Source organism: Pseudomonas sp. 2 (assembly GCF_056627435.1).
In genome coordinates this window covers 225963-341305 of record NZ_JBWXNG010000003.1, presented here as the reverse complement: position 1 = coordinate 341305, position 115343 = coordinate 225963, and the positions used below count along the sequence as shown (strand labels likewise).

99 protein-coding genes and 3 pseudogenes (2 of these 102 cut by a window edge) are annotated in these 115343 nt (G+C 62.7%); 39 read left to right on the top strand and 63 right to left on the bottom strand.

From position 1 onward, the window contains the following. From dapD to AC1MEK_RS07135, 3 genes are all read left to right on the top strand, one after another. Nucleotides 1-300, top strand: the 3' end of a protein-coding gene (gene dapD, locus AC1MEK_RS07145) for a 2,3,4,5-tetrahydropyridine-2,6-dicarboxylate N-succinyltransferase (RefSeq protein ID WP_480395561.1). The gene continues 735 nt to the left of window position 1, outside the view; 300 of the gene's 1035 nt are visible here — the last part of the coding sequence; the start codon falls outside the window, past its left edge; it ends in the stop codon at nucleotides 298-300. A 65-nt stretch (nucleotides 301-365) separates the two neighbouring features. After that, complete coding sequence (locus AC1MEK_RS07140; protein WP_480395560.1) at nucleotides 366-1571, top strand: aminotransferase class V-fold PLP-dependent enzyme; 1206 nt, start codon at nucleotides 366-368, stop codon at nucleotides 1569-1571. Beyond that, a complete protein-coding gene (locus AC1MEK_RS07135) occupies nucleotides 1568-1972 on the top strand; it encodes a SufE family protein (protein WP_480395559.1) in 405 nt (134 codons plus the stop codon). The genes AC1MEK_RS07140 and AC1MEK_RS07135 overlap by 4 nt, the downstream gene beginning before the upstream one ends. An 87-nt stretch (nucleotides 1973-2059) precedes the next feature. Here the strand turns inward: AC1MEK_RS07135 and tcdA are convergent, their stop codons facing one another. Beyond that, complete coding sequence (gene tcdA / locus AC1MEK_RS07130; protein ID WP_480395558.1) at nucleotides 2060-2872, bottom strand: tRNA cyclic N6-threonylcarbamoyladenosine(37) synthase TcdA; 813 nt, start codon at nucleotides 2870-2872, stop codon at nucleotides 2060-2062. A 254-nt stretch (nucleotides 2873-3126) separates the two neighbouring features. On the opposite strand from tcdA, the gene dapE reads away from it, so the two are divergent. From dapE to AC1MEK_RS07100, 6 genes are all read left to right on the top strand, one after another. Next, nucleotides 3127-4269, top strand: coding sequence for a succinyl-diaminopimelate desuccinylase (gene dapE, locus AC1MEK_RS07125; protein ID WP_480395557.1), 1143 nt, complete (start codon nucleotides 3127-3129; stop codon nucleotides 4267-4269). Then, the gene (locus AC1MEK_RS07120; RefSeq protein WP_480395556.1) at nucleotides 4269-5078 is read left to right on the top strand and encodes a putative RNA methyltransferase; all 810 of its coding nucleotides are present in this window, start codon (nucleotides 4269-4271) and stop codon (nucleotides 5076-5078) included. The genes dapE and AC1MEK_RS07120 overlap by 1 nt, the downstream gene beginning before the upstream one ends. A 41-nt stretch (nucleotides 5079-5119) precedes the next feature. Further along, on the top strand, nucleotides 5120-5497 hold the full coding sequence (locus AC1MEK_RS07115) for a hypothetical protein (protein WP_480395555.1): 378 nt from the start codon (nucleotides 5120-5122) through the stop codon (nucleotides 5495-5497). Nucleotides 5498-5722: 225 nt separating this feature from the next. Continuing rightward, nucleotides 5723-8215 (top strand): glycerol-3-phosphate 1-O-acyltransferase PlsB, encoded by a 2493-nt coding sequence (gene plsB, locus AC1MEK_RS07110; RefSeq protein ID WP_480395554.1) that lies wholly within the window; start codon nucleotides 5723-5725, stop codon nucleotides 8213-8215. Nucleotides 8216-8389: 174 nt separating this feature from the next. Next, nucleotides 8390-8791 carry a YbaY family lipoprotein gene (locus tag AC1MEK_RS07105; protein WP_480395553.1) on the top strand — a complete coding sequence of 134 codons (402 nt, stop codon included), beginning with the start codon at nucleotides 8390-8392 and terminating at the stop codon, nucleotides 8789-8791. Between the two features lie 39 nt (nucleotides 8792-8830). Continuing rightward, complete coding sequence (locus AC1MEK_RS07100; RefSeq protein ID WP_480395552.1) at nucleotides 8831-9520, top strand: DUF4197 domain-containing protein; 690 nt, start codon at nucleotides 8831-8833, stop codon at nucleotides 9518-9520. A gap of 167 nt (nucleotides 9521-9687) precedes the next feature. Here the strand turns inward: AC1MEK_RS07100 and AC1MEK_RS07095 are convergent, their stop codons facing one another. Continuing rightward, entirely contained in the window at nucleotides 9688-12762 is a 3075-nt protein-coding gene (locus AC1MEK_RS07095) for an efflux RND transporter permease subunit (RefSeq protein ID WP_480395551.1), read from the bottom strand. Nucleotides 12763-12768: 6 nt separating this feature from the next. Continuing rightward, nucleotides 12769-13881: an efflux RND transporter periplasmic adaptor subunit gene (locus AC1MEK_RS07090; RefSeq protein ID WP_480395550.1), complete on the bottom strand. Its 1113-nt coding sequence runs from the start codon at nucleotides 13879-13881 to the stop codon at nucleotides 12769-12771. A 107-nt stretch (nucleotides 13882-13988) separates the two neighbouring features. On the opposite strand from AC1MEK_RS07090, the gene AC1MEK_RS07085 reads away from it, so the two are divergent. Continuing rightward, entirely contained in the window at nucleotides 13989-14618 is a 630-nt protein-coding gene (locus tag AC1MEK_RS07085; RefSeq protein ID WP_480395549.1) for a TetR/AcrR family transcriptional regulator, read from the top strand. A 133-nt stretch (nucleotides 14619-14751) separates the two neighbouring features. Here the strand turns inward: AC1MEK_RS07085 and AC1MEK_RS07080 are convergent, their stop codons facing one another. Further along, complete coding sequence (locus AC1MEK_RS07080) at nucleotides 14752-15537, bottom strand: class I SAM-dependent methyltransferase (protein WP_480395548.1); 786 nt, start codon at nucleotides 15535-15537, stop codon at nucleotides 14752-14754. A gap of 98 nt (nucleotides 15538-15635) precedes the next feature. On the opposite strand from AC1MEK_RS07080, the gene AC1MEK_RS07075 reads away from it, so the two are divergent. Then, entirely contained in the window at nucleotides 15636-16268 is a 633-nt protein-coding gene (locus AC1MEK_RS07075) for an energy transducer TonB (RefSeq protein WP_480395547.1), read from the top strand. A gap of 90 nt (nucleotides 16269-16358) precedes the next feature. Here the strand turns inward: AC1MEK_RS07075 and AC1MEK_RS07070 are convergent, their stop codons facing one another. The 5 genes from AC1MEK_RS07070 to ppc form a co-directional block, all read right to left on the bottom strand. Continuing rightward, entirely contained in the window at nucleotides 16359-17231 is an 873-nt protein-coding gene (locus tag AC1MEK_RS07070) for a DUF72 domain-containing protein (RefSeq protein WP_480395546.1), read from the bottom strand. Then, the gene (locus AC1MEK_RS07065; protein WP_480395545.1) at nucleotides 17228-17518 is read right to left on the bottom strand and encodes a hypothetical protein; all 291 of its coding nucleotides are present in this window, start codon (nucleotides 17516-17518) and stop codon (nucleotides 17228-17230) included. Before AC1MEK_RS07065 ends, AC1MEK_RS07070 begins: the two co-directional genes overlap by 4 nt. Before the next feature lie 903 nt (nucleotides 17519-18421). After that, nucleotides 18422-19099 carry a tRNA (adenosine(37)-N6)-threonylcarbamoyltransferase complex dimerization subunit type 1 TsaB gene (gene tsaB / locus AC1MEK_RS07060; protein WP_480395544.1) on the bottom strand — a complete coding sequence of 226 codons (678 nt, stop codon included), beginning with the start codon at nucleotides 19097-19099 and terminating at the stop codon, nucleotides 18422-18424. Nucleotides 19100-19197: 98 nt separating this feature from the next. After that, on the bottom strand, nucleotides 19198-19845 hold the full coding sequence (adk, locus tag AC1MEK_RS07055; RefSeq protein ID WP_480395543.1) for an adenylate kinase: 648 nt from the start codon (nucleotides 19843-19845) through the stop codon (nucleotides 19198-19200). A 285-nt stretch (nucleotides 19846-20130) separates the two neighbouring features. Next, the gene (gene ppc / locus AC1MEK_RS07050) at nucleotides 20131-22767 is read right to left on the bottom strand and encodes a phosphoenolpyruvate carboxylase (protein WP_480395542.1); all 2637 of its coding nucleotides are present in this window, start codon (nucleotides 22765-22767) and stop codon (nucleotides 20131-20133) included. A gap of 272 nt (nucleotides 22768-23039) precedes the next feature. Here ppc and AC1MEK_RS07045 point away from each other — a divergent pair, with 272 nt between their 5' ends. The 4 genes from AC1MEK_RS07045 to AC1MEK_RS07030 all read left to right on the top strand — a co-directional run bounded on the left by AC1MEK_RS07045 (nucleotide 23040) and on the right by AC1MEK_RS07030 (nucleotide 25544). Further along, nucleotides 23040-23384, top strand: a complete 345-nt coding sequence (locus tag AC1MEK_RS07045; RefSeq protein ID WP_480395541.1) for a pilin assembly protein — start codon at nucleotides 23040-23042, stop codon at nucleotides 23382-23384. A 294-nt stretch (nucleotides 23385-23678) separates the two neighbouring features. Beyond that, the gene (locus AC1MEK_RS07040) at nucleotides 23679-24119 is read left to right on the top strand and encodes a DUF4398 domain-containing protein (protein WP_480395540.1); all 441 of its coding nucleotides are present in this window, start codon (nucleotides 23679-23681) and stop codon (nucleotides 24117-24119) included. A 46-nt stretch (nucleotides 24120-24165) separates the two neighbouring features. Then, nucleotides 24166-24948 carry a lipotoxin F family OmpA-related lipoprotein LptF gene (gene lptF / locus AC1MEK_RS07035; protein WP_480395539.1) on the top strand — a complete coding sequence of 261 codons (783 nt, stop codon included), beginning with the start codon at nucleotides 24166-24168 and terminating at the stop codon, nucleotides 24946-24948. A gap of 224 nt (nucleotides 24949-25172) precedes the next feature. Beyond that, complete coding sequence (locus AC1MEK_RS07030) at nucleotides 25173-25544, top strand: hypothetical protein (protein WP_480395538.1); 372 nt, start codon at nucleotides 25173-25175, stop codon at nucleotides 25542-25544. A gap of 246 nt (nucleotides 25545-25790) precedes the next feature. Here the strand turns inward: AC1MEK_RS07030 and AC1MEK_RS07025 are convergent, their stop codons facing one another. From AC1MEK_RS07025 to AC1MEK_RS06950, 16 genes and pseudogenes are all read right to left on the bottom strand, one after another. Next, nucleotides 25791-26120, bottom strand: a complete 330-nt coding sequence (locus AC1MEK_RS07025) for a PA3694 family proteiin (RefSeq protein WP_480395537.1) — start codon at nucleotides 26118-26120, stop codon at nucleotides 25791-25793. Beyond that, nucleotides 26117-27034: an alpha/beta hydrolase gene (locus tag AC1MEK_RS07020; protein ID WP_480395536.1), complete on the bottom strand. Its 918-nt coding sequence runs from the start codon at nucleotides 27032-27034 to the stop codon at nucleotides 26117-26119. The genes AC1MEK_RS07025 and AC1MEK_RS07020 overlap by 4 nt, the downstream gene beginning before the upstream one ends. A 149-nt stretch (nucleotides 27035-27183) precedes the next feature. Then, nucleotides 27184-28461: a flavohemoglobin expression-modulating QEGLA motif protein gene (locus AC1MEK_RS07015; RefSeq protein WP_480395535.1), complete on the bottom strand. Its 1278-nt coding sequence runs from the start codon at nucleotides 28459-28461 to the stop codon at nucleotides 27184-27186. A 27-nt stretch (nucleotides 28462-28488) separates the two neighbouring features. Continuing rightward, a complete protein-coding gene (locus AC1MEK_RS07010; protein ID WP_480395534.1) occupies nucleotides 28489-29046 on the bottom strand; it encodes a hypothetical protein in 558 nt (185 codons plus the stop codon). A gap of 35 nt (nucleotides 29047-29081) precedes the next feature. Next, complete coding sequence (locus tag AC1MEK_RS07005) at nucleotides 29082-29813, bottom strand: TetR/AcrR family transcriptional regulator (RefSeq protein ID WP_480395533.1); 732 nt, start codon at nucleotides 29811-29813, stop codon at nucleotides 29082-29084. A gap of 237 nt (nucleotides 29814-30050) precedes the next feature. Then, the gene (lysS, locus tag AC1MEK_RS07000; RefSeq protein WP_480395532.1) at nucleotides 30051-31553 is read right to left on the bottom strand and encodes a lysine--tRNA ligase; all 1503 of its coding nucleotides are present in this window, start codon (nucleotides 31551-31553) and stop codon (nucleotides 30051-30053) included. 102 nt (nucleotides 31554-31655) lie between these two features. Then, nucleotides 31656-32751 (bottom strand): peptide chain release factor 2 gene (prfB, locus tag AC1MEK_RS06995; RefSeq protein WP_480395670.1). Its coding sequence is split into 2 segments (ribosomal slippage): nucleotides 31656-32678 and nucleotides 32680-32751, totalling 1095 coding nucleotides; the frame shifts between segments, so codons are not numbered across the junction. A gap of 215 nt (nucleotides 32752-32966) precedes the next feature. Further along, on the bottom strand, nucleotides 32967-33974 hold the full coding sequence (locus AC1MEK_RS06990; RefSeq protein WP_480395531.1) for a diguanylate cyclase domain-containing protein: 1008 nt from the start codon (nucleotides 33972-33974) through the stop codon (nucleotides 32967-32969). A gap of 45 nt (nucleotides 33975-34019) precedes the next feature. Next, the gene (gene cheB / locus AC1MEK_RS06985; protein WP_480395530.1) at nucleotides 34020-35030 is read right to left on the bottom strand and encodes a chemotaxis-specific protein-glutamate methyltransferase CheB; all 1011 of its coding nucleotides are present in this window, start codon (nucleotides 35028-35030) and stop codon (nucleotides 34020-34022) included. After that, nucleotides 35027-36877: pseudogene (locus tag AC1MEK_RS06980) on the bottom strand (response regulator); the annotation flags it as partial. The pseudogene AC1MEK_RS06980 and the gene cheB, both read right to left, overlap by 4 nt. A 164-nt stretch (nucleotides 36878-37041) precedes the next feature. Then, a pseudogene (locus tag AC1MEK_RS06975) lies at nucleotides 37042-37417 on the bottom strand (Hpt domain-containing protein); the annotation flags it as partial. Beyond that, the gene (locus AC1MEK_RS06970) at nucleotides 37414-38097 is read right to left on the bottom strand and encodes a chemotaxis protein CheW (protein ID WP_480395529.1); all 684 of its coding nucleotides are present in this window, start codon (nucleotides 38095-38097) and stop codon (nucleotides 37414-37416) included. The pseudogene AC1MEK_RS06975 and the gene AC1MEK_RS06970, both read right to left, overlap by 4 nt. Continuing rightward, a complete protein-coding gene (locus AC1MEK_RS06965) occupies nucleotides 38094-39377 on the bottom strand; it encodes a CheR family methyltransferase (RefSeq protein WP_480395528.1) in 1284 nt (427 codons plus the stop codon). The genes AC1MEK_RS06970 and AC1MEK_RS06965 overlap by 4 nt, the downstream gene beginning before the upstream one ends. Then, nucleotides 39374-39925, bottom strand: coding sequence for a chemotaxis protein CheW (locus tag AC1MEK_RS06960; RefSeq protein WP_480395527.1), 552 nt, complete (start codon nucleotides 39923-39925; stop codon nucleotides 39374-39376). Before AC1MEK_RS06960 ends, AC1MEK_RS06965 begins: the two co-directional genes overlap by 4 nt. A 10-nt stretch (nucleotides 39926-39935) precedes the next feature. Further along, nucleotides 39936-41498 (bottom strand): methyl-accepting chemotaxis protein, encoded by a 1563-nt coding sequence (locus tag AC1MEK_RS06955; protein WP_480395669.1) that lies wholly within the window; start codon nucleotides 41496-41498, stop codon nucleotides 39936-39938. A gap of 387 nt (nucleotides 41499-41885) precedes the next feature. Beyond that, on the bottom strand, nucleotides 41886-42608 hold the full coding sequence (locus AC1MEK_RS06950) for a tellurite resistance TerB family protein (protein ID WP_480395526.1): 723 nt from the start codon (nucleotides 42606-42608) through the stop codon (nucleotides 41886-41888). Nucleotides 42609-42784: 176 nt separating this feature from the next. On the opposite strand from AC1MEK_RS06950, the gene AC1MEK_RS06945 reads away from it, so the two are divergent. From AC1MEK_RS06945 to AC1MEK_RS06910, 8 genes are all read left to right on the top strand, one after another. After that, nucleotides 42785-43699 carry a LysR substrate-binding domain-containing protein gene (locus AC1MEK_RS06945; protein WP_480395525.1) on the top strand — a complete coding sequence of 305 codons (915 nt, stop codon included), beginning with the start codon at nucleotides 42785-42787 and terminating at the stop codon, nucleotides 43697-43699. 241 nt (nucleotides 43700-43940) lie between these two features. After that, nucleotides 43941-45404 (top strand): gamma-aminobutyraldehyde dehydrogenase, encoded by a 1464-nt coding sequence (locus tag AC1MEK_RS06940; RefSeq protein WP_480395524.1) that lies wholly within the window; start codon nucleotides 43941-43943, stop codon nucleotides 45402-45404. Between the two features lie 123 nt (nucleotides 45405-45527). Beyond that, on the top strand, nucleotides 45528-46682 hold the full coding sequence (gene ydcS / locus AC1MEK_RS06935; protein WP_480395523.1) for a putative ABC transporter substrate-binding protein YdcS: 1155 nt from the start codon (nucleotides 45528-45530) through the stop codon (nucleotides 46680-46682). Nucleotides 46683-46881: 199 nt separating this feature from the next. Then, entirely contained in the window at nucleotides 46882-47919 is a 1038-nt protein-coding gene (locus tag AC1MEK_RS06930) for an ABC transporter ATP-binding protein (protein WP_480395522.1), read from the top strand. 1 nt (nucleotide 47920) lies between these two features. Beyond that, entirely contained in the window at nucleotides 47921-48871 is a 951-nt protein-coding gene (locus AC1MEK_RS06925) for an ABC transporter permease (RefSeq protein ID WP_480395521.1), read from the top strand. Further along, nucleotides 48861-49691: an ABC transporter permease gene (locus AC1MEK_RS06920; protein WP_480395520.1), complete on the top strand. Its 831-nt coding sequence runs from the start codon at nucleotides 48861-48863 to the stop codon at nucleotides 49689-49691. Before AC1MEK_RS06925 ends, AC1MEK_RS06920 begins: the two co-directional genes overlap by 11 nt. A gap of 191 nt (nucleotides 49692-49882) precedes the next feature. After that, complete coding sequence (locus tag AC1MEK_RS06915; RefSeq protein WP_480395519.1) at nucleotides 49883-51307, top strand: gamma-aminobutyraldehyde dehydrogenase; 1425 nt, start codon at nucleotides 49883-49885, stop codon at nucleotides 51305-51307. A gap of 127 nt (nucleotides 51308-51434) precedes the next feature. Further along, nucleotides 51435-52913 (top strand): APC family permease, encoded by a 1479-nt coding sequence (locus tag AC1MEK_RS06910; protein ID WP_480395518.1) that lies wholly within the window; start codon nucleotides 51435-51437, stop codon nucleotides 52911-52913. 162 nt (nucleotides 52914-53075) lie between these two features. On the opposite strand, the gene AC1MEK_RS06905 is transcribed toward AC1MEK_RS06910, so the two are convergent. The 3 genes from AC1MEK_RS06905 to AC1MEK_RS06895 form a co-directional block, all read right to left on the bottom strand. Then, on the bottom strand, nucleotides 53076-54182 hold the full coding sequence (locus tag AC1MEK_RS06905) for an NADH:flavin oxidoreductase/NADH oxidase (protein WP_480395517.1): 1107 nt from the start codon (nucleotides 54180-54182) through the stop codon (nucleotides 53076-53078). 85 nt (nucleotides 54183-54267) lie between these two features. Then, entirely contained in the window at nucleotides 54268-55983 is a 1716-nt protein-coding gene (gene recJ / locus AC1MEK_RS06900) for a single-stranded-DNA-specific exonuclease RecJ (protein WP_480395516.1), read from the bottom strand. Nucleotides 55984-56047: 64 nt separating this feature from the next. After that, the gene (locus AC1MEK_RS06895) at nucleotides 56048-56590 is read right to left on the bottom strand and encodes a YaeQ family protein (RefSeq protein ID WP_480395515.1); all 543 of its coding nucleotides are present in this window, start codon (nucleotides 56588-56590) and stop codon (nucleotides 56048-56050) included. 296 nt (nucleotides 56591-56886) lie between these two features. Between AC1MEK_RS06895 and AC1MEK_RS06890 the strand changes: the two genes are divergently transcribed. Then, entirely contained in the window at nucleotides 56887-57777 is an 891-nt protein-coding gene (locus AC1MEK_RS06890; protein ID WP_480395668.1) for a TIGR02285 family protein, read from the top strand. Between the two features lie 176 nt (nucleotides 57778-57953). Here AC1MEK_RS06890 and AC1MEK_RS06885 read toward each other — a convergent pair whose 3' ends face one another. From AC1MEK_RS06885 to ffh, 11 genes and pseudogenes are all read right to left on the bottom strand, one after another. Then, nucleotides 57954-58250 carry a DUF3509 domain-containing protein gene (locus AC1MEK_RS06885; protein ID WP_480395514.1) on the bottom strand — a complete coding sequence of 99 codons (297 nt, stop codon included), beginning with the start codon at nucleotides 58248-58250 and terminating at the stop codon, nucleotides 57954-57956. 222 nt (nucleotides 58251-58472) lie between these two features. Beyond that, nucleotides 58473-60548: pseudogene (locus tag AC1MEK_RS06880) on the bottom strand (transporter substrate-binding domain-containing protein); the annotation flags it as partial. 163 nt (nucleotides 60549-60711) lie between these two features. Beyond that, nucleotides 60712-62121, bottom strand: coding sequence for a threonine synthase (gene thrC / locus AC1MEK_RS06875; protein WP_480395513.1), 1410 nt, complete (start codon nucleotides 62119-62121; stop codon nucleotides 60712-60714). Nucleotides 62122-62170: 49 nt separating this feature from the next. Continuing rightward, the gene (locus AC1MEK_RS06870) at nucleotides 62171-63475 is read right to left on the bottom strand and encodes a homoserine dehydrogenase (protein ID WP_480395512.1); all 1305 of its coding nucleotides are present in this window, start codon (nucleotides 63473-63475) and stop codon (nucleotides 62171-62173) included. A 75-nt stretch (nucleotides 63476-63550) separates the two neighbouring features. Further along, on the bottom strand, nucleotides 63551-64291 hold the full coding sequence (gene dsbC, locus AC1MEK_RS06865; protein WP_480395511.1) for a bifunctional protein-disulfide isomerase/oxidoreductase DsbC: 741 nt from the start codon (nucleotides 64289-64291) through the stop codon (nucleotides 63551-63553). 169 nt (nucleotides 64292-64460) lie between these two features. After that, on the bottom strand, nucleotides 64461-65357 hold the full coding sequence (gene xerD / locus AC1MEK_RS06860; RefSeq protein WP_480395510.1) for a site-specific tyrosine recombinase XerD: 897 nt from the start codon (nucleotides 65355-65357) through the stop codon (nucleotides 64461-64463). Between the two features lie 230 nt (nucleotides 65358-65587). Then, nucleotides 65588-65938 carry a 50S ribosomal protein L19 gene (gene rplS / locus AC1MEK_RS06855; protein WP_480395509.1) on the bottom strand — a complete coding sequence of 117 codons (351 nt, stop codon included), beginning with the start codon at nucleotides 65936-65938 and terminating at the stop codon, nucleotides 65588-65590. Between the two features lie 43 nt (nucleotides 65939-65981). After that, the gene (trmD, locus tag AC1MEK_RS06850; protein WP_480395508.1) at nucleotides 65982-66734 is read right to left on the bottom strand and encodes a tRNA (guanosine(37)-N1)-methyltransferase TrmD; all 753 of its coding nucleotides are present in this window, start codon (nucleotides 66732-66734) and stop codon (nucleotides 65982-65984) included. Nucleotides 66735-66737: 3 nt separating this feature from the next. Then, nucleotides 66738-67274, bottom strand: coding sequence for a ribosome maturation factor RimM (gene rimM / locus AC1MEK_RS06845; protein ID WP_480395507.1), 537 nt, complete (start codon nucleotides 67272-67274; stop codon nucleotides 66738-66740). Between the two features lie 5 nt (nucleotides 67275-67279). Continuing rightward, nucleotides 67280-67531, bottom strand: a complete 252-nt coding sequence (gene rpsP, locus AC1MEK_RS06840) for a 30S ribosomal protein S16 (RefSeq protein ID WP_480395506.1) — start codon at nucleotides 67529-67531, stop codon at nucleotides 67280-67282. 249 nt (nucleotides 67532-67780) lie between these two features. Further along, nucleotides 67781-69157, bottom strand: coding sequence for a signal recognition particle protein (gene ffh / locus AC1MEK_RS06835; RefSeq protein ID WP_480395505.1), 1377 nt, complete (start codon nucleotides 69155-69157; stop codon nucleotides 67781-67783). A 268-nt stretch (nucleotides 69158-69425) separates the two neighbouring features. Here ffh and AC1MEK_RS06830 point away from each other — a divergent pair, with 268 nt between their 5' ends. The 4 genes from AC1MEK_RS06830 to AC1MEK_RS06815 all read left to right on the top strand — a co-directional run bounded on the left by AC1MEK_RS06830 (nucleotide 69426) and on the right by AC1MEK_RS06815 (nucleotide 74047). Further along, nucleotides 69426-70238 (top strand): cytochrome C assembly family protein, encoded by an 813-nt coding sequence (locus AC1MEK_RS06830; protein WP_480395504.1) that lies wholly within the window; start codon nucleotides 69426-69428, stop codon nucleotides 70236-70238. 12 nt (nucleotides 70239-70250) lie between these two features. Then, nucleotides 70251-71489 carry a CNNM domain-containing protein gene (locus AC1MEK_RS06825; protein ID WP_480395503.1) on the top strand — a complete coding sequence of 413 codons (1239 nt, stop codon included), beginning with the start codon at nucleotides 70251-70253 and terminating at the stop codon, nucleotides 71487-71489. Between the two features lie 303 nt (nucleotides 71490-71792). Then, the gene (locus tag AC1MEK_RS06820) at nucleotides 71793-73115 is read left to right on the top strand and encodes an MFS transporter (protein ID WP_480395502.1); all 1323 of its coding nucleotides are present in this window, start codon (nucleotides 71793-71795) and stop codon (nucleotides 73113-73115) included. A gap of 185 nt (nucleotides 73116-73300) precedes the next feature. Further along, nucleotides 73301-74047 (top strand): WbqC family protein, encoded by a 747-nt coding sequence (locus AC1MEK_RS06815; RefSeq protein WP_480395501.1) that lies wholly within the window; start codon nucleotides 73301-73303, stop codon nucleotides 74045-74047. Nucleotides 74048-74087: 40 nt separating this feature from the next. On the opposite strand, the gene purT is transcribed toward AC1MEK_RS06815, so the two are convergent. The 4 genes from purT to AC1MEK_RS06795 form a co-directional block, all read right to left on the bottom strand. Beyond that, nucleotides 74088-75269 carry a formate-dependent phosphoribosylglycinamide formyltransferase gene (gene purT / locus AC1MEK_RS06810; RefSeq protein WP_480395500.1) on the bottom strand — a complete coding sequence of 394 codons (1182 nt, stop codon included), beginning with the start codon at nucleotides 75267-75269 and terminating at the stop codon, nucleotides 74088-74090. A gap of 238 nt (nucleotides 75270-75507) precedes the next feature. Further along, complete coding sequence (locus AC1MEK_RS06805) at nucleotides 75508-75738, bottom strand: DUF1289 domain-containing protein (protein ID WP_480395499.1); 231 nt, start codon at nucleotides 75736-75738, stop codon at nucleotides 75508-75510. Next, entirely contained in the window at nucleotides 75738-76262 is a 525-nt protein-coding gene (locus tag AC1MEK_RS06800; RefSeq protein WP_480395498.1) for a gamma carbonic anhydrase family protein, read from the bottom strand. Before AC1MEK_RS06800 ends, AC1MEK_RS06805 begins: the two co-directional genes overlap by 1 nt. Nucleotides 76263-76340: 78 nt before the next feature. Beyond that, nucleotides 76341-76952 (bottom strand): CoA pyrophosphatase, encoded by a 612-nt coding sequence (locus AC1MEK_RS06795; protein ID WP_480395497.1) that lies wholly within the window; start codon nucleotides 76950-76952, stop codon nucleotides 76341-76343. A 148-nt stretch (nucleotides 76953-77100) separates the two neighbouring features. On the opposite strand from AC1MEK_RS06795, the gene AC1MEK_RS06790 reads away from it, so the two are divergent. The 7 genes from AC1MEK_RS06790 (at nucleotide 77101) to nagE (ending at nucleotide 85681) form a co-directional block, all read left to right on the top strand. Beyond that, the gene (locus tag AC1MEK_RS06790; protein ID WP_480395496.1) at nucleotides 77101-77652 is read left to right on the top strand and encodes an NUDIX hydrolase; all 552 of its coding nucleotides are present in this window, start codon (nucleotides 77101-77103) and stop codon (nucleotides 77650-77652) included. Nucleotides 77653-77699: 47 nt separating this feature from the next. Next, on the top strand, nucleotides 77700-78275 hold the full coding sequence (locus AC1MEK_RS06785) for a L,D-transpeptidase family protein (RefSeq protein WP_480395495.1): 576 nt from the start codon (nucleotides 77700-77702) through the stop codon (nucleotides 78273-78275). Nucleotides 78276-78529: 254 nt separating this feature from the next. After that, nucleotides 78530-79261, top strand: coding sequence for a GntR family transcriptional regulator (locus AC1MEK_RS06780; protein ID WP_480395494.1), 732 nt, complete (start codon nucleotides 78530-78532; stop codon nucleotides 79259-79261). A gap of 23 nt (nucleotides 79262-79284) precedes the next feature. Beyond that, nucleotides 79285-80391 (top strand): N-acetylglucosamine-6-phosphate deacetylase, encoded by a 1107-nt coding sequence (gene nagA, locus AC1MEK_RS06775; protein ID WP_480395493.1) that lies wholly within the window; start codon nucleotides 79285-79287, stop codon nucleotides 80389-80391. Beyond that, complete coding sequence (locus AC1MEK_RS06770; protein WP_480395667.1) at nucleotides 80384-81394, top strand: SIS domain-containing protein; 1011 nt, start codon at nucleotides 80384-80386, stop codon at nucleotides 81392-81394. The genes nagA and AC1MEK_RS06770 overlap by 8 nt, the downstream gene beginning before the upstream one ends. A gap of 39 nt (nucleotides 81395-81433) precedes the next feature. Next, the gene (ptsP, locus tag AC1MEK_RS06765; RefSeq protein WP_480395492.1) at nucleotides 81434-83956 is read left to right on the top strand and encodes a phosphoenolpyruvate--protein phosphotransferase; all 2523 of its coding nucleotides are present in this window, start codon (nucleotides 81434-81436) and stop codon (nucleotides 83954-83956) included. A gap of 45 nt (nucleotides 83957-84001) precedes the next feature. Further along, nucleotides 84002-85681 carry an N-acetylglucosamine-specific PTS transporter subunit IIBC gene (nagE, locus tag AC1MEK_RS06760; protein ID WP_480395491.1) on the top strand — a complete coding sequence of 560 codons (1680 nt, stop codon included), beginning with the start codon at nucleotides 84002-84004 and terminating at the stop codon, nucleotides 85679-85681. 109 nt (nucleotides 85682-85790) lie between these two features. Here nagE and AC1MEK_RS06755 read toward each other — a convergent pair whose 3' ends face one another. Further along, nucleotides 85791-86102: an NGG1p interacting factor NIF3 gene (locus AC1MEK_RS06755; protein WP_480395490.1), complete on the bottom strand. Its 312-nt coding sequence runs from the start codon at nucleotides 86100-86102 to the stop codon at nucleotides 85791-85793. 3 nt (nucleotides 86103-86105) lie between these two features. Continuing rightward, nucleotides 86106-90005 (bottom strand): phosphoribosylformylglycinamidine synthase, encoded by a 3900-nt coding sequence (purL, locus tag AC1MEK_RS06750; protein ID WP_480395489.1) that lies wholly within the window; start codon nucleotides 90003-90005, stop codon nucleotides 86106-86108. A 214-nt stretch (nucleotides 90006-90219) separates the two neighbouring features. Here purL and mltF point away from each other — a divergent pair, with 214 nt between their 5' ends. Further along, nucleotides 90220-91680, top strand: a complete 1461-nt coding sequence (gene mltF / locus AC1MEK_RS06745) for a membrane-bound lytic murein transglycosylase MltF (RefSeq protein ID WP_480395488.1) — start codon at nucleotides 90220-90222, stop codon at nucleotides 91678-91680. An 821-nt stretch (nucleotides 91681-92501) separates the two neighbouring features. Here the strand turns inward: mltF and tadA are convergent. The 6 genes from tadA to AC1MEK_RS06715 all read right to left on the bottom strand — a co-directional run bounded on the left by tadA (nucleotide 92502) and on the right by AC1MEK_RS06715 (nucleotide 99565). Continuing rightward, nucleotides 92502-92984, bottom strand: a complete 483-nt coding sequence (gene tadA, locus AC1MEK_RS06740; RefSeq protein ID WP_480395487.1) for a tRNA adenosine(34) deaminase TadA — start codon at nucleotides 92982-92984, stop codon at nucleotides 92502-92504. Further along, entirely contained in the window at nucleotides 92984-94357 is a 1374-nt protein-coding gene (locus tag AC1MEK_RS06735; protein ID WP_480395486.1) for a multicopper oxidase family protein, read from the bottom strand. The genes tadA and AC1MEK_RS06735 overlap by 1 nt, the downstream gene beginning before the upstream one ends. Before the next feature lie 528 nt (nucleotides 94358-94885). Next, the gene (guaA, locus tag AC1MEK_RS06730; protein ID WP_480395485.1) at nucleotides 94886-96463 is read right to left on the bottom strand and encodes a glutamine-hydrolyzing GMP synthase; all 1578 of its coding nucleotides are present in this window, start codon (nucleotides 96461-96463) and stop codon (nucleotides 94886-94888) included. Nucleotides 96464-96563: 100 nt separating this feature from the next. Next, nucleotides 96564-98033 (bottom strand): IMP dehydrogenase, encoded by a 1470-nt coding sequence (gene guaB / locus AC1MEK_RS06725; RefSeq protein ID WP_480395484.1) that lies wholly within the window; start codon nucleotides 98031-98033, stop codon nucleotides 96564-96566. Nucleotides 98034-98159: 126 nt separating this feature from the next. Beyond that, complete coding sequence (locus AC1MEK_RS06720; protein ID WP_480395483.1) at nucleotides 98160-98708, bottom strand: sugar ABC transporter ATPase; 549 nt, start codon at nucleotides 98706-98708, stop codon at nucleotides 98160-98162. Between the two features lie 71 nt (nucleotides 98709-98779). Next, entirely contained in the window at nucleotides 98780-99565 is a 786-nt protein-coding gene (locus AC1MEK_RS06715) for a sulfite exporter TauE/SafE family protein (RefSeq protein WP_480395482.1), read from the bottom strand. Nucleotides 99566-99771: 206 nt separating this feature from the next. On the opposite strand from AC1MEK_RS06715, the gene xseA reads away from it, so the two are divergent. From xseA to leuA, 3 genes are all read left to right on the top strand, one after another. After that, complete coding sequence (xseA, locus tag AC1MEK_RS06710) at nucleotides 99772-101151, top strand: exodeoxyribonuclease VII large subunit (protein WP_480395666.1); 1380 nt, start codon at nucleotides 99772-99774, stop codon at nucleotides 101149-101151. Nucleotides 101152-101154: 3 nt separating this feature from the next. After that, the gene (locus AC1MEK_RS06705) at nucleotides 101155-101997 is read left to right on the top strand and encodes a peptidoglycan DD-metalloendopeptidase family protein (protein ID WP_480395481.1); all 843 of its coding nucleotides are present in this window, start codon (nucleotides 101155-101157) and stop codon (nucleotides 101995-101997) included. A 467-nt stretch (nucleotides 101998-102464) separates the two neighbouring features. Next, complete coding sequence (leuA, locus tag AC1MEK_RS06700; protein WP_480395480.1) at nucleotides 102465-104147, top strand: 2-isopropylmalate synthase; 1683 nt, start codon at nucleotides 102465-102467, stop codon at nucleotides 104145-104147. Nucleotides 104148-104323: 176 nt separating this feature from the next. Here the strand turns inward: leuA and AC1MEK_RS06695 are convergent, their stop codons facing one another. The 12 genes from AC1MEK_RS06695 to rlmN all read right to left on the bottom strand — a co-directional run. Beyond that, nucleotides 104324-104713: a hypothetical protein gene (locus tag AC1MEK_RS06695; protein ID WP_480395479.1), complete on the bottom strand. Its 390-nt coding sequence runs from the start codon at nucleotides 104711-104713 to the stop codon at nucleotides 104324-104326. Nucleotides 104714-104834: 121 nt separating this feature from the next. Continuing rightward, nucleotides 104835-105275, bottom strand: a complete 441-nt coding sequence (locus tag AC1MEK_RS06690) for a hypothetical protein (RefSeq protein ID WP_480395478.1) — start codon at nucleotides 105273-105275, stop codon at nucleotides 104835-104837. Nucleotides 105276-105334: 59 nt separating this feature from the next. After that, the gene (locus tag AC1MEK_RS06685; protein ID WP_480395477.1) at nucleotides 105335-106126 is read right to left on the bottom strand and encodes an amidohydrolase; all 792 of its coding nucleotides are present in this window, start codon (nucleotides 106124-106126) and stop codon (nucleotides 105335-105337) included. Then, nucleotides 106114-107262, bottom strand: coding sequence for a pyridoxal phosphate-dependent aminotransferase (locus AC1MEK_RS06680; protein WP_480395476.1), 1149 nt, complete (start codon nucleotides 107260-107262; stop codon nucleotides 106114-106116). Before AC1MEK_RS06680 ends, AC1MEK_RS06685 begins: the two co-directional genes overlap by 13 nt. A 118-nt stretch (nucleotides 107263-107380) precedes the next feature. Continuing rightward, entirely contained in the window at nucleotides 107381-108853 is a 1473-nt protein-coding gene (der, locus tag AC1MEK_RS06675) for a ribosome biogenesis GTPase Der (RefSeq protein WP_480395475.1), read from the bottom strand. Nucleotides 108854-109003: 150 nt separating this feature from the next. Beyond that, complete coding sequence (gene bamB, locus AC1MEK_RS06670) at nucleotides 109004-110155, bottom strand: outer membrane protein assembly factor BamB (protein ID WP_480395474.1); 1152 nt, start codon at nucleotides 110153-110155, stop codon at nucleotides 109004-109006. Next, nucleotides 110148-110789, bottom strand: a complete 642-nt coding sequence (locus AC1MEK_RS06665; RefSeq protein WP_480395473.1) for a YfgM family protein — start codon at nucleotides 110787-110789, stop codon at nucleotides 110148-110150. Before AC1MEK_RS06665 ends, bamB begins: the two co-directional genes overlap by 8 nt. A 50-nt stretch (nucleotides 110790-110839) precedes the next feature. Continuing rightward, nucleotides 110840-112129 (bottom strand): histidine--tRNA ligase, encoded by a 1290-nt coding sequence (hisS, locus tag AC1MEK_RS06660; RefSeq protein WP_480395472.1) that lies wholly within the window; start codon nucleotides 112127-112129, stop codon nucleotides 110840-110842. A 20-nt stretch (nucleotides 112130-112149) separates the two neighbouring features. Next, entirely contained in the window at nucleotides 112150-113259 is a 1110-nt protein-coding gene (gene ispG, locus AC1MEK_RS06655; protein WP_480395471.1) for a flavodoxin-dependent (E)-4-hydroxy-3-methylbut-2-enyl-diphosphate synthase, read from the bottom strand. Between the two features lie 3 nt (nucleotides 113260-113262). Beyond that, nucleotides 113263-114306, bottom strand: coding sequence for a RodZ domain-containing protein (locus tag AC1MEK_RS06650; protein WP_480395470.1), 1044 nt, complete (start codon nucleotides 114304-114306; stop codon nucleotides 113263-113265). Continuing rightward, a complete protein-coding gene (pilW, locus tag AC1MEK_RS06645; protein ID WP_480395469.1) occupies nucleotides 114306-115061 on the bottom strand; it encodes a type IV pilus biogenesis/stability protein PilW in 756 nt (251 codons plus the stop codon). The genes AC1MEK_RS06650 and pilW overlap by 1 nt, the downstream gene beginning before the upstream one ends. 26 nt (nucleotides 115062-115087) lie before the next feature. Then, on the bottom strand, nucleotides 115088-115343 hold the end of the coding sequence (gene rlmN / locus AC1MEK_RS06640; protein ID WP_480395468.1) for a dual-specificity RNA methyltransferase RlmN. 893 nt of this gene lie beyond the right edge of the window; 256 of the gene's 1149 nt are visible here — the last part of the coding sequence; its start codon lies beyond the right edge, outside the window — the gene reads right to left on this strand; it ends in the stop codon at nucleotides 115088-115090.

Genomic DNA, 115343 nt, shown 5'->3' with positions numbered 1-115343 from the left:
CTGTCGGGCGGCGGCAACATCGTGATCAAGGTCGGCGAAGGCTGCCTGATCGGCGCCAACGCCGGTATCGGCATTCCGCTGGGCGACCGCAACACCGTCGAAGCCGGCCTGTACATCACCGCGGGCACCAAGGTCGCGCTGCTGGACGAGAAGAACGAGCTGGTCAAAGTGGTCAAGGCCCGTGATCTGGCTGGCCAGACCGACCTGCTGTTCCGTCGCAACTCGCAGACCGGCGCCGTGGAATGCAAGACCCACAAGTCGGCGATCGAGCTGAACGAAGCGCTGCACGCTCACAACTGATCGCTGCGCGCTGCAAGGACTGGAGCCCAAGGCGGGCTCCCGTCGCATTACAGAGCCTGAATCTCATGCCCCTCATTTCGCCCTGGCGCGCTGATTTCCCCGCACTCGATGCCCTGCAACGGCAAGGCCAGACCTACCTGGACAGCGCCGCCACCGCACAGAAACCCCAAGCCCTGATCGATGCCCTGACGCACTACTACGCCAATGGCGCAGCGAACGTGCACCGCGCCCAGCATCTGCCCGGCGCGATGGCGACCCAGACCTTCGAAGACACTCGCCACAAGGTCGCTCACTGGCTCAATGTCGGCACCTCGGGCCAGGTCGTCTTTACCCATGGCGCGACGTCGGCGTTCAACCTCTTGGCGTACGGATTGGAGCCGCTGTTCCAGCCCGGCGACGAGATTGTCGTCAGCGCCCTCGAGCACCACGCCAACCTTCTGCCCTGGCAGCAACTGGCCAAACGCCGGGGCCTTGCGCTGGTCGTGCTGCCGCTGACCGCCGACGGTGTGATCGACACCGATGCGGCCGCCAGCCTGATCAGCTCGCGTACTCGCCTGCTGGCGGTGAGCCAGTTGTCCAACGTGCTCGGCACCTGGCAGCCGGTGGCGCGGCTGGTCGAGCTGGCCAAGGCCCAGGGCGCCCTGACCGTGATCGACGGCGCCCAGGGTGTGGTCCATGGCCGGCACGATGTGCAGGCACTGGGCTGCGATTTTTACGTGTTTTCCAGCCACAAGCTGTATGGCCCGGATGGCGTCGGCGTGCTGTACGGCCGCCATCACGCGCTGGCCCAGCTTCAGCCCTGGCAGTTCGGCGGCGAAATGGTGCTGCAGGCCAGCTACCACGACGCCACGTTCCGCCCTGCCCCGCTGGGGTTCGAGGCGGGCACGCCGCCGGTGTCCGGGGTCATTGGCCTGGGCGCGACCCTGGATTACCTGAACGACGTCAACCAGGTCGCGGCCGCCGAGCACGAAGCGCGCCTGCACGAATTGCTGTGTGCAGGTTTGCGCCTGCACAAGGGCGTGCGCCTGGTAGGTAACCCGCAGACGGCGCTGGCCAGTTTCGTGGTCGAAGGCGTGCACAACGCCGATCTGGCGCATCTGCTGACCGAACAAGGCATCGCCGTGCGCGCAGGTCATCATTGCGCCATTCCGCTGATCGGCAGCCTGGGCCTGAGCGGCGCCATTCGCGTGTCACTGGGCTTGTACAACGACTCCGAAGATCTCGAGCGCTTCTTCAACGCGCTGGATCAGGCACTGGAGCTGCTGCGATGAGCCTGCCCGACGACGCCCGGCAAGCGCTGCAGGCGTTCAACGAGTCCCTCAGCTGGGAGCAGCGCGCGCGCCTGCTGATGCAATGGGGCGAGCGCCTGCCGGTGCTGCCTGACGAAGAGAAGTCCGACGAGCATCTGGTCGATGGCTGCGAAAGCAAAGTCTGGCTGCTGGGCGAGGTGATCGACGGCCACTGGCAATTCCGCGCCGCCAGCGATGCGCGGCTGATTCGCGGGCTGGTGGCACTGCTGCTGGCACGGGTCAACGGGCTTTCTGCGCAGGAATTGCAAGAAGTGGATCTGCCAGCCTGGTTCAATCAGCTGGGACTAAGCCGGCAATTATCGCCTTCGCGCAGCAACGGGTTGAATGCGGTGTTGCAGCGGATGCGGGAAATGTCCAATTGAACATAGTCCCGTAGCAGTCCGGCTTGCCGGCGACAGCGCCCTTGTGATCGCTGTCGCCGGCAAGCCGGACTGCTACGAGTGCGTAACTCACTGCTGAGGTTTGACCCGCTCCGACGGCCGGCGCGCCCCCGCGACGATCTTCTCCACCGCCTTGCTCGCGGCCACCATGCCGAAGGTCGCCGTGACCATCATCACCGCGCCGAAACCGCCGGCACAGTCGAGCTTTACACCATCGCCGACAAAACTCTTCTGCAGGCAGATGCCGCCGTCCGGTTTCGGGTAGCGCAGCTGCTCGGTGGAAAACACGCAGGGCACGCTGTAGGTGCGGTTGGGCGTGCGGGAAAAGTTGTAGTCGCGGCGCAGGGTTGAGCGCACCTTCGAGGCCAGCGGGTCGTTGTAGGTGCGGTTCAGGTCGGTGATCTGAATCTGCGTCGGGTCGATCTGCCCGCCCGCCCCGCCGGTGGTGATGATCTGGATCTTGCGCCGCTTGCACCAGGCGATCAGCGCCGCCTTGGCGTTGACGCTGTCAATGCAGTCGATCACGCAGTCGATCTCGGCCGTGATGTATTCGGCCATGGTCTCGCGGGTGACGAAATCCGCCACCGCATGCACCACGCACTCCGGGTTGATCTCTCGAATGCGCTCGGCCATCACGTCGACCTTGGCCTTGCCCACGGTGCTGGTCAGGGTGTGCAACTGGCGGTTGCTGTTGCTGACGCAGACGTCGTCCAGATCGAACAGCGAGATTTCGCCGACGCCACTGCGGGCCATGGCCTCCGCCGCCCAGGAGCCCACGCCGCCGATGCCGATCACCGCCACATGGGCCGCGCGCAACCGCTCCAGGCCCTCGATGCCATAGAGGCGGGCGATGCCTGCGAAACGTGGATCTGCTGTGCTCATGACCAATCCCCAAAAAAACCGGCGCGCATTATAGGCCCTGTTCAACAAATGCACACCGTAGCAACACGGCCTGCCGGCGGGGCGGCGCATCTGTGACGGATAAGCCGCCTGACCCACCGCTCCCGCCGGCAAGCCGCACTGCTACGGGATAGTGCATTCGCGGCCTTCGCGCCGTCGTTTTGCTTTAAGATAACCGCCGTTTCACAGGAGCGTGCTCCTATGGCGTTTTCACACTGACTTCTCGCGGACTCTTCATGACAGACCTCTCGCCCACTCTGCAACTCGCCTGCGACCTGATCCGTCGCCCATCGGTCACGCCGCTCGACGCCGATTGCCAGGCGGTGATGATGAAACGCCTGGGCGACGCCGGTTTCACCCTTGAGCCGATGCGCATCGAAGACGTGGACAACTTCTGGGCCACCCACGGCAGCGACGAAGGCCCGGTGCTGTGCTTCGCCGGCCACACCGATGTGGTCCCGACAGGTCCCGTGCAGGCCTGGCAGAACGATCCGTTCGACGCGCTGATCGATGACAACGGCATGCTCTGCGGCCGTGGTGCGGCCGACATGAAAGGCAGCCTGGCGTCGATGATCGTCGCCACCGAGCGCTTTGTCGCCGACTACCCGAACCACAAGGGCAAGGTCGCCTACCTGATCACCAGCGACGAAGAAGGCCCGGCGCACCACGGCACCAAGGCGGTGGTCGAACGCCTGGCCGCGCGCAAGGAGCGTCTGGACTGGTGCATCGTCGGCGAGCCGTCGAGCACCACGCTGGTCGGTGACGTGGTCAAGAACGGCCGTCGCGGCTCGCTGGGCGCTACCCTGACCGTCAAGGGCGTGCAGGGCCACGTGGCCTATCCGCACCTGGCGAAGAACCCGATCCACCTGGCCGCGCCTGCGCTGGCGGAACTGGCCGCCGAGCACTGGGACGAAGGCAACGCGTTCTTCCCGCCGACCAGCTTCCAGATTTCCAACATTCATTCCGGCACCGGCGCGACCAACGTGATCCCGGGCGACCTGACCGCGGTGTTCAACTTCCGTTTCTCCACCGAATCCACGGTCGAAGGCCTGCAGAAGCGCGTCGCCGACATCCTCGACAAACACAGTCTGGACTGGCACGTGGAGTGGGCGCTGTCGGGCCTGCCGTTCCTCACCGAGCCGGGCGCGCTGCTCGATGCGGTGTCGGCCAGCATCAGGAACGTCACCGGCCGTGAAACCAAGGCATCCACCAGCGGTGGCACCTCCGACGGTCGCTTCATCGCCACCCTGGGTACGCAAGTGGTGGAACTGGGCCCGGTCAACGCGACGATTCACCAGGTCAACGAACGCATCCTGGCCAGCGATCTCGACGTGCTGACCGAGATCTACTACCAGACCCTGGTCAAGTTGCTCGCCTGATGCTGACGTGCCCGATCTGCTCATCTGCGCTCGATAACGCAGACAATGGCGTGGTCTGCTCGGCAGGCCACCGCTTCGACCGCGCCCGTCAGGGTTACCTGAACCTGCTGCCGGTGCAGCACAAGAACAGCCGCGACCCTGGCGACAATCAGGCGATGGTCGAGGCGCGCCGCGACTTTCTCAACGCCGGGCATTACGCCCCGGTGGCCAGGCGCCTGGCCGAGCTTGCCGCCGAACGCGCCCCGGCGCACTGGCTGGACATCGGCTGCGGCGAGGGTTACTACACCGCGCAGATCGCCGACGCCCTGCCCCAGGCCGACGGCTATGCGCTGGACATCTCCCGCGAGGCGGTCAAGCGCGCCTGCAAACGCAATCCAAGGCTGAACTGGATGGTCGCCAGCATGGCGCGGGTGCCGCTGCCGGCGGCGAGCATCCAGTTCATCGCCAGCGTGTTCAGCCCGCTGGACTGGAATGAGGCCAAGCGCCTGCTGTCGCCGGGCGGTGGCCTGATGCGCGTAGGACCGACCAACGACCACCTGATGGAATTGCGTCAACGCCTGTACGACGAAGTCCGCGACTACAGCGATGACAAGCATCTGGCCCTGGTGCCCGAAGGCATGAGCCTGGCCCACAGCGAAACCCTGAGCTTCAAGCTGACGCTGATCGACGGCCAGGATCGCGCCAATCTGCTGGCCATGACGCCCCACGGCTGGCGCGCCAGTGCCGAGCGCAGGGCTCGCGTGATCGAGCAGGCCGAGCCGTTCGAGACCACGGTGTCGATGCGCTACGATTATTTCGTCCTGCAGTAAGCGGCCTTTATCCACTTTTCCTGAATTATCACGAGGCCTCCATGCGCCAACCCGACATCGAGATTTACCTGAAAGACGCTGACGTCGATCACAAGGCCATCACCACCTGGCTGACCGCCGACATCGGCCCGTGCACCGAGTGGGTCCAGAAGGGCCAGACCTGGAAATGCAAGGCCGGCGACATCCCGGTGACCTGGATTCCCAAGGCCGTGGGCAAGTGGAACAGCCTGTGCCTGGACAGCGACAAGACCCCGTGGGACGACGACATCGCCTGCGCCCGCGCGGCCTTCGTGGCCATGAACGTCGAAGTGCGTTGCGCGCCGGGCACGTGGGTCGAAGAAGAAAGCGAGGAAGACGCCGACCGCTGGATTCGCATCAGCGCCGATGGTGAAGAAGAGATCACCTGGCGTACTTCCTAGAACGTACGCCCCGTAGCAGCACGGCTTGCCGGCGGGGCATTCTGTAGGAGCGAATTCATTCGCGAAAAACCGTATGACCGATACAAATGCGTCGCACATACGGTCATTCGCGAATAAATTCGCTCCTACAGGGGATTTCCTCCGTTCTCGCGCAACTTTGCCCATCCCCGCCATATCCGGCACACTGACCGCTTCGTGGGCATCGCCCCCTAGCGCAGAATTCGTATGACCCGTTCCCCGTTTCGCCGTCTCGTGTTCGGCACCCTGCGTCGTCTGTTGTACCTGTGGGTACGTTCGGAGACGATCAATCAATCGTCCTTCACCCTCAATCTGGACCGCAGTCGCCCGGTGTTCTATGCGTTGCAGAACCCGTCGCTGGCTGACCTGGCGGTGCTGGACCGCGAATGCCGCAAGGCCGGGCTGCCGCGTCCGGTGTTGCCGGTGGCCGTGGGCGATCTGTCGGAGCCTGCCGCGTTCTTCTACCTGACGCCTGAGCCCGACTGGCTGGGCCGCCAGGACAAGCGCGGCGCGCCGCCGGTGCTGGAGCGTCTGGTCGGCGCTGTCAGCCAGAATGCCAGCGAGGATGCGCAGATCATCCCGGTCAGCGTGTTCTGGGGTCAGTCGCCGGACAAGGAAGACAGCCCCTGGAAACTGCTGTTCGCCGACAGCTGGGCCGTCACCGGGCGCCTGCGCAAACTGGTCACCATCCTGATTCTGGGCCGCAAGACTCGCGTGCAGTTCTCCGCGCCTATTCACCTGCGCGAACTGGTCGACGAAAACAAGGGCTACGAGCGCACCGTGCGCATGGCCCAGCGCCTGCTGCGGGTGCACTTCCGCAATTTGAAAGCCGCCGTGATCGGCCCGGACATCTCCCACCGACGCAATCTGGTGAAAGGCCTGGTGGCCGATCCGCTGGTCAAGCAAGCCATTCTCGAGGAAGCCGCGCGGGAGAAGATCCCGGAAGCCAAGGCACGGGAAAAAGCCCTGCATTACGGCAACGAAATCGCCTCGGACTACACCTACACCGCCATCCGCTTTCTGGAAGTGGTGCTCAGCTGGTTCTGGAACAAGATCTACGACGGCATCAAGGTCAGCCATCTGGAAGGCGTACAGAACGTCGCCCAGGGCAACGAAATCATCTACGTGCCGTGCCATCGCAGCCATATCGACTACCTGCTGCTGTCCTACCTGCTGTTCCGCAACGGCCTGACCCCGCCGCACATCGCCGCCGGGATCAACCTCAACATGCCGGTGATCGGCGGCCTGCTGCGTCGTGGCGGGGCGTTTTTCATGCGCCGCACCTTCAAGGGCAACCCGCTGTACACCGCGGTGTTTAACGAATACCTGCACACCCTGTTTACCAAGGGTTTCCCGGTGGAGTATTTCGTCGAAGGCGGCCGCTCGCGCACCGGGCGCATGTTGCAGCCCAAGACCGGCATGCTGGCCATCACTCTGCGCAGCTACCTGCGCAACTCGCGCACGCCGATCGTGTTCGTGCCCGTATATATCGGCTACGAGCGCGTGCTCGAAGGCCGCACCTATCTGGGTGAACTGCGTGGCGCGGCGAAGAAAAAGGAATCGATCTTCGACATCTTCAAGGTCATCGGCGCGCTCAAGCAGCGCTTCGGCCAGGTCGCAGTCAACTTCGGCGAACCGATCAAGCTCGCCGATTTCCTCGACCACGAGCAGCCCGACTGGCGCAGCCAGGAACTGGGCCCGGTGTTCAAACCGGCCTGGCTCAATGAAACCACTCACCGCTTGGGTGAGCGTGTGGCCCGTCACCTGAACGAAGCAGCGGCGGTCAACCCGGTCAATCTGGTGGCGCTGGCGCTGCTGTCGACCAACAAGCACGCGCTGGACGATCAGGCCCTGGCCCGCGTTCTGGACCTGTACCTGACCCTGCTGCGCAGCGTGCCCTACTCGCCTCACACCACGCTGCCGGAAGGCGACGGCCTGGCGCTGATCGAGCACGTCAAGGGCATGGATCTGCTGTCCGAACAGAAGGACGCGCTGGGCCGGATTCTGTATCTGCAAGAACAGAACGCCGTGCTCATGACCTACTACCGCAACAATGTGCTGCACATCTTCGCCTTGCCGTCGCTGCTGGCGAGTTTCTTCCAGAGTTCGTCGCGCATGAGCCGTGAACAGGTGCTTCGCTATGCCCGGGCGCTGTATCCGTACTTGCAGTCGGAGCTGTTTATCCGCTGGTCGCTGGATGAACTCGACGGGGCCATCGATCAGTGGCTGGCCGCGTTCGTCGAACAGGGTTTGCTACGCTTCGAGAACGACGTGTATCTGCGCCCGGCGCCAAGCTCGCGGCATTTCGTGCTGCTGACGTTGCTGTCCCGCGCCATCGCTCAGACGCTGCAGCGCTTCTACATGGCCATTTCGCTGCTGCTCAACAGCGGCCAGAACAGCCTGAGCGCCGAAGAACTGGAAGACCTGTGCACGATCATGGCCCAGCGCCTGTCGATCCTGCATGGCCTCAACGCCCCGGAATTCTTCGACAAGAGCCTGTTCCGCCACTTCATCCAGACGCTGCTGGAACAGGATGTGTTGAGCAAGGACGAGAACGGCAAGCTGGGTTATCACGAGTTGCTGGGCGAACTGGCCGAAGGCGCGGCCAAGCGTGTGTTACCTGCCGAAATACGTCTGTCGATTCGTCAGGTGGCACTGCATCGCGAGGATGAGGTCGTAGAACCGGGCCCGATTGGCTGACCCCGATCCCTCGTAGCAGCACGGCTTGCCGGCGGGGCGGTGTATCTGTGACGAAGATACCGCCTGACACACCGCTCCCGCCGGCAAGCCGTGCTGCTACGGGATTGTGTCGTTCAGAAAGTCGGCGCCGTTTCCAACCAGCCGCATACGAGATGCCTCAAGGAGATCGCTCTCATGAAACAGCTTTTTCTCGCCCTGACCGCCGCACTGCTCGCCGCCTGCGCAGGCCATTCCCCAGACAACCTGCCCGGCAAGGTCGATGGCGAAGTGTTCTACCTGCAACGCATGGCCCTGCCGCCGACCGCGACCCTGACCGTGGCGCTGCAGGACGTTTCCCTGGCCGATGCACCGGCCACCACCCTGGCCAGCCAGAGCGGGCCGATCAAGGGCCAGGTGCCGCTGCCCTTTCACCTCACCTACGATCAGAAGCAGGTCAAACCCGGCCACACCTATGCCGTCAGTGCGCGCATCGAAGAGGCCGGCCAACTGTTGATGATCAGTACCGAGCGCTACACTGTGGACCTTACGCTGGAAGAAAAACCGCCGGTCAAGATCCGCGTGAACCCGGCCCGTTAGTTACCTGGCGTTTCCAAACATTCATAAGGACGTTACCTCATGCTGCTTCGCTCACTGTCGTTCACTGGCCTGTGCGCCGGCCTGTTGCTGTCGGCCAGCGCCTTCGCGCTGTCTCTGGGTGATCTCTCGCAATCGGATGCCACGGGCGGCCTGAAAGACGCGCTGACCCAGGGCGCGCAGATCGCCGTCAAGCAACTGGGCGTGCCCGGCGGCTTCAGTAACAACAAGGACGTGCGCATCGAGTTGCCGGGCAACCTGGGCAAAGTGGCGAGCAAGATGAAGAAATTCGGCATGGGCGCCCAGGTCGATCAACTGGAAACCAGCATGAACCAGGCCGCCGAAGCCGCCGTGCCGCAGGCCCAGGCGATCCTGGTGGATGCCGTGAAGAAGATGAGCGTGACCGACGCCAAGGGCATCCTCACCGGCGGCAAGGATTCGGCCACCGAATACCTGAACAAATCCAGCCGCGAACAGATCCGCGCCAAGTTCCTGCCGATCGTCAAACAGGCCACCGACAAGGTCGGCCTGGCCCAGCAGTACAACTCCTTCGCAGGCCAGGCCGCCACCCTGGGCGTGCTGGACGCCAAGAGCGCCAACATCGAAGGCTACGTGACCGAGAAGGCCCTGGACGGCCTGTTCGAAATGATCGCCAAACAGGAAGAAAGCATCCGTTCCAACCCGGCCGGTGCGGCGACCAGCCTGGCGAAGAAGGTGTTTGGGGCGTTGTAATTCGCCAGGCGCCGGTACATCGGCGCCTTCAAGATCGCTCCCGCGGGCAAGCCCGGCTGCTACGGGGGAGCGGTGTTCACAAAATCGTACGCAGACCTCAGATTCCGTAGCAGCACGGCTTGCCGGCGGGGCGGTTTCGAAATCACCACCAACCGCAAGCCAAACCGTTACGCCCCCTCCCCCTTCTTGACCCGAAACCACGCCGCATACAACGCCGGCAAGAACAACAAGGTCAGGGCCGTCGCCACAATCAGCCCGCCCATGATCGCCACGGCCATCGGCCCGAAGAACACGCTGCGTGACAGCGGAATCATCGCCAGTACCGCCGCCAGCGCGGTCAGCACGATCGGCCGGAAACGGCGTACGGTGGCTTCGATGATGGCTTGCCAGCGGTCCAGGCCGGCGGCGATGTCCTGCTCGATCTGATCCACCAGGATCACCGAGTTGCGCATGATCATCCCGGACAGCGCGATGGTGCCGAGCATGGCCACGAAGCCGAACGGTTGGCGGAAAATCAGCAGGAACAGGGTCACCCCGATCAGCCCCAGCGGCGCTGTCAGAAACACCATGAAGGTGCGTGAGAAACTGCGCAGCTGGATCATCAACAACGTCAGCACCACCACGATGAACAGCGGCACACCGGCGTTCACCGAGTTCTGCCCACGGGTCGAATCCTCCACCGTACCGCCTACTTCCAGCAGATAGCCGTCGGGCAGTTGCGCGCGCACGTCATCGAGGGTCGGCCAGATCTGGCTGACCAGCGTGGCCGGTTGCTCCTTGCCATAGATGTCGGCGCGGATGGTCACGTTCGGCAAGCGGTTACGGTGCCAGATGATGCCTTCCTCGAAACCGTATTCCAGCGTTGCGACCTGAGACAGCGCCACGCTGCTGCCATTGGCCGTGGGTACCGACAGGCTCGACAGCGCGCCCAGCTCGTGGCGTTCCTGCTCGGTGCCGCGCAGCAGGATTTCGATCAGTTCGTCGTCCTCACGGTACTGGCTGACGCTGGAACCAGTGAGCTGGCTCTGCAGGAAGCGCGAAAGATCCGCCGTGGTCACACCCAGTGCCCGGGCGCGGTCCTGATCGACGTTGAGGTAGACGACCTTGCTCGGCTCTTCCCAATCCAGGTGCACGTTGACCACATGGGGGTTTTCCCGAACCTTGGCGGCGACCTTGCGCGCCAGTGCACGGACGTCCTCGATGTGCTCGCCGGTCACCCGGAACTGCACCGGATACCCCACGGGCGGCCCGTTTTCCAGGCGCGTGACGCGAGGGCGCAGCATCGGGAATTGCTCGTCCAGCGTCTGGATCAACCAGGTGCGCAGCGACTCGCGGTCCTCGATGGTCTTGGCCAGCACCACGAACTGGGCGAAGCTCGCCGCAGGCAATTGCTGATCCAGCGGCAGATAGAAACGCGGCGAGCCGGTGCCGACATAGGCCACGTAGTTCTCGACGCCCGCGTGCTGCTTGATCATCGCCTCCAGGCGCTTGACCTGCTCGGCGGTGTTGCTCAGCGACGCGCCTTCGGCCAGCTTCAGGTCCACCATCAACTCCAGACGCCCCGACGCCGGGAAGAACTGCTGCGGCACGAAACGGAAGCTGAAGATCGACAGCACGAACAGTGCGATGGTCAGCACGATGACCGTCTTGCGCCGTCGCACGCACCAGCCCACCAGGGCCCGGACGCGCTTGTAGAAGGCGGTGCCATAAGGGGCCGGCGCGCCCGGTCCCGTCCCGTGTTTGGCCGCATGCAGCTTGGCCAGATCCGGCAGCAGGCGCTCGCCCAGATACGGCACGAACACCACGGCTGCGACCCACGAGGCCAGCAGCGCGATGGTCACCACCTGAAAGATCGAGCGGGTGTATTCGCCGGTGCTGGATTGCGCAGTGGCGATGGGCAGAAAGCCCGCTGCGGTGATCAGGGTGCCGGTGAGCATCGGGAAGGCCGTGCTGGTCCAGGCGAAGCTCGCGGCCTTGAGCCGGTCGTAACCCTGCTCCATCTTGATCGCCATCATCTCCACGGCAATGATCGCATCGTCCACCAGCAAGCCCAGCGCCAACACCAGCGCGCCAAGGGAAATCTTGTGCAGGCCGATCCCCAGGTAATACATGGTGGCGAAGGTCATCGCCAGCACCACCGGAATCGCCAGCGCGACTACCATCCCGGTGCGCACACCGAGCGAGAAGAAGCTCACCAGCAGCACGATGCCCAGCGCCTCGGCCAGCACCTGAACGAACTCGCCCACGCTGGTTTTCACCGCGGCCGGTTGGTCCGACACCTTGCGCAACTGCATGCCGGCCGGCAGGTTGTTCTGCAACCGGGCGAACTCGCCTTCCAGCGCCTTGCCGAGGACCAGGATATCGCCGCCGTCTTTCATCGCCACGGCCAGGCCGATGGCGTCTTCGCCCATGAAGCGCATCTGCGGCGCGGGCGGATCGTTGAAGCCACGGCGCACATCGGCCAGATCGCTGATACGGAAAGTGCGATCACCGACACGGATCGGGAAATCGCGAATCTGCTGGACCGTCTGGAAACGTCCGGTCACCCGCAGTTGAATCCGCTCGCTGGGCGTTTCGAAGAAGCTTGCGGCCACCACGGCGTTCTGTGCTTCCAGCGCCTGCTGCACAGCAGACAAGGGCAGGCCGAGGGTCGCCAGCTTGACGTTTGACAGTTCGATCCAGATCTTCTCGTCCTGCAGGCCGATCAGTTCGACCTTGCCCACATCCTTGACCCGCTGCAGCTGGATCTGGATGCGGTCGGCGTAATCCTTGAGCACGGCGTAGTCGAAACCGTCGCCGGTCAGCGCGTAGATATTGCCGAACGTAGTGCCGAATTCGTCGTTGAAAAACGGCCCTTGCACGCCAGTGGGCAGGGTTTGCCGAATGTCGCCGATCTTCTTGCGGATCTGGTACCACAGCTCCGGCAGTTTGGCCGAGACCAGCGAGTCGCGGGCCATGAACGTCACCTGGGATTCACCAGGGCGCGAGAACGAGACGATGCGCTCGTAGTCGCCGGTTTCCATCAGCTTCTTTTCAATGCGGTCGGTGACCTGGCGCGCCACTTCTTCGGCACTGGCACCGGGCCAGAGCGTGCGGATGACCATGGCCTTGAAGGTGAACGGCGGGTCTTCGCTTTGTCCCAGTTTGGTGTAGGACAACGCACCGACCACCGCCAGTAGAATCATCAGGTACAGGACCATCTGCCGATTGCGCAGGGCCCATTCGGAAAGATTGAAACGCATCCGTGCTTACTCCCCGTCTGCTGACTTGGCTGCCAGGGTGACCGCGCGATTGCTGCGGTCCACGGGACGCACCTGCTCACCCTCGTGCAGCACATGGACGCCGGCCGCCACCACCCAGTCGCTGGCATTCAGGCCGCTGAGCACCGGCACCGACTCCTGGCCATAGGCACCGACCTGCACCGGGGTGCGCTTGAGCGTGTTGTCGCTCTGCAGCCGCCAGACGTAGGTGGCGCCGTTCTCGGCGGTCACGGCAGAAAGCGGCACCGACAACGGCACAGTGTGTTCGGATTGAATGAACACCCGGGCGCTCTGCCCCAGCTCGGCAGGCACCTTGTTGCCGGAAAACGCGATGCGCGCGGCAAAGGTGCGCGAACGCGGGTCGGCCGCCGGGGACAGCTCACGGATGCGCCCGGCGAAGCGCTGATCGCGCTGGGTCCAGAGCTCCACCGAGACCGGGTCGCCGATCTTGAAGCGGCCGTAATTCTGCTCCGGCAGGCTGATGGAGACTTCGCGCTCGCCATCGGCGGCCAGGGTAAAGACCGTCTGCCCGGCGGCGACCACCTGGCCCACTTCCACCAGACGCTTGGCCACCACGCCGTCCTGCGAGGCACGAAGCACCGCGTAGCGGGTCTGATTGTCGGCAACGTTGAGTTCGGCCTTGAGCTGCTTGAGGCGGGCATCGCCGGCGCGGTAGAGGTTCTCAGCGTTGTCGTACTGGGACTTGCTGACCATCTGCCGGTCCATCAGCGTCTTGTAACGGTCGCGCTCGGAGCGGACTGTCTGCAGATTGGCCTCGGCGGCGGCCACTTGTGCGCGGGTGGCGTCCAGTTGCAGGCGCACGTCCTGGGCGTCGAGCTCGGCCAGCGGCTGGTCGGCCTTGACCCGCTCGCCCTCCTCGACCAGGCGCTTGCTGACCTTGCCGGGAATGCGGAATGCCAGATCCGGCTCGAAACGGGCGCGCACTTCACCCGGATAGCTGTCCATGGATTGGGAGGATGGCAGCGGTTGCACTACCATGGCCGGACGTATCGTGGCGGGCGTCGAGACTTCCTGGCCACACCCCGTCAGCAGCGACACCAGACTGATGGGCACAGCAAGGAACAAGGCATCGCGAAACATGATGTGGCACCTTGGCAAGAGGGAGCTTTGAATAATTGTACTGGCGAGTATATTAAAAATTACCGAACTGAAGAGTCCACTAATAAAACGCTATGCCTGACGACCGAATGAACGACGCTTCCACCACCGGCCCTGGCCGCCCGAAGGACCCGGCCAAGCGCCAGGCGATCCTTGAGGCCGCCAAGAATCTGTTCGTGCGCAATGGCTACGCGAGTACCAGCATGGACGCTGTCGCCGCTGAAGCCGGGGTTTCCAAGCTGACGGTGTACAGCCATTTCACCGACAAGGAGACGCTGTTTTCCGCGGCGGTGCTGGCCCGCTGCGAGGAGCAGGTGCCCGAGCTGTTCGTGGATGTCTCACCCCAGGAACCCGTGGAAAAAGTGTTGCTGGGTATTGCCAGAGGCTTTCAGATCCTGATCAACAGCCCCGAATCCATCGAGCTGCATCGCCTGATGATCGCCCTCGGCACGCAGGATTCAAAGTTGTCCCAGTCGTTTTTCGAGGCGGGGCCGCAGCACATCCTGCAGGAGATGGAGCGCTTTCTGACGCGGGTCAACGACACCCAAGGGCTGCACTTCGACTCGCCCTTACGGGCAGCGGGGCATTTTCTGAGCCTGATCAAGGGCGTGTGCAATTTCCGCCTGTTGATCGGCAACGCCGCCGCGCCCGATGAGCAGGCAGGTGAGCAGCATGTGCAGGAAGTGGTGGGGTTGTTTTTGAAGGCGTACAAAGCCTGAAGCCAACACAAATTAGCCGGCTGGCGCGGTACCTCTGTAGGAGCGAATTCATTCGCGATTGGCCGGTACATCCGACACATCTCTATCGCCTGAACGATTTTTCGCGAATGAATTCGCTCCTACAGGCCGGGTTTCACTGCGGTTTCAAGGCCTTCTTGGGATAGATGTCATACCGGCTCGATTTGCCATCCAGCGCATACCCCGGCTTGGCGCCTTCGATGCACGGCGCCTTGCGCGGGCGCTTGACCACCACCCGGTGGGTCGCCAGGGCCAGGGCCGCTGCCAGCAACGCCGGGGCGTCCAGATCATCGCCCACCAGCGGGCGGAACAGGCGCATTTCCTTTTTCACCAGCGCGGTTTTCTCGCGGTGCGGGAACATCGGGTCTAGGTAGATCACCTGCGGCGGCTCGCCCTGCCAGTTGTTCATCAATTCAATGGAGTTACCGGTGAGCAAACGCATCTGACTGATGATCGGGCCGACCTCAAGATCCTGCGCCCCTCGGGCCAGGCCGTCTTCGAGCAATGCAGCGATGATCGGCTGGCGCTCGCTCAGACTCATCTCGCAACCCAGGCTCGCCAGCACGAACGCGTCCTTGCCCAGCCCCGCCGTAGCGTCGTGCACCCGCGGGCGCACGCCGGGTTGAATGCCCACGGCCTTGGCGATCATCTGCCCGCTGCCACCGCCGAACAGGCGCCGGTGAGCGGCCTTGCCTTCGACGAAATCCACCCGCACCGGCCCCGGCGCGTCATCGCCCAATTGCTGCAATTGCAGGCCATCGTCGCCCAATTGCAGGGCAAAATCGGCCTCGACCTCGCCCAGCGGCAGGCCCAGACGCTCGGCCCACTGCGCGGCGGTTTGCTGTGCGTCGGCGCTCAGTGCCTGCACTCGAATGCGGCTGCCCGCGTGTTGCTCAGTCATTGCGTTAACACACTCAAATTTTCTTAATGATTGGCAACATCTGCCGATAACGAAAGTATCCGGCATTCTGCCAGACCCACGGCATGTACTGAGCGCTTATGTCAGACATTCAGCAAACATCCTCGATAGGCTATTTGACGTACGCAGGCGACTACAGCGTACGCAATACCGAAACCCTGAGCGGCGTCACGCAGCTCTGGCAGGATGCGTTTGCCCGTGCGATGGCCCAGCAGGTCGATGACAACGCCGCTTCGACGCCTGAATACAGCGCCGTCGCCGCCACAACGGACAGCACGACCGGCGAGCCGATTGCCGGCGCGCAGACCTTGAGCAAGATCGTCGAGCAACGTGAGTGCCCGGTCCAGGACACCGAAATCGCCCCGCCCGAGCCGCTGTTCCTGCCCATTGCCGAATTCGAATGGAACCTGGCCGACAAGCCCGCCGTGCCGTTCAGCACTGCCGAGCTGATCGAGCAACAGCGTAAACTGGAAATCGACGAGAACTGGGTCCGCCCGAACGTGCTCAACCCGTACGACGACAGCGTCGAGCCCGGCCCGGGTCCGCAGCCGCGTCCATTGTTCCTGCCAATCGCCGAGTTCGAATGGGACCTGGCCGACAAACCCGCCACGCCGTACAGCGCCGAAGAAATGAACGAACAGCAGCGCAGCCTGAACTTCGACAATGGCTGGGCAAGGCCGATCGTGTTGCAGAATCTGCGTATCGCTGCCTGATCACACGCGCCGCCCCGTAGCAGCACGGCTTGCCGGCGGGAGCGCCCTCAAGATCGAACCCGCTGGCAAGCCAGGCTGCTACGGGGCGGATTACAACAAACCGAGTTGTTCTATCTGCGGCCCACGATCGAGCTCGGGCAACGCCGGCAATCCGGGCAGCAGTGTGGTCAATTGCTGGTGAAAACGTCTGGCCAGCTCCGGCGCTCGGATATTGTCCGGCGTGTGCAGGAACACATAGGGCGTGCGCCCCTCCTCGATCCAGCCGGCAACCTTCTGCGTCCATTGCTCGACGAACCCGTCATTGGCCTCAAGCTCGGGGCGGCCGATGAAACGCACCTGCGGAAAAGGCGTCAGCGCGGCGGGACGCACCGGGACTTTCGGTTTTTTCGACTGCGCGTGCAGCACCGCCGGATCGCTTGAGATACAACTGAACAGCGGCCGCGAATCCAGACAGATGCGTTCCACGCCACGATCGAGCAGCAGGCGGTTGAGCATCCGCTCTTCCTCGCCCTTGTCGAAGAACGCCATGTGGCGCACTTCCACGGCCAACTGGCGGCCTTCCAGGGCATCGATGAACGTCGCCAGTTCGCCAAGGCGGTTGGGCGTGAAGCTGGCGGGCAATTGCAGCCACAAAGGCTGCAGACGCTCACCCAGCGGAGCCATCAGTTTGAGGAAGTCTTCGGCGGCCGTCAGGTGCTCGCGCAGATCACCGGCATGGCTGATGTCGCCGGGAAACTTGGCGGTAAAACGAAAATGCGCAGGCAATACCTGCGCCCAGCGCTGCACGGTGGTGTCTTTGGGGCGGGCGTAGAACGTGGTGTTGCCTTCTACGGCGTTGAAGACCTGGGCGTACAGCTCGAGGAAATCGGTGCTGCGTGCGTCGGACGGGTACAGCGAGTCGCGCCAGGCGTTTTCACTCCAGGACGGGCAACCGATGTAGTAAGGCGGGTTGGCGACGTTCAAACGTGAAGATCGAGTCCGGAGACCTCAAGGTCCCAATCGACGAAGGTCGAGGTGGTCAGGTAGCTGCTCAGGGCGTGCGCCACACGGGAGCTCATGGCCCGGGGAAAGATGATGTCTTGCTGGCGAGCCGGCACGTTGGCGGTGCTGCCGGTCTGGCGACGAGACTGCTGCGGCACGACTTCGACGTCGTCGATCACTTCTTCGGAAGCGTTGTCGATCGTCGCAGAGCCTTTGCGGGGCTTGCGCTTGATCGGGTACGAACGATTTGAAGGACCGGTGATCCGCATTGATGCTTACTCGGCGTCTATATAGTGGCAATTTAATCTCACGAAGCGCCTTAAGCAAACTCGCGAACGATAACTAGACCACAGTTATGACAAAACGTTTGAGCCCACCGGGCAGAAAATGAAGGATTGTCGCCGAACGGTAGTAAAAGCTGTGACTTAGGTCGCAGATTGGGCATGTGGTTGGGTCTGGAGTTTTTTGTCCTGGCTAACGCCAGGCCTGTTTCGGCTTCGCCGAGTTACTTGGAAAAGACCCCCAAGTAACCAAGGGGTCTTGCTCCTGGTTTGGGTCCGACTGCGTCGGACTTCCTTCATTCCGGTCTCGCTCCGTGGGCCCGGCGCGAATGGGCCATCCATGGCCCCGCGCCTCGCGCGGCATCCTGCCGCTTGGCCCACTCCGCGAGACCTCCATTCAGCCTGCACCCAAGTCGCGTTTGGCGTCGTCTGGGAGATTTGTGCACGAAGATCAAAAGCCAGATCAAAAGCGACCGGCTAACGCCGTCCCCGTAGCAGCCGAGCTTGCTCGCGGGTCGCCCTCAAGATCGCCCCGCCGGCAAGCCGTGCTGCTACGGGGCGGTATATACCCGCTCTTGATTTTGATCTTTATGCGCGATAGTCCAGACGACGCCAAACGCGACTTGGGTGCAGGCTGAACGGAGGCGATGTGGAGTGGGTCGAGCGACAGGATGTCGCGAGAGGCGCGTGGGCCATGGATGGCCCTTTCGCGCCGGGCCCACGGAACATCGCCGGAGTGAGGGAACCTCGACGAAGTCGAGGCCCAACCAGGAGCAAGACCCTTTGGTTACTTGGGGGTCTTTTCCAAGTAACTCGACGAAGTCGAAACAGGTCTGACGTTAGGAAGAGCGCTCTTGATTGTGATTCGACGAAGTCGAAACAGCTCTGGCGTCAGCGAGGCACCTTCGGCGTCGCCACCTTGTCCCGCAAATAAACCGGCTGCGCCTGATCCGCCACAATGGCCTCGCCACGCTGCCAGGCGAAGGTCGCCAAGCTCAACAGATCCTGCGCGTGAGGGAGCATACCGGCGTCCTGACCAGCCAACGCAACAGAAATGCGCTGCGCATAACCCCACCCCGTCCCCGCACCGAACCACTCCCCCGAAGCATCAACCGGCAAGACAGCATGCTCAGGCGGCATCACTGCCTCCTCGCCCACCAGACGCATCTCACCGCCAGTTTCGCGGTAGCAGCCCCAATACACCTCATCCATCCGCGCATCGATGGCGGCTGCCACTTGCGTCGCGCCATGCTCACGCAATGCGCGCTGGGCCAGCACCGCCAGATTGGACACCGGCAACACCGGACGATCGAGGCCGAACGCCAACCCCTGCACCACGCCGATGGCAATACGTACGCCGGTGAACGCACCTGGGCCACGACCGAACGCGATGGCGTCCAGCGCCGAAAGCCCGATGCCGGAATCTGCCAGCAGCTCCTTGATCATCGGCAGAAGCTTCTGCGCGTGCAGCCGCGGGATCACCTCGTAGTGCGTGGTGATCTTTCCGTCGTGCAGCAGGGCAACAGAGCAGGCTTCAGTGGCGGTGTCCAGGGCCAGCAAGGTGGTCATCGAGGGTTCCATGGGGCAAAGGGGTTACAGAAAAAAGTGCCGCAGTATAAACGACAACGGCCCGCAAGCGGGCCGTCGTTCACTCGTGCCTGTGAGGATCAGGCCAGTGCTGCGCTCACCTTGGCGGTGATTTCCTTCACCGAGCCGACGCCCGGAATGCTGCTGAACTTCGGCGTGCCGTCTTTCTCTTCGAGCTTCTTGTAGAACTCGACCAGAGGCTCGGTCTGCGCGTGGTAAACCGACAGACGATGACGCACGGTCTCTTCGTTGTCGTCCTTGCGCTGCACCAGGTCTTCACCGGTGACATCGTCCTTGCCTTCAACCTTCGGCGGGTTGTAGACGACGTGATAGACGCGGCCCGAACCTTCGTGCACGCGACGGCCGGAAATACGCTGGACGATTTCTTCGTCGTCGACCTTGATCTCGACCACGTGGTCGATGGCCAGGCCGGCATTCTTCAGGGCTTCAGCCTGAGGAATGGTGCGCGGGAAGCCGTCGAACAGGCAGCCGTTGGCGCAGTCAGGCTGCGACAGGCGATCCTTGATCAGGCCGATGATCAGGTCATCGGACACCAGGCCGCCGCTGTCCATGACGCTCTTGGCCTTCAGGCCCAGCTCGGTGCCGGCCTTGACCGCAGCGCGCAGCATGTCGCCGGTGGAAATCTGTGGAATGCCGAATTTTTCGGTGATGAACGTTGCCTGAGTACCTTTACCGGCCCCGGGAGCTCCCAGCAGAATCACGCGCATTGTTGTGCTCCTCAATTTTTATAGAGATTTCGTCGGATTCGCCTGAATGGGGCCAATCACAAAAAGAAAATTAACTGACCCAACGGCCAAAGGCTGCTCAAGATACACAGCCGGTCCATGCCGCACAAGACGCCGAAAGTCGCACCAAGCTGCCACAACCCATTGCCCGTCAACGATCCTACTTTGGTCGCAGCCATGACAGCCTGCAATGCGCTGCGTCAGTGGCGATCGTCCGCGCGCCATGAAATGAAGCGTGCGAGGCGCGCAGACGGGGTTCGGCCCCGCTTAGCCAGTATTGCGCAAACCGGCGGCAATGCCTGCGACAGACACCAGCAGCGCCTGTACCAGAGGACTGTCCAGACTGACCTCCTGGCTGCGCGAGCGCGCCAGCAACTCGGCCTGCAATAGATGAAGAGGATCGAGGTAGGTATTGCGCAAGCTGATGAATTCAAGGGTTTCCGGGCTGTGGGCGAGCAGCTGCGACTGGCCGGTCAGGCCAAGCACCACCTCACACGCCTGCGACAATAGGTCGCGCAAGTGCGCACCCAAATGCAACAGTTGCGGCTGCACCAGACGCTCGTCATAGAGCTGGGCGATGTCGCTGTCGGCCTTGGCCAGCACCATCTCCAGCATGTCGATGCGGGTGCGGAAGAACGGCCATTGCTCGCGCATCTGTCCCAGCAACTCGCCCTGCCCGCGCGCCAGCGCCTTGCTCAAGGCATCCTCCCAACCCAGCCAGGCGGGAAGCATCAGACGTGTCTGGGTCCAGGCGAAAATCCACGGAATCGCGCGCAAGCTTTCCACCCCACCCTCGCGCCGCTTGGCCGGGCGGCTGCCCAGTGGCAGGCGTCCCAATTCCTGCTCCGGCGTGGCCTGGCGGAAGTACTCGACGAACTCCGGATTCTCGCGCACCACGGCGCGGTAGGCATTCACGCCATCTGACGCCAGTTGATCCATCAATTGACGCCACTGCGGCTCTGGCATCGGCGGCGGCTGCAAGGTGGCCTCCAGCACGGCGGCCAGATACAGGTTCAGGTTCTGCTCGGCGATGTCCGGCAGGCCAAACTTGAAGCGGATCATTTCGCCCTGTTCAGTGGTGCGGAAACGCCCCGCCACCGAGCCCGGCGGCTGCGAGAGAATCGCCGCGTGAGCAGGACCGCCGCCACGCCCGACGGTGCCGCCACGGCCATGGAACAGCAACAGCTCGACCTGCTGCGCCTTGCAGATCTGCACCAGTTTTTCCTGGGCGCGATACTGCGCCCAGGCCGCCGCCGTGGTGCCGGCGTCCTTGGCCGAGTCGGAGTAACCGATCATTACTTCCTGCGGGCCCTGCAGCCGCTGGCGATAATCCGGCAGGCTGAGCAGGTGTTCGATCACAGGCCCTGCGTTGTCCAGGTCGGCCAGGGTTTCGAACAGCGGCACCACCCGGATCGGCCGTTGCAGGCCGGCTTCCTTGAGCAGCAGTTGCACTGCCAGCACATCGGAAGCCGCGCCTGCCATGGAAATCACGTAAGAACCCAGCGACGCCGCAGGCGCCTGGGCCACCACGCGACAGGTCGCCAGCACTTCGGCGGTGTCGGCTGCGGGTTTGAAATGCGCGGGCAACAGCGGGCGTTTGTTGCCCAATTCGCTGAGCAGGAATTCGATGCGGGTCGGCTCGTCCCACTCGTCGTAGCGCCCCAGCCCGAGGTAATCGGTGATCTCGGTCATCGCCGAGCTGTGCCGCGTGGAGTCCTGACGCACATCGAGCTTGACCAGGAACAGGCCGAACGTCACTGCCCGGCGCAGGCAATCGAGCAGCGGGCCATCGGCGATCACACCCATGCCGCACTCGTGGAGGGAGCGGTAGCACAGCTGCAGCGGCTCCAGCAGCTCGCGATTGTCGTGCAGCACATCGTCGGGCGCAGGCTGGGTGACGCGCAGAGAAGCGTGGGCCCAGTTGCGCGTGGCCCGCAGGCGTTCACGCAGTTGCTTGAGCACGGTGCGATACGGCTCGGCGCTGTCGCCTGCCACAGCCATCAGCGCAGGGCTGGCCTGCTGCATCGACAGATCGGCGGCCAGTTGGTCGACGTCGCGCAGGTACAGATCCGCCGCCATCCAGCGCGCCAGCAGCAACACTTCGCGAGTCACCGCAGCGGTGACGTTAGGGTTGCCGTCGCGGTCGCCGCCCATCCAGGAGGCGAAGCGGATCGGCGCCGCTTCCAATGGCAAATGCAGGCCGGTGGCGGCCTTGAGCGCTTTGTCGGCCTTGCGCAGGTAGTTGGGGATGGCTTGCCACAGCGAGTTTTCGATCACTGCAAAGCCCCATTTCGCCTCGTCGACGGGCGTGGGTCTTACACGGCGGATTTCTTCGGTGTGCCAAGCTTCGGCGATCAGGCGCTGCAGGCGCTCGGTGATCTGCGCCCGCTCGATGGCGTTGAGGTCGCGATGATCGAGGGCCGCCAGTTGCGCGGCGATGGCGTCGTATTTCTGGATCAACGTACGCCGGGCGACTTCTGTGGGGTGGGCAGTCAGCACCAGTTCGATTTCCAGCTTGCCCAGTTGCCGGGCCAGTGCTTCAGGTGACTGCCCCGCCGCCTTCAAACGCTCAAGCAGTTCGGGCAACACGCGGGATTCGAAAGGCTGCGGCTTGCTGTCATCGCGGCGATGGATCAGTTGGTACTGCTCGGCGATGTTGGCCAGGTTGAGAAACTGGTTGAAGGCCCGCGCCACGGGCAGAAGCTCGTCTTCGCGCAGGCTTTCCAGGTTGGAGCTCAATTGCTCGGTGCTTTGAGTTTCAGCGTGTCGGCCGGCCTTGGCGCTCTTGCGGATACGCTCGATCTTCTCGAGAAAATCAGCCCCGTGCTGATCACGAATGGTGTTGCCCAACAGCTCACCCAACAGGTGAACGTCCTCGCGCAAACGTGCATCGATATCAGCCATCCAGCCTTCTCCTTCAGCGATTTTTTGTTGTTCCGGCGCTACATGGTTTCAGGGTGGTTTCAGGCCTGCGACGGCGCTGAAACTGAACGCTCGGTGAAAATCCTTCTCTATCTACTGTGCATAGAGCGACAAATTCATACAAGCACGCAACCCTTTGCCACACATCTGGCGCGGGCAGTCTAGGCTCATCCACAGGCCCCACGAAGGCCTGAACACTCGACCGCCCGCACCACAGTGCAGGGGCTGCCTGCGAGAAACCTGAAGAGGTCCATATGAAAATCCGCGAGCTCGCACAACAATGGGAACAGACCGCCAAAGGCCGCCTGACCAAGACCGGCTACGCCGTGCATCTGGATGTCGAAGCCGCCGCGCGCCTGGCCGCACTGGCCGAAATGTACCCCAAACGCTCCCCGGAAGAACTGCTGGGTGAGCTGATCGGCGCCGCCCTTGAAGAGCTGGAAGAAAGCTTTCCCTACATCCAGGGCAGTCACGTGGTCGCCACTGACGAGGAAGGCGACCCGCTCTACGAAGATGTCGGCCCGACACCGCGCTTTCTTGCCTTGTCCCGTCGTTTTCTGCAGGACTTGTCCGATCAGCAGGACAGCCAGCAGCACTGATCACGACGTCGTTTTCAGAACAGCGTAAAGCACCGCGCCGCCCTTTGAATCCGGGGGCGGCGCGTCTTTTTTTGTGTCACAAAACCAGCGTCAATTTTACAACGCGCAACAAATCACCCGATTGCGGGGTGTAAAAACGCTGAACTATTCAAAAACGGCGTTGGTCCGAGCAGTTAGCCATGACAGAAAAAGCCGACCAATGGTGTCAGGTGAGCAAGCCGGATTTCACAAGCCGCCTTTCTCCCGCCCAGGCCCAAGACTGAAATGGACCCTCACGTTTTCAGGAGTTTCAAAATGGAGTTGACCACCATGAACATCAGCACTACCACACCCAAGTACAACGGTCTTAAGGGCTCTGGCCTGCGCGGGCTGAAACTGGCCGCGCTGGTGCTGGGCACCAGCGCACTGCTTGCCGGTTGTGCGGGTAAACCTCCTACCGAGCAATACGCCGTGACCCAGTCGGCGGTCAACGCGGCCGTGACCGCGGGCGCCACCGAATACGCACCGGTCGAAATGAAAGCGGCACAGGACAAGTTCAAGCAATCGGAACTGTCCATGCAGGAGAAAAAATACGACGACGCTCGCAAATACGCCGAGCAGGCCGAATGGGACGCCCGCGTCGCCGAGCGCAAGGCGCAAGCGGCCAAGGCACAGAAAGCGGTGCAGGACGCGCGTCAGGGCGTCAACGAACTGCGTGAAGAAGGCATGCGCCAGGCCCAGCCGGTCAGCCAGTAACCCTTCGCCTCTGCTGCATTGCCATTGATTTAAGGATGAAACCATCATGCGTAAACAAGTACTGATTCCTGCCCTGCTGGCCCTGAGCGTTGGTCTGGCTGCTTGCTCCTCGAAACCGAACGTGAACCTGGAACAGGCGCGTACCAACTACTCGGCGCTGCAAAGCAACCCTAAAGCCACCGAACTGGCGGCTCTGGAAACCAAGGACGCCAGCGAGTGGCTGGACAAGGCCGACGCCGCCTATCGCAACCATGACGATGAGAAGAAGGTCGACCAACTGGCCTATCTGACCAATCAGCGCGTGGAGCTGGCCAAGCAGACCATCAACCTGAAGACCGCCGAAAACGATCTGAAAAACGCCTCGGCCCAACGTGCCCAGGCGCGTCTGGATGCTCGCGATGCGCAGATCAAGGCGCTGCAGAACAGCCTGAACGCCAAGCAGACCGAGCGCGGTACGCTGGTGACCTTCGGTGATGTGTTGTTCGACCTGAACAAGTCGGAGCTGAAATCGGCGGGCCTGGTGAATGTGAACAAGCTGGCGCAGTTCCTTCAGGAGAACCCGGATCGCAAGGTGATTGTCGAGGGTTATACCGATAGCACGGGTTCCGATAGCTACAACCAGTCGCTGTCCGAGCGTCGTGCCAATTCGGTGCGTATGGCGCTGGTGAAGATGGGCGTGGGCATGGACCGTGTGGTTGCCCAGGGGTATGGCAAGGAGTATCCGGTGGCGGATAACGCCAGTGGTTCGGGCCGTGCGATGAACCGTCGGGTGGAAGTGACCATTTCCAACGACAACCAGCCGGTTGCGCCGCGGTCTTCTATTCAATAAGCGCTGTCGCTTTGATTGGGAGCCCCGTCAGGTTCGAACCTGGCGGGGCTTTTTTTGGTTTTGAAGATCAAGATCAAGGGCGCTCTTCCTAACGTCAGATCTGTTTCGACTTCGTCGAGTTACTTGGAAAAGACCCCCAAGTAACCAAGGGGTCCTGCTCCTGGTTGGGCCCCTCCTTCGTCGGGGTACCTTCATTCCGGTCCCGCTCCGTGGGCCCGGCGCGAATGGGCCATCCATGGCCCCGCGCCTCGCGCGGCATCCTGCCGCTTGACCCACTGCGCGAGACCTCCATTCAGCCTGCACCCAAGTCGCGATTTGTGGTGCCTGAACCAGCGCGCATGAAGATCAAGAGCAAGATCAACAGCAACAGCAACAGCAACAGCAACAGCAACGGCAACGGCAACGGCATCGCGAGCTTCGCTCCCTCCCACATTGGAATCGGTGGGGTGATTGAGAATGCACTTCGATTTGAGATCAGAGGCAGGTCCTGCGAACAACACAAATCTCAATTGTGGGAGGGAGCGAAGCTCGCGATGCTTTTGATCTGGGCGCGCGATGGCTCAGGCGACACAAATCGCGACTTGGGTGCAGGCTGAATGGAAGTCTCGTGGAGTGGGCCAAGCGGCAGGATGCCGCGCGAGGCGCGGGGCCATGGATGGCCCATTCGCGCCGGGCCCACGGAACGAGACTGGAATGAAGGAAGTCCGACGAAGTCGGACCCAAACCAGGAGCAAAAGCCCTTGGTTACTTGGGGCTTTTCCAAGTAACTCGACGAAGTCGAAATAGATCTGACGTTAGGAAGAGCGCTTTTGACTTTGATCTTGATCTTGATCTTGATCTTGTCAAGGCGAAACCTTTTGCGGCGTCTCCTGCCCCAGACACCTCACCGCCTGCTTGCGATCATTGACCAAAACCCCAGTCAGCCCCTTCTGCTCGGTATCGAACAACACCAACACCCCATCGATACACTGCGCCCGCTGCGCCGCAGGCTCCAGGGTGATCTTGTAATCCTCGCCCGGCATCGTCTTGAGCATGGTGAACTGACTCAACTCCAAAGCATCCTCAGGCCTGGCGAAATGCAGATACCCGTAGTACCACAACACCCCCACCGTACCGAAAATACAGGCGATACCCGTCAGTATCTGCGGGATGACGTTACGCTCTTCACTCATTGACGACTCTCTTGTTTTACCGGCGATGGACTCGCCGCAGGATCAGGATAATTGGGAATCTCGCCCAGACGCCGCAAGCCATTGAAATGCTGCGGATCGTCCAGATAACGCAGCATCACCTCCTGCCACGTCGGGTCGGCAAAGGTCTGCACATGGGGGCCGCGGGTCAGTTGCAGCACTCGCGGCGGTGGCGCGGCCTTGTACAAATCGATGCCGTTTTGCAGCGGAATCTGCGCGTCGTCTAGGCTCTGGAACAGCAGGATCGGCGTACCCTTGAGCTGCGCCATGCCATTGATCGCGCTGTCGCCGTCCGGGATGACCCACGACAGCGGCCGTTTGAACGCCCAGGTCAGCCAGGAGGTGCTCAGGGTGTAACGCGCGATATCCCGGTAGCTTGCGGGGACGCCATCGAGCACCAAGGCCTTTAGGCGCGCGCGTTGCTGTGGATGTTCGGCCAGATAATGCACTCCGATCGCGCCACCCAGGCTCTGACCCAGCACCACCAGCGGCTTGCCTTGTACCTCGGGGGCCTTGCTCAGCCAGTCGAACGCTGCGTCGACATCCTGATACACCGCAGGCAGGCTGGGGTCGCCCTCGGAGCGGCCGTAGCCGCGATAGTCCAGCATCAGCACCTGATAACCCCGCTCCGGCAACCAGCCGCTGCCACCCAGATGCCAGGCCATGTTGCCGCCGTTGCCGTGCAGGTGCAGGACCGTGCCCTTGACCGGTTCGCCCGCCTTCGCCGGCAGCCACCAGCCGCTGAGCCGGGTGCCGTCGGCTGCGGTGAGCGTGACCTCACGGTAAGCCAGCTGGGCCTTGTCCGGGGTCATGGGTATGTGGCGTTCGGGGTAGAACAGCAGTTCGCTGCAGCCGGTGAGGCACAGCAGCAAAAGCAGCGAGGTGAGGAGCTTCAAGCCTGAGGTCCTTTCTTGTTCGAATCCGATGACGGGTTTCAATGCCCCGTAGCAGCACGGCTTGCCGGCGGGGCGGTGTGTCAGGCGATGCATCATTGACAGATCCATCGCCCCGCCGGCAAGCCGCGCTGCTACGGGGCATGCATCAATCAAAGGATATTGGAATAATCCGCCTCGATCCGGTCCAGGCTCAGGTGGTTGAGGAAGTTGGAGAAGCACATCCACGCCGACAGCGCGTTCATGTCGCGGAACTGGTCGGGCAGGTATTTAGGGGGCACCACCAGGCCTTCGTCCACCAGCTGGCGCAAAGTACGCATGTCTTCCAGGGTGGTCTTGCCGCAGAACAACAGTGGCACCTGTTCCAGCTTGCCCTTGCGCACCGCCAGTTGGATGTAGTTGTAGACCATGATGAAACCCTTCAGGTAGGACAAGTCCTTGGTGAAGGGCAGACCGTTGGGCACAGAGCCCCGGAAAACGCGGCTGGCGTTGCCATAGCTTTCCGGCATGCCGAAGCCTTGCTCGCGATAGAAATCGAACACCTGCAGGAAATCCGCGCCCTCCTCGGCCATGTGTATGGCGCGGGTGCGGTTTGTCAGTTTGCGCAGGCGACTGGGGTAGGACGCGAAGCCGATGACTTCCATCAGGATCGCCAGGCCTTCCTGGGTCACTGTCGATGAGGGCGGGCCCTTGGCCAGGAAGGTGCAGATCGGCTGGTTCAAGCCGTTGAGCGTGGTACCCACATGCACCAGCCCTTCGTGGACTTCCAGCGCGCGCACGTCGCGCTCGTTGAACATCGCGTCGCTGCGGATCTTGATGTAGTCCGCGCCCGCCGCCGCGTCGGCGACGATGCCATCGGACTCGAACACCCGGATCGTCTCTTCGGCCTCGCCAAAGGTGCGGTTCAGGCGGCTTTGCAGCATGGCCACCGCGTCCTTGGCGTTGAGGGTCTTGGGCTCGTCTTTCAGGTCCCCGCGCCCGGCGATGTTGTTCAGGTAGTCCGAGAGCATCAGCCCCAAATCGGACAGGGTCGGGTCGCCGGCGTGAAAGGCATCGGACGCCGCGCCGTACAGTTCTTGGGAAATCAGGCCGAAATCCGCGGTGCCGCGCGCTTCGAGCATGCGGATCACCATGCGGTATTCCTTGCACATGCGCCGCATGATCTGCCCCACTGGGTTGAACTGCCCCAGTTGCCGGGTGATGTCGCGCTCGATGTTCTGGAATTCGAGCTTCACAGCGCCCGAGTCGAACCCCAGCGGGCGGTTCTGGTAATAGGCGCGATCGACTTCGGGCAGTTCCTTGCCCTTGGCGGCGAGGAAACTCTTGCGGATGCTGTCGTCCCATTTCACCGCGTCGAGTACGCGAATCGGCGTCTGCGCCAACACAATACGATCGGACAGCGTGCGTATGGTCTGTTGGTAATCGTCCACCCAGTACCCCTTTATTAACCGGTAGCGCTATTTGCTCATGCGCTGATATTTGGCCGCGTTGATGAAGATGTCGGAATTGGCGGTGTCGTCCAGGTAGGCGAACACCTTGTCCATGGAGCTGGTGATCAGGATGCCGTCGCCCTTTTCGGTGTCCACGGTCTGGCCTTCGAACACCTTCTGTTGCACCAGTTGCTGAAAGCGTTCCAGGTCCAGGTCGTAGACCTCCAGCTCGTCAGCGGCATTTTCGTTGTCGACGAGCTCGAATCCGGCGATCACGTAATTGGCGCCGTACTTGTCGGGCAGTGCGGCGGACAGGTACCAGCGGCTGCCGTGGCGCGCCACCGTGAAGCTGTATTCGTCACGGTTCTTGCGATCGCCCTTGCGGTAGCTCACGGCCTTGTACTGATTGGTGCCCGCGCGGCTGATTTCCAGCTCCAGCGGCTCGCCCCAGGCGTTCTTGCTGGTCCAGGTGCCGAGCAACTTGGCGGGCGCCGTGTCGCGGGTCGGGATCGGGTCCTTGAAGGTCACCAGGCAGCCGCTGAGCAGAGCGAACGACAAGGCGAGCAAGACGCTCCAGACTTTCATCCATCCTCCTCAATCGATCCGTGGTCTTGGGCTGGTCAGCCCGCCGTGGGTCTTGCGGTGCCCAGCACCAGATGCATCTGGCGAACAAGAATAGCGAGCATTTCCTGGTCTGCGTCGGGACGTGGCCCTTCGAGCAGCCCCTGATATTCCATCCGGCCGATTATCCCCGTCAACACTTGAGCGTCCGTTTGCGGCTGGGTCGAGCCCATGACCTCGAGAAACTGGGCACTTCCCTGCAACAGAATCTGCTGGTGCGCACTCACCAGCGGCGCCAGGCGCGGGTTGATCAGGGCTTCGAGACGAAAGGCATGCTCGGCGATCAACTGGTCACGACGGGTCAGCAGTTGATGACGCACGTACTCCATGGTCATGTGGGCGATGTCGTTGGCCAGCCGGCCGCGGGCTTCGGCGCTGCCGTCGTTGCGCGCGACCATTTCGCGCAGCAGCACTTCGGTGTTGGTCCACAACTTGGCCATGTAAGCCGCGCTGCGCTCGACGTATTGGGCGAAGGCATCGGTGAGCAGGTCGTCGATGTCCTTGAAATAGTAGGTGGTGGCTGACAGCGGCACTTGGGCCTCGGCGGCCACCGCACGATGGCGCACGGCCCGCACGCCGTCGCGGATGAGGATGCGCATGGCCGCATCGAGAATCTGCTGGCGACGCTGTTCACTGCCCTGTCGGCTCGCCTTGCGGCCCTGATACTGAACACTCTGCGCCACAGCCGTGGCCAGGCCCGCGGCTCCCTTTTGAGCGATCGTACGATTCACGACAGGTTTTCCTTTTTCTGGTCGGTGCTTGAAACGGGTAACAACGGTGGAACGATATTGCTCGGATGTTCACAGGTCTACACCTGTAGGAGCGAATTCATTCGCGAAGATTTGTCAGGCCATACATCGCTGTCGCCTGGCAAACCTTCGCGAATGAATTCGCTCCTACAGGGGATCGGCGCTCATTGTGACAGACAAAAAAAAGCCGCCCTGCACAGGCGGCTTTTTCTGCATCGCTTACGCCTGTGGCCGCATGTGCGGGAACAGGATCACGTCGCGAATCGACGGCGAGTTGGTCAGCAGCATCACCAGACGGTCGATACCGATGCCCTCGCCCGCTGTCGGCGGCATGCCGTATTCCAGGGCACGGACGAAGTCGGCGTCGTAATGCATGGCTTCGTCGTCGCCGGCGTCCTTGTCGGCGACCTGGGCCATGAAGCGCTCGGCCTGGTCTTCCGCGTCGTTCAACTCGGAGTAGGCGTTGGCGATTTCACGGCCACCGATGAACAGCTCGAAGCGGTCGGTGACGTTCGGGTTTTCGTCGTTGCGGCGCGCCAGTGGCGACACTTCGAACGGGTACTGGGTAATGAAGTGCGGCTGCTCCAGCTTGTGCTCGACCAGCTCTTCGAAAATCATCACCTGCAGCTTGCCCAAGCCTTCGAAGCCCAGCACCTTGGCACCGGCCTTCTTGGCGATGGCACGGGCCTTGTCGATGTCGTTCAGGTCGTCGGCGGTCAGATCCGGGTTGTACTTGAGGATCGAGTCGAACACCGACAGGCGCGCGAACGGCTCGCCGAAGTGGAACACCTTGTCGCCGTACGGCACGTCAGTGGTGCCCAGCACCAGCTGCGCCAGCTCGCGGAACAGCTCTTCGGTCAGGTCCATGTTGTCTTCGTAGTCGGCGTAGGCCTGGTAGAACTCCAACATGGTGAATTCCGGGTTGTGACGGGTCGAGACGCCTTCGTTACGGAAGTTGCGGTTGATCTCGAACACTTTTTCAAACCCGCCAACCACCAGACGCTTGAGGTACAGCTCCGGCGCGATACGCAGGAACATCGCCATGTCCAGCGCGTTGTGGTGGGTTTCGAACGGTTTGGCCGCAGCGCCGCCCGGGATGGTCTGCAGCATCGGCGTTTCGACTTCCAGGAAGTCGCGCTTCATCAGGAAGCTGCGGATGTGGGCGATGACCTGCGAGCGTACGCGGAAGGTGTCGCGCACTTCTTCGTTGACGATCAGGTCGACGTAACGCTGACGGTAGCGCTGTTCGGTGTCGGTCAGGCCGTGGTGCTTGTCCGGCAGCGGGCGCAGGGACTTGGTCACCAGACGCACGTTGGTCATTTCCACGTACAGGTCGCCCTTGCCGGACCGGGCCAGGGTACCTTCGGCGGCGATGATATCGCCCATGTCCCAGGTCTTGACCGCGGCCAGGGTGTCTTCCGACAGGGTCTTGCGGTTGACGTAGACCTGGATGCGACCGGTCATGTCCTGGATCACCATGAACGAGCCACGGTTGAGCATGATGCGACCGGCAACCTTGACCGGAATCGCCGCTTCAGCCAGTTCTTCCTTGGTCTTGTCCGCGTACTGTTTCTGCAGGTCGTTGCAGTAGTTTTCGCGGCGGAAGTCGTTCGGGAAGGCGTTGCCCTTCGCGCGCTCGGCAGCAAGCTTTTCCTTGCGCAGGGCGATCAGGCTGTTTTCTTCCTGTTGCTGGGCTTGCGAATCGAGTTGTTGGTCGCTCATGTCTTCAGTTTTTCCATCAGGTTCGTTGCCCCTCGTTCAGCCGAGGGATCGCGGGCCGGTCACGCTCTGCGGCGCGCCGGACCCGCAACGGGAGTGTCGCGATTACAGGCCTTGCTTGAGGCTCGCTTCCAGATAGCCGTCCAGGTCGCCGTCCAGCACCTTCTGGCAGTCGCTGCGCTCGACGCCGGTACGCAGGTCCTTGATGCGCGAGTCATCCAGGACGTACGAGCGGATCTGGTGCCCCCAGCCGATGTCCGACTTGGTGTCTTCCAGGGCCTGGGAAGCGGCGTTGCGCTTCTGCATCTCCAGCTCGTACAACTTGGCCCGCAGCATTTTCATGGCGGTGTCCTTGTTGGCGTGCTGCGAGCGTTCGTTCTGGCACGCGACCACGGTGTTGGTCGGCACGTGGGTGATCCGCACCGCAGAATCCGTGGTGTTGACGTGCTGACCACCGGCGCCCGAGGAGCGGTAGGTGTCGATGCGCAGGTCCGACGGGTTGATCTCGATTTCGACCTTGTCGTCGATCTCGGGGGACACGAACACCGCCGAGAACGAGGTGTGGCGACGGGCGCCGGAGTCGAACGGGCTCTTGCGCACCAGGCGATGCACGCCGATCTCGGTGCGCAGCCAGCCAAAGGCATACTCGCCCTTGATGTGCACGGTGGCGCCCTTGATGCCGGCGACTTCACCTTCGGACAGCTCGATGATGGTGGCATCGAAGCCACGCTTGTCGGCCCAGCGCAGGTACATGCGCAGCAGGATGTTGGCCCAGTCCTGGGCCTCGGTGCCGCCGGAACCGGCCTGGATGTCCAGGTAGGCGTTGTTCATGTCCATTTCGCCGCTGAACATGCGGCGGAATTCCAGCTTGGCCAGCGACTCTTCCAGCCCCTGAAGCAACTCGACCACGTCGTTGACCGCGCCTTCGTCGTTCTCTTCGACGGCCATTTCCAGCAGCTCGCGGGAATCGGTCAGGCCGCTGGACATTTCATCCAGGGTCTCGACGATCTGCGCCAGCATGGCGCGCTCGCGGCCCAGGGCCTGAGCGTATTCAGGCTTGTTCCAGACGTTAGGGTCTTCCAGCTCGCGATTGACTTCGACTAGACGATCATTCTTGTGATCGTAGTCAAAGATACCCCCGAATGGACTGGGAGCGTTCGGAGAGGTCCTTGATGGTGTTCAGGATCGGATTGATTTCCATGGTCGACAGGACTCGCAGGCGAATTTCACAAAGCCCGCGAGTATACCCCAGCAACGGCGGCGATGGCAGCCCGTTGGGCAGTGGGTTTGACAACGGAAATTACCCGGCCCCGTAGCAGCACGGCTTGCCGGCGGGAGCGGTGTATCTGGCTATGATGCAGTGCCTGACACACCGCTCCCGCCGGCAAGCCGTGCTGCTACGGGAGTTGTATACGCCTATGAGCCGACCGCCACCTGATTGCGGCCATTGTTCTTGGCCGCATACAGCCCCTGGTCCGCGCTCTGGATCAGTTGCCGGCTGTGGCTGCCCACACCCGGCACCACGGTCGCCAGGCCGATGCTGACGGTCAGCGTCGAGCCTTCCTTGGGCGCCATGTGCGGGATGTTCATGCCGGCCACGGTCTGGCGCAGCTTTTCAGCCAGCAGACGCGCGCCGCCCGGTGAAGTATTGGGCAGCACCAGGGCGAACTCTTCACCGCCGTAGCGCGCGGGCAAATCCGAAGGACGGCTGCAACTGGCGCGGATCGCCTTGGCCACCTGACGCAGGGCCTCGTCGCCTTCAAGATGGCCGAACGTGTCGTTATACGCCTTGAAGTAGTCGACATCGATCATCATCAGCGACATTTGCGTCTGCTCGCGGATCGCCCGGCGCCATTCCAGTTCCAGGTATTCGTCGAAGTGCCGGCGGTTGGACAGCCCGGTCAGGCCGTCGGAGTTCATCAGGCGCTGCAGCACCAGGTTGGTGTCGAGTAACTGCTGCTGGCTGACGCGCAACGCGCGGTAGGCCTCGTCGCGCTGCAACAGGGTCATGTAGGAACGCGAGTGGTAGCGAATGCGCGCCACCAGCTCGATGTTGTCCGGCAGCTTGACCAGGTAATCGTTGGCCCCGGCCGCGAATGCCGCACTCTTGATCATCGGGTCTTCCTTGGTGGAAAGCACGATGATCGGAATGTCCCGGGTGATCGGGTTGTTGCGGTACTCACGCACCAGCGTCAGGCCATCCAGACCCGGCATGACCAGGTCCTGCAGGATCACCGTCGGCTTGATCTGGATCGCCTGGGCAATGGCCTGATGGGGGTCGGCGCAAAAGTGGAAATCGATGTTTTCCTCGTTCGCGAGCCCGCGCCGGACTGCCTCGCCGATCATTGCCTGATCGTCGACGAGCAACACCATGGCAGCGTTTTCATCCGTGGTGTTTACATCGTCCAGTTGCAAGTCATGCATCAGGGCTCTCCTGGTCACAGGCAGGCTGTGAGTTCACCTGAAAATTCATTGGGTGAAAACCTCTTTCAAACGGCTTGCGATGGTGTCCAGCGGGCGGATTTCAACGGCTGCATCGATGGCCGCTGCCGCCTTGGGCATGCCGTACACCGCGCAACTCTCCTGATTCTGGGCAATGGTCAGAAAGCCCCGCTGACGCATCAGCTTGAGCCCCTGGGCACCGTCACGCCCCATTCCCGTCAACAGAACACCCACTGCATCGCCGCTCCAGTAACTGGCTACGCTCTCGAAAAAGACATCGATCGAGGGCCTGTAAATTTCGTTCACCGGCTCGGCGGTGTAAGCCAGCGTGCCGTTTTTCAACAAACGTATATGGTGATTGGTGCCGGCCAGCAGCACCGCGCCGGGCTGCGGCGGCTCGCCGTCACGGGCCAGACGCACCGCCAGCCCCGACGAGCTGCTCAGCCACTGCGCCATGCCGGCGGCGAACACCTGGTCGACGTGCTGGACTAGCACGATGGGCGCCGAAAAGTCCTTCGGCAGGCCCTTGAGCAAGACTTCCAGCGCCGCCGGCCCGCCCGCGGACGAACCGATCGCCACCAGCCCACGACGCTGCACTGCATCGCGCACCGGCGCCGGCGCCTGGCGCACGCGGCTGTCACGCTGGCCAATCAGCCAGCCTATATTAAGAATCTTGCGTAACAAAGGGGCGGCAGCCTCTTTGGGGTCTCCTGCACCGATCGCTGGCGTATCCACCACATCCAGCGCACCGTGGCCCATGGCCTCGAACACCCGGTGCACGTTCTGTTCGCGGTCCACGGTGACGATCACGATGGCGCACGGCGTGGCGGCCATGATCCGGCGGGTGGCCTCGACGCCATCCATGACCGGCATGATCAGGTCCATCAGGATCAGGTCCGGCAGCACTTCGGCACATTGCTGCACCGCCTCGGCGCCGTTGCGCGCGACCCAGACCACCTGATGCGCCGGTTCGAAGGCCAGCGCCCGACGCAGGGCTTCCACGGCCATGGGCATGTCGTTGACGATGGCGATCTTCATCCTTGCGCATCTCCTATCAACTCAACGACCGCGTCGAGCAACGCATCGTCATGGAAACTGGCTTTGGCCAGATAATAGTCGGCACCGGCGTCCAGCCCACGGCGCCGGTCTTCTTCGCGGTCCTTGTAAGACACTACCATCACCGGCAACGACTGCAGACGGCTGTCGCGTCGCAACAAGGTCACAAGCTCAATACCGTCCATGCGCGGCATGTCGATGTCGGTGATCAGCAAATCGAAATCCTCGGCGCGCAGGGCGTTCCAGCCGTCCATGCCGTCCACCGCCACCGCCACTTCATAGCCGCGACTGAGCAGCAGTTTGCGCTCCAGTTCGCGTACGGTCAGCGAGTCGTCGACCACCAGCACACGCTTGCGCGACTGCGCTTCAGCGTGTCGGTTGCGTTTGTCGATGCGCTCCAGGCGCCCGGTGTTCAGCAGTTTTTCCACCGAGCGCAGCATGTCTTCGACGTCGATGATCAAGACCGCCGAGCCGTCGTCGAGCAGCGCGCCCGCCGAAATATCCTGAACCTTGCCCAGGCGCGGGTCCAGCGGCAGCACCACCAGCGTGCGTTCGCCGATGAAGCGCTCCACCGCCACGCCGTACACCGCATCACGCTCGCGAATCACCACCACTTTCAACACGTCTTCGCGATGCTCGCTGGGCGGACGGTTGAGCAACTGACTGGCGGCGACCAGGCCGACGTGGCGCTCTTCGTGCCAGAAATGCTGGCGCCCTTCCAGCTGCACGATCTCTTCGGCCTGCACGTCGCGCATGCGCTCGATGTGCGCCAGCGGGAAGGCGTACGCTTCGCCGCCCACTTCGACCACCAGGCTGCGCACCACCGACAGGGTCAGCGGCACTTCCAGATGAAAACGGCTGCCCTGGCCCGCCTGCTGATGCAGATCCACGCCGCCCCGCAGTTGGCGAACCATGTGCAGCACCGCGTCCAGCCCGACGCCACGGCCCGACACCTCGGTGACCTTGTCGCGCATGCTGAAGCCGGGCAGGAACAGGAAGCTCAGCAGCTCTTCCTCGCTCAACTGGGCAGCGGTTTCGGCCGGCGACAGCTTACGCTCGATGATGCTGCGGCGCAGGCGCTCCAGGTCGACCCCGGCGCCATCGTCGATCAGCTCGACCACCAGCAAGCCGGCCTGATGCGAGGCCTTGAGCTGAATCAGCCCTTCGGCCGGCTTGCCCATGGCCAACCGTTGCTCGGGGGCTTCGATGCCGTGATCCACGGCGTTGCGCAGCAAGTGGGTCAGCGGCGCTTCGAGTTTTTCCAACACGTCGCGGTCGACCTGGGTCTTCTCGCCTTCGATCTCCAGGCGCACCTGCTTGCCCAGCGAGCGCCCCAGGTCACGCACCATGCGCGCCTGACCGGCCAGCACATCGGCGAACGGACGCATGCGACAGGCCAGCGCCGTGTCGTACAGCAACTGCGCGCGCTGGCTGGCCTGCCAGCCGAACTCGTCCAGGTCCGAGGTCTGCTGAATCAGCATCTGCTGCGCTTCACCGAGCAGGCGACGGGCTTCTTCCAACGCTTTTTGTGCGTCCGGGTCGGCATTGGCGCCGAGCAGCGCATCGAGGTTGTCCAGCGCCCGGCTGGCGCCGCTCTGCGAGCGTTTGACCCGCTGCATGGCAGTCAGATAGGGCTTCAAGCGCTGGGTCTCGACCAGCGACTTGCTCGACAGGTCCAGCAGATTGTTCAGGCGCTCGGCAGTGACCCGCAGCACCCGCTCGCCGCCTTCGGCCACGCGCCGCTCGCGACGGGGCTCGGCCTTGGCCACCGGCTCTTCTTCCGGCTCGCTGACGAGCGCGGGCGCAGGCTCGACAACAGGCGGTGACGCAGGCTCGGCGGGCGCGGCAATCGGGTGATCGAACGCCGCCGGGCCCAGAGCCGACTGCACGGATTCGACCAGCGACTGGGCGTTGGCCAGCAGGATGTCTTCCATCGACGGCGCAACCGCTGCCGCCGCCGTCGAAGCCGGCCGGGCACCCGGGTTGATCAGGTCGTTCATCAGCGCAACGTAACCGTCGACATCGCCCTGCCCCACGCTGCTTTCGCCGGGGGTGGCGATGCGCATGAGCATGTCGGTGCCCATCAGCAGCGCGTCAATGTGCTCGGGCGCCAGCTTCAGGCGGCCGGATTGCGCCTCGACCAGGCAATCCTCCATCACGTGAGACACGCTGACGCCCGCGTTGACCCCGACGATCCGTGCCGCGCCCTTGAGCGAGTGCGCCGCACGCATGCAGGCTTCCAGCTGATCGGCTTGCGTGGGGTTGCGTTCCAGCGCCAGCAGGCCGGCACTGAGCACCTGGGTCTGGGCCTCGGCTTCCAGGGTAAAGAGTTCGAACAGCGAAGCGTCGCGCATCTGATCGGGCGTCATGTCAGGCTCCGGTTCACTGCCGACAGCAGGTGTTCTTCATCCAGCAGGCGCAAACTGCGGTTGCGCCATTGCACGACGCCACGGGTAAAGCGGGCCTGGGTGTTCTGCGCAGGAGCCGAGGCGGCATCCAGTAGGCGTGCTTCGATGGCGTGAATGCCGTCGACCTCATCGACCGGCACCACCACCGGGCCGCCTTCGGCCGCGACGATCAGCATGCGCGGCATGACGCGGCCGTTGCTGGCCGGGGCGAAGGACACGTCCAGCCCCAGCAGCTCGACGAACGACAGGCACGCCACCAGCGCGCCACGTACGTTCGCCACACCCAACAACGCCCGGGAACGCTGGTGCGGCAGCGAATGAATGGCCTGCACCGGCGACACCTCGACCAGGCAGCGGGTCGGCAGGCCGAGCCATTCCTCACCCAGGCGGAACACCACCAGCGAGCGCGTCTGCACATCGCTGGCCAGGTCCTCACCCGTGGTTGCAACGCGATGCTCCTGGGCCAATGCGTAGCGATCCAGCAAACGCGTGGCCGCCGCCGAGTACACCGAACAGTTGCGGCAATGAATGTGTTCTTCCAGCAGCGGGCACGAGCGGTCGCCGTGGATGCCGATGCGGTTCCAGCAATCGTCGATGGCCTGGGCATCGTTGCTGATCAGTTCGCTGTGCAGGCCGGTCATCGGTTGCGTCCTTCTTTATTCACACCGCGCGCGGCACGTTCCTGCAAGCGTCGGGCACCCGCCGTATCGCCTTGGGCGGCGAGCAAGGCGGCCAGTTGAGCAAGCGCCTCGGGATGCTGCGGCTCAAGGTACAGCGCCTTGCGGTAGAAACCTTGCGCACCCGTTGCGTCGCCCCCGACTTCGGCCAGCAACCCGAGGTAGTAGAACACTCGCGCCGCGGGCTCGAAGCGCTTGAGGTACTGCTCGCACGCGGCCCTGGCCTCGGCGGTCTTGCCTTCGTTGGCCAGGGTCTTGATGTTATCCAGCAGCGTCGCGGCCTCGCCGTTTTCAGCAGCGGGCGCAATCGGCGCACGGGGCGGCGTGGTGAACGGGCGCACCGTGGTTTTGGCGCGCGGCGCCGCGGGCGGAATCGGCCTTGCGCTGCTCGCAACCGGCTCGCTACGTACCGCTGGCGCCGGCACAGGCGGAGGCTCGGCTGGCGCGTCCGGACGATGACGAAAGGCGAACGACTGCGCCACACCAATCGAGGCCATGCCCATGCGCCCCAGCAGGCTGCCCTCGGCGGGCCCAATGAACAGCACGCCGTCGTCGCGGGTCATGCGCTTGAGCGCTTCGAAACCGCGGCGCTGGGTGTCGACGTCGAAGTAGATCAGCAGGTTGCGGCAGAACACGAAATCGTAGGCCGACTGCGCCACCGGCAGGCTCGGATCGAGCAGATTGCCGGCCTGGAAACTCACTCGCTCGCGCACCCGCTCCTCGACCCGATAGCCCTCCTCGACCTGCGCGAAATAGCGCTGGCGAAAGCCCAGGTCTTCGCCACGAAACGAATTCTTGCCGTAGACCGCCCGGCGCGCGCGCTGCAGCGAGAGCGGGCTGATGTCCACCGCTTCGACCTTGAACTGCTGCGGCTGCAGGCCGGCATCGAACAGCGCCATGGCGATCGAATAAGGCTCCTCGCCCGTCGAGCAAGGCAGGCTGAGAATGCGCAGCGGCCGTGCACCGTTGAGCTGGGCCAGCCGCGCCGCCGCGAGCTTGCCCAAGGTGACGAACGATTCCGGATAGCGGAAGAACCAGGTCTCGGGCACGATCACCGCTTCGATCAGCGCCTGCTGTTCTTCGGCCGAGCCCAGCAGCAACAGCCAGTAGGCGTCATGATCGGCAGAGCCCGATTGACTGCAGCGCTGGCGCACCGCGCGCTCGACAATGGCTTCGCCCACCGAGGCCACGTCCAGCCCGATGCGGTTTTTCAGAAAGCCGAAGAAGCGCGCGTCGTCGCTCATGGCACTGCCCCGAATTGTTCAAGGCTCAGTTGTTCAAGGCTGATGGGCTGCTGCGGGAACAACAGATCGCGCACCTCATCGTTGAGCAGGTCCGGCACGCGAATCCACTGCAACAGGCCCTGTGCGTCCTCACGCACCGGCCCGAGGTACGGCGCTTGGCGGTTGTCCAGGCCATACGCCTTGAATTCCAGCGGGCTGCAACGCAGGGTGTCGGTGGCCTGTTCCAGAATCAGCCCCAGCCACTGCGGCGCCCGGTCGGCGCCGGGCCGGTAGTGCACCAGCACCAGCCGCGTGCTGGTACGCAGCGGCGCGGGTTCGCCGAAGGTCAGTGCGCTCAGGTCGATCACCGGCACCACCGCGCCGCGATGGGCGAATACGCCGGCCACCCAGTGCGGCGCCCGGGCGATGGGCTTGAGCAGCAGACGCGGCAAGACCTCGGCGACTTCTGTCGCTTCCAGGGCGTAGCGTTCCGTGCCGATGCGAAACAGCAGGAACAGCTTGTTCTTGGGCAGTACCGCCGCGTTGCGCTTGGCTGAAGGCTCGCTCATGGGCGCCGACTCAGACCTTGAAGCGCGAAACGCCGCTGCGCAGCCCCACGGCCACCTGGCTCAGTTCGTCGATGGCGAAACTGGCCTGGCGCAGGGATTCCACGGTCTGGCTGCTGGCATCGCCCAACTGCACCAGCGCCTGGTTGATCTGCTCGGCGCCGGTGGCCTGGGCCTGCATGCCTTCGTTGACCATCAACACCCGCGGCGCCAGCGCCTGAACCTGATGGATGATCTGCGAAAGCTGCTCGCCGACCTGGGTCACTTCGAACATGCCGCGGCGCACTTCTTCGGAGAACTTGTCCATGCCCATCACACCCGCCGACACCGCCGACTGGATCTCGCGGACCATCTGCTCGATGTCGTAGGTGGCCACGGCGGTCTGGTCGGCCAGGCGTCGCACTTCGGTGGCGACCACGGCAAAGCCGCGGCCGTATTCGCCGGCCTTCTCGGCTTCGATGGCAGCGTTCAGGGACAAGAGGTTGGTCTGGTCGGCGACCTTGACGATGGTCACCACCACCTGATTGATGTTGCCGGCCTTCTCGTTAAGGATCGCCAGCTTCGAATTCACCAGATCCGCTGCGCCCATCACCGAGTGCATGGTGTCTTCCATGCGCGCCAGGCCTTGCTGGCCGGAACCGGCGAGGATCGAGGCCTGATCGGCGGCAGAGGTCACCTCGGTCATGGTGCGCACCAGATCGCGAGACGTTGCGGCGATTTCCCGCGAAGTCGCGCCGATCTCGGTGGTGGTGGCCGCGGTTTCGGTGGCCGTGGCCTGTTGTTGCTTGGAAGTGGCGGCGATCTCGGTCACCGACGTGGTGACCTGCACCGACGAGCGCTGCGCCTGGGACACCAGCGCCGCGAGTTCGGTGACCATGTCATTGAAGCCGGTCTGCACGGTGTTGAATTCGTCCTGGCGCTCGAGGTTCAGGCGGTTGCTCAGATCGCCCGTGCGCATCACTTCCAGAATGTTCACGATGCGGTTCATCGGGGAAAGGATGGTGCGCATCAGCCACAGGCCGCAGGCCGCGGCAGCCAGCACGGCGATGATCAGGGAAATACCCAGGGTGACCTTGGACACCGACACCGCCGATTGAATGTTGTCGGCGGAACGGTCGGCATTGACCTTGTTCTTGGTGCCCAGGGCGTTGAGCACTTTGCGCCCGTCGAACCACAGCGGGGTCAGCTGTTCATTGAAGATGCGCTGCGCCAGTGCATAGTTGTCGCCCTGATAGGCCGCCAGAATGCCATTGAGCACCAGCCCATAACGTTCGCGCATCTGCAGAAACTGGGCGAAGTCGTTGCGATCCTGATCCTCGAAGATGCTCTTCTGGTAGTTGGCGATCTGCGCCTGCAGGCGGTCTTCGAATTCCTTGTACTGGTCTTCTTCGACGTTGGTCAGGTTGCGGCCGGCCCCCTCGGCGAGCAACTGCTGGGTACGCACGTAACTTTCGACCCAGGCGCCACGCACGGTGCTGCTGTAGTACACGCCAGGCAGGGCATCCATACGCACTTCATCGGCGCTGTTTTCAATGACCAGAAGCCGGGTGAAAGCCACGACAACCATCAGCAGCATGATGGCGATGATTACAGCGAAGCTCGCCAAGATACGTTGACGCAACGTCCAGTTCTTCACAGTCAGCCCTCAAGAGTTCAACACCGGCATGGCCGGGTTCAAGAAGCGGACCGACGAACGGCCCGAAGCGAGCGGAGTATAGCCTAGTGCCTTGACGAATAATCTGACTGTTTCTGACATAGATAGCGGATTAATGTGCAGAAAAATCAGAAATATCCGACACGTTGTCGGCTTTGGAGGGGATTGACTGTTTACGAGGGACTATGGCCATCGTTTGGATGACGATGCCTTCGTAGCAGCACGGCTTGCCGGCGGGGCGGTGGGTCTGCGGATGATGTATTGCCTGACACACCGCCCCGCCGGCAAGCCGTGCTGCTACGTAGAAATCTAAACGGCCTGGCGCACCTGGCTTTCCAGCTCGGCCTTGAGCCCCGGCTCGATCTTCAATTGCCTGGCCAGCTCGTCCAGATACGCCCGCTCCATGAAATGCTCCTCATCGACCATCATCACACTGGCCAGGTACATCTCGGCGGCGATTTCCGGGGTGCGCGCCGAACGGGCGACGTCGGCAGGGTCCAGCGGCTTGTTCAGCTCGGCGTGCAGCCAGTGCCGCAGTTCCTGATCGCCGGTCAGGCGGGTGAACTCGCCTTCGATCAATTGCCGCTCGTTGTCGTCGACATGGCCGTCGGCCTTGGCTGCAGCGACCAGCGCCTTGAGGATGGCTTCGCTGTGCTGCTCGACCTGAGCGGGCGGTACGCGGTCGACGGTCTGTGGCTCGACGCTCTGCGGTGCACCCTGATTGGCCTGCCAGTTGCCGTAGGCCTTGTACGCCAGCACACCCAGCGCGGCCAGCCCGCCGTAGGTCAGCGCCTTGCCGCCGAGCTTGCGTGCCTTCTTGTTGCCCAGTAGCAAGCCCAGGGCACCTCCGGCCAGCGCGCCGCCGCCGGCGCCTGACAGAAAGCCTCCCGACCTGCCGCCGCTCACTTTGCCCAACAGATCGCTCAGACCGCCCTGGCTTTGGCGCTGATCATGGGGTTGCGCGCCAACCTTGCTTTGCAGCAGGTCCTGACCGGATTTCAACAGTTGATCGAGCAAGCCACGAGTATTCATGGGAAACCTCTTGATAACGGGACAGACGATTCGACTCGCAGGGTAAGACGAAGTCATCGAGGCCAGTTTTCGGGAGTGATTCCAGATGTTGCAGGCATTCGAGGACGGAAATGCCGCCTTCGAAAAAAACGATATACACTCGCCAAAATCAAAAAAACCAAGCGAGCGACCCGTTCATGATGACGCTACGCCAGATTCGTCACTTCATTGCCGTAGCCGAGACCGGATCGATTTCCGCCGCCGCGCAGGCGGTGTTCATTTCCCAGTCCACCCTGACCCTGGCGATCCAGCAACTGGAGGAGGAAATCGGCGTCAGCCTGTTCAGCCGCCACGCCAAGGGCATGACCCTGACCCACCAGGGGCATCAATTCCTGCGTCAGGCGCACCTGATCCTCGCCACCGTGGAAAACGCAAAGCGCAGCCTGCAACAGGGTGCCGAGCAAGTGGCCGGGCAATTGATCATCGGCGTGACGAGCCTGGTGGCCGGTTATTACCTGGCTGATCTGTTGATCCGCTTCCAGCGTGCCTACCCCAATGTCGACATCCGCGTGATGGAGGACGAGCGGCCCTACATCGAGCACCTACTGGTCAGCGGCGAGATCGACGTGGGCGTGCTGATCCTGTCCAACCTCGAAGATCGCCACGCGCTGCAGACCGAGGTGCTGACCCACTCCCCGCACCGCCTGTGGCTGCCGGCGCAGCATCCGTTGCTGGAGCACGACAACATTCACCTGAGCGACGTGGCCTGCGAGCCGCTGATTCAGCTCAACGTCGATGAAATGGGCGTCAATGCTCAACGCATCTGGTCCCGCGCCGGCTTGCAGCCGAAGGTGACCTTGCGCACCGCCTCCACCGAGGCCGTGCGCAGCCTGGTGGCGGCAGGCCTTGGCGTGTCGATCCAGCCGGACATGACCTACCGCCCCTGGTCCCTGGAAGGCGACATCATCGAAGCGCGCTCGATTGCCGACCTGACCCAGACCCTGGACGTCGGCTTGGCGTGGCGCCGAGGCACGGCGCGGCCCTCATTGGTTGATCCCTTCCTCAGCGTGGCTCGCGAACAGCCACATCCAGGGCGCAGGCCATCGATTTAATCGAACGCTGCGTTCTTTATTAAGCATTTGTCGACTGCTGGATGTGGCACTAGGCTCTGAGGCTTGGGATCAGGCTGTTTCAAGATTTTTCAGCCGCCGCTCACCCCGTAGCAGCACGGCTTGCCGGCGGGGTGGTGGATCTGACGCTGCTGCATTGCCTGATACACCGCCCCGCCGGCAAGCCGTGCTGCTACGGGGGATGCGCCTTAAATAAGAACATCGATACAAGGAAGCTCGAACGATGGCTGGCACTGCAACCCCACAATTTCTCACCTCGCTGCTGATCGACGGTGAGCTGGTCGCGGGCCAGGGGTTTGTCGAGCCGATCCTCAACCCCGCCACCGGCGAAGTGATTACCCATATCGCCGAAGCCACCACCGAGCAGGTCGAGAGCGCCATCCTGGCCGCCAATCGCGCGTTCACCCATTGGTCGCGCACTACCCCGCAACAGCGCTCGAACATTCTGCTCGGCATCGCCGATGCCATTGAAAGCAACGCCGACCAACTCGCCCGCCTGGAATCGCTGAACTGCGGCAAGCCTTTGCATCTGGCCCGTCAGGACGACTTGAGCGCCACGGTCGATGTGTTCCGCTTCTTTGCCGGTGCCGTGCGCTGCCAGACCGGGCAGTTGTCCGGCGAATACGTGCCGGGCTACACCAGCATGGTGCGCCGCGATCCGATTGGCGTGGTGGCGTCGATTGCGCCGTGGAACTACCCGATCATGATGGCCGCCTGGAAAATCGCCCCGGCGCTGGCAGCAGGCAACACCTTGGTGTTCAAGCCATCGGAACACACGCCGCTGTCGATTCTCGCGCTGGCGCCACTGCTGGCGAATCTGCTGCCCAAGGGCGTGATCAACATCGTCTGCGGTGGCGGCGAAGGCGTCGGCAGCCATTTGGTCAGCCACCCGAAAGTGCGCATGGTGTCGCTGACCGGCGATATCGTCACCGGCCAGAAAATCCTCCAGGCCGCCGCGAAAACCCTCAAGCGCACCCACTTGGAACTGGGCGGCAAGGCGCCGGTGATCGTCTGCGACGACGCCGACCTCAAAGCCGTGGTCGAGGGCGTGCGCACCTACGGCTATTACAACGCAGGGCAGGATTGCACTGCCGCCTGCCGCATCTACGCCCAGGCCGGAATCCACGACAAGCTGGTGGCCGAACTGGGTGCCGCCGTCAGCAGCCTGCGCTTTGCCAGCAAACGCGATGCGGATAACGAAATCGGGCCACTGATCAGCACCCGCCAGCGCGACCGCGTGGCCAGTTTCGTCGAGCGCGCGCTGAGCCAGCCGCACATCGAACGCATCACCGGCGCGGCGGTGCACTCGGGGCCGGGGTTCTTCTATCAGCCAACGCTGCTGGCCGGCTGCAAACAGGGCGACGAGATCGTCCAGCGCGAAGTGTTCGGGCCGGTGGTGACCGTGACCCGCTTCGACGAACTGAGCCAGGCCGTCGACTGGGCCAACGATTCGGAATATGGCCTGGCGTCGTCGATCTGGACCCAGAACCTGGACAAGGCCATGCAGGTCGCCGCGCGCCTGCAGTACGGCTGCACCTGGATCAACAGCCATTTCATGCTGGTCAGCGAAATGCCCCACGGCGGCCTGAAGCGCTCAGGCTACGGGAAAGATCTGTCCAGCGATTCACTCCAGGACTACAGCGTGGTGCGCCACATCATGGCTCGCCATGGGCATGACCTGGCCTGAACACCAGCGGCAAAACCGGCTTCACAGAACATCGCTACGCTAATAACAGCTTGATACAAGCGCGCAACACCGAGTCACCGTTCAAAGCTGCCCCGACCATAATTTGAAAAAGAGGGAACCTCCATGTCGTCAGTACACAAGACCGCGCTCTTGAGCGCTGTGATCACTGCGTTATTCGCCAGCGGCACCCTGCACGCCGCCGAAGCGCTCAAGGCTGTCGGCCAGGGCGAAGGCCAACTGGACATCGTGGCGTGGCCGGGCTATATCGAGCGGGGCGAAAGCGACAAGGCCTATGACTGGGTCACCGGCTTCGAGAAGGAAACCGGCTGCAAGGTCAACGTCAAGACGGCGGCCACCTCCGACGAGATGGTCAGCCTGATGACCAAGGGCGGCTACGATCTGGTCACTGCCTCCGGCGACGCCTCGCTGCGGCTGGTGGCGGGCAAGCGGGTGCAGCCGATCAACACCGATCTGATCCCCAATCTCAAAGGCCTCGACCCACGCCTGAAGGACGGCCCCTGGTACACGGTCAACAAGCAGGTCTATGGCACGCCCTATCAGTGGGGCCCGAACGTGCTGATGTACAACACCAACGTGTTCAAGACCCCGCCGGTGAGCTGGAGCGTGGTGTTCGAGGCGCAGGACCTGCCCGACGGCAAGCCGAACAAGGGCCGCGTGCAGGCCTATGACGGCCCGATCTACATCGCTGATGCGGCGCTGTATCTGAAGACCAAGAAGCCTGAGCTGAAGATCGAAGACCCGTATCTGCTGACCGAAACCCAGTACAAGGCCGTGCTCGACCTGCTGCGCGCCCAGCATCCACTGGTGCACCGCTACTGGCATGACGCGACGGTGCAGATGAGCGACGTGAAGAACGAAGGCGTGGCGGCATCGAGTTCGTGGGGCTACATGGTCAACGGCCTGGTCGCCGACAAACAACCCGTGGCTTCGACCATTCCGCAGGAAGGCGCCACCGGCTGGGCCGACACCACCATGCTGCACGCCGACGCCAAGCACCCCAACTGCGCCTACAAGTGGATGGACTGGTCGCTGCAGCCCAAGGTCCAGGGCGACGTAGCCGCCTGGTTCGGCTCGCTGCCGGTGGTGCCCGCCGCGTGCAAGGGCAACGAGCTGCTGGGCGCCGAAGGCTGCGCCACCAACGGCTTCGATCTGTTCGACAAGATCGCCTTCTGGAAAACCCCCGAGGCCCAGGGCGGCAAGTATGTGCCGTACAGCCGCTGGACCCAGGATTACATCGCGATCATGGGTGGCAGGTAACGCCCGGTACACCACATAACCTGTAGGAGTGAGCTTGCTCGCGAATGCGTTAGATCAGTCAGTCCGGTTGTGCCTGACCTGACGCTTTCGCGAGCAAGCTCACTCCCACAAGATCCTGCGCATCACGCCACATCTTTATCGTTTGCACCGGCCCTTTCGCGGATAAATCCGCTCCCACAAGGGCACTCGGAGTATCACCATGACCCTTGCAGTCCAGTTCACCCACGTTTCCCGTCAGTTCGGCGAAGTGAAGGCCGTTGACCGGGTTTCCATCGACATCAAGGACGGCGAGTTCTTTTCCATGCTCGGCCCATCGGGCTCGGGCAAGACCACCTGCCTGCGGCTGATCGCAGGCTTCGAACAACCCAGCGCGGGCTCGATCCGCATCCACGGCGAAGAGGCCGCCGGCCTTCCGCCGTACGAGCGTGACGTCAACACCGTTTTCCAGGACTACGCCCTGTTCCCGCACATGAATGTGCGCGACAACGTCGCCTATGGCCTGAAGGTCAAGGGCGTGGGCAAGAGCGAGCGCCTGGCCCGCGCCGAAGAAGCGCTGAACATGGTCGCCCTGGGCGGTTATGGCGAGCGCAAGCCGGTGCAGCTGTCTGGCGGGCAACGCCAACGTGTTGCCCTGGCCCGCGCGCTGGTCAATCGCCCGCGCGTGCTGCTGCTCGACGAACCGCTTGGCGCGCTGGACTTGAAGCTGCGTGAACAGATGCAGAGCGAGCTGAAAAAGCTTCAGCGCCAGCTGGGCATCACCTTCATTTTCGTGACCCACGACCAGACCGAAGCGCTGTCGATGTCGGACCGCGTGGCGGTGTTCAACAAAGGCCGCATCGAGCAGGTCGACACCCCGCGCAACCTGTACATGAAACCGGCCACGACCTTCGTCGCCGAGTTCGTCGGCACCTCCAACGTGCTGCGCGGCGAACTGGCGCAGCAGCTGAGCGGCAAGCCCAATGCGTTCTCCATTCGCCCCGAGCACATTCGCCTGGCAGGCGAACCGGCGGCCGCCCACGAGATCGAAATCAGCGGCCTGTTGCATGACATTCAGTATCAGGGCAGCGCAACACGCTACGAGCTGAAACTGGACAACGGCCAGACCCTCAGCGTCAGCCAGGCCAACAACCAGTGGCTGGACGCCAGCGCCCAGCACCAGACCGGCCAGCGCCTCACAGCGCGCTGGGCGCGGGATGCGATGGTGCCGCTGCATGACAATGCGACCGAGGCGAACTGAGATGAGCCAGACCCTCGCCCACTCGGCGCCGCTGCCCGGGCAGTCGCCCATGCGGCGCTTCTCCAGCCTGCTGTACCGACGCCCGAACCTGTACCTGTCGCTGCTGCTGATTCCGCCGCTGCTGTGGTTCGGCGCGATCTACCTCGGTTCGCTGCTGACCCTGCTCTGGCAAGGTTTCTACACCTTCGACGACTTCAGCATGACGGTCACGCCGGACCTGACGCTGGTCAACTTCGCCGCGCTGTTCAACCCGGCGAACTTCGACGTGATCCAGCGCACCCTGAGCATGGCCATCGCCGTGTCCATCGCCAGCGCCATCGTCGCCTTTCCCATCGCCTACTACATGGCGCGCTACACCACCGGCAAGACCAAGGCGTTTTTCTACATCGCCGTGATGATGCCGATGTGGGCAAGTTACATCGTCAAGGCCTACGCCTGGACGCTGCTGCTGGCCAAGGGTGGCGTGGCGCAGTGGTTCGTCCAGCACCTGGGGCTGGAGCCCGTGTTGCAGATGATCCTGGGCATTCCCGGGGTGGGCGGCAGCACGCTGTCGACCTCGCATCTGGGGCGTTTCCTGGTGTTCGTCTACATCTGGCTGCCGTTCATGATCCTGCCGATCCAGGCCTCGCTGGAGCGCCTGCCGCCCTCTCTGCTGCAAGCCTCGGCTGACCTGGGCGCCAAGCCGCGGCAGACCTTCATGCAGGTGATCCTGCCGCTGTCCGTGCCGGGCATCGCTGCGGGTTCGATCTTCACCTTCTCGCTGACCCTGGGCGATTTCATCGTGCCGCAACTGATCGGTCCACCGGGCTACTTCATCGGCAGCATGGTCTACGCCCAGCAAGGCGCCATCGGCAACATGCCCATGGCCGCGGCCTTCACCCTGGTGCCGATCGTGCTGATCGCCATCTACCTGTCCATCGTCAAACGCCTGGGGGCCTTCGATGCGCTCTAAGCCTTTCGTGAAGCAAGGCGATCAGGCCTCATGGGGCCTGAAAATCGCCGCCTGGGGCGGGCTGGTGTTCCTGCACTTCCCGATCCTGATCATCTTCATCTACGCCTTCAACACCGAAGACGCCGCCTTCAGCTTTCCGCCCCAGGGCTTCACCCTGAAGTGGTTCAGCGTGGCGTTCGCGCGGCCCGACGTGGTAGAAGCGATCAAGCTGTCGCTGCAGATCGCCTGCGTCGCCACGCTGATCGCGCTGGTGCTCGGCACCCTGGCGTCGGCGGCTTTGTACCGGCGCGACTTCTTCGGCAAGGACGGCATCTCGCTGATGCTGATCCTGCCGATCGCCCTGCCCGGCATCATTACCGGCCTGGCGCTGCTGTCGGCGTTCAAGTCGCTGGGCATCGAGCCTGGCATGTTCACCATCATCGTGGGTCATGCGACCTTCTGCGTGGTGATCGTCTACAACAACGTCATCGCCCGCCTGCGCCGCACCTCCCACAGCCTCATCGAAGCCTCGATGGACCTGGGCGCGGACGGCTGGCAGACCTTCCGCTACATCATCCTGCCCAACCTGGGCTCGGCGCTGCTGGCGGGCGGCATGCTGGCGTTCGCGCTGTCGTTCGACGAAATCATCGTCACCACCTTTACCGCTGGCCACGAACGCACCTTGCCGATCTGGCTGCTCAACCAGCTGAGCCGCCCGCGCGACGTGCCGGTGACCAACGTCGTGGCGATGCTGGTAATGACCGTGACCATGCTGCCGATTCTCGGCGCGTATTACCTGACCCGTGGCGGCGAGAGCGTGGCCGGCAGCGGCGGGAAGTAGTGACCCTTTTTAAACACGACGCCGTTCCCCCTGTGGGAGTGAGCTTGCTCACGAAGACTGCCTTCCAGACACCGAAAATGTTGTGAATGTACTGCCTTCTTCGTGAGCAAGCTCACTCCCACAGGGCCGTATTCAACAGGCAAGAGTGCCGAGACGACGAATTCAACTGCTCCAATAAGAGGACAAAACCGATGCAAACCAAACTGCTGATCAACGGCCAACTGGTCGCCGGTGACGGTCCCGCGCAGCCGGTGTTCAACCCCGCGCAGGGTCGGGTGCTGGTGGAAATCAACGAAGCCACCGAAGCCCAGGTCGACACCGCCGTACGTGCCGCCGATGCCGCATTCGAAAGCTGGTCACAGACCGCGCCGAAAGACCGCTCGCTGCTGCTGCTCAAACTCGCCGACGCCATCGACGCCAACGCCGAAGAGCTGGCGCGCCTGGAGTCGGACAACTGCGGCAAGCCCTATCACGCGGCCTTGAACGACGAACTGCCGGCCATCGCCGACGTGTTCCGTTTCTTCGCCGGCGCCAGCCGCTGCATGGGCGGCTCGGCAGCGGGCGAATACCTGCCGGGGCATACCTCAATGATCCGCCGTGATCCGGTGGGCGTGATCGCCTCCATCGCGCCGTGGAACTACCCGCTGATGATGGTGGCCTGGAAAATCGCCCCGGCGCTGGCCGCCGGCAACACCGTGGTGCTCAAGCCGTCCGAGCAGACCCCGCTGACCGCGCTGCGCCTGGTGGAACTGGCCAAAGACATCTTCCCCGCTGGCGTGCTCAGCCTGGTGTTCGGCCGAGGGCAGACCGTTGGCAACCCGCTGGTCACCCATCCGAAGGTGCGCATGGTGTCGCTGACCGGCTCCATCGCCACCGGCTCGCACATCATTTCCAGCACCGCCGACAGCGTCAAACGCATGCACATGGAGCTGGGCGGCAAAGCCCCGGTGATCATCTTCGACGACGCCGACATCGATGCAGCGGTCGAGGGCATTCGCACCTTCGGTTTCTACAACGCCGGCCAGGACTGCACCGCCGCGTGCCGCATCTACGCGCAGAAAGGCATCTACGAGAAATTCGTCGAGAGGCTGGGCGCAGCGGTCAGCACCATCAAGGTCGGCCAGCAGGATGACCCTGAAACCGAACTGGGCCCGCTGATCACCGCCCAGCATCGCGACCGCGTGACCGGTTTCGTCGAGCGCGCCATCGCCCAGTCCCACACCCGTCTGGTGACCGGCGGCAAGGCCATCGAAGGCAATGGTTTCTTCTTCCAACCGACGGTCATCGCCGACGTGCAGCAGGACGACGAGATCGTCCGTCGCGAAGTGTTCGGGCCGGTGGTGTCGGTGACCCGGTTCGAGGACGAAGCCCAGGTGCTGGGCTGGGCCAACGATTCGGACTACGGCCTGGCGTCGTCGGTCTGGACCCAGGACGTGGGCCGCGCCCACCGGCTGTCAGCGCGCCTGCAGTACGGCTGCACCTGGGTGAATACGCATTTCATGCTGGTCAGCGAAATGCCCCACGGCGGGCAGAAGCTGTCCGGGTATGGCAAGGACATGTCGATGTACGGGCTGGAGGATTACACGACCGTGCGGCATGTGATGTTCAAGCATTAACGATCGGCCTGGCTGATCGTCCTCACCGGCAACGGCTTTAAAACAATAACCACCGACCCTGGCTGGCCCTGGCGGCACAGCCACGGGTTCGGCCATCCAAAATCTGCCGATTTTCTGGAGCAACATCATGAGCAGCGTTCCCGTTCCACCGGCCGCCGACCACGACGCCGAGCAACTGAGAAAACTGGGTTACACCTCCAACTTCAACCGCAGCATGAGCCTGTGGGAAAACTTCGCGCTGGGCTTCACCTACCTCTCCCCGGTCGTCGGCGTCTACACGCTGTTCGGCCTGTGCCTGGCCGCAGGCGGGCCACCGATGTTCTGGGCCTACCTGCTGGTGGGCATCGGCCAGATGCTGGTGTGCCTGGTGTTCGGCGAAGTGGTCTCGCAGTTTCCGATTTCCGGCGGCGTCTACCCTTGGGCGCGGCGCCTGGTAGGCAAGCGCTGGGCGTGGATGGTCGGCTGGATCTACTCCATCGCCCTGTGCGTGACCATCGCCGCGGTGGCCGTCGGTGCAGGGCCGTATCTGGCGGCCATGATGGGTTTCGAGCCCAGCGCCAACACCAATATCGTCATCGCCCTGGTGCTGACGCTGTTCGCCACGCTGGTCAACCTGAGCGGCACCAAGGTGCTGTCGCGCATCGCCATGTTCGGCTTTCTCTGCGAACTGATCGGCGCGGTGCTGGTGGGCGGTTATCTGCTGCTGTTCGAACGTCATCAGCCACTGAGCGTGCTGTTCAACACCTTCGATATCCGCATCGACGGCTCGTACCTGCCGGCCTTCCTCACCGCGTCCCTGGCCGGGATGTTCCTGTACTACGGCTTCGAAGCCTGCGGTGACGTGGCCGAAGAAACGCCCAACCCGAGCAAAAAGATCCCCCGCGCCATGCGCATGACCATCTGGATCGGCGGCGCCGCGGCGATGTTCGCCTGCCTGGCGCTGATCCTCGCGGTGCCAGACATGACCGCCGTGATCAACGGCACCGACAAGGACCCGGTCACCACCATTCTCAGCAACGCCTTTGGCGTGACCGGCTCGAAAGTGGTGATGGCGATTGTCATGGTCTCGTTCATCTCCTGCGTCATCAGCCTGCAGGCCGCCGCCAGCCGCCTGCTGTACGCCTACGCCCGGGATGAAATGATCGTCGGCAGCGCACAGCTCAAACGCATCTCGCCGCAGACCCAGGTCCCGATCACCGCGCTGTTCGTCTCCGGCGTGCTGCCCGCGATCATCATCTGCCTGGGCTTCGTCCTGCAGGACGCCGTCGCCACCATCGTCAGCTTCGCCGCCATCGGCATCTACCTCGCCTTCCAGATGATCGTCCTCGCCGCGCTGTACGCCCGCATCAAAGGCTGGGTGCCGAGCGGCCAGTTCAGCATGGGCAAGTGGGGCCTGCCGGTGAACATCGGCGCGCTGGTCTACGGCGTGCTGGCCATCATCAACATGGCCTGGCCGCGCACCCCGGACGCCGCCTGGTACATCAATTACTCGATGGTGGTGACCACCGTGATCGTGATCGGCCTGGGCCTGGTGTACATGTGGATCGGCCGCCCGTACGACCACGGGACCGCGCCGGCTGGGGATGCGTGGAAGCCCCGGAGTTGAAGCCCCCGCAGCAGCACGGCTTGCCGGCGGGGCTTTTTTGAAAACGCTATCAGCCGTAGGAGCGAATTCATTCGCGAAGCAATGGGTCGGGCGACACATCTGCGTCGCCTGACCCATCTTTCGCGAATGAATTCGCTCCTACAGGGGGTCACCATGTCCCGTTCAATCGCGCAGATCGGACTCGTGGATCGGTTGATCGCGATGGGTCGCGCGCTGGTATTGCGCGGGCCATACCGCGTTGCGGCCGCCCAGGTCGTCGTCGGCGTGCAGTGCCCAGTACGGGTCACGCAACAGCTCGCGGGCGAGCAGAATCAGGTCGGCCTGGCCGGTGCGCAAAATGGTGTCGGCCTGGAAGGGTTCAGTGATCATGCCCACCGTGCCCGTGGCGATGCCCGACTCGCGGCGCACGCGCCCGGCGAACTCGGTCTGGTAGCCGGGGCCTACGGGAATCTCGGCATTGGCCGCCGTGCCGCCCGAGGACACGTCGATCAGATCCACGCCCAACGTTTTCAGCCGCTTGGCCAGTTCCACGGTTTCGTCCGGGTTCCAGCCGTCTTCCACCCAGTCGGTCGCTGACACCCGCACGAACAGCGGCAGCTCTTCGGGCCAGACCTTGCGCACGGCCTCGGACACCTCCAGCGTCAGACGAATGCGGTTCTCGAACGAGCCGCCGTATTTGTCCTGGCGCTGATTGCTCAGCGGCGAGAGAAACTGGTGCAGCAGGTAGCCGTGGGCGGCGTGGACTTCCACCACGGTGAAGCCTGCGACCAACGCGCGTTTGGCGGCGTCGACAAAGGCCTGGATCACTTGCTGGATCTGCGCTTCATCCAGCGGCGTCGGCGGCGTGTGTTGTGGGTCGAAGGCGATCTTCGAAGGGCCCCACGGCGTCCATCCGCCCTCTTCGGGCTTGATGCTGCCGTGCTTGCCCAGCCAGGGCCGATGGGTACTGGCCTTGCGCCCGGCATGGGCCAGCTGAATGCCGGCCACGGCACCCTGGGCAGTGATGAATCGGGTAATGCGTTGCAGCGGCGCGATCTGCTCGTCGTTCCAGATGCCCAGATCCTGCGGGGTGATGCGACCGTCCTGGGTCACGGCAGCGGCTTCGGTGAAAATCAGCCCGGCGCCGCCGACGGCACGGCTGCCCAGGTGGACCAGATGCCAGTCATTGGCCAGCCCGTCGGCGCAGCAATACTGGCACATCGGCGAGACCACGATGCGATTGCGCAGGGTCAGTTGGCGCAGAGTATAGGGTTCAAGCAGCAGGCTCATGGGCACCTCTCAGGTCGATTCTCAGGTTCCTGTTCGTTATGAACACTGAGGTTAGTCGACAACCCGAGAGACGCGCAGGTTCCTGTCAGCGCGGCGAGATATGCGCCACCATCAGCTGCACGGTCTCGTTGCCGCGAAACTCGTTCAGATCGAGCTTGTAGGCCAGTTCCACCCAGCGGACGGTCGGGTTGGGCCACACGTCGCGATCGACGCCAAAGGCGATGCCGTCGAGTTTCACCGTGCCGCATTCGGTCTTGAGTACCATCTTCAGATGCCGCTCGCCGACCACCCGCTGCTCCACCAGCTGGAACACCCCGTGAAACAGCGGTTCTGGAAAGTGCTGGCCCCAGGGACCTGCATTGCGCAGGGCACGGGCCAGTTCCAGGTGAAACTCCTCGACCGCCAGCGTGCCGTCCGACAGCAGGCGGCCCGTCAGGTCTTCTTCACTGAGCTGGCGACGCACTTCGGCATCGAAGGCCTCGGCGAACGCCGGGAAGTTGGCCTCGGGCAGCGACAGCCCGGCCGCCATGGCGTGGCCGCCGAACTTGCTGATCAGTTCGGGATGTCTGGCCGCCACCGCATCCAGTGCGTCGCGGATATGAAAACCCGGCACCGAGCGCGCCGAGCCTTTCAGCACGCCCTCGCCCGCACTGGCAAAAGCGATGGTCGGACGGTGATACCGCTCCTTCAGGCGCGAAGCGAGAATCCCGATCACGCCCTGATGCCATTCCGGTTCGAACAGGCACAGGCCGAACGGCATCGACTCCACCGGCAGGTCCTTGAGCTGGGCCAGCGCTTCACGCTGCATGCCCTGCTCGATGGATTTGCGATCCTGATTGAGCTCATCCAGCTGCACGGCCATTTCCCGCGCCAGGCTTTCGTCATCGCAGAGCAGGCATTCGATGCCCAGGCTCATGTCGTCCAGCCGGCCGGCGGCGTTCAGGCGCGGCCCGAGAATGAAGCCCAGATCCGTGGAGGTGATGCGCGACGGATCGCGCCGGGCCACTTCCAGAATCGCCCGCAGCCCAGGCCGCGCACGCCCGGCACGAATGCGCATCAGGCCCTGGTGCACCAGAATCCGGTTGTTGGCGTCCAGCGGCACGACGTCGGCCACGCTGCCCAGCGCCACCAGGTCCAGCAGGTCGCCCAGATTCGGTTGAGCCCGGCCGTTGGCCTCGAACCAGCCCTGCTCGCGCAGCCGCGCACGCAAGGCCATGAGCACGTAAAACATCACGCCGACCCCGGCCAGCGCCTTGCTGGGGAAGGTGCAGCCCGGCTGGTTGGGGTTGACGATGGCGTCGGCGGCAGGCAACTCATGGCCCGGCAAATGGTGGTCGGTGATCAGCACCGGCAGGCCCGCCGCCTTGGCCGCCGCAACGCCTTCGACACTGGAGATGCCGTTGTCCACGGTCATCAGCAGGTCAGGCCGGCGCTCCAGCGCGACACCGACGATTTCCGGGGTCAGGCCGTAGCCGTACTCGAAGCGATTGGGCACCAGGTAGTCGACGTGGGCCGCGCCCAGCAAACGCAAGCCCAGCACACCGACCGTACTGGCCGTGGCGCCGTCGGCGTCGAAGTCGCCGACGATGAGAATCCGCTGGCGTTGCTGCAGGGCCGTCACCAGCAGGTCCACCGCTGCGTCGATGCCCTTGAGCTGCTGATATGGAATCAACCGCGCCAGCCCCTTGTCCAGTTCCTCCTGTGACACCACACCCCGTGCGGCGTACAGGCGAGTCAGCAGGGGCGGCAGATCGCCGAGAAATGGCAGGGTGTCGGGCAACTGGCGTGGTTCGATGCGCATGCGGGTTCCGCTGATGTTCTTCTAGTCGAGCAGGTTAGGCGTGGTGTGGCGATCAAGCGACCAATCAGCCGCGTTCACCGGTCAGCCACTGCAATTGGACCTCATGCTGGCCGCGATCGTCGGTGACGAACACCGTGCCCTCGCTGATCATCACGTCCCACTTGATCGCCCGGGGCATGTCTTGGGCCAGGGTCTCCAGCACCTCTTGCGGCACGGCAGCGATGTTGACGTTCTTCAGCGCCTTGGCAGCAGGCACCACCTTGCCTTCCCACACCCGCAGGCTGCCGTAGGCCAGCAGGCTGGTGCGCTCGGCACGGCGCGAGCACCAGGTCAGGCGCTCGATGTCCGGCTGGCCGACTTCGATCCAGTGCAGCACGCGATCATCCAGGCTCTTTTCCCACAGCGCCGGTTCGTCGACTTCCGACAGACCGCGACCGAACGACAACTGCTCGTTGTACCAGAGCGCGTAGGCCAGCAGGCGCACGGCCATGCGTTCCTCGGTTTCGGAAGGGTGGCGGGCGATGGTCTGCTTGACGCTCTCGTAGACCCCGCGATCGAGGTCGGTGAGGTTCAGTTCGAATTTGTAGGTCGTGGACGGCTGGGCCATGGACGGGCTTCTAAAGACTGGAAAGGCGCCAAGTCTACCCGATGCCCGGCGATTGAACGACCGGGCCGTACAGCTTGGCGCGCGATCAGGGCAAATTCATCAGCCAGACACGCCTCGTGATGCTTTACTCAAGCTTGGGTGACGAGTGTTAAACAAATGAATCACAACGCCGATACCTTGGTGCGAGACCCTCTAGCATGACGTACACAGCGCGGCCGGTGGCGACAGCCGGCCTGGGTGATCAGGGTTGCGCCAGCGTGGGCAGCCGCCAGCTTTTTCGGGATTTACATCGACGGATGGTCAATCGTTCCCCGCAGCGCCAGAGAGCCGGGCTTCTGGCGCTGCTCCTCACATCGGCATTGAGCGCGACGCCCGGCACAGTACAGGCCAAGGAGACGCTGACTTGGCTGCTGCGTGATTTTCCGCCGCTGACGATCTTCTCCGGCCCCCAGGCCGGGCAAGGGGCCATTGATAAAATGATGCCCGAGCTGATCGCGCGCATGCCCGAGTACAACCACCAGATCATGCATGTGAACCGCGCCCGCGGCACGCAGATGTTGCAGGACCCGGACGTGTTCGCCTGTGACCCCACGCTGCTGTGGACCCCGGAGCGGGACAAGACCATTCTGTTTTCAATCCCGACCTACGCAACGCCCGGCAACGGCGTGACCATCGAGCGCAGCAACCACGGCCGGTTCGCGCCCTACCTCACCGAGGACGGTCATCTGGACCTGGCCGCCTTGCTGGCCAGCAACACCGTCAAGATCGGCATCGTCGGCGAGCGCAGTTACGGCCCGGTGATCGACAAGGTGATCCGTGCCGCCAACCCCGATAACCTGATCCTGCACTATGGCAACGCGGCGGTGGGCAGCATGCTGCAGATGGCCCGTATGGACCGTTTCCAGGCCATCATCAGTTACTGGCCCGAAGCGCGATTTCATGCGCAGCAGCAGAAGATTCCACTCAACGAGCTGGAGTTCTTCCCGGTCAAGGACGCGCCCAAGTACCAGTTCGCCCACATCGGCTGCTCGAAAACCGAGAAAGGCCGCGCCGCCATCGAAATCATCAATCGCGAGATGCGCACGCTGCGTACCACCAGGCTCATCGGTTTCTATGCCGAGTGGATGGTGAAGAAAGAGGAATATCTGCGCGATTCCAGGACGTTCTTCGACGAGCCCGATAACTGACTGGCCATCTGCACTTAACGCCAGGCAAAAAGAAACCCCGAGCAGCGGGGAGACTACTCGGGGTCAACCGTGGTCCATCTTGGACCCGTACGGCAGGCAGCAAAAACACCGGAGCACAATGCCTGCACCTGCCGTAATGGATAGGAGCCTATCGGATCGATAAGGTTCCGCAACCGTTAGCCAAATGCCCGACCAGCGGCAAAGGCGCCGGACTGCGAAGCATTGCGCATGGCCGCGATCACACAGGGCTCGATACGCCCTTCTGCCACCATCAGATCACGGTGCAGGCCATCGACCACATCGGTCAGCTGGCGTTTGTCACACAGTTGAGCAGCGGAATAGACACGTTCGATCACGATCGCACCGGCTGCATTTCTCAGCGTCACCAGACGCTCTCCATTCACACCGGCAGCCCCGAGGGTTGCCAGATACGGCGCCAGGGCTTCGCTGAGCATCAAGCTGATATTTTCCATATGGATCCCCGCTCAAGAGGTTGAATGCAAAGGTGCTTATCAATGACCACCGGCAAACGCACAAAGTTCGTATGGCCGTGGCCGGGGTGACTGCGCCCTACCCGTTCACGGGAGCATGCCTGTGTTATGTGACAGACAGAATTCGCCTCTGCTCCCCCAGACGCAGAGCGTCTTGAACGTCCTGGCATCGGCCAGCGACCGTCAAGTATCGACGCTCTCAGGCCTTTCGCGCCGTGTCAGCTCGCGCTCCAGACGCCTGTGCTCGGTGACATCCACCCAGCCACCCAGCAGCCCTTGCAATTGCCCCGTCGCGCTGTAGAACGGCACAATCCACTGCAAAACGTCCACCTGCCGACCAGAGATGACCAGGCTGCGATCGGCGAAAACCGCCTCCTCGCACTGCAGCAATTTCATGTATTCCCCGTGTATCTCTATCGCCATTGCCTTGGGGATCAATTCGATATCGATCAGCCGACGACCGTTCATCTGCTCAAAGCTGAGGCCCAGGCTTTTCTCGTAGCTGCGGTTGCAGCAGATCAGGCGACCGGTCAAATCCCGTGCGTAGATCGGATTGGGGATACCGTCGAACAGCGCACGCTGAAAGGCCAACTGGTCACTCAGTTGTGCTTCGGCATGCATGCGTTGATGGATGTGGACCCTGAGCCGAGCGCTCCAGACCAGCGACACCAGCCCCACGAGCAACGCCGCCGCCAGCGTCCCGTAAAGCCAGGCGGGAATGCGAGCCAGTAAAGAGGGCTGAGCCGCCCCCGCACCCAGCCACTTCATGCGAATCGCCCGCATCTCGGCCACCGGAAATTCGTCCAGCGCCTTGTTGAGAATGCCCAAAAGCTCCGGCTGGCCCTTGACCACCGCCAGACGATCGGGGGACCACATGCCCTCAACACTGCGGCCGATCTTCAGCTGTCCCGGTGTCGTCGCTGCCGCCCCCGCCTCGTTCTGAATCGCTGCCGCCGCTTCGCCGCTTTCGACCAGCGCTCGGGCATCCTGGTAGGTCGGGACGAGCTTGAGCCTGATCTGCGGATGATGGGCCTTTAAGAATGGCAACAAGGCATGACCTATCGGCATCGCCAATACCCTCCCGGACAACTCCGCCAGTTTCACCGGTGATGTTCGATCGTGGCGAACCACAAAAACCCAGGTATTTCCGCCATAGGCATAACTGAAGTCCAGAAACGCCCGGCGCTCGGTCGATTCTGCGAGCGTGGTATTCATGTCCGCAGTACCGTTGCGAAGTGCATCGATCGCAGCCTGCGTAGTGGGCATCTCTTCATGCACAAATGTCAGGCCTGTCATGTTTCCAATACGGCTGAGCACATCGACATTGAGGCCTGTCCACTGACCGGTATCGTCCCTGTAGATGTAGGGTCGGTGCACAGTGGAGGCGACCCGCACCTGCGGATGACGGCGAATCCATGCTTGCTCGTCGGGACTGAGGCGGATGCGCTGTCTCTGCACATCCGCTCCCAGCCCGCTGGTCCAGCGACCCAGAATTTCACGGACAGCCGACTCATCGATGCCGATCAACGCCCGATCAAGCAACTCGAGCAGCTTGGGGTCGTCCTTGCGCAAGGCGAAAGAAAATCCCGATACCGGTAAACGGCTGTCGAACCGGATTTGCAATCCCAGATAGGAACGCTGGGCGATGTAGGCGCGAGCGATGACTTCGTTGACAATCATGACGTCGGCGTCCCCCTGCTCCAGCGCTTCCATCGCGCTGTAGAGGGTCGGTGCCAGAATGACGGTGCTATCCGGATAGGCGCGCTCCACAGCCTTAATGTCGACGTATCCCTCCTGCACGATGAGCCGCTTGCCAACCAACGCGGTGGTCAGGGAAAAATCGCTGCCACGCCCCACCACCACCGTTCGATCCGGCAGGTACTCACGGCTGAACGCCAGCCCGTCGATCGCTCGCTCGTAACTGTTGGTGCTGGTCAAGACATCTACGCGGCCAGCCAGCAGCGCCTCCACCATCTCCTCAGGACTGGCGAACCCCGTGATTTGCACCGGCAAGTCCAGCTTCGCACTGATCAGGTTCAGGTAATCAGCACTCAGGCCCTGATAGCGATTGCGATCAGTGGTGATGTCGATGGGTTCGTAACCGGCGATGGCTATGCCGACCCTGAGCACCTTGCGCTGGTCCAGCCACTGCCGGTCCGGGCTGTCCAGTTGCAGCGGCTTCTGTTCGAGAAAGGGAGGCCCGAGGCTGAACGCCAGCGTGTTCGCCGCGTTCGCGTTCTGGGTCAGGGCACAGGCGAGCGTCAGCAAGACGCAAAGCATGTACCGAAGCGTTCGGATCTGGACGGGCACTCCCTGCTTGTCCATGTTCATGTTTGCTACCACCACTTGGTTATCTGCAATGTCGAGAATTGCGCCAGTGTGGCATGCACGAACAAGAAGGCCCGCGGGTGGGCGGGCCTTAAGTTGTTACACGGAGCGACGGTTACAGCGGCTTGCCGCGGTTGCCGTGCTGGCTGACGAAGGCCTGCATGGCTTTGAGGTCGTTCGGCAACACCGTGCAACGTTCGTCACGCTCAAACAAATCAGACAAATGTGCAGGCAGTTCGAGTGCTTTTCCTACACCGGCTTTTTGCACCGCTTCCGGGAATTTGACCGGATGCGCGGTGCCCAGCACGACCATAGGCGTGTCGAGGCTGCGACGGCAGTCGCGCGCGGCCTTCACCCCGATGGCGGTGTGCGGGTCGAGCAGCTCGCCGGTGCTGGCGAACACTTGCGCGATGGTCTCGCAGGTCTGCTCGTCGCTGACGGCCAGGGAGTCGAACAGCTTGCGAGTTTCAGTCCAGCGGTCTTCCTCGACGCTGAAACCGCCACCTTTCTTGAAGGTTTCCATCAGCTCGGCGATGGCTGCGCCGTTGCGGCCGTGCATGTCGAACAGCAGGCGCTCGAAGTTGGACGACACCATGATGTCCATCGACGGCGACAGGGTCGCGTGCAGGGTTTCCTTGACGTACTGGTTGCCGCTCATGAAGCGGTGCAGGATGTCGTTGCGGTTGGTGGCGACGATCAGCTGGCTGATCGGCAAGCCCATGTTGCGCGCCAGGTAGCCGGCGAAGATGTCGCCGAAGTTGCCGGTCGGCACCGAGAACGCCACCGAACGCGCCGGGCCGCCCAGCTGCAGCGCCGCGTGGAAGTAGTAAACGATCTGGGCCATGATCCGCGCCCAGTTGATCGAGTTCACCGCTACCAGGCGCGTGCCCTTGAGGAAGCTCTGGTCGGCGAAGCTGTTCTTGACCATTTCCTGGCAGTCGTCGAAGTTGCCTTCGATGGCGATATTGTGGATGTTGTCGCCGAAGATGGTGGTCATCTGGCGGCGCTGGACATCCGAGACACGGTTGTTCGGGTGCAGGATGAAGATGTCGACGTTTTCGCAACGACGGCAGCCTTCAATGGCGGCAGAACCGGTATCACCGGAAGTGGCACCGATGATGACCACGCGCTCGCCGCGCTTTGCCAGCACGTAGTCGAGCAGGCGACCCAGCAGCTGCAGGGCGAAGTCCTTGAACGCCAGGGTCGGGCCGTGGAACAGCTCCATCACCCACTCGTTGCCGTTCAACTGACGCAGCGGCGCCACGGCGTTGTGGGCGAACACGCCGTAGGTTTCTTCGAGGATCTTCTTGAAGTCGGCATCCGGAATGCTGCCGGTGACAAACGGGCGCATGACCCGGAAGGCCAGCTCGTGGTATGGAAGGCCTGCCCAGGACGCGATCTCTTCCTGGGTGAAACGGGGCAGGTTTTCCGGAACGTACAGACCGCCGTCACTGGCGAGGCCCGCCAGCAGCACGTCTTCGAAATTCAGGGCCGGCGCCTGGCCGCGAGTACTGATATAGCGCATTTTTTCAAACCTTCGGTTCGAGCGGCGAGCTGCACGCTCGCCGCTGCTTTTAGTTCAGATGTTCGACGCGGATGCGAACCACAGGGCCTGCAACGCCTTCCAGCGCTTCCAGGGCGGCGATGGCATCGGTGATGCGCTGCTCGACCACGCGGTGGGTCAGCAGGATCATCGGCACCAGACCGTCCTGTTCCTCGGCTTCCTTCTGCATGATCGACTCAATGTTGATGCCGCGCTCGGACAAGATGCTGGCCACCTGCGCCAGAACGCCCGGGTGATCCTTGGCCTGGATGCGCAGGTAGTAGGCGCTCTCGCAGGCTTCGATCGGCAGAATCGGGTGAGCCGACAGCGAGTCCGGCTGGAAGGCCAGGTGCGGCACGCGGTTTTCCGGGTCGGTGGTCAGGGCACGAACCACGTCCACCAGGTCGGCGACCACGGACGATGCGGTCGGCTCCATGCCGGCGCCAGCGCCGTAGAACAGGGTCGAACCTGCGGCATCGCCGTTGACCATCACTGCGTTCATCACGCCGTTGACGTTGGCGATCAGGCGATCGGCCGGGATCAGCGTCGGATGCACGCGCAGCTCGATACCTGCCGGCGTGCTGCGAGCCACGCCCAGGTGCTTGATGCGATAGCCCAGCGCCTCGGCGTAGTTGACGTCAGCGGTGGTCAGGCGAGTGATGCCTTCCGTGTACGCCTTGTCGAACTGCAGCGGAATACCGAACGCGATGGACGCCAGGATCGTCAGCTTGTGGGCTGCGTCGATGCCTTCGACGTCGAAGGTCGGATCGGCCTCGGCGTAACCCAGCGCCTGGGCTTCGGCCAGGACGTCCGGGAAGGTACGGCCCTTCTCGCGCATTTCGGTCAGGATGAAGTTGCCTGTACCGTTGATGATGCCTGCCACCCAGTTGATACGGTTGGCCGACAGGCCTTCACGAATGGCCTTGATCACCGGAATGCCACCCGCCACCGCTGCTTCGAATGCAACGATGACGCCCTTCTCGCGGGCTTTGGCGAAAATTTCGTTACCGTGAACAGCGATCAGTGCCTTGTTGGCAGTGACGACGTGCTTGCCATTGTCGATGGCCTTGAGCACCAGTTCGCGCGCGACGGTGTAGCCGCCGATGAGCTCGATGACGATGTCGATTTCAGGGTTGCTGGCCACCTCGAAAACATCGGAGGTGGTCGGGGTACCGGTAATCTGGCAATTGGGGTTTGGCGAACGCATGGCAATTTGCGCCACTTCGATTCCACGCCCGGCACGGCGGGCGATTTCCTCGGCGTTACGCTTTAGCACGTTGAAGGTACCGCCACCGACGGTACCCAGCCCACAGATGCCTACTTTGACCGGTTTCACTATGAACTCCCCATGAAACGGCAGGCCCGGGGCCCGCCGTGAAACAGCCGCAATACAGTGCGGCTAACTGTCTGTTTACTTGGCGCTGAGCGCCAGTTTGGCGACTTGCGGCGCCGGCTGGTAGCCCGGAATCACCTGGCCATCCGCCAGCACGATGGCCGGCGTGCCATTTACACCGATCGACTGGCCGATTTCGAACTGTTTGGTAACCGGGTTATCGCACTTGGGCGCCTTGATATTCTTGCCGTCGACCATGCGGTCCATGGCGTCGCGACGGTCCTTGGAGCACCACACCGCCTGCAGCTGTTCGTCACCCGGCGAGCCCAGGCCCTGACGCGGGAACGCCACGTAGCGCACTTCGATGCCGCGCTTGTTCAGCTCGGGCACTTCGCCGTGCAGTTTGTGGCAGTACGGGCAGGTGGTGTCGGTGAACACGGTGATGTGCGATTTGGTTTCGCCAACCGCCGGGTAAACCACCATCTCGGCGGTCGGGATGCCGTTGATGGTCTTGGAAATCGCCAGACGCTCGACCTTCTCGGTCAGGTTGACCGGCTTGCCGCCCTGGATCTGGTACAGGTTGCCCTGCATCACGAACTGGCCGTCGGCGCTGGCATAGAGCACGCGGCCGCCCTTGAGGTTGACTTCGTACAGGCCGTTGAGCGGGCTGCTGGAAATGCTTTCGACAGGAATCTCCAGATTCAGCGATTCCAGGGTCTTGCGGATGGCCTTGTCAGACGCTTCGTCAGCGTGGGCGAACAGGCTCAAGGTGCTGGCCAGCGCTACGACGGCAGCGCCAATAATACGAGTCACGCGCATGAAAACTCCTAGGGCGGTGAGCAGACGGGCGAAAGGTGGAAAACGTGAGGCACCCGCGGCGCCGGAAAGTTTTCGCCGCTCCGATCTGCGAAACCGGCAAAGCCTACCACATAAGGCTCGCAAGACCGACGCCGAGTGACGTAGGACACGTCGTAAATTGCCCGGAGCGTTATCCGCGCGGGTGGTGTTTGGCGTGCAGGTCCTGCAAGCGGGCGCGCGCGATGTGGGTGTATATCTGAGTGGTCGACAGATCGCTGTGCCCCAGCAGCATCTGCACAACGCGCAGGTCGGCGCCGTGATTGAGCAGATGGGTGGCAAAGGCATGGCGCAAGGTGTGGGGCGACAGGGATTTGCCGATCCCGGCGACCTTGGCCTGCAGCTTGATCCGGTGCCAGAACGTCTGCCGGGTCATCTGTTCGCCGCGCAGACTGGGAAACAGCACATCGCTGGGGCGGCCATTGAGCAGTTCCTGTCGGGCGTCGCGCACATAGCGTTCGACCCAGACGATCGCCTCCTCGCCCATGGGCACCAGCCGCTCCTTGCTGCCCTTGCCCATGATGCGCAGCACGCCCTGACGCAGGTTGACCTGCTCCAGCGTCAGGCTGACCAGTTCGGTGACCCGCAGGCCGCACGCATACAAGACCTCCAGCATGGCGCGGTCGCGCTGGCCGATGGCTTCGCTCAGGTCGGGCGCTGCCAGCAAGGCCTCGACATCGGCTTCGGACAGCGACTTGGGCAGCGGCTTGCCGAGCTGCGGCATGTCGACCTGCAAGGTGGGGTCAGTGGAAATCAGCTTCTCGCGCAGCAAATAACGATAGAAACCGCGCACCCCCGACATCAGTCGCGCCGTGGAGCGTGCCTTGTAGCCGTTGTCCACGCGCCAGGCCAGATGATCGAAAATCGCCCCGCGCTCGACCTTCATCAGGTCGATACCGCGCTCCTGCAGCCAGCCGTTGAACAGGGCCAGGTCGCTGCGGTAGGAATCGCGGGTGTTGTCCGAAAGGCCTTTCTCCAGCCACAGGGCGTCGAGAAAGCGGTCGATCATGGGGTGGTCTAGAGCGGGCATGGGATGAGTCTTGAGAGAAAAACGACGGGCAGTTTTTCATATCTGCGCTGCCGGTACAAAACCGCCGACCTGTAGGAGCGAATTCATTCGCGAATGGCCGGTACATCCGACGCCTCTCTGTCAACCAAGCAATTTTCGCGAATGAATTCGCTCCTACAGGTCGAACCCTTTTGTACAGGCAACAAAAAAGCAGCCCGAAGGCTGCTTTCTTTTGCATCGAAGAACCGGAATTAAACCAGTTTTTCCTTGATGCGAGCTGCTTTACCCGACAGGTCGCGCAGGTAGTACAGTTTGGCCTTGCGAACGTCGCCGCGACGTTTCACAGCCATGCTGTCGATTTGCGGGCTGTAGGTCTGGAAAGTACGCTCAACGCCAACACCGTTGGAGATTTTACGAACAGTGAAAGCACTGTTGATACCACGGTTACGCTTGGCGATTACAACGCCTTCGAACGCCTGCAGACGAGCGCGATCGCCTTCCTTCACTTTAACCTGAACGACGATGGTGTCGCCCGGGGCAAAAGGAGGGATCTCTTTGGTCATCTGCTCTGCTTCGAGGGCCAGAATGATTTTGTTTGTCATGTTGTGCTCCTAAGGTAAATCGGTCGGATCTACCATCGATACGTTAACTATCGTCCCGCTCGCGGAGGTATTCCGCCAGCAGCTTGTTCTCTTCTCCAGAAAGCGAGCGCCTTTCCAGAAGATCGGCACGTCGTTCGTAGGTCCTGCCTAAGGACTGCTGCAAACGCCAACGCCGGATATGTGCGTGATTGCCACTGAGCAACACGTCGGGAACACGCTGATCCGCATACACCTCAGGTCGGGTGTAGTGCGGGCAATCGAGCAGACCATCCGTGAAGGAATCTTCCTCCGCAGAGTCCGCATGCCCTAAAGCTCCGGGCAGCAGTCGTGTAACCGCATCGATCAGGACCATGGCCGGCAGCTCGCCGCCAGACAACACGTAATCCCCTATCGACCACTCTTCATCGACATGCGCTTCAATGAAACGCTCATCAATGCCTTCGTAACGACCGGCAATCAGGATCAGTGCCTGCTCCTGCGCCAGTTCGCGCACCGCAGCCTGTTCCAGCTTGCGGCCTTGTGGCGACAGGTAAATCACCTTCGCCGCATCCCCGGCTGCCTGCCTGGCCTGAACCAGGGCATCTTCCAGGGGCTTGATCTTCATCACCATGCCAGGGCCACCGCCAAACGGGCGATCGTCCACAGTGTGATGCCGATCCGTGGTGTAGTCCCGCGGATTCCAACAGGCGAGCTGCAACAGCTCCTGTTTCACCGCACGGCTGGTAATGCCGTATTCGCTGATGGCGGAAAACATCTCGGGAAACAGCGTGATGACTTCTATGCGCAGGCTGGCCATTGCTTAGAAATCCGCGTCCCATTCCACCTTCATCTCGCCTGCAACCAGGTCGACGGCCAACACGCATTGCGCCGTATAGGGCAACAGGCGTTCGCGATCATCCAGACTGCCTGCGCAGGGCTTGACCACCATTACATCATTGGCGCCGGTTTCCAGAAGATGATCGATTTTCCCGAGCAGTTGCCCAGGGCCGTCGATGACCTTCAGACCTTGCAGCTGGTACCAGTAGTACTCGCCGTCGGTCAATTCAGGGAGCAGGTTGCTTGGCACGCAGATCTCGTAACCGGCCAGAAGACGCGCTTCTTCACGATCATCAAGACCCTTGAGCTTCGCGACCAGGAACTTGTCGGTTCCCCGCCCGCTGACCAGCTCGACCTGTTTCACATTGCCTTCGCGCTTGAGCGTCCAGGTTTTGTACTTCAACAGGTTTTCAGTCGGATCAGTAAAGGAATAAACCTTCACTTCGCCGCGAACGCCATGTACCGAATAAATCTTGCCGATGACGATCAGATCGTCGGCAGAAGCTGGCGTCGCGTTCATATTGCTCAGGCCGCAGCCTTGGCATTTTCCTTCAACAGCGTGGCAACGCGGTCAGAAGGCTGTGCACCAACGGAGAGCCAGTAGTTCAGGCGCTCTTGGTTCACGGACAGACGGATTTCCTGACCACGGGCAACCGGGTTGAAGAAACCGATTTGCTCTTTGTGAGAACCGTCGCGTGGGTTGCGGCTGTCGGTCACAGTCAGGTGGTAGAACGGGCGCTTCTTGGAGCCGCCAAGGGCCAGACGGATTGTTAGCATTGAACAATTTCCTGTAGTCGGTGCTGCAAATCTAAGGTGCACGGACGGGCACGGGTGCCCGAAAGGCCGCATATTCTAAGGAATATCCGGACTTTTGCAAATGACTTTTTCGGGAACACGCCGCCCGGGCTACTCGAGATCTGCCATGAAGCCGCCATTGCTGACGGCCGGTAAGTGCCTGCGCGGGCAGGCCAGTGGGAGGTCATCCCAAAGAAAGCCGCGCGAAAGCAGGCTTTCGCGCGGTATGAATCACATCTTGGGCATGCCGCCGCCGGGCATCATGCTGCCCATGCCACGCATCATTTTGGCCATGCCGCCTTTGGTGGAAAACTTCTTCATCATCTTCTGCATCTGCTTGTGCTGCTTGATCAGACGCCCGATGTCCTGCACCTGAGTGCCCGAGCCCAGGGCGATGCGGCGCTTGCGCGAACCGCTGATCAGCTCCGGGTCGCGGCGCTCGGCCGGGGTCATGGAGTTGATGATGGCTTCCATCTGCTTGAACTGTTTTTCCGCGGCGTTTTGCGCGTTGCCCATCTGGGCCAGGTTCATGCCGCCCATGGTCGGCAGCTTGTCCATGAGCCCGCCCAGGCCGCCCATGTTCTTCATCTGTTGCAGCTGATCACGGAAGTCTTCGAGGTCGAAGCCCTTGCCCTTCTTCAGCTTCTTGGCCAGTTTGTCGGCCTTTTCCTTGTCGAGGGTCTGTTCGGCCTGCTCGATGAGGCTGAGCACGTCGCCCATGCCCAGGATGCGCGAAGCGATACGGTCGGGGTGGAACGGCTCGAGCGCGTCGGTCTTCTCGCCCATACCGATGAACTTGATCGGCTTGCCGGTGATGGCACGCACCGACAGCGCGGCACCGCCACGGGCGTCACCGTCGACCTTGGTCAGAATCACGCCGGTCAGTGGCAGTGCATCGCCGAACGCCTTGGCGGTGTTGGCAGCGTCCTGACCGGTCATGGCGTCGACCACGAACAGCGTTTCGGCGGGCTTGACCGCGGCGTGCAGGGCCTGGATCTCGCCCATCATCTCGGCGTCGACGTGCAGACGACCCGCGGTGTCGAGGATCACCACGTCGATGAATTTGAGTTTGGCTTCCTTGATCGCCGCTTCAGCGATCGCCACCGGCTTCTGGCTGATGTCGGACGGGAAGAAGGTCACGCCGATGTCGTTCGCCAGGGTTTCCAGCTGCTTGATGGCCGCAGGACGGTAGACGTCCGCCGACACCACCATCACGCTCTTCTTCTTGCGCTCCTTGAGGAATTTCGCCAGCTTGCCTGCCGTGGTGGTCTTACCCGCACCCTGCAGACCGGCCATCAGCACGACGGCGGGCGGCGCGACGTTGAGGGTCAGCTCTTCGTTGGCCGCCCCCATCATCTCTTCGAGTTCGGCCTGGACGATCTTCACGAACGCCTGGCCCGGCGTCAGGCTGCGCGACACCTCGGTGCCGACCGCGCGTTCCTTGATGCGGTTGACGAAGTCCTTGACCACCGGCAGCGCGACGTCGGCTTCGAGCAGCGCCATACGCACTTCACGCAGTGTGTCCTTGATGTTGTCCTCGGTCAGTTTGGCCTTGCCGGTGACCTGGCGCAGCGTCTGTGAGAGACGATCTGTCAGATTTTCAAACATGCGTGATCCTTCGGGTTCGCGTCGAACCCCGGTTGGTGCGGCCGCCCTGTTTGCGTGTTGCGCATGAACACGGTGCTTTTCCTATATATAAGAAGAACCTATATAGACGTTGCGCAAACAGCGCTCGGCGAGCCTGTGGCTTGAGCAGGTCGCGGATTATAGCGAAGAGTCCGGCGCGCGGACACCATGACGTCTGCTTCTGTGGTCTTTCGTGTACTGGCGGTTCTATGCCAAACTCAGCGGCTTTCGGGCACGCCCTTCAGGATCTATGTTTCCCTTGCCTCCGAGTTTGCTCTTCAGCCTCGCCGCCGCCGCTCTGTATGCCGCTGCGACCCTCTATCAAGGTACTCGCCTGCGTCAGGGCAGGAAGGCCGACAAATGGCTGCTGTGCCTGATCGGCACCCTCGCCGTCGCCTGCCAGGCCAGCGCGCTGTTCAGCCAGTTGGTGCGCCCGATCGGGCTGGGCCTGGACTTCTTCAGCGCCGCCAGCCTGATCGCGGTGGCGGTGATCATCGTGACCATGCTCGCCTGCATCCGCATCCCGGTGGAAATCCTGCTTATCCTGTTGTTCCCGCTGGGGCTGCTGACCACCCTGATGGCGCAGTTCGCGCCCACCGGCACGCTGCAGCCGATCATCGGCGAGCAGGGGCTGATCGGGCATATCCTGCTGTCGATCCTGGCCTACGGCATGTTCACCATCGCGGTGTTCCAGGCCTTGCTGCTGCTGTTGCAGAACCATCAACTGAAGAACAAGCACCCCTCGGGGCTGATCCGCAGCTTCCCGCCGCTGCAGACCATGGAAAGCCTGCTGTTCGGCTTCCTCTGGGCCGGCTGGACGCTGCTGTCGATGTCGCTGATTTCCGGCTGGCTGTTCGTTGAAAACCTGTTCGCCCAGCACCTGGTGCACAAAACGCTGCTGTCGATCCTCGCCTGGGTCGTGTTCAGCGTGCTGCTGTGGGGCCGCACGCGCCTGGGCTGGCGCGGGCACAAGGCGATTCGCTGGACGCTGGGCGGCTTTCTGCTGCTGATGCTGGCCTACTTCGGCAGCAAACTGGTCCGCGAATACATCCTGCACATCTGACGGGCGCCGCTCATGGACAACCTGCCTATTGGCACGATGCTGGCGATCTTGGCCCTGCTCACGCTGTGGTCGGGGCTGATGACCGCCGTGGAAGCCGCCCATCACAACCTGCGTGCCGTGCGGGTCAATCCCCGCTCCACCGAACCGCCCAAACCTGTGCTGGCGTTCAACCTCAACAGCCTGATTCTCGGCAACACGCTGCTCAAGGTGCTGATCACCGTGCTCGCCACCCTACTGGCTGTGGCCCAGTGGTACTTTCATGGCGCCCTGATCGCCTGGATCGTGGTCGCCAGTGCGCTGGTGATCGTCACCGAATTCATTCCGCGCAAGCTCGCGTCCCGCCGCCCCGAAGCCATCCTGATGCTGGGCAACAGCGTGCTGCGCATCCCGATGCGCCTGCTGCGGCCGCTGACCTGGATCTACAAGAACGTCGCCAAACTGCTGCTGCGCCCGTTTCTGTCCAAGCGTCGACCGGACACCGCCAGCGATGACGATGATCTGGGCGCTACGTCGTACCAGGACAGCGAAAATCCGTTTGGCCGCGCTCAGGTCATTTCCGGCATCCACGCGCTGGACAGCATGACCGTCAACGACATTCTGGTGCCGCGCAGCGAAGTGGACGGCATCAACCTGGACGACAGCATCGAAGAAATCGCCGACCAGCTGATCATCTCGCGCCACACCCGGCTGCCGGTCTATCACAACGACATCAACCAGGTCGAAGGGGTGCTCAACACCCGCATGATCAGCCACCTGCTGCCCCGCGGCCAGCTGACCAAGGAAGCACTGAAGGCGGCCTGCTACGAGCCTTACTTCGTGCCGGAAAGCACCCCGCTGCAACTGCAACTGCTGAACTTCCACAAGCAGCAGCGGCGCATGGGCGTGGTGGTGGACGAATACGGCGAGGTCCTGGGCATCGTCAGCCTGGAAGACATTCTCGAAGAGATCGTCGGCGAATTCGAAAGCGAGCAGTCGCTGGACAACCCGCATATCCACCCGCAGCCCGACGGCCGCCTAGTGGTCGAGGGCGCCGCCTCGATTCGCGACCTGAACAAGAGCCTGGGCTGGCACCTGCCGGCGGACGGGCCGAAAACCCTCAACGGCCTGATCACCGAAGCCCTGGAAACCATTCCCGACAGTTCGGTGTGCCTGAAGATCGGCCCGTACCGTTTGGAAACGCTGGAAACCGAAGACAATCGCGTCACCCGCGTGCTGATGTGGCAGAGCACCCGGGCCAAACCCTCGATTTAAAGCAGCGCAGCGTGTCTGAAACACTTGTTTACACGCTGACGCCCTTCCTATAATCGAACCGCTTACCCAGCCCCGCCGACCCGCGTGCTACCCGCACACCGCGAGCGTCGGCCAGTCACTCAGCCTGACGTCTGTTCGCCACACCTGCGGCGCCCGCTCCCATCCCGAGCCCGCCCCACGCCTGCACCCGCATCCGGGCTAGTCTGTTCAGCGCTGTACCCAACAACAATGAATGATCGCCTCTGCGCGCGTGCGAATGTTCGCGCCGTGCCGACAGGCGGTTCGACTGCCAGGGATTACCGCATGACCAGCACTTCGACCTACCAACCGAGCGACGAGCGCGAGACACGCCCGGCCAACTCCGCAGCGCGCGTCGCCACGGCCAGCTTCATCGGCACCGCCATCGAGTTCTACGATTTCTACGTGTACGCCACCGCCGCCGCGCTGGTGATCGGGCCGGTGTTCTTCCCACAGACCTCCAGCACCGCACAGATGCTGTCGGCGTTTCTGACCTTCGGCATCGCCTTTCTCGCACGCCCGCTGGGCTCGGCGCTGTTCGGCCACTTCGGTGACCGCATCGGCCGTAAATCCACGCTGGTCGCCTCGCTGCTGCTGATGGGCATCTGCACCACGCTGATCGGCGTGCTGCCGGGTTACGACGCCATCGGCTCCTGGGCGCCGATCCTGCTCTGCGTGCTGCGCTTCGGCCAGGGCCTGGGGCTGGGTGGCGAATGGGGTGGCGCGGCATTGCTGGCCACCGAGAACGCACCCAAGGGCAAGCGCGCCTGGTTCGGCATGTTCCCGCAACTGGGCCCTTCGATCGGCTTTCTCGCGGCCAACGGCCTGTTCCTGACCCTGGCCATGACCTTGAGCGACGAACAGTTCCGCTCCTGGGGCTGGCGCATTCCCTTCCTGCTCAGCGCCGTGCTGGTGGTCATCGGCCTGTATGTGCGCCTGAAGCTGGAAGAAACGCCGATCTTCGCCAAGGCCATCGCCCGCCACGAACGCCTGAAAATGCCGATCGCCGAGCTGTTCGCGCAATACTGGGCGCCAATGCTGCTGGGCGCCGCGTCGATGGTGGTGTGCTACGCGCTGTTCTACATCTCGACCGTGTTTTCGCTCAGCTACGGGGTCAAGACCCTGGGTTACAGCCGCGAATCCTTCCTGGCGATGCTGTGCTTCGCGGTGCTGTTCATGGCCTTGGCGACCCCGCTGTCGGCCTGGGCCAGCGATCGTTTCGGGCGCAAACCGGTGCTGATCATCGGTGGCGTGCTGGCGATCCTGTCGGGCTTCCTGATGGAGCCACTGCTGACCCACGGCACCACCTGGGCGGTGACGCTGCTCCTGTCCATCGAGCTGTTCCTGATGGGCGTGACCTTCGCGCCGATGGGCGCCATGCTGCCTGAGCTGTTTCCGACCCGCGTGCGCTACACCGGCGCGTCGGCGGCGTACAACATCGGCGGCATCGTCGGTGCATCGGTTGCGCCGTTCTTCGCCCAGCAACTGGTGGAAATGGGCGGCCTGAGCTGGGTCGGCGGTTATGTTTCGGCCGCAGCGCTCTTGAGCCTGATCGCCGTGCTGTGCCTGAAGGAAACCCGCCACGCGGACCTCGACGCCATCGCCTGATCCCCTCGCCCCACCTCTGCGACTTTAAGACGCTACCGGCAATCGCCGGATTACCGGTAGCGCCCCGCCAATTCTCATCTACGCTGACGACATAACTTCAATATGCACTTTGTGTCCGGCAGCATCGCACTTCGCAGGCTTGCAGCGAGATAACCGCCGACCTTAGCCCGACTAAGTGAGACCTTATGCCCGCTGCCCACCTTTCATTTGCCCAGCCCGATACGCTCGGCATCATGCAACCCTACTTCTTTCCCTACCTCGGCTATTTCCAGCTGATCGCTTCGGTGGAGCGCGGCGTGATCTTCGACACGGCGCAGTACGGTCGCAAAAGCTGGATGAACCGCAACCGCATGCTCGATGGCAAAGGCACCACGCAGTACATCAATGTGCCAGTCAGCGCTTCGCTGGGCACCTCGATTCAGGACGCGCAAGTGATCGACCATCAGGCGGCCCTGCAGCGCATCCTCGGGCAGTTGGACCTGTACCGCGGCAAGGCGCCGTTTCATGGGCAGGTCATGGATCTGCTGTGCGAGGCCTTTGACACCGTCACAGGCAGTGGCCTTGCAGAGCTCAACGTGCAGTCGCTCAGGGTGGTTTGCGATTATCTGGGGCTGCAGTTCGGCTGGACGCCACTGTCGGCCATGGACCTGCCCTTGCCGCCTATCACCCATCCAGGGCAGTGGGCGCTGGAAATCAGCAGCCAGCTGGAGGCCAAACGCTATATCAACGCGCCGGGAGGCAGGGAAATTTTCATTGACAGCGAATGGCGAGACCGCCACATCGAACTGCACTTTCTCGACCTGACACCCTTCCAGTACAGCACCGCGCCGTTTGGCTTCATCGAAAACCTGTCGATTCTCGACGTGCTGATGTGGAATGCGCCGGAGCAGGTCCTGGCGTTCATCCGGGCGCACACCCGAACCGCCCGTTGAGCAGGCTGCCGGATCGAAATCGACCCGGCAGCCGTGTCGCTTACAGCTGAACCTTGACCGCCATCGACGAACGCGTCGCCTTGCCGCGTGCGGCTTCGATGGACTCGTCACGCGCCAGGGCCACGCCCATGCGGCGCTGGCCGTTGACTTCCGGCTTGCCGAACAGGCGCAGCGCGGTGTCTGGCTCGCTCAGGGCCTGTTCCAGGTTGGCGAACGCGGTCTGGGTCGATTTGCCTTCCACCAGCACCACCGCCGAGGCCGACGGGCCAAACTGACGGATCAGCGGAATCGGCAGGCCGAGAATCGCGCGGGCGTGCAGCGCGAACTGCGACAGGTCCTGGGAAATCAGGGTCACAAGGCCAGTGTCGTGCGGGCGCGGCGACACTTCGCTGAACCACACCTGATCACCCTTGATGAACAGCTCGACGCCAAACAGGCCACGGCCGCTCAGCGCTTCGGTGACCGCCTTGGCCACGCGCTCGGACTCGGCCAGCGCCACCGGGCTCATGGCCTGAGGCTGCCAGGATTCCTGATAGTCGCCCTTCTCCTGACGATGGCCCACTGGCGCGCAGAAGGTGGTGCCGCCGACGTGGCGCACGGTCAGCAGGGTGATTTCGTAGTCGAAGTCGATGAAGCCTTCGATGATCACCCGGCCCTTGCCGGCGCGGCCGCCTTCCTGGGCGTAATCCCAGGCCTTCTGCACGTCGGCCTCGGTTTTCAGCAGGCTCTGGCCCTTGCCCGAGGAACTCATCACCGGCTTGACCACGCACGGGAAGCCCAGGTCTTCGACGGCCTTCTTGTAATCCTCGAAGGTGTCGGCGAAGTGGTATGGCGAGGTCGGCAGGTCCAGCTCTTCAGCGGCCAGACGGCGAATGCCTTCGCGGTTCATGGTCAGCTGGGTGGCACGGGCGGTCGGGATGACGGTGAAACCTTCGGCTTCGAGCTCCACCAGGGTCGCGGTGGCGATGGCTTCGATTTCCGGCACGATGTAGTGCGGTTTCTCCGCCTCGATCACTGCGCGCAGCGCGGCGCCGTCGAGCATGTTGATGACGTGGCTGCGGTGCGCCACCTGCATGGCCGGAGCGTTGGCATAACGGTCGACGGCAATGACTTCAACGCCCAGGCGTTGCAGCTCGATGACCACTTCCTTGCCGAGCTCGCCGCAACCGCAGAGCATGACGCGGGTCGCGGTCGGCGACAGTGGAGTTCCGATTTGAGTCATCTCAGGTCCTCGTGGAGCAGATAGCGAGGGCAGCCCGGCATGTGCGAGCGACCACAGGGGAGAAAGGCGCGCAATTTACCATGAAGGGAGGGCGATGAGGTGAGGACTGGACGGGTGAGCGGGAGATTGATGCGCTCGTCGTGGGAGCCGGCTTGCTGGCGAATGCGGTGTGTCATTCAACATTGATGTGTCTGACCTGACGCATTCGCCAGCAAGCCAGCTCCCACAGAAAACAGCTTCAGCTTCCTGATACCGAAAACATCATCCCGCCCGCCCTCGCCCGCTCGCCGCACAACAGCAGCACCGCGCGGCGTTCGTCGTTGCTCATGCGGCTCCAGCCGGTGATTTCCGCCACAGTGCGCTGGCAGCCAACGCAGACGTCGTGATCGTCCAGCGCGCAGATGTTCACGCAGGGCGAACGTACGGGTCTTTCATGGGTTGTGTTCTTGTCTAGAGGGACGGTGGACATCAGTCTTCCTGTGGCGCCAGATCGCGTGCATAACGCTGGGCATTATGAACGTAGTGGGCGGCGCTGGCTTCGAGCATTTTCTTCTGCGCGTCGGTCAGTTCGCGCACGATCTTGCCGGGCGAGCCCATGACCAGCGAGCCATCGGGGATCACCTTGCCTTCGCCAATCAGCGAATTGGCGCCGATGATGCAGTATTTGCCGATCTTCGCGCCGTTGAGGATCACCGAGTTGATACCGATCAGGGTGTTGTCGTCGACGCTGCAGCCGTGAAGCATGACGTTGTGGCCGATGGTCACGTTCTTGCCGATGGTCAGCGGCGAGCCCATGTCGGTGTGCATCACGGTGCCATCCTGGACGTTGCTGTTCTCGCCGATGTCGATCAGTTCGTTGTCGCCGCGCAGCACCGCGCCAAACCAGACGCTGGCGTTGGCCTGCAGGCGCACCTTGCCAATCAGCGTTGCGGTCGGTGCGATCCAGCTTTGCGGGTGGGCTTCGACGCGGGCGTCTCCCAGACGGTATTTCATCTTGTTCTTCCTTTTGGGCTCGGCTCTGTGGCCTTGGGTCGAGCGCGGGGCTCACGGTGTCAGGCTTGCGACCTCAGGTCATGACTTGAGGTTCACGATGGTCGAACGTGGCGGCGGTCGATGCAGGTCGATATTGCTGTCGAACAGCACATTCATCAGCTCCACGATCATGATCGCGGTCAGCCCCCAGATCTTGAACTCGCCGTAGCGGTAACTGGGCACGTACCAGCTGCGGCCCTGATAATCGATGCGGTGGGTGTGCTCACGGGCATCTTCACGAAAGAACGCCAGCGGCACGCTGAAAACGGCGGCGATCTCGCCGTCATTGGGACGGTATTCGACAAAATCGGGAATCACCCCGACATAGGGCGTGACCTTGATCCCGTGCTTGGAGATCAACTCGCCCAGCGGGCCGACCACCTCAACTAGCCCCGGCGGCAGGCCGATTTCTTCTTCGGCCTCGCGCAAGGCGGTGAATACCAGGTCCGGGTCTTCGGGGTCGCGCCGACCGCCGGGAAATGCCACCTCGCCGCCGTGGGTGGACAGGCTGCTGGCGCGCAGGGTCAGCACCAGTTCCGGTTCATCGCTGCGGGTGATGGGCAGCAGCACCGCCGCTTCCGGGAAGCGCGCGGCGGAGTCCAGGGTACCTGGCGTGTGGCTGCTTATACGGCGAAGTAGCTCGTCCAGCATGGGAAGCCTCGATCTTTTGCCTGTCGGGCATGATGCACCAAAGCGGCGGCCTGTCCTACCCCTGCGAGGCCCTTGTCACACCCTGCCCCTTGCCGGACACCCGCGGCACACGCCAAGATAGCCGCTGACTTCCAGAACCGGTTCGAACATGAAATTCTGCAGCCAGTGCGGCGAACAGGTCACCCAGCGCATTCCCGAAGGCGACAGCCGTCCGCGCTTCGTGTGCGACCACTGTCATACCATTCATTACCAGAACCCGAATATCGTCGCTGGCGTACTGCCGGTCTGGGACGGCAAGGTGTTGCTGTGCCGACGCGCCATCGAGCCGCGCCTGGGCTACTGGACGCTGCCGGCAGGCTTCATGGAGAACGGCGAAAGCGTCGAACAGGCCGCCCGCCGCGAAACCGTCGAGGAAGCCTGCGCAGTGCTGGCCGACCTGCATCTGTACGCGATGATCGACGTGCCGCACATCAATCAGGTGCATATCTTCTACCGCGCCGAGATGGCCCGCGATGAGTACGCAGCCGGGGTCGAAAGCCTTGAAGTGAAGCTGTTCGACGAGGCTGACATTCCGTGGTCCGAGCTGGCTTTCCACACGGTCAGGCGTACCCTAGAATGCTTCTTCAACGACCGGCGGCGTCAAGTTTTCCCCGTGCATACCGATTGCCTGTCTGTGACATCCGCTCTTAAAACCACTTGATCAGATGACTGACGCGACAACGCGCAGGCTTCAGGGATACCGTTTCGATGCGCTGTTTGCTTGCCGTACTTTGTCTGTCTGCTGGTCTGTCCCTCGCTCCGACCGCTCAGGCGGCGTTCACCCAGACCATCGTTCCCAAGGGCAGCGAACAGAAATTCGTCGACGGCAAGGTGGTGGATACCGCCGACATCTCCCAGCGCCCCATCGACAAGGTGCTGGTGCTCAAATCCGCGCACCAGTTGCAATTGATCAGCAAGGGCGAGCCGCTCAAGACCTACCGCATTTCCCTGGGCAAATCGCCCAAGGGCCCGAAGCTTCAGGAAGGCGACCAGCGCACGCCTGAAGGTTTCTACTGGCTGGACTGGCGCAAGACCAGCGACGCCTTCAACCTGTCGATGCACATTTCCTACCCCAACATCTCCGACTCCGCCCGCGCCCGCCGCGAAGGCGTGAACCCCGGCAGCATGATCATGATCCACGGCACGCCGATCAACGAGGAATACCCGGAGTGGTATTTCCACACCCTGGACTGGACCAACGGCTGCATCGCGATGCGCAACAGCGACATCCGTGAAGTCTGGGATCTGGTCAAGGACGGCACGATGATCGAGATCCGGCCGTAACCAATCAAATACCACCTGCTCAAGGTTATTCCTCGTAGCAGCACGGCTTGCCGGCGGGCCGGTCTGCCTGTCGCCCCATGATTGACTGACACACCGCTCCCGCGGGCAAGCCCGGCTGCTACGGGCTTTCGTCGTGGCTGACATCCGGGTTTTGTCACCGGGCAGTGACGAACGCGTTATTGACGTGGTATTCAAGTGGTATTATTTTCGGCTGACAGTCCGAGCATAATTCCAAACCACTTCGGAACCCGTACATGAATTCGATCCTCGCGCTGCGTCCCGACGACAGCCAGCCGACGCCGCTTTACCTGCAACTGGCGCGCAATCTGGAGGCGGCCATTCATGCAGGCCAGTGGAAGGCCGAGCAGGCGCTGCCGTCCGAGCGCAGCCTCAGCGAAACCCTGAACATTTCCCGAGTCACCGCGCGCAAGGCGCTGGAAATCCTCCTCGAGCAAGGCCTGATCCGCCGCAGCCAGGGCTCCGGTACCTTCATCACGCCGCGCCTGGAACAACCGCTTTCACGCCTGTCGAGCTTCAGCGAAATGCTGCGCCTCAAGGGGTTCACCCCGAGTTCGCAGTGGCTGTCGCGGGAAATCGCCCTGCCGACCCACGAAGAGCTGATCCGCCTCGGCCTGTCGCCCACCGAGAAGGTCGCGCGGCTCAAACGGCTGCGCAAGGCCGATGGCATTGTCATGGCCGTCGAACTCAGCGCACTTCCCGCCGCCCTGTTGCCTGAGCCGCAGGCCATCGGCGACTCGCTTTACGCACATCTGGACAGCATTGGCCGCCCCGTCGTACGCGCCCTGCAACACATTCGCGCGATCAACGCCTCCGAGGAAATGGCCGCGATGGTCGGCATCGCCACCGGCACCGCGATGCTGCTGATGACCCGTATCGGCTATCTGGCGGACAACACGCCCATCGAGCTGACCGACACCTATTGCCGCGACGATTACTACGACTTCGTCGCCGAACTGCGCCGCTGAGCCCTCTGGCCTGGGAGCCTGCAATGTCCGACTTCAACATCCTCACCCCCGCCGGCTGGGTTCGCGGCCGCCTGCAACACCGGGACGGACGCGTCACCCGGATCGACGGCGCGCCGTGCGATCCGGCCGAGAACGATCTGCCTTACCTGCTGCCCGGCTTCATCGACCTGCACGTGCATGGCGGTGGCGGCGCCGACATCATGGAAGGCGCGAAAGGTTTTGCGACCATCGCCCGCACCCACCTGCGCTTCGGCACCACCTCGATGCTGGCCACGACCATGACCGCTCCGGCCCACGAGATCAGCCAGGTACTCGGCGAGCTCGGCGCCTTCTGCGAAACCCGCGAGCCGGGCAGCGCCCGCGTGCTGGGCGTGCACCTGGAAGGGCCCTACATCAACCCGGGCAAACTCGGCGCGCAGCCCAATCATGCCCACGCCGCGCTGCTGGAAGACGTCGACGATTACCTGAAGCTGGCGCCGATCAAAGTCATCACCATCGCCCCGGAAATCGCCGGGCATGTGGCGCTGATCGAGAACCTGTCCGCCCGCGGCGTGCGCCTGCAGATCGGCCACACCCTGGGCAGTTATGAAGAAGGCGTGAAGGCCCTGCAGGCCGGCGCCAGCAGCTTCACCCACCTGTACAACGCCATGAGCCCGCTGCATCACCGCGAGCCCGGCATCGTCGGCGCGGCGCTGGCCCATGCCCGCTACGCCGAGCTGATTCCGGACCTCTTGCATGTGCATCCCGGCGCCATTCGCGTGGCTCTGCGCTCGATCCCCTGCCTGTATTGCGTCACCGATTCCACCGCCGCCACTGGCATGCCCGACGGCGAATACAAGCTGGGCAGCCACACCGTCACCAAATGCCTGGGCGGTGTGCGCCTGGCGGACGGCACCCTGGCCGGCAGCACGCTGACCATGGATCAGGCGCTGCGCAATCTAGTGAAGATCGGCCTGCCACTGGCCGAAGCCTCGCAGCGGCTGTCGCAATTTCCCGCCGATTACCTGGGGCTCGATGAGCGCGGCCGCCTGCAGCCAGGCAGCTGGGCCGACGCCGTGTATCTGGATCGCGATCTGAAACTCACCGCCGTCATGGTTGAAGGAGAAACCATTGAACTCACGCATGCTTGATGAGGCACTCGCCTCCCACGAAGTCGTCCAGCACCAATTGCAGACGCTGGAACCGCGCCTGATCGAAGTCGCCGAACGCCTGCGCCAGAGCGACCCTCGGGTCATCCTGTCAGTGGCGCGCGGCAGCTCCGACCACGCCGCCAGCTATTTCGCCTACCTGACCATGCAACTGACCGGCGTGCCGGTGGCGTCGCTGCCGATGTCGGTGGTGACCCTGCACGACTCGCCGATGCGCGTGCGCGGCCAGCCCGCGCTGGCCTTTTCGCAGTCGGGGCAGAGCCCGGATCTGGTGGGCAGCCTGGAGAAACTGCGCGAGTGCGGCGCGCTGACCATCGCCATGGTCAATGCCGAAGGCTCGCCGCTGGAACGCGCCTGTGAGCATGTGTTGCCACTCGGCGCGGGACCTGAATTGAGCGTCGCCGCGACCAAGAGCTTTATCGCCACCCTGAGCGCCAGCGCCCGGCTGGTCGCCCACTGGCAGCAGGACTCTGCGTTGCTGCAGGCCGGGCTCGCCCTGCCCGCGCAATTGCAGGCGGCTGCGGGTCAGGACTGGTCCGCCGCCGTCGAGGCACTGCGCGATTGCCAGCGGCTGATGGTCATCGGTCGCGGCACCGGTTTTGCCATCGCCCAGGAGGCCGCGCTCAAGTTCAAGGAGACCTCGGCGATTCAGGCCGAAGCCTTCAGCAGCGCCGAAGTGCGTCATGGCCCGATGGCCCTGGTGGAGGCGCAGTACCCGCTGCTGGTGTTCGCCACCCGCGGCGCCGAGCAGGAAAGCCTGCTCGCGCTGGCCGCCGACATGCGCCAGCGCGGCGCCCGGGTATTGCTGGCCGCACCCGACGACATCGCCGAGCGCGACCTGACGCTGACCTGCGCCGATCACCCGCTGCTCGATCCGATCCTCGCCATCCAGAGTTTCTACGTGATGGCCGCTGCGCTGGCCCAGGCCCGCGGACTGGACCCCGATCACCCGCGCCACCTGAGCAAAGTCACCAAAACCTACTGACCGCACGCGGTTTCGGCCGATGCCTGCAAGGACGATGTCATGCATAACAATAAACAGATGACGTTCAACGCCCCCTTCAGCGGGGCCCTGCTGGAGCTGGCGCGGGTTCCCGATCCGGTGTTCGCCAGCGGCTCCATGGGCGCGGGCCTGGCCATCGACCCGCTGGACGACGTGCTGCACGCGCCGTTCGCCGGTGTGGTGATCAACGTCGCGCGCAGCCGCCACGCCATCAACTTGCGCGCCGACAACGGCAGCGAATGGCTGCTGCATGTGGGCATCGACACGGTCGCGCTCAATGGCGAGGGATTCGAAGCGCTGGTCAAGGACGGTCAGCGGGTCAGCGCAGGCCAGGCGCTGCTGCGCTTCGATCTGGACCGCGTGGCCCGCGCCAGTTCCAGCCTGGTCAGCCCGCTGATCCTGCTCAATGGTGATCGCTTCACGCTCAGCCCCGTAAAGATGGCCGGTTCGGTCAATGTCGGCGAGCCGCTGCTGCAACTGACGGCGCTGGCTCAATCCGATGATTCTGCTGCAAACCATGATCCTCGGGCCAAACAGGTACGGGGTTCAATTCGCGTCGCGCATAACGGCGGCCTGCACGCACGCCCTGCGGCACTGGTGCGCCAAACCGCCCGCCAGTTCGCCAGCCACGCCGAACTGCATTTCGCCGGGGCCAGCGCGTCCACCGACAGCGTCACCGGGCTGATGGGCCTGGGCGTCGCCGAACAGGACGAAGTGGAAGTGGTCTGCCTGGGCCACGACAGCGAAGTGGCGTTGCAGGCGCTGCTCAAGGCGCTGTCGACGCCCTCCCCTGACGAAAAACCCCACACAGCCGCGCCCTCGTTGCGGGCAGTGCCAACGGCCGAGCCCGGCACCCTCAGCGGCGTGACGGCCTCACCGGGGCTGGTCAGCGGGCCGCTGTTCCGGCTGGACACGGTCGAGCTGGACGAAGACACCGGCGGCCATCGCCCGGACGAACAGCGGCAGATTCTCAGTGAGGCGCTGGTGCAGGTTCGCGCCGAGATTGGCGCGTCCCTGAATCATGACCAGCACGAACAAAGCGCGATTTTCGCCACCCATCTGGCCATGCTCGAGGACCCGGCCCTGCTCGACGCCGCCTTCGAGGCCATCGAACAAGGCAAGAGCGCCGCCCACGCCTGGAGCCAGGCCGTACTGGCCCAGTGCGAACATTTGCAGACCCTCGGCAACGCGCTGCTGGCCGAGCGCGCCAATGATCTTCGTGACCTGCGCCAGCGCGTGCTGGTGAGCCTGCTGGGTGAAAGCCGCTGCGTGGAAGTTCCGCCCGGGGCGATTGTGGTGGCGAATGAACTGACGCCCTCTGACCTGTTGATGCTGGTGGAATGCGGCATCGGCGGCATCTGCATGGCCGAAGGCGGCGCCACCTCCCATGTTGCGATTCTGGCTCGCGGCAAGGGCCTGCCGTGCCTGGTGGCGATGGGCGCCGCCCTGCTCGACGCCGCGCAAGAGCAGGAAGTGGTGCTCGATGCCGACAACGGCCGCCTGGAACTGCAACCCGATGCCGCACGCCTGAAAGCCATTCACGCGCTGCGCAGCCAGCGTCTGGAGCAGCGCCAGCGCGAGCAGCAACACGCCCACTTGTCAGCGCAGACCCAGGACGGTGTGACGCTCGACATCGCCGCCAACGTTGCCTCCCGCGCCGACGCCGAGAACGCGCAACTCAATGGCGCCGATGGCGTGGGCCTGTTGCGCACCGAGTTCCTGTTCGTCGACCGCAGCACTGCGCCCAGCGAAGACGAACAGCTGGCGGCCTATCAGGCGGTGCTCGATGCCATCCCGGACAAACCGGTGATCATCCGCACCATCGACATCGGCGGCGACAAGCAGCTCGAATATCTGCCGCTGCCGGTCGAGGCCAATCCGGTGCTGGGCCTGCGCGGGATCCGGCTGGGCCAGGCACGCCCCGAGCTGCTCGATCAACAGTTGCGCGCCCTGCTGCGGGTCAAGCCGCTGAGCCGCTGCCGCATTCTGTTGCCGATGATCAGCGAAGTCGGCGAATTGATCGCCGTGCGTGAGCGCATCGACGAACTGACACAACTGGCCGGCCTCACCGAGCGCCCTGAACTGGGCGTGATGATCGAGGTGCCGTCCGCCGCACTGCTGGCTGAACAGCTGGCCGAGCACGCGGATTTTCTCTCCATCGGCACCAACGATCTGTCGCAGTACACCCTGGCCATGGACCGTGATCACGCGGGCCTCGCCGCCCGGGTCGATGCCCTGCACCCGGCGCTTTTGAAACTGATCGCCATGACCTGCGCCGCCGCGACCCAAAAAGGTCGCTGGGTCGGTGTGTGTGGCGCGCTCGCCTCCGAGCCGCTTGCGACCGCTGCGCTGGTGGGGCTGGGCGTGCGCGAACTGTCGGTCAGTCCGCCACAGATCGGGCAGATCAAGGCTCAGGTGCGCGAACTCGACACCCGCCAGTGCCAGGCGCTGGCGCAGCACCTGCTGAGCCTGGGCAGCGCGGCGCAGGTGCGAGCGGCCTGCACCACCTTTCAAACACAGATGCTGAGCACGCGCTCGGCCTGACCTGCCCTCGCCCCTTTAACAACAAGAACATCAAGGAGAGACGCCGTGTACCAACATTTCATCGAAGGGCTGCAACGGCTCGGGCGCGCATTGATGCTGCCCATCGCTATCTTGCCGATCGCCGGCCTGCTGTTGCGCCTGGGTGACATCGACCTGTTGAACATCGCGATCATTCACGCGGCGGGCAACGCGATCTTCAGCAACCTGGCACTGATTTTCGCCATCGGCATCGCTGTCGGTTTCGCCCGCGACAACAACGGCACGGCGGGGCTGGCAGGTGCTATCGGTTATCTGGTGATGACCTCGACGCTCAAGGTGCTCGACGCCCATATCGACATGGGCATGCTGGCCGGGATCATTGCAGGCCTCTTGGCAGGCGCGCTGTACAACCGCTTCAAGGACATCGCCCTGCCCGAATACCTGGCGTTCTTCGGGGGCCGACGCTTCGTGCCGATCGCCACGGGATTGTCTGCGGTGGCCCTGGGCCTGATCTTCGGCGTGATCTGGCCGCCGGTACAAAACGGCATCAATGAGCTGGGGCAGTTGATGCTGGAAAGCGGCAGCGTCGGTGCGTTCTTCTTCGGGGTGATGAACCGCATCCTGATCGTCACCGGCCTGCACCACATCCTCAACAATCTGGTGTGGTTCGTGTTCGGCAGCTTTACCGACCCGGAAACCGGCCGGGTGGTCACCGGCGACCTGGCGCGCTATTTCGCCGGCGACCCCAATGCCGGGCAGTTCATGACCGGCATGTTCCCGATGATGATTTTCGGCCTGCCTGCCGCGTGCCTGGCGATGTACCGCAACGCGCTGCCGGGCCAGCGCAAACTGATCGGCGGGATCCTGCTGTCGATGGCGCTGACCTCGGCACTGACCGGCGTCACCGAGCCGATCGAGTTCGCCTTCATGTTCCTGGCGCCGCTGCTGTATGTGCTGCACGCCTTGCTGACTGGCCTCTCGATGGCGCTGGCCTCCCTGCTGGATATTCACCTAGGCTTCACTTTCTCCGGCGGCGCGATCGACATGGCGCTGGGCTGGGGCAAGTCCACCAATGGCTGGCGGGTGTTCCCGCTGGGCGCGGCGTACGCTGTGGTTTATTACGTGGTGTTCGACCAGTGCATCAAGCGCTTCAACCTGAAGACGCCGGGGCGCGAGCAAGTCGCCAGCATTGCTGCTCATGTCTCCCAGAGCGATCGCGCCGGCGCTTATATAAAGGCACTGGGCGGCGCGCAAAACCTGCTGAGCATCGGCGCCTGCACCACCCGCCTGCGCCTGCAACTGGCCGATCGCAATCTGGCGCTGGATGCGGATTTGAAAGCGCTGGGCGCCATGGCCGTGGTGCGTCCGGGCAACGGCGGGAGTTTGCAGATTGTTGTGGGACCGCTGGCGGACAGCATTGCTGATGAGCTGCGTGAGGCCTTGCCGGATTCGGCGGGGGATCAGCCGCTGACCCAAACCGAAGTGCCCACTCATCAAGCGGTGGATGCCACTCAAGCGGCGTCATGGCTCAAGGCATTGGGTGGCAGCTATGTGCTGGACGTGGAATGCGTGGCACTGACGCGTTTGCGGGTGCAGTTGAAGGAAGGTCAGGCGCTGGCGCTGAGCCAACTGGAAACGCTGGGGTGCCAGGGTGTCAGAAGCCTGGGCGATGGGGTGTGGCATGTATTGGTGGGGGATGGCGCTCAGGGGTTGAGCGAGGCGTTGCGGGAACGACTGAAGTCTTGAAGTCTGTAGGAGCGAATTCATTCGCGAAAAATAGAACAGGCGATACACATGTATCGCCTGTTCTTCCTTCGCGAATGAATTCGCTCCTACAGAGGTCCTGTGATGGCCGCTAGAAATCTTCCAGCTTCCACACTTCATAAGCCGGTGTTTCATAGGGGTGGCTGCTTTTCAGGGCGGCCACCGCCGCTTTGATCGACTCATCGGCGACCACAAGCTCGACCTTCCACTCTTGCACTTTCTCGATCTGACCCGCCTGGCCAATGAACGGCGTTGAGCCGTCCAGTGGGCGAAACTGGCCTTGACCGAGCACCTGCCATGCGCAGCAGTCATAGGCACCGATTCGCCCCGCTCCGGCGGCGAACAGTGCCTGCTTGACCTGCTCCACGTGACTGGGTGGCACGAAGAAGGCGAGCTTGTACACCTATCAGTTGACCCAGACGCGAGCGTTCCTAAACATGCGCATCCAGGCGCCATCTTCAGCCCACTCATCCGGACGCCACGAGTTGTTCACGGCACGGAACACGCGCTCAGGGTGCGGCATCATGATGGTGACGCGACCGTCGCGAGTGGTCAGGCCCGTGATACCGCGCGGCGAGCCGTTCGGGTTGGCCGGGTAGGTTTCGGTGACCTTGCCGTGGTTGTCGACGAAACGCATGGCCACGGTGCCCGACACGTCGGTTTCCAGCAGCGCTTCGGACGACTTGAATTCCGCGTGACCTTCGCCGTGAGCGATGGCGATCGGCATGCGCGAGCCGGCCATGCCTTGCAGGAAGATCGACGCCGACTTCTGGATCTCGACCATCGCCACGCGCGCTTCGAACTGCTCGGAGCGGTTGCGCACGAAGTGCGGCCAGAACTCGCTGCCCGGAATCAGCTCGCTGAGGTTGGACATCATCTGGCAACCGTTGCACACGCCCAGGGCGAAGCTGTCGTTGCGCGCGAAGAAGCTCTGGAACGCATCGCGGGCGCGGCTGTTGAACAGCGCCGACTTGGCCCAGCCTTCACCGGCACCCAGCACGTCGCCGTAGGAGAAACCGCCGCAGGCCACCAGGCCCTTGAACTCGTTCAGGTCCACACGGCCGGCGAGGATGTCACTCATGTGCACGTCGACCGAGGCGAAACCGGCGCGGTCGAAGGCGGCTGCCATCTCCACCTGGCCGTTGACGCCCTGCTCACGCAGCACCGCCACTTGTGGGCGAATGCCTTTCTTGATGTAAGGCGCTGCGATGTTGTCGTTGACGTCGTAGCCCAGCTTGACGCTCAGGCCCGGGTTGTCTTCTTCCAGCAGCGCGTCGAACTCCTGATCGGCGCAGTCGGCGTTGTCACGCAAACGCTGGATCTGGTAGCTGGTTTCGCTCCACTGACGCTGCAGCAGACGACGATCACCCTTGAACAGCTCTTCGCCGTTCAGGCTGATGGTGACTTCGCTGTTGTTGACCGGCTTGCCGATCACCGCAACGCAGTCTTCGCCCAGGCCTGCAGCGCTGAACTGCGCCAGCACCACCGGAGTGGCGTCCTGGCGAACCTGGATCACTGCACCCAGTTCTTCGTTGAACAGGATGGCGGCGGCTTTTTCACGCTTGCCGGTCAGGGTGTCGAGCTTCAGGTTCAGACCGCAGTGGCCGGCGAAGGCCATTTCCAGCGCGGTCGCCATCAGGCCACCGTCGGAGCGGTCGTGGTAGGCCAGCAGGTGACCGTCGGCGTTCAGGCCTTGAATCACGGCGAAGAAGGCTTTGAGGTCTTCGGCGTTGTCGACGTCCGGCGCGGCCTTGGCCAGCTTGCCGTGGGTCTGGGCGAGAATCGAGGCGCCCATGCGGTTCTTGCCGCGGCCCAGATCGATCAGGATCAGGTCGGTTTCGCCCTTATCCATGCGCAGTTGCGGGGTCAGGGTCTTGCGGATGTCAGTGACCGGCGCAAAACCGGTGACGATCAGCGACAGCGGCGAGGTGACGGTTTTTTCCGCACCCTCTTCGCTCCAGCGGGTCTTCATGGACATCGAGTCCTTGCCCACCGGAATGGTGATGCCCAGCTCAGGGCACAGCTCCATGCCGACGGCTTTGACGGTGTCGTACAGGCGCGCGTCTTCACCCGGGTGGCCGGCGGCGGACATCCAGTTGGCCGACAGTTTGATGTCGGAAATCTTCGCGATGCTCGAAGCCGCGATGTTGGTCAGCGTCTCGCCGATGGCCATACGCCCGGACGCCGGAGCATCCAGCAGGGCCAGCGGAGTGCGCTCGCCCATCGCCATGGCTTCACCGGTGTAGACGTCGAAGCTGGTGGCGGTGACGGCAACGTCGGCCACCGGAACCTGCCACGGGCCGACCATCTGGTCGCGGTTGACCAGGCCGGTGATGCTGCGGTCGCCGATGGTGATCAGGAAGTTCTTGCTCGCCACGGCCGGGTGACGCAGCACGCGGCTCACGCTGTCTTCGAGGTCCAGATCTTTCGGATCGAAATCATCGCCCAGCTCGGCTTCGCGGGTGGCCGAACGGTGCATGCGTGGCGGCTTGCCAAGCAGCACTTCCAGCGGCATGTCCACTGGCGTGTTGGCGAAGTGCTTGTCGGTCACGGTCAGTTGCGGCTCTTCGGTGGCCTCACCGACTACGGCGAACGGGCAGCGCTCGCGTTCGCAGATGGCCTGGAAGCGCTCGAAGTCCACGGCGCTGACGGCCAGCACATAACGTTCCTGGGATTCGTTACTCCAGATTTCGTGCGGGGCCATGCCCGGCTCATCGTTCGGCACGTTGCGCAGTTCGAAACGACCGCCACGGCCGCCGTCGTTGACCAGCTCAGGGAAGGCGTTGGAAATGCCGCCCGCGCCGACGTCGTGGATGAACGCGATCGGGTTCTTGTCGCCCAACTGCCAGCAGCGGTCGATCACTTCCTGGCAACGACGCTCCATTTCAGGGTTTTCACGCTGCACCGAAGCGAAGTCCAGGTCCGCCGAGCTGGCGCCTGTGGCCATGGAAGACGCCGCGCCACCGCCCAGGCCGATCAGCATCGCCGGGCCGCCGAGCACGATCAGCTTGGCGCCGACGGTGATCTCGCCTTTCTGCACGTGCTCTTCACGGATGTTGCCCATGCCACCGGCCAGCATGATCGGCTTGTGGTAGCCACGGACTTCTTCGCCGTGCGGGGTGTTGATCGATTGCTCGAAGGTACGGAAGTAGCCGGTCAGGGCCGGACGACCGAATTCGTTGTTGAACGCAGCACCGCCCAGCGGGCCTTCGATCATGATGTCCAGCGGGGTGACGATGCGCTCAGGCTTGCCGTACGGCTTTTCCCAAGGCTGCTCGAAACCCGGAATGTTCAGGTTGGAGACGGTGAAACCGGTCAGGCCCGCCTTCGGCTTGGCGCCGCGGCCGGTAGCGCCTTCGTCGCGGATCTCGCCGCCCGAGCCAGTGGAGGCGCCCGGGAACGGTGCGATGGCGGTCGGGTGGTTGTGGGTCTCGACCTTCATCAGGATGTGCACCGGCTCCTGCACCGCGCCGTACTGGCGGGTTTCAGGGTTCGGGAAGAAACGCCCGGCCGTGTGGCCGACGATCACCGAGGCGTTGTCCTTGTACGCAGACAGCACGTTTTCGCTGTGCATCTGGTAGGTGTTCTTGATCATGCCGAACAGGCTTTTTTCCTGGCTCTGGCCGTCGATGTCCCAACTGGCGTTGAAGATCTTGTGACGGCAGTGCTCGGAGTTGGCCTGGGCGAACATCATCAGTTCGATGTCGTGCGGGTTGCGCTGCAAACCGTTGAAGGCGTTGACCAGGTAGTCGATCTCATCTTCGGCCAGGGCCAGGCCCAGGTCGACGTTGGCTTTTTCCAGCGCGGCGCGGCCGCCACCCAGCACGTCGACCGCCGTCAGCGGCTTGGGCTCGGCGTGGCTGAACAGCCCGGCGGCGTCTTCCAGCTTGCCCAGCACCAGCTGGGTCATGCGGTCGTGCAGGGCATCGCTGATCAGCTGCGCGTCGGCGTCGCTGAACTGGCCTTCTACATAAAAGGCAATGCCGCGCTCAAGACGCTGGATCTTGGTCAGGCTGCAGTTGCGGGCGATATCGGTGGCCTTGCTCGACCACGGCGAAATGGTGCCGAAACGCGGCAGCACCAGGAACAGGCGACCGCGAGGCTCCTGAACCGGCACGCTCGGGCCGTATTTCAGGAGACGGGCCAGCACATGCTGCTCGTCATCGGTCAGCGCGCTGGTGACCTCGGCGAAGTGGGCGAATTCAGCGTACAGGCCACTCACAGCCGGAACTTTTTCGTTCAGCTGCTCAAGTAATTTCTTGTGGCGGAAGGCGGAAAGGGCGGGAGCACCACGCAGGATCAACATCGTCGGGACAGCCTCGGGGAAGGGGGTGTGCTTTGAGGCCGTGCATTCTAGCCTAAACCGCCACTTTCGGCACCCGAAACCATGGCCCTGACACGTCCGAATGTCGGTGTTGCCGATTTGCACGGTCTGCCGGGTAAAAAATTCTATTGCTCTATCAGACGCAATCATTGCTGTCGAGATATGGCGGCAACGGCGCTTTGCGTATACTGCACCGATGTTTTCCCGATCGGATTTCCGCCCACGCTGCGCCAAGTGGCTCATCGCAACCGGAATCTTCCTGCTGCTCGGTGCCTGTGTTGAAAAACCCAACACACTGGAACGAGTCAAGGAGGATGGCGTCCTGCGCGTTGTCACTCGCAACAGCCCGGCCACCTATTTTCAGGATCGCAACGGCGAAACCGGTTTCGAATACGAACTGGTGAAGCGTTTCGCCGACGATCTGGGCGTGGAGCTCAAGATCGAAACCGCCGACAACCTCGATGACCTGTTCGACCAGATGAACAAACCCGGCGGGCCTGTACTGGCGGCAGCCGGGCTGGTCAGCACCGAGAACCGTGCGAAACAGGTGCGCTTCTCGCACTCCTATCTCGAAGTCACCCCGCAGGTCATCTACCGCAACGGCCAGTCGCGCCCCACCGATCCCGGCGATCTGGTGGGCAAGAAGATTCTCGTGCTCAAGGGCAGCAGCCACGCCGAGCAACTGGCGGCGCTGAAGGTCAAGTACCCGGGCATCAACTATGAAGAGTCGGATCAGGTCGAGGTCGTCGACCTGTTGCGCATGGTCGATGAAGGCCAGATCGACCTGACCCTGGTGGACTCCAACGAACTGGCGATGAACCAGGTGTACTTCCCCAACGTGCGCGTCGCCTTCGATCTGGGCGATGGCCGCGACCAGCGCTGGGCCGTCGCGCTGGGCGATGACAACAGCCTGCTCAACGAGATCAACAGCTTCCTCGACAAGATGCAGAAGAACGGCATGCTGCAGCGGCTCAAGGATCGCTATTACGGGCATGTGGACGTTCTGGGCTACGTCGGCGCCTACACCTTCGCCCAGCACCTGCAGGAACGCCTGCCCAAGTACGAGAAACACTTTCAGGCCGCGGCCAAGCAGGAGCAGGTCGACTGGCGGCTGCTGGCGGCGATCGGTTATCAGGAGTCGCTGTGGCAACCGGCGGTCACGTCCAAGACCGGCGTGCGCGGCCTGATGATGCTGACCCAGAGCACGGCGCAGGCCATGGGCGTGTCCAACCGGCTGGACGCCAAGCAGAGCATCCAGGGCGGCGCCAAGTATTTTGCCTACATCAAAGAGCAACTGGATGACTCGATCCAGGAGCCGGATCGCACCTGGCTGGCTCTGGCGTCCTACAACGTCGGCAGCGGGCACCTCGACGACGCGCGCAAGATGGCGGAAAACGAGGGCCTGAACCCGAACAAGTGGCTGGACGTCAAAAAGATGCTGCCGCGTCTTTCCCAGAAGAAGTGGTACAGCAAGACGCGCTACGGTTACGCGCGCGGCGGTGAGCCGGTGAGTTTCGTGGCCAACATCCGGCGCTATTACGACATCCTGACCTGGGTGACCCAGCCGCAATTGGAGGGCAGCCAGGTGGCCGAGGGCAATCTGCATGTGCCGGGGGTGGACAAGACCAAGCCGCCGGAGGATAAGACGCCGCTGTAAGCGGTTTTTGGTTTTGCGTCGATATTGGGATTGGGGTTGCTATCCGGCATCTCGGGTGATGCTGGATTTATGTTCTGGCTAACGCCAGACCTGTTTCGACTTCGTCGAGTTACTTGGAAAAGACACCCAAGTAACCAAGGTGTCTTGCTCCTGGTTTGGCCCCTCCTTCGTCGGGGTACCCTCACTCCGGTCCCGCTCCGTGGGCCCGGCGCGAATGGGCCATCCATGGCCCCGCGCCTCGCGCGGCATCCTGCCGCTTGGTCCACTCCACGAGACCTCCGCTCAGCCTGCACCCAAGTCGCGTTTGGCGGCGTCTGTGAGATTTTCGCATCAAGATCAAAAGCAACGGCAACGGCAACGGCTAGGTGTTATCCGATTTGCTTTTGATTCTGCCCGAAGGGCGTAGCAGCCGGGCTTGCCCGCGGGTCGTCCTCAAGATCGCTCCCGCCGGCAAGCCATGCTGCTACGGGAGCGGCGTGAACCGATCGCTTTTGATTTTGATCTTCGTACGCAAAGCTCCCAGACACCACAAATCGCGACTTGGGTGCAGGCCGAACGCAGGCGATGTGGAGTGGGCCAAGCGGCAGGATGCCGCGCGAGGCGCGGGGCCATGGATGGCCCATTCGCGCCGGGCCCACGGAACATCGCCGGAGTGAGGGAACCTCGACGAAGTCGAGGCCAAACCAGGAGCAGGACACCTTGGTTACTTGGGTGTCTTTTCCAAGTAACTCGGCGAAGCCGAAACAGGTCTGGCGTTAGCCAGAGCCCTTCAGCAGCACCACAAATAACGGATATGCATGCGATCAGAAAAAGGCGGATGCCTAACCCTTCAACCGACGCATTTTGAAAAACTCACTCAACATCGCCCCACACTCCTCCCCCAACACGCCACCCTCGAACAACACCCGATGATTGAGAAACGGCTGGGTAAAGAACTGCCCCTGACTCTGCACCACCCCCGCCTTGGGCTCGGTCGCCCCATACACCACCCGCCCAATCCGCGAATGCACGATCAAACCCGCACACATGCTGCACGGCTCAAGCGTCACATACAGCGTGCTGCCCGGCAGACGGTAATTGCTCAACGCCTGCGCCGCGGCGCGAATCGCCACCATCTCCGCATGCGCACTGGGATCGCTGCCACTGATCGGGCAGTTATAGCCACGACCAATAATCACCCCATCGTGAACCACCACAGCGCCCACCGGTACCTCGCCCAGCATCGCCCCTTCGGCGGCCAAGGCCAGCGCTTCGCGCATGAAATGCTGATCGCGGCTGCGATCAATGATTTGCGGCTGGCGCATTATGAAACCTCGATAGCTGCCATCAGACCGGTCTCCATGTGATCGATCACATGGCAGTGGAACATCCACACGCCGGGATTATCCGCTACCAGCGCAACGCGTGCGCGCTCGTTTCGCCCCAAAAGATAGGTATCGGTGAAATACGGGATGACGTCCTTGCGATTGGACGCGATCACCTTGAAGCTCATGCCATGCAAATGAATGGGATGCTGATACTGAGTCATGTTCTTCAATTCGAAGATGTAACTCTTGCCCTTCGCAAGCTTCGCGATGGGCCGGTCGGCGCAGGTCTTGTCGGTGATGTCCCAGGCCTGGCCGTTGATCTGCCACAGGCTCGGCGGTTTGCCGTTTTCAGTGTTGACCGATATGGCTCCCGCCCATTCGAAGTTGAAATTGAGCTTCTCGGCATTCGCCAGATCCGGTTCGGCCACCGGATTGGCGGGAAGCTCTGGCGGCCACTCGCCGGGCGCCTCGGTACTGGCGACAGAGCGGAAGGTCCCCAGGCGCACCGGGCCATTGCGCAGCGACAATTCCTCCCCGGCAGCAGGCGCCTTGATCGCCAGACAAATACGCATGCCCGGCCCCAGCCAGTAATCCTTGCCCAGCGGCCGCGGTTTGACCGGGTTGCCGTCCAGCGCATAGATCATCGCCTCGGCATCCGGCAGATTCAGCCGGTAGGTCACGGTGTTGTCGAGGTTGAGAATCCGCACCCGCGTGATCTGCCCGGCCGGCAGATCGATCACCCCCTGAGGCACGCCATTGATGGTCGACAGCCGTCCCGCCGTGCCCTCACGCGCCGCCTCACGGATCACGCTGAACTCGGTAAACGCGCCCTGCTCGTCCACATGCCAGCTTTTCAGGCTGACCGTGCGCTCATGCCGGAAGCCGGTAGGCTCACGCTCCTCGACAATCAAGGGCCCCACCAACCCACGCCCCAGCTCCTCGCTGCTGCTCACATGGGGGTGATACCAGTAACTGCCCGCATCCGGCACGCGGAACTTGTAATCGAAATACTCCCCCGGCTTGACCGGCAACTGAGACACATACGGCACGCCGTCCATCTCCAGCGGCAGCCGAATCCCGTGCCAGTGAATCGTCGTCTCCACCGGCAGGTGATTGATGAACCGCACCCGCAACCACTCGCCCTGCCTGACCCGCAACTCAGTCCCGGGCGCCGACCCGCCAAAGGCCCACGCTGGCGTCTTGAAACCGGACACCAACTCGACATCCAGAGGCGCTGCAATCAACTCGAAATCATGCCCCTCTCCCGGCCCCCGCTGCCCCAACCAATAACGCGCAGCCCCGCCGGCGCCCAGCCCGACAACGGTCAGGCCGGCTAAACCTGAGATGAATTGGCGGCGGGTGAAGGACATCGGAAGGGATACCTGTGCAGAAATCGGGAGAGAACAAAGCGCTGGATGAGAGGCTTTGTGAGGGGCGAATACGATACACCTGCGTTTCGGGAAGTTTAAGCGACGGAGAGCTGCGGTATACATCTGGTTGCAATTCCGCAGTCCTCGCCAAGCACGCCAATGCCACGCCTCATGCACACTCGACGGCACAAGTGGCCATTTATGAACGGCAACACAGAACGAATAGAACGTTGGAGCGACTCATGGGACCGCGCAAAAACTCATCAACTCTCCAGAATATCCGCGGGAAGATCATTCCAGAAAGCGGCAAGGACGCAGCATCTACCGATGAGACAGGTCGACCGGAACATGAACGCATTCATATGATGCTCATAGAGGATGCTGTTAACGGATTGGCTGACGTAGCTGCCGGGAACGTGAAGGACGCTCGGAGCGCGATTTCCGCGATAAAGCGCCGCGGTAGCCGGTAGGCCGTACACCAACGCTCAAAACAACAAGGGCGCCTGATGGCGCCCTTGTTGTTTCAGCTTATTCCCACTCAATCGTAGCCGGCGGCTTGCTCGACACGTCGTAGGTCACGCGCGAGATGCCGTCGATTTCGTTGATGATACGGCCGCTGACGGTTTCCAGCAGTTCGTATGGCAGGTGGGCCCAGCGGGCGGTCATGAAGTCGATGGTTTCGACCGCGCGCAGTGCGACGACCCAGGCGTAGCGGCGGCCGTCGCCGACGACGCCGACGGATTTGACCGGCTGGAACACGACGAAGGCCTGGCTGACTTTGTGGTACCAGTCGGCCTTGCGCAGTTCTTCGATGAAGATGTGGTCGGCGCGACGCAGCAGGTCGGCGTATTCCTTCTTCACTTCACCGAGGATCCGCACGCCCAGGCCCGGGCCCGGGAATGGGTGGCGGTAGACCATGTCGTACGGCAGGCCCAGCTCCAGGCCCAGACGGCGCACTTCGTCCTTGAACAGTTCGCGCAGCGGCTCGACCAGTTTCAGGTTCATCTCTTCCGGCAGGCCGCCCACGTTGTGGTGCGACTTGATCACGTGGGCCTTGCCGCTCTTGGCGCCAGCGGACTCGATCACGTCAGGGTAGATGGTGCCCTGGGCCAGGTACTTGATGTTGTGCAGCTTGGCGGACTCGGCATCGAACACGTCGATGAAGGTGCGGCCGATGATCTTGCGCTTCTTCTCCGGGTCGGCTTCGCCTTCCAGGTTGCTGAGGAACTGGTCTTCAGCGTTGGCGCGAATCACTTTGACGCCCATGTTCTCGGCGAACATGGCCATCACTTGCTCGCCTTCGTGCAGGCGCAGCAGGCCGTTGTCGACGAAGACGCAGGTCAGCTGGTCGCCGATGGCCTTGTGCAGCAGCGCGGCAACAACGGAGGAGTCGACACCGCCGGACAGGCCCAGCAGGACGTTGTCGGTACCGACCTGGGCGCGCACCTGAGCGATGGCGTCTTCGGCGATCTTCGACGGGGTCCACAGCGCTTCGCAACCGCAGATGTCGAGCACGAAGCGCGACAGGATGCGACCGCCCTGTTTGGTGTGGGTCACTTCCGGGTGGAACTGCACGCCATAGTAGCCACGGGCGTCGTCGGCCATGCCGGCGATCGGGCAGCTCGGGGTGCTGGCCAGGATGTGGAATTCCTGCGGCAGCTTGGTGACCTTGTCACCGTGGCTCATCCACACGTCCAGACCCAGCAGGCCGTCGGCGTCGACGTGATCTTCGATGCCGTCGAGCAGGCGGCTCTTGCCGACCACGTCGACACGGGCGTAGCCGAACTCACGCAGCTCGGAACCTTCGACCTTGCCGCCCAGCTGCTCGGCCATGGTCTGCATGCCGTAGCAGATGCCGAAGATCGGCACGTTCAGGTCGAACACCGCCTGCGGGCAGCGCGGGCTGTTGGCTTCGTGCACGGACTCGGGGCCACCGGCGAGGATGACGCCTTTGGGGGCGAAGGCGCGGATCGCGTCTTCGTCCATGTCGAACGGGTGCAGTTCGCAGTAGACGCCGATCTCACGCACGCGGCGGGCGATGAGCTGGGTGTACTGGGAACCGAAGTCCAGAATCAGGATGCGGTGGGCGTGAATGTCGAGGGCCATGAGTCATTCTCGTCGTAAATCAGAAACAAGACGGGGCTGTAATCAACAGCCCCGCTACAGAATTCTTGAAACGCGCCCGGTACACCAGGCGCATTTCCAATCACCCTACGCGATAGTTAGGCGCTTCCTTGGTGATCTGCACGTCGTGGACGTGGGATTCGGCCATGCCGGCACCGGTGATGCGGACGAATTCAGGCTTGGTGCGCATTTCCTGAATGTTGGCGCTGCCGGTGTAGCCCATCGAGGAACGCAGGCCGCCCATCAGCTGATGGATGATGGCCGACAGCGAGCCCTTGTAGGCAACGCGACCTTCGATACCTTCCGGCACCAGTTTCTCGGCGCCTGCCGAGGAGTCCTGGAAGTAGCGGTCGGACGAACCTTGCGCCTGGGACATCGCACCCAGCGAACCCATGCCGCGGTAGGCCTTGTAGGAACGGCCCTGGAACAGTTCGATTTCGCCCGGCGCCTCTTCGGTACCGGCGAACATCGAGCCCATCATCACGGCGTAGGCGCCGGCGACGATGGCCTTGGACAGGTCACCGGAGAAGCGGATGCCGCCGTCAGCGATCAGGGGAACGTCGGTGCCTTCCAGCGCGGCAGCCACGTTGGCGACGGCGCTGATTTGCGGAACGCCGACACCGGCAACGATACGGGTGGTGCAGATCGAGCCAGGGCCGATACCGACCTTGACGCCGTCAGCGCCTGCCTCGACCAGTGCACGGGCTGCTTCGCCGGTGGCGATGTTGCCGCCGATGACCTGCACTTCCGGGAAGTTCTCCTTGACCCAGCGAACGCGGTCGATCACGCCTTTGGAGTGGCCGTGGGCGGTGTCGACGACAATCACGTCAACGCCGGCAGCGACCAGTGCGCTGACGCGCTCGCCGGTGTCCTTGCCGGTGCCGACTGCCGCGCCAACACGCAGACGACCCTGGTCATCCTTGCTGGCCAGCGGGTAGGCCTTGGCTTTTTCGATGTCCTTGACGGTCATCATGCCCTTGAGCGCGAACTTGCCGTCGACGATCAGGACTTTTTCCAGACGGTGCTTGTGCAGCAGCTCGCGGACTTCGTTCTTGTCGGCGCCTTCGCGGACGGTGACCAGACGCTCTTTGGGCGTCATCACTTCGCGAACCGGGATGTCCAGACGGTTTTCGAAACGCACGTCACGGGAGGTCACGATGCCGACGAGCTCGCCGTCGTGCAGGACCGGTACGCCGGAAATGTTGTGCAGACGGGTCAATTCGAACAGGTCGCGAACCGTGGCGTCAGCCTCGATGGTGATCGGATCCTTGACCACACCCGCTTCGAACTTCTTGACCTTGCGCACTTCAGCGGCCTGCTGGTCGATGGTCATGTTCTTGTGGATGATGCCGATGCCGCCTTCCTGAGCCATGGCGATGGCCAGACGGGCTTCAGTGACGGTGTCCATAGCGGCGGAAACGAGGGGAATGTTCAGTTCGATGCCACGGGTCAATCGGGTTTTCAGACTGACTTCGTTGGGAAGCACCTCGGAATAACCGGGCACAAGGAGAATGTCGTCGAATGTAAGGGCTTCTTGGCTGATACGCAGCATCGCTGGGCTCCCGAGCGGGAAAATGGAAGCGCGCCATTATACCCAGACACATGGCCTTGCTCAACGTAAAGATCAGCCAATTTGATAATGTTGCCGATAGCCGCCCGCTATCGATTGAAATGCCATTTATAGACGCACTTTGACCCACGCTACTGGTCGGTCCAGCCGCTCGGCGAACTCTTCGAGAAACGCAGGTTTGAAGCCCGCCTCCAACCAGTCGTTAAAGATGAAGCCTAGATTGGAAAAGCCGCACGGATCGAGAAACAGAAAGCCGTTGATGTCATCCTCGAACCGGCATTCAGGGCAGATGAAGTTGTCGGTGTGGCCCGGACTCCATTCTTCCAGGCTGTCGAACAGCGCCTCGCCGATCTCGCGCCGGCACTCGGGGCACCCCGCCTCCTCCTTGAAGCCCTGCTGGGGTGTATAGATGCAGCGCTTGAGCACGATCTCCAGGCCGTTGACCGCCTGGCCAAAGGGAAGCGCATCAGGGTTTTCCACGACCCGCCGCGCACCCGGGGCGATCGCGTAAGCCATGCGATTGAAGCTGCGCCCGCAGGTGCTCAGGGACTCTTCCACCACGTCGAGCTTCACCAGCCAGCGCAGGATCGCTCGCGCCCGGGCTTCGTGGGCCGGGAAGCTGGAGATTTGCGGGACGATGATGCTTTGGGTGTTCATGACGAGCCTGCCACTGAGGTTGAACCGGGCGCGCAGCATAATGCCCGCACCGATCACGTCAAGTATCGCCCTTAACCGGCCAGGTAGCGACCCAGCAGCGTGATGCCGCTGATCAGCACCATCCAGGTCACCAGCCGAACGAACATCTCCCGCGACATGCGCATCACCAGATGCCGCCCCACCCACGAACCTGCGATCATCGCAGGCAGCAGACAGGCTGCCAGCACCAGCAGGGAAATCTGCGCATACACGCCGGTGATCACGAACAGGCTCAGGCGCACGATGGTGCTGCAACTGATCAGCGCATTCTGGGTGGCGCGGGCCTGGCTTTTGTCTGGAAGGCGGCCATTGAGGTAGATCGCATAGAGAAAGCCGCCACTGCCGAACAGCGCACCGAACAGCCCGCCCATCGTGCCCATCAGAACCGACCAGCCGGCCGACAACTGGGTCGGACGCACCTTCACCGCCAGGCTGTACAGCGAATAGCCGATCAGAAACAGGCCCATCAACAACAGCAGCACGTCGGACTTGAGGTTGAGCAGAAACAGCACACCGATGGTGCAGCCCACCGCCATGCACGGCACCATGCGCAGCAGCTCCGAGCGCACCACCGACTGGCGCGATGGCAGCAGATGGCTGAAGGCGGCGAGGAAATCGAGCATCACCAGCAGCGGGATGATCCTTGAGAGCGGCATGAAGTGAATCAACACCGGGCCTGCCACCAATGCAGTGCCGAAGCCTGCGATGGCGAATACCAGATAGGCGGCGATCACCCCTGCTTCTATAAAGAGCCAGTCGAGCGGGGTCAGGCCCAGCTGGTTGAAGGCGTTGGTGATTTCGGTCAGAGCGGCGAGCATTGTGTCCTCCATGGATGAATGGCGGGGCACAGCATACGCGATTGATAGGCGAACACCCTGTAGGAGCGAATTCATTCGCGAAGGAAGAACAGGCGATAGTGATGTGTCGTCTGGTCCATTGTTCGCGAATAAATTCGCTCCTACAGGTCCGCTCGCGCCTTCAAGCAGGTGGTCGCCCCGCCCACAATGCCTTTATCATGCCCGCCATGATCAAAGACCCCTTCGCAAGACTCGGCCTTGACCGGGAAGTCCTCACTGTCAGCCAGCTCAACGGCCGCGCCCGCGTGTTGCTGGAAGATGTGTTCTCCAGCATCTGGGTCGAGGGCGAGATTTCCAATTTGTCGCGTCCGGCCTCCGGGCACGTGTACTTCACCCTCAAGGACAGCGGCGCCCAGGTGCGTTGCGCGCTGTTTCGCAGCAATGCCGCGCGGGTGCGTCAGGCGCTCAAAGATGGCCTGGCGGTCAAGGTGCGCGGCAAGGTCTCGCTGTTCGAAGGGCGCGGCGATTACCAGCTGATTCTCGACACCGTCGAACCGGCAGGCGATGGCGCATTACGTCTGGCGTTCGACGCACTGAAGGAAAAGCTCAACGCCGAAGGCCTGTTCAGCACCGAACGCAAGGTCGCCCTGCCCCTGCATCCGCAACGCATTGGCATCGTCAGCTCGCCCACCGGCGCGGTGATCCGCGACATCATCAGCGTGTTCCGCCGCCGTGCGCCGCAGGTCGAACTAACGCTGATCCCCACTGCTGTGCAGGGCCGCGAAGCCATCGGGCAGATCGTACGTGCCCTGAAAATCGCCGACGCGCGCGGTTTCGACGCGTTGATCCTGGCCCGAGGCGGCGGCTCGCTGGAAGATTTGTGGTGCTTCAACGAAGAGGCCGTGGCCCGCGCCATCGATGCCTGTGTGACGCCCATTGTCAGCGCGGTCGGCCACGAGACCGACGTGTCGATCAGTGACTTCGTCGCCGACGTTCGCGCACCGACGCCTTCGGCCGCCGCCGAGTTGCTGGCCCCGGACTCCAGTGATCTGCATCGACGCGTCGACAGCCTGCAACGGCGGCTGGTCAGCCGCATGCAGGATCGCCTGATGCGCGAGAAGCTGCGCCTGGACGGCATTTCCCGCAGGCTGCGTCATCCGGGCGAGCGGCTGCGTCAGCGCGCCCAGCGTCTGGATGACCTGGACATGCGCATGCGTCGTGCCTTCGAGCAGATGATGCACAAGCGCCAGGTCAGAATGGCCCACCTTGAGAGCCGACTGGCCGCCCAACATCCGGGGCGCACGCTGGCGTTCTTGCGCCAGCGCCTGGACGTCCTGGCCGAACGCCTGCCCCGGGCCATCAAGGAAAACATCAAGACCCGCCGCCTGCAGCTGCAAAGCCAGGTGCAGACGCTGAACGTGGTCAGCCCGCTGGCCACCCTGGGGCGCGGCTACAGCATCCTGCTGGACGAACGCGGTAGGGCCATTCGCAGCGCCGAGCAGACCCATACCGGCCAGCGCCTGACCGCAAAATTGGGCGAAGGCGAATTGCAGGTGCGCGTGGAAGACAACCACCTGACGCCCGTCACCCTTTCTCTTCTGGACTGATCAATGCTGCCTTTTATCTCCCGCTCCCTGTTTGGCGCCGCGCTGACGTTGTGCCTGACGCTCCCGGCTCATGCTGACAGTTACATCTCGCGCCTGCTCAACAAGCCCGTGCCCGGCGGTGTCGCCGTGGTCGATCTGGGCCCCGCCGCGCAAGCGCCCAAGGCCACGTTTCAGGGCAAACCGGTGCTGGTGGTCAAGGATCAGGACGCCCGCTGGCTGGCGATCGTCGGCATCCCGCTGACGGTCAAGGCCGGGACGTCGCAACAGGTCAGCAGCGGTGGGCGGAATCTGCCGTTCAGTGTGGGCAGCAAGAAATACCCTGAGCAGCACATCACCCTGAAGAACCAGCGCCAGGTCAATCCGAACCCGGATGACTTGAAACGCATCGAGCAGGAACTGGACGTTCAGGTCCGCGCCTATCGCACCTTCACGCCGGGTACGCCGAGCAACCTGCTGCTGGATAAACCGGTCGACGGGCCGCTGTCGAGCAAGTTCGGCGTGCGCCGCTTCTTCAATGGCGAGGAGCGCAATCCTCATGCGGGTCTGGACTTCGCGGTGCCAGCCGGCACACCGATCAAGTCGCCGGCCGCGGGCAAGGTGATCCTGATCGGCAACTACTTCTTCAACGGCAACACGGTGTTCGTCGACCATGGCCAAGGCTTCATCAGCATGTTCTGTCACATGTCGAAGATCGATGTGAAGGTCGGCGATGCCGTGCCTCGCGGCGGCGTGGTCGGACGCGTCGGCTCGACCGGCCGCGCCACCGGCCCGCACATGCACTGGAACGTGAGCCTGAACGACGCGCGGGTGGACCCGGCAATCTTTATCAATGCCTTTCAGCCCTGAGAGCGCAGGAACCGTCGAATGGCTCGACACTGGCGTGGGATGTCAAATCTGTAGGAGCGAATTTATTCGCGAAGATTAGTCAGGCGATACATTTGTATCGCCTGACACAGTTTTCGCGAATGAATTCGCTCCTACAGTTCGGAATTGCGCCAGACCAGACATTGCGGAAGACAAAAATGCTCAGCAATAAATAATCTACAAAAAACAAAATACCGCTACAAAATCCCGCCTTACCTGATTTGGCGAAAACTTCTCCCAATTTTTCCCAACTGCTTGCCAGCTTTCACCCCATTGGTTACGGTTGGACCCATGAAAACGTCTCAAACCCTCATCCTGCTGCGTCAACACCGCTGCCTCAGCCTCGTCAGTGCACGACTGCCAGGCTAGATCGCGGTGCCTCGACCTGTTCTGCATCAACACCGGCTGGCCGCCTTCTTTCGGCCCTCAGTACAAAAAGGATTACTCACATGACCATGCTCAACGATCCCTCGAAGAAGTACCGTCCGTTCCCGGTCATCGACCTGCCTGATCGCACCTGGCCTTCCAAGACCATCACCGAAGTGCCGATCTGGTGCAGCTCCGACCTGCGTGACGGCAACCAGTCGCTGATCGAGCCAATGGATTCGGTCAAGAAACTGCGCTTCTGGAAAACCCTGGTGCAGGTTGGCGTGAAAGAAATCGAAGCGTCCTTCCCGGCCGCGTCGCAAACCGACTTCGACTTCGTGCGCACCCTGATCGAAGACGGCCACATCCCGGACGACACCACCATTCAGGTGCTGACCCAGGGCCGGGAAGACCTGATCGCCCGTACTTTCGAATCCCTGCGTGGCGCCAAGAAGGCCATCGTTCACCTGTACAACGCCACGTCGCCGTCCTTCCGTCGCATCGTCTTCAACCAGGACAAGGACGGCATCAAGGCCATCGCGGTCAACGCCGCCAAGCTGTTCGTCAAATACGCCGCCCAGCAGCCGGAAACCCAGTGGCAGTTCGAGTACTCGCCTGAAACCTTCAGCGCCACCGAGCTGGACTTCGCCAAGGAAGTCTGCGACGCCGTGGTCGAAGTGTGGAACGCCACCCCGCAGAACAAGGTGATCCTCAACCTGCCAGCCACCGTTGAAGTGGCCACGCCGAACATCTACGCCGACCAGATCGAGTGGTTCTGCCGCAACATCAACCGTCGTGACAGCGTGATCATCAGCCTGCACACCCACAACGACCGTGGCACCGGCGTTGCCGCCACCGAGCTGGGCCTGATGGCCGGCGCCGACCGCGTCGAAGGCTGCCTGTTCGGCAACGGTGAGCGTACCGGTAACGTCGACCTGGTGACCGTTGCTCTGAACATGTACACCCAGGGCCTGAACCCGCAACTGGACTTCTCCGACATCGACGGCGTGCGCAAGGTCGTTGAAGAGTGCAACCAGATTCCGGTTCACCCACGTCATCCGTACGTCGGCGATCTGGTCCACACCGCGTTCTCCGGCTCGCACCAGGACGCGATCCGCAAGGGCTTCGCCCAGCAGAAAGAAGACGCGCTGTGGGAAGTGCCGTACCTGCCGATCGACCCGGCAGACATCGGCCGCAGCTACGAAGCAGTCATCCGCGTGAACAGCCAGTCCGGCAAGGGCGGCATCACCTACCTGCTGGAACAGGAATACGGCATCTCCCTGCCGCGCCGCATGCAGATCGAGTTCAGCCAGGTGGTTCAGGGCGAAACCGACCGCCTGGGCCTGGAAATGACCGCGCAGCAGATCTACTCGCTGTTCAAGACCGAGTACCTGCAAGCCAACAAGCCGTACGCGCTGGTCAGCCATCGCCTGCAGGAAGAAAACGGCCACAGCGCCGTGGAAGTCGAAGTCACCGGCAAGGGCGACGGCGAGAACAACCTGCACTGGCGCGGCAAGGGCAACGGTGCGCTGGAAGCACTGGTGGCCGGCCTGCCGGTTCCAGTCGAGATCATGGACTACAACGAGCACGCCATCGGCGCGGGCACCACGGCCAAGGCCGCTGCCTACATCGAGCTGCGTGTGAACGGCGAGCGTGCGGTGCACGGCGTGGGTATCGATGAAAACATCACCACCGCCAGCTTTAAGGCGCTGTTCAGCGCGCTGAACCGTGGGTTGATCCAGTCTGAAGTGGCGAAAGCTGCCTGAGCAGACCGCGTACTGTAGGAGCGAATTTATTCGCGATGATGGGACAGGCGATACCTCTATATCGCCTGCCCCGTTTTTCGCGAATGAATTCGCTCCTACAAAGTCGAGATCGGTGAACTCAAATCAAAAGGCCCTGAACGATTGTTTCAGGGCCTTTTTCGTGTGCGCGGGATACCTCAGGCAGTGGTGTTGACGCTGCCTTTCATCAACTCCAGCAACGACGCCTGCAAGGCCATCATCTGCGCGGTGGTTGTAGCAATTTGCTGAGAGATGGCGTTGACCTGCGGCGCCTTTTCCATGTCCGACATCTTGCTGTGCTGCACCGCGGCCAGCTGCTTCTGTTGCTCCTGAAGCTGTTTCTGTACTTCCTTGATCTGCTCCTGGAGCTGCTTGATCATCTGCTCGCGAGTGGTGGTGCCCACGGTCGAAGCCTTCTGCGGCGGCACTGCGGCGGCCAGGTCGGCACTGGCGGTCACCGCTTCGCTCTTGGTCGATTCGTCGTTTTTGAAGCCAACTGAAAAGCCGCTGGAATAGGCCGTCAGTGAACCGGTATTGATGGTGGTCATGATGAACTCCTTGTCTGGTGCAGTCTGTATCGACTTGCTTACAAAGAACTGAAGTCCATTTATCGCGCGCGCACGAAAACACTCCACGGTGTGAACCATGGAGTGTTTTTCCAGAGGTTTATCAGGCGGTGGTGTTGATGCTGCCGGACTTCTGCAGTTGCACCAGGGCCGCTTCCTGGGTCGCCAGCGTGGCGCTGGTGGTGGAAATCTGACCCTGAATGGCCATTACGCGCTGGGATTTTTCCTGCTCGTCACCCTTGCTCGCCTGGGCAGCGGCCAGTTGCTGCTCCTGCTCTTGCAGACGTTTTTCGGTTTCCTTGATCTGCTCCTCGAGCTTCTCGATCGCCTGCTCGCTTTCGCTGGAGGAGTCGGAGCTGCTGCTCGCACCGCCCGCCCCTGCCGCGCCACCGGCGGCGCCGGATGCGGAGGTGGCAGTGGTCGAGGCCGCTGCAGTAGCGGAGGTGTCAGTATCGGCGGCGTCGGTCGTGGTGGTGTCTTTCTTGACCGCGACGGTGAAGCTGCTGGTGTAGGAACTCAATGAGGATGTGCTGATGGTGGTCATACCGATCTCCTGTTTGGGTACAACCGCTATCGACCGCACACCCCGCCAACTCCATGCATTTAGTGTATCTCGAATGTATCAGCGTCGAGATATGCCGGGAATCGCTGGCGGTACGCCGCCAGGCTCTCGGCGGACAGGCTGACATGGAACACGCCGTCCGCTTCGCCGATGTTCAGCAGGCTCTCGCCCTGGAAATCCAGCACCTGGCTGTCGCCGGTGTAGGCAAAACCCTTGCCGTCGGTGCCGATACGGTTCACCGCCGCCACGTAGCACAGGTTCTCGATGGCCCGCGCCGGCAACAGACGGTTCCAGTGCTGGCGCCGGGCCCCGGGCCAGTTGGCGGTGTATAGCAGCAGGTCAGTGTCTTGCGAGCCACGGCTCCAGACCGGGAAACGCAGGTCGTAGCAGATCAGCGGGCGAATCCGCCAGCCCTTGAGCTCGAACTGCACCTGGCGCTCGCCCGGGCTGTAGTGCTCGTGCTCGCCGGCCATGCGAAACAGATGGCGCTTGTCGTAGTGCAACAGCTCGCCATCGGGCCGCGCCCAGAGCAGGCGGTTGCGATGGCTGCCATCGGCAGCGCGGGTTATCACGCTGCCGGTGACTACTGCGTTGATGCGCCGGGCCTGATTGAGCAGCCACTTGGCGGTGATGCCGTGTTCAGGCTCGGCGAGCGCCTCGGAATCCATCGAAAAGCCGGTGGTGAACATCTCCGGCAGGATCACCAGATCGGCGCCCTCGGCCTGGCCGAGCAACTCTTCGAAATGCGCATGGTTGGCCTTGCAGTCGTGCCAGACCAGCGTGGTCTGCACTAAGGCGACGTTCAGGTTGGGCAGTTGACTCAGATCGCGCATAGTTTTTCCGCTGCCTTGAGCAACGTCTCCTCACGCTTGGGAAAGCACAGGCGAATCAGGCGCTGGCCTTCGGGCGGATTCTGGTAGAACACTGAAATCGGGATGCTGGCCACGCCGTGCTCGCGGGTCATCCACAGTGACATCTCGACGTCGTTCAGGTCGGGGCGGATCTTCGAGTAATCCACCAACTGGAAATAGGTGCCGCCCGCGCGGGTGAAGCTGAAGCGCGACGACTCCAGACGGTCGCAGAAGAAATCCCGCTTGGCCTGATAGAACGCCGGCAGCTCTTCGACATGTTCCGGGCACGCGGCCATGAAATCGGCCAGTGCCCATTGCAGCGGCGTCACGCCACAGAAGCCGACGAACTGGTGAATCTTGCGCATCTCGGCGGTCAGCGCGGGCGGTGCCACCAGATAACCGGTTTTCCAGCCGGTCACGTGGTAGGTCTTGCCAAACGAGCTGACCACGAACGCACGCTGATACAGCTCGTCATGGGCCAGCACGCTGGCGTGCTTCACGCCGTCGAACACCAGATGCTCGTAGACCTCGTCGCTGACCAGATAGATGTCGCGGTCACGAATCAGCGCTGCCAGCTTGTCCAGCTCGCTGCGGGTAATCAGCGCGCCACTGGGGTTGTGCGGGCTGTTGATGATGATCATGCGGGTGCGCGGGCTCAGGGCAGCGCTGAGCTTTTCCCAGTCGATGGAAAAGTCGCCGTCCTTGAGCTGCACGTGCACGCAGCGGCCACCGGCCAGTTCCACCGAAGGCTCGTAGCTGTCGTAGCTCGGATCGAACACGATGACTTCATCGCCTGCGCGCACCACGGTCTGGATGGCGCAGAAGATGGCATGGGTGGCGCCGGGCGTGATGGTGATCTCGCTGTCGAGATTGACCTGGCGGCCATAGGAGCGGGCGATCTTGGCCGCCACTTGCTCACGCAGCGCGGGCAGTCCGGCCATTGGCGCGTACTGGTTATGGCCTTCCATCGTGTGGCGGCAGAGGGCTTCACGCAGCGCGTCGGGCCCGTCGAAATCGGGAAAGCCCTGGGAAAGGTTGATCGCCCCGGTTTCGGCGGCAAGCTGGGACATCACGGTGAAAATGGTAGTGCCAACGTTCGGCAATTTGCTGGTGATCATCGGGCCTTCCTGCTCCACACCCAGCCGGGAGCGGCAGGGGAACTTGCAGAATAGCCCGGATTGCAAACACAAAAAAAGGCGCCATTGGCGCCTTTTTCGAAGAAAGTCCGTTACAGAATCAGCGCTTATCCTTGCGCTTCTTCTCGGCCTTCTTGTGGTGCGACATCAAGCGACGCTTCTTGTTGACCTGGCGGTCGGTCAGCGTGTTCTTGTTGCCTTCGTACGGGTTTTCACCGCCCTTGAACTCGATGCGGATCGGCGTACCGACCAGCTTGAGCACGCGCCGGTAGGTGTTTTCCAGGTAGCGCACGTAGGATTTGGGCACCTTCTCGACCTGGTTGCCGTGGATCACGATCAGCGGCGGGTTCGCACCACCGAGGTGAGCGTAACGCAGCTTGATCCGGCGGCCGTTGACCATCGGCGGCTGGTGCTCGCTGATGGCGTCTTCGAGGATCTGGGTCAGGCGGCTGGTCGGCCAGCGGGTGACCGCCGACTTGAACGAAGCCTGCACCGATGCATACAGGTTGCCGACGCCGGTGCCATGCAGCGCGGAGATGAAGTGAATGTCGGCGAAGTCGACGAAGAACAGCCGGCGCTGCAGTTCGGTCTTCACGTAGTCACGTTCGCTCGGCTCCATGCCGTCCCACTTGTTCAGCGCGATGACCAGCGCACGACCGGCCTCCAGCGCGAAGCCCAGCAGGTTGAGGTCATGGTCGACCACGCCTTCGCGGGCGTCCATGACGAAGATCACCACGTTGGCGTCCTTGATCGCCTGCAGCGTCTTGACCACCGAGAACTTCTCGACTTCCTCGTGGATCTTGCCGCGCTTGCGCACACCGGCGGTGTCGATCAGCGTGTACTTTTCCTCGTTGCGCTCGAACGGGATGTAGATACTGTCGCGGGTGGTGCCGGGCTGGTCATAGACGATCACCCGGTCTTCCCCGAGCATGCGGTTGACCAGCGTGGATTTGCCCACGTTGGGACGACCGATGATGGCGATCTTGATGCCGTCTTTCTCGCTCGGGCCAGGAATACGCTTGGCTTCTTCGCCTTCAGCGACGTCTTCCAGCTCGCCCTCTTCGGCCTCGGCGTCAGCATCCTTGGGGAACTGGTTGAGGGTGATTTCCAGCATCTGCGAGATGCCACGGCCGTGAGCACCGGCGATCGGGATCGCATCGCCCATGCCCAGTGGCGCGAACTCGGCGCGGGCCATGTCCGGGTCGATGTTGTCGACCTTGTTGGCGATCACGTAGGAGGTCTTGTTGCGCTTGCGCAGGTGCTCGCCGATCATCTGGTCGGCGGCGGTGAAGCCGGCCTTGGCGTCGACCAGGAACAGCACGACATCGGCTTCCTCGATCGCCAGCAGCGACTGCTCGGCCATCTTTTCGTCCATGCCGTGCTCGTCACCGGAAATACCGCCGGTGTCGATGACAATGTAGGAACGCCCTTGCCACTTGGCCTCACCGTACTGGCGATCGCGGGTCAGACCGGACAAGTCGCCGACGATGGCGTCGCGACTCCTGGTCAGGCGGTTGAACAAGGTGGACTTGCCGACGTTCGGTCGACCCACCAGGGCGATTACGGGAACCATGCGGCTCTCCACTTCGTTATTTCAGAAAATACAAAAGCCGCTGCAAGGCAGCGGCCGGAGTTCGGAGCGGCACTCAAGGCGCCGCAAGCCCCGCCAGGCGGGGCCGCAAGGGGATTGCCGAGCAACGGCTTCCCCAAGCGTAGACAACCATCACTTGATCGACAGCGCTTCCAGCTTGCCGCTGTTGCCGAAGACGTAAATGGTGTTGCCCGAGACCAGCGGACGGGCGCGCAGGCCGTCACCGTCGATCTTTTCACGGGCGACGAAGTGACCATCGACCTGGCTGAGCAGGTGCAGATAGCCTTCCATGTCGCCCACAGCCACGTAGCTGGAGAACACTTCCGGCGAGCCCAGCTGGCGGCGGGCCAGTTGGTCGTTGCTCCACAGCGCGGTGGACGAACGCTCGTCGACGCCTTCCACGGTGCCGCTGGCCAGCGACACGTAGACGCTGCCGAAGCCCTGGGCAACGCCCGAGTAGCTCGACGCATCACGCTGCCACAGGATGCGACCGCTCTGCAGATCCAGGCCCGCTACGCGGCCCTGGTAGGTGGCGACGTACAGGGTGCTGCCGGACAACAGCAGGCCACCGTCGATGTCGACCACGCGATCAAGCTCCGAGCGACCTTGTGGAATCGCCACGCGCTGCTCCCAGACCGGCACGCCGTTGCTGGTGTCCAGCGCCACGACCTTGCCGGTGGACAGGCCGGCAACCGCCAGCTGACCGGTCACGATCGGTGCGCCAGTGCCGCGCAGGGTCAGTACCGCCGGGCTGCTATCGTAGATCCAGCGCTGATTGCCGGTGGCCGCGTCGTAACCGATGACCTTATCGTCCTGGGTCTGGGCAACGACCACGTCGCCGTTGGTCGCAGGTGCTGCGAGCACCTCGCTGGTGGCCTTGGCCTTCCACTTCTGCTCGCCGGTGGACTGGTCCAGCACGATCACTTCGCCACGCAGGGTGCCGAGCATGATCATGCCCGAACCTACGCCCACGGCGCCGGAAACAGGCTGTTCGAGTTCTTTCTTCCACAGCACGTAGCCGTTGCTGCGGTCGATGGCCATGACCAGACCGTTGGCGTCGGCAGCGTAGATGTGCTCGCCGTCGATGGCCGGAACCAGGATGTTGTAGATGTCGCCCTGGCCGTCACCGACCGAGCGGCTCCACAGCTTCTGCAAGGTCACTTCCTGTTTGAAGTCGACCAGTTCCGCCGGAGGCAATTCCTTTTTGCTGTTGCTGCTGCAACCCGCGGCCAGAACGACCAGAGCCAGCACTGCCGCATGTTTCCAACGAATCACGTCACGCATCCCCTTTCGCCAGGTCGTCGAGCTTCATTTGCAGGCCGCCCACCGCCGATTGCTCGGACAGTGCAGCCTTGGCCTTCTTGTATGCAGCGTAGGCATCGTCGGTACGACCCAGCTGAACCAGCAGGTCGCCACGCAGTTCTTCACGGCTGGCGGCAAAGGCCTTGTCGGCGTCGCCGTCGAGCAGTTTCAGCGCTTCATCAGCCTTGTTCTGCGCAGCCAGTACACGGGCCAGACGCTGACGGGCGATTTCGCCCAGGGTCGGGTTGGCCGGCTTGGCGTTGATTGCCTTCAGCTCGTTGGCGGCGTCGTCCAGCTTGCCAGTATCGACCGCGACCTTGGCCACGAACAGGCTGCCGTACTGCGCGTAGGCGGTACCGCCGAACTCGCTTTTGAGCTTGCCGGCGATCTCGGCGACCTGGCCGGCATCGGCCTGGCCGCTCGGCGTCAGGGCCGTTTCCAGCAACTGCTGGTACAGCGCCGAAGCGCCTTGCGCCTGGTTGTTCTGATAGCGGTGCCAGGCCTGCCAGCCCAGCACAACGATCACTGCCAGCAGACCACCGGTAACCAGGGGCTTGCCGTTACGCTGCCACCAGTCCTTGACCGCTGCCAGTTGTTCTTCATCGCTACTCGACACCCCAATACTCCTATTCGCTGATGCTGCTTTTTATCAGGCTTGGCCCGGCTTCAACCCTGCGCAACGCAGGTGGCCAGATGCTCGGACAGAGCATCCCAGGCAATGGTTTGTTGTTCGCCCTGACCGCGCAGAGGCTTGACGCCCACTTCCTTGCGCGCCAGTTCTTCGTCGCCCAGGATCAGCGCATACAGCGCGCCGCTCTTGTCAGCCTTCTTGAATTGGCTCTTGAAGCTGCCGGCGCCGGCGTTGACCTGCAGGCGCAGGTTCGGCGCCTGGTCACGCAGGCGCTCGGACAACGCCAGTGCAGCCAGTTCGGCCGCTTCGCCAAAGGCGCAGACATAGACGTCGATGGTGCGGGAAATTTCTTCAGGCACCTGCTCCAGGGTTTCAAGCAGCAGGACCAAGCGCTCGATGCCCATGGCGAAACCGACGCCAGCGGTCGGCTTGCCGCCCATCTGCTCGACCAGACCGTCATAACGGCCGCCCGCGCAGACCGTGCCCTGGGCGCCGAGCTGGTCGGTGACCCATTCGAAAACGGTCTTGCTGTAGTAATCCAGGCCGCGCACCAGCTTGGGATTGATCACGTACGGAATGCCCGCCGCGTCCAGGCGCGCCTTGAGGCCTTCGAAGTGAACGCGGGACTCTTCGTCCAGGTAATCCGCCAGTTTCGGCGCATCGACCAGCACGGCCTGGGTTTCAGGGTGCTTGGTGTCGAGCACGCGCAGCGGGTTGGTCTTCAGGCGACGCTGGCTGTCTTCATCCAGCTGGTCGTGGCGAGCCGACAGGTACTCGACCAGCGCTTCGCGATAAGTGGCGCGGGCGGCGCTGGTGCCCAGGCTGTTGAGCTCCAGCTTGACCGCGTTGCGGATGCCCAGCAGGCCCCACAGGCGCCAGGTCAGCACGATCAGCTCGGCATCGATGTCCGGACCGTCGAGGTTGAACACTTCGCAGCCGATCTGGTGGAACTGGCGATAGCGGCCTTTCTGCGGACGCTCGTGGCGGAACATCGGGCCGATGTACCACAGCTTCTGCACCTGGCCACCGCCGGTGATGCCGTGCTCCAGCACCGCGCGTACGCAGGCCGCCGTGCCTTCCGGGCGCAGGGTCAGCGAGTCGCCGTTGCGGTCGGCGAAGGTATACATCTCTTTCTCGACGATGTCGGTGACTTCGCCGATGGAACGCTTGAACAGGTCGGTGAACTCGACGATCGGCATGCGGATCTGGCGATAACCGTAGTTATCCAAGAGACCGGCCACGGTGCCTTCGAAATAGCGCCACAGCGGGGTCTGCTCCGGCAGGATGTCGTTCATGCCACGAATGGCTTGCAGGGACTTACTCACAAATATTCCTTGAAAACGGGTTAGCCGCGAACGATCAGCGCTGCGTCGGCCTGGACCTTTTCGGCCGCTTTCTCGCGGATCAGGCGTTCAAGCTCGTCCACGAGATTGTCATTGGTCAGCTTTTGCGACGGTTTGCCATCGATGTAGATCAGGTTCGGCGTACCGCCGGTGAGGCCGACATGGGCCTCCTTGGCTTCGCCCGGACCGTTCACCACACAACCGATCACCGCCACATCGAGCGGAACCAGCAGATCTTCAAGGCGCCCTTCCAGCTCGTTCATGGTCTTGACCACATCGAAATTCTGCCGCGAGCAGCTCGGGCAGGCGATGAAGTTGATGCCACGGGAACGCAGGTGCAGCGACTTGAGGATGTCGTAGCCGACTTTCACTTCCTCGACCGGATCGGCGGCCAGCGAGATACGGATGGTATCGCCGATGCCTTCGGCCAGCAGCATACCTAGGCCGACGGCCGATTTCACCGTGCCTGAACGCAAACCACCGGCTTCGGTGATCCCTAAGTGCAGCGGCTGGATGATTTGCTTGGCCAGCAGGCGATAGGCTTCGACCGCCATGAACACGTCGGAGGCCTTGACGCTGACCTTGAAGTCCTGGAAATCCAGGCGGTCCAGGTGCTCGACATGGCGCAGCGCGGACTCGACCAGCGCGGCCGGGGTCGGTTCGCCGTACTTCTTCTGCAGGTCCTTTTCCAGCGAGCCTGCGTTGACGCCGATGCGGATCGGAATGCCACGATCACGGGCGGCATCGACCACCGCGCGCACGCGGTCTTCGCGGCCGATGTTGCCCGGGTTGATGCGCAGGCAGTCCACACCGAGTTCAGCCACGCGCAGGGCGATCTTGTAGTCGAAGTGGATGTCGGCGACCAGCGGCACCTTGACCAGTTGCTTGATACGACCGAACGCCTCGGCGGCGTCCATGTCCGGAACGGAAACGCGGACGATGTCCACGCCAGCGGCTTCCAGACGGTTGATCTGCGCCACCGTGGCGGCCACATCGTTGGTGTCGCTGTTGGTCATGCTCTGTACTGCGATGGGCGCATCACCGCCAACCGGCACCGAGCCGACCCAGATTTTACGAGATTCGCGACGCTTGATCGGAGATTCGCCGTGCATGAGTTATTGCCCCAGCTTCATACGGGCGGTCTGGCCCGAGGTGAATGGTGCGACGTCCACGGGCTGTCCGTTGTAGCTCACTTGCGCGGCACGGGCGACGCCCAGGCGCAGCGCCAGAGGCGGCTTGCCGCTGACGTCGATACTGTCGCCGCTGCGTTTCAGGCCACTGGTCAGAACCTTGCCGTTGGCGTCGGTGACCTGGAACCAGCAATCGGCGGTGAACTGGATCTGTACCTGACCGAAACCGGCCGGGGTCGGCGCGGCTTCTACAGGCGCCGGAGCCTGGACAGCGGCTTGTGCCGGTGCCGTCGCGGTGACCGGTGCCGTCGGCACTGCCGTGGTGTGCGCAGGCGCAGTCGGTGCGGCCGGATTGGCCACGCTGCCGTGGGCCGGCGCGGTAGCGGTGGCCGCAGCGTTGACCGACGGCGCTGGTGCAGCTGGCGCTACCGGTGCGGTCGCAGCCGGTGCAGCAGGCTCGGCATTGTTCAGCGGCAGTGGCGCGGTGGTGCTGCTCTGCCCCTCGGCGACGGCCTGGTCCTCCGGCTCGTCAAGCGGGTGAATCTGGGTGGTGCCGTCAGCGCTTTCGACTTCGACGTGTTCCATGCCCAGGCTGGTCGGTTCCTTGCCGCGCAGGGTGGCCTGATCTTGCCACCAGACGAAGCCGCCACCGATCAGCGCCACCAGCAGCAACAGACTGACGATGCGCAGGATATTGTGGGACAGACGCACGGGCTCTTCGATGCGGCCCAGGGCGTGGACGTTGCTGCCCTTGCCGTCGGTGCCGGTGTACTGGTCGAATTCGTTGACCAGCGCTGCCTGATCCAGGCCCAGCAGTTTCGCGTAGGCACGGATATAGCCCCGGGCAAAGGTATGGCCGGGAAGCTTGTCAAAGTCGCCCGATTCCACATAACCCAGGGAAGTCGAGGTGAGGTTCAGCCTCAAAGCCACATCAGGCAGCGACCAGTTTCTGCTCTCGCGAGCCTGGCGCAGGGTTTCACCAGGGTTCGTGCGAGTGGCTGCTACAACTTCGGGATGCGCCGCTTTCATCATTGCTCCGACAGGTATTGCTGATATTCCGGCGTACCGGGATAGAGTCTTTTAAGTTGCAGGCCATAACTGGCTGCCTTGTTGCGATCGTCATAGATCTTCGCCAACCGGGTGCCGAGCAACAGACTGCGGGCATTCTGCTCGCTGAGCTGGCTGAAACGGTCGTAGTAATCACGCGCCGGCACATAATGCCTGTCTTCGTAAGACAACTCAGCCATTTCCAGCAAAGCGCGCGGTTGTTGACGATCGAGCCTCAAGGCCTTGTTGAACAGCTCAAGCGCATTTGCACGGTCGTTGAGCTTGAGCGCGGTCATCCCCAGGTTTTCGAAAACCCTGGCGCGCTCGGTGTAGAGGTTATCATCGGCGGCCTGTTCAAAGCGCTCGTAAGCTTCCTTGTAGCGCTTCTGCTCGTAAAGGAAGCCGCCGTAATTGTTGAGGATTCGTGCGTCCTTGGGCCGGGACGACAGCGCCTTGCTGTAATACTGATCGGCCAGCGCCGGCTCCAGTTCGGTCTGGAACACCAGCGCCAGGGCCGCGTTGGCATCGGCGTCCGAGCCGTCCAGCTCCAGGGCCTTCTTCAGCGGCGCCTTGGCCCGCTCGGTCTGACCCTGTTGCAGATACCCCAGGCCCAGTTGCACATACGCCTGGCGCGCCTCGTCACGACCCTTGCTGGTGCTCAGGGGATCGACATTGCCGGTGGAGACACAACCGGCCATCAAGGTGACAAGACACAGCAGCGCAGCGCGCAGGGACATAGAGATCCTCTCGGTCAAATTCGCAGTCAGTTGCGAGCCGCAGCGACCTGAGCCACGTCGGCCTCGGCGCTGAGCTCGCGCACAGCGATGTAGCGTTCGCTGCGACGAGTGCGGTCCATTACCTGCCCGACCAACTGTCCACAGGCAGCATCGATGTCCTCACCGCGAGTGGTGCGCACGGTGACGTTATACCCGGCCTGATGCAGCAGATCCTGGAAACGCCGGATCGCGTTGTTGCTCGGGCGCTCGTAGCCGGAGTGCGGGAACGGATTGAACGGAATC

Excerpts from the sequence above, each read along its gene's own strand:
- AC1MEK_RS07040 (WP_480395540.1), top strand. The coding sequence starts at position 23,679 with ATGGAGTTGACCACCATGAACATCAGCACTACCACACCCAAGTACAAC.
- ptsP (WP_480395492.1), top strand. The coding sequence starts at position 81,434 with ATGCATAACAATAAACAGATGACGTTCAACGCCCCCTTCAGCGGGGCC.
- AC1MEK_RS06685 (WP_480395477.1), bottom strand. The coding sequence starts at position 106,126 with ATGCGCGATCTGAGTCAACTGCCCAACCTGAACGTCGCCTTAGTGCAG.
- AC1MEK_RS06905 (WP_480395517.1), bottom strand. The coding sequence starts at position 54,182 with ATGAGCCTGCTGCTTGAACCCTATACTCTGCGCCAACTGACCCTGCGC.
- AC1MEK_RS06925 (WP_480395521.1), top strand. The coding sequence starts at position 47,921 with ATGAGCCAGACCCTCGCCCACTCGGCGCCGCTGCCCGGGCAGTCGCCC.
- AC1MEK_RS07090 (WP_480395550.1), bottom strand. The coding sequence starts at position 13,881 with ATGTTTCGCGATGCCTTGTTCCTTGCTGTGCCCATCAGTCTGGTGTCG.
- AC1MEK_RS06885 (WP_480395514.1), bottom strand. The coding sequence starts at position 58,250 with ATGGAAAATATCAGCTTGATGCTCAGCGAAGCCCTGGCGCCGTATCTG.
- AC1MEK_RS06970 (WP_480395529.1), bottom strand. The coding sequence starts at position 38,097 with ATGACCGGCCTGCACAGCGAACTGATCAGCAACGATGCCCAGGCCATC.
- AC1MEK_RS07080 (WP_480395548.1), bottom strand. The coding sequence starts at position 15,537 with ATGACTGAGCAACACGCGGGCAGCCGCATTCGAGTGCAGGCACTGAGC.
- AC1MEK_RS07075 (WP_480395547.1), top strand. The coding sequence starts at position 15,636 with ATGTCAGACATTCAGCAAACATCCTCGATAGGCTATTTGACGTACGCA.
- AC1MEK_RS07085 (WP_480395549.1), top strand. The coding sequence starts at position 13,989 with ATGAACGACGCTTCCACCACCGGCCCTGGCCGCCCGAAGGACCCGGCC.
- AC1MEK_RS06735 (WP_480395486.1), bottom strand. The coding sequence starts at position 94,357 with ATGTCCTTCACCCGCCGCCAATTCATCTCAGGTTTAGCCGGCCTGACC.
- AC1MEK_RS06785 (WP_480395495.1), top strand. The coding sequence starts at position 77,700 with ATGCGCTGTTTGCTTGCCGTACTTTGTCTGTCTGCTGGTCTGTCCCTC.
- AC1MEK_RS06920 (WP_480395520.1), top strand. The coding sequence starts at position 48,861 with ATGCGCTCTAAGCCTTTCGTGAAGCAAGGCGATCAGGCCTCATGGGGC.
- plsB (WP_480395554.1), top strand. The coding sequence starts at position 5,723 with ATGACCCGTTCCCCGTTTCGCCGTCTCGTGTTCGGCACCCTGCGTCGT.
- recJ (WP_480395516.1), bottom strand. The coding sequence starts at position 55,983 with ATGCGCATCGAACCACGCCAGTTGCCCGACACCCTGCCATTTCTCGGC.
- AC1MEK_RS06960 (WP_480395527.1), bottom strand. The coding sequence starts at position 39,925 with ATGAGCGAGCCTTCAGCCAAGCGCAACGCGGCGGTACTGCCCAAGAAC.
- AC1MEK_RS06790 (WP_480395496.1), top strand. The coding sequence starts at position 77,101 with ATGAAATTCTGCAGCCAGTGCGGCGAACAGGTCACCCAGCGCATTCCC.
- AC1MEK_RS07140 (WP_480395560.1), top strand. The coding sequence starts at position 366 with ATGCCCCTCATTTCGCCCTGGCGCGCTGATTTCCCCGCACTCGATGCC.
- AC1MEK_RS07120 (WP_480395556.1), top strand. The coding sequence starts at position 4,269 with ATGCTGACGTGCCCGATCTGCTCATCTGCGCTCGATAACGCAGACAAT.
- AC1MEK_RS06715 (WP_480395482.1), bottom strand. The coding sequence starts at position 99,565 with ATGCTCGCCGCTCTGACCGAAATCACCAACGCCTTCAACCAGCTGGGC.
- AC1MEK_RS06930 (WP_480395522.1), top strand. The coding sequence starts at position 46,882 with ATGACCCTTGCAGTCCAGTTCACCCACGTTTCCCGTCAGTTCGGCGAA.
- AC1MEK_RS07135 (WP_480395559.1), top strand. The coding sequence starts at position 1,568 with ATGAGCCTGCCCGACGACGCCCGGCAAGCGCTGCAGGCGTTCAACGAG.
- bamB (WP_480395474.1), bottom strand. The coding sequence starts at position 110,155 with ATGCGTGACGTGATTCGTTGGAAACATGCGGCAGTGCTGGCTCTGGTC.
- dsbC (WP_480395511.1), bottom strand. The coding sequence starts at position 64,291 with ATGCGCGTGACTCGTATTATTGGCGCTGCCGTCGTAGCGCTGGCCAGC.
- AC1MEK_RS07045 (WP_480395541.1), top strand. The coding sequence starts at position 23,040 with ATGAAAATCCGCGAGCTCGCACAACAATGGGAACAGACCGCCAAAGGC.
- xerD (WP_480395510.1), bottom strand. The coding sequence starts at position 65,357 with ATGCCCGCTCTAGACCACCCCATGATCGACCGCTTTCTCGACGCCCTG.
- AC1MEK_RS07095 (WP_480395551.1), bottom strand. The coding sequence starts at position 12,762 with ATGCGTTTCAATCTTTCCGAATGGGCCCTGCGCAATCGGCAGATGGTC.
- AC1MEK_RS06650 (WP_480395470.1), bottom strand. The coding sequence starts at position 114,306 with ATGAAAGCGGCGCATCCCGAAGTTGTAGCAGCCACTCGCACGAACCCT.
- ydcS (WP_480395523.1), top strand. The coding sequence starts at position 45,528 with ATGTCGTCAGTACACAAGACCGCGCTCTTGAGCGCTGTGATCACTGCG.
- AC1MEK_RS07030 (WP_480395538.1), top strand. The coding sequence starts at position 25,173 with ATGGGCCATCCATGGCCCCGCGCCTCGCGCGGCATCCTGCCGCTTGAC.
- AC1MEK_RS06800 (WP_480395498.1), bottom strand. The coding sequence starts at position 76,262 with ATGAAATACCGTCTGGGAGACGCCCGCGTCGAAGCCCACCCGCAAAGC.
- purT (WP_480395500.1), bottom strand. The coding sequence starts at position 75,269 with ATGACTCAAATCGGAACTCCACTGTCGCCGACCGCGACCCGCGTCATG.
- AC1MEK_RS06955 (WP_480395669.1), bottom strand. The coding sequence starts at position 41,498 with ATGCTGCTGATGGTTGTCGTGGCTTTCACCCGGCTTCTGGTCATTGAA.
- AC1MEK_RS06830 (WP_480395504.1), top strand. The coding sequence starts at position 69,426 with ATGTTTCCCTTGCCTCCGAGTTTGCTCTTCAGCCTCGCCGCCGCCGCT.
- AC1MEK_RS06915 (WP_480395519.1), top strand. The coding sequence starts at position 49,883 with ATGCAAACCAAACTGCTGATCAACGGCCAACTGGTCGCCGGTGACGGT.
- AC1MEK_RS06890 (WP_480395668.1), top strand. The coding sequence starts at position 56,887 with ATGGTCAATCGTTCCCCGCAGCGCCAGAGAGCCGGGCTTCTGGCGCTG.
- guaB (WP_480395484.1), bottom strand. The coding sequence starts at position 98,033 with ATGCTGCGTATCAGCCAAGAAGCCCTTACATTCGACGACATTCTCCTT.
- cheB (WP_480395530.1), bottom strand. The coding sequence starts at position 35,030 with ATGAAGATCGCCATCGTCAACGACATGCCCATGGCCGTGGAAGCCCTG.
- ffh (WP_480395505.1), bottom strand. The coding sequence starts at position 69,157 with ATGTTTGAAAATCTGACAGATCGTCTCTCACAGACGCTGCGCCAGGTC.
- lptF (WP_480395539.1), top strand. The coding sequence starts at position 24,166 with ATGCGTAAACAAGTACTGATTCCTGCCCTGCTGGCCCTGAGCGTTGGT.
- AC1MEK_RS06940 (WP_480395524.1), top strand. The coding sequence starts at position 43,941 with ATGGCTGGCACTGCAACCCCACAATTTCTCACCTCGCTGCTGATCGAC.
- AC1MEK_RS06825 (WP_480395503.1), top strand. The coding sequence starts at position 70,251 with ATGGACAACCTGCCTATTGGCACGATGCTGGCGATCTTGGCCCTGCTC.
- AC1MEK_RS06680 (WP_480395476.1), bottom strand. The coding sequence starts at position 107,262 with ATGATCACCAGCAAATTGCCGAACGTTGGCACTACCATTTTCACCGTG.
- adk (WP_480395543.1), bottom strand. The coding sequence starts at position 19,845 with ATGCGCGTGATTCTGCTGGGAGCTCCCGGGGCCGGTAAAGGTACTCAG.
- rplS (WP_480395509.1), bottom strand. The coding sequence starts at position 65,938 with ATGACAAACAAAATCATTCTGGCCCTCGAAGCAGAGCAGATGACCAAA.
- nagA (WP_480395493.1), top strand. The coding sequence starts at position 79,285 with ATGTCCGACTTCAACATCCTCACCCCCGCCGGCTGGGTTCGCGGCCGC.
- AC1MEK_RS06795 (WP_480395497.1), bottom strand. The coding sequence starts at position 76,952 with ATGCTGGACGAGCTACTTCGCCGTATAAGCAGCCACACGCCAGGTACC.
- pilW (WP_480395469.1), bottom strand. The coding sequence starts at position 115,061 with ATGTCCCTGCGCGCTGCGCTGCTGTGTCTTGTCACCTTGATGGCCGGT.
- AC1MEK_RS06990 (WP_480395531.1), bottom strand. The coding sequence starts at position 33,974 with ATGCATGACTTGCAACTGGACGATGTAAACACCACGGATGAAAACGCT.
- AC1MEK_RS06910 (WP_480395518.1), top strand. The coding sequence starts at position 51,435 with ATGAGCAGCGTTCCCGTTCCACCGGCCGCCGACCACGACGCCGAGCAA.
- AC1MEK_RS07065 (WP_480395545.1), bottom strand. The coding sequence starts at position 17,518 with ATGCGGATCACCGGTCCTTCAAATCGTTCGTACCCGATCAAGCGCAAG.
- AC1MEK_RS06820 (WP_480395502.1), top strand. The coding sequence starts at position 71,793 with ATGACCAGCACTTCGACCTACCAACCGAGCGACGAGCGCGAGACACGC.
- AC1MEK_RS06720 (WP_480395483.1), bottom strand. The coding sequence starts at position 98,708 with ATGAACACCCAAAGCATCATCGTCCCGCAAATCTCCAGCTTCCCGGCC.
- rimM (WP_480395507.1), bottom strand. The coding sequence starts at position 67,274 with ATGAACGCGACGCCAGCTTCTGCCGACGATCTGATCGTCATCGGCAAG.
- ppc (WP_480395542.1), bottom strand. The coding sequence starts at position 22,767 with ATGGCTGATATCGATGCACGTTTGCGCGAGGACGTTCACCTGTTGGGT.
- tcdA (WP_480395558.1), bottom strand. The coding sequence starts at position 2,872 with ATGAGCACAGCAGATCCACGTTTCGCAGGCATCGCCCGCCTCTATGGC.
- rpsP (WP_480395506.1), bottom strand. The coding sequence starts at position 67,531 with ATGCTAACAATCCGTCTGGCCCTTGGCGGCTCCAAGAAGCGCCCGTTC.
- AC1MEK_RS06705 (WP_480395481.1), top strand. The coding sequence starts at position 101,155 with ATGCTGCCTTTTATCTCCCGCTCCCTGTTTGGCGCCGCGCTGACGTTG.
- AC1MEK_RS06895 (WP_480395515.1), bottom strand. The coding sequence starts at position 56,590 with ATGGCCCAGCCGTCCACGACCTACAAATTCGAACTGAACCTCACCGAC.
- AC1MEK_RS06695 (WP_480395479.1), bottom strand. The coding sequence starts at position 104,713 with ATGACCACCATCAATACCGGTTCACTGACGGCCTATTCCAGCGGCTTT.
- mltF (WP_480395488.1), top strand. The coding sequence starts at position 90,220 with ATGTTTTCCCGATCGGATTTCCGCCCACGCTGCGCCAAGTGGCTCATC.
- ispG (WP_480395471.1), bottom strand. The coding sequence starts at position 113,259 with ATGCACGGCGAATCTCCGATCAAGCGTCGCGAATCTCGTAAAATCTGG.
- AC1MEK_RS06815 (WP_480395501.1), top strand. The coding sequence starts at position 73,301 with ATGCCCGCTGCCCACCTTTCATTTGCCCAGCCCGATACGCTCGGCATC.
- der (WP_480395475.1), bottom strand. The coding sequence starts at position 108,853 with ATGGTTCCCGTAATCGCCCTGGTGGGTCGACCGAACGTCGGCAAGTCC.
- tadA (WP_480395487.1), bottom strand. The coding sequence starts at position 92,984 with ATGCGCCAGCCGCAAATCATTGATCGCAGCCGCGATCAGCATTTCATG.
- AC1MEK_RS06780 (WP_480395494.1), top strand. The coding sequence starts at position 78,530 with ATGAATTCGATCCTCGCGCTGCGTCCCGACGACAGCCAGCCGACGCCG.
- AC1MEK_RS06770 (WP_480395667.1), top strand. The coding sequence starts at position 80,384 with ATGCTTGATGAGGCACTCGCCTCCCACGAAGTCGTCCAGCACCAATTG.
- tsaB (WP_480395544.1), bottom strand. The coding sequence starts at position 19,099 with ATGACCACCTTGCTGGCCCTGGACACCGCCACTGAAGCCTGCTCTGTT.
- AC1MEK_RS07105 (WP_480395553.1), top strand. The coding sequence starts at position 8,390 with ATGAAACAGCTTTTTCTCGCCCTGACCGCCGCACTGCTCGCCGCCTGC.
- AC1MEK_RS06950 (WP_480395526.1), bottom strand. The coding sequence starts at position 42,608 with ATGAATACTCGTGGCTTGCTCGATCAACTGTTGAAATCCGGTCAGGAC.
- dapE (WP_480395557.1), top strand. The coding sequence starts at position 3,127 with ATGACAGACCTCTCGCCCACTCTGCAACTCGCCTGCGACCTGATCCGT.
- AC1MEK_RS06805 (WP_480395499.1), bottom strand. The coding sequence starts at position 75,738 with ATGTCCACCGTCCCTCTAGACAAGAACACAACCCATGAAAGACCCGTA.
- thrC (WP_480395513.1), bottom strand. The coding sequence starts at position 62,121 with ATGCGCTATATCAGTACTCGCGGCCAGGCGCCGGCCCTGAATTTCGAA.
- AC1MEK_RS06945 (WP_480395525.1), top strand. The coding sequence starts at position 42,785 with ATGATGACGCTACGCCAGATTCGTCACTTCATTGCCGTAGCCGAGACC.
- guaA (WP_480395485.1), bottom strand. The coding sequence starts at position 96,463 with ATGGCCCTCGACATTCACGCCCACCGCATCCTGATTCTGGACTTCGGT.
- trmD (WP_480395508.1), bottom strand. The coding sequence starts at position 66,734 with ATGGCCAGCCTGCGCATAGAAGTCATCACGCTGTTTCCCGAGATGTTT.
- AC1MEK_RS07100 (WP_480395552.1), top strand. The coding sequence starts at position 8,831 with ATGCTGCTTCGCTCACTGTCGTTCACTGGCCTGTGCGCCGGCCTGTTG.
- AC1MEK_RS06965 (WP_480395528.1), bottom strand. The coding sequence starts at position 39,377 with ATGAGCGACGACGCGCGCTTCTTCGGCTTTCTGAAAAACCGCATCGGG.
- leuA (WP_480395480.1), top strand. The coding sequence starts at position 102,465 with ATGACCATGCTCAACGATCCCTCGAAGAAGTACCGTCCGTTCCCGGTC.
- lysS (WP_480395532.1), bottom strand. The coding sequence starts at position 31,553 with ATGAGCGACCAACAACTCGATTCGCAAGCCCAGCAACAGGAAGAAAAC.
- AC1MEK_RS07010 (WP_480395534.1), bottom strand. The coding sequence starts at position 29,046 with ATGAAAGTCTGGAGCGTCTTGCTCGCCTTGTCGTTCGCTCTGCTCAGC.
- AC1MEK_RS06690 (WP_480395478.1), bottom strand. The coding sequence starts at position 105,275 with ATGACCACCATCAGCACATCCTCATTGAGTTCCTACACCAGCAGCTTC.
- xseA (WP_480395666.1), top strand. The coding sequence starts at position 99,772 with ATGATCAAAGACCCCTTCGCAAGACTCGGCCTTGACCGGGAAGTCCTC.
- AC1MEK_RS07025 (WP_480395537.1), bottom strand. The coding sequence starts at position 26,120 with ATGAGTGAAGAGCGTAACGTCATCCCGCAGATACTGACGGGTATCGCC.
- AC1MEK_RS07115 (WP_480395555.1), top strand. The coding sequence starts at position 5,120 with ATGCGCCAACCCGACATCGAGATTTACCTGAAAGACGCTGACGTCGAT.
- purL (WP_480395489.1), bottom strand. The coding sequence starts at position 90,005 with ATGTTGATCCTGCGTGGTGCTCCCGCCCTTTCCGCCTTCCGCCACAAG.